The organism is Delftia sp. WSY_22 (assembly GCF_043104185.1).
Classification (GTDB): domain Bacteria; phylum Pseudomonadota; class Gammaproteobacteria; order Burkholderiales; family Burkholderiaceae_C; genus Comamonas; species Comamonas tsuruhatensis.
The window spans coordinates 57,055-167,835 of record NZ_JBICKN010000007.1 but is presented as its reverse complement, the minus strand read 5'-3'; the positions used below and the strand labels follow the sequence as shown (position 1 = coordinate 167,835).

The window sequence follows — 110,781 nt, the reverse complement described above, 5'->3', positions numbered from 1 at the left end:
GCCGCCTGCGGGGCGAAAGCGCCCATTGTGCCGCGAGCCTGTGCCCGGCGCGGCTCAGATGGCGATGGCCGTGGCCTGGTTGAGCACGGCGCGCACCACGCTGTAGACGGTGAGGGCCGAGGTCTTGGGGTTGGCCGCCAGCGGCTTGCCGCGCATGGTCAATTCCATGGATCCGAAGGCGCCGCGCGCGGCCACATGGTGCACGTTCTCGTCCACGCCCGGGTCGGCGTACAGGCGCACCGTGGTGCGGTCCAGGCCCATGCCGGCCAGCGACAGGGTGGCGGCCACGTTGGCGTTCTTGGGGTAGAGCTGGGCGGCCTCGCGCGCGCTGCCTTCGAAGATGCAGAAGGCTTCCTTGAGGCTGGCGAGGTCGCAGCGCTGTTCTGCGGGCGTGCCGGTCCAGGCCATGGGCGGCTTGCGGCCGGTGTAGACCACTTCATCCAGGCCGCCGATGCGCGCAGCGGCCAGCGCATCCACGCCGCCGATGGCACCCGACAGCAATTGCACCTGGGTGCCTCCGGCCTCGGCCGCCGCCTGCACGGCCTCGGCCATGCCCGGGGCGCTGAGTGCGCCGATGGAGGCCACGACGGCAGGAATGCCGCGCCGCAGGGCGGGCAGCACATGCTCCTCGATGGCGGCATGGCCCGCGCACTCCACGATGAGGTCGGGCCGGTCTTCGGCCGCCAGCGAAGGCACGGCACGCGCCTGGGGCGCATGCAGGACCAGGGTGGCGCGCACGGCGTCGGTCACTTCCGGCACAAGCACCCAGCCCACCTGCACGGCGGCATGTCCCTTGAGCAGTTCGAGCACGCTGGCGCCAATCGCACCGCAGCCAATCACAGCAATCTTCATCGTCATATCTTTCTGGGAAGGAATGCGCTGGCGGCCGGTGTGCCCACCATCCGTTCAGCGCAGAAAACCGGGATGCTGGGTGCGCAGGTGGCCGGCCAGCTCATCGGCGGCGGCACGTACCTGCTCCACCCAGTCGGCCATGCGGCCGGGAGCGATTTCGGTGAAGGCCACGGCCATGCCCAGGCCCGCCACGATGCGCCCCTGCGCATCGCGCACGGGCGCGGCGATGCTGGAGACGCCGGGCTCGTAGAAGCCCTCGCCCATGGCGTAGCCGCGTTCATGGTCCTGCTGCAGCAACTGCAGCAACTGTTCCACGCTGCGCGGCGTGCTTTCCGAGAACTGGGGCAGTTCGCTGCCGCCGAACAGGGCGCGCAGCTGGTCCGCGTCCATGTCCTGCAGCAGTGCCCGGCCCAGCACGGTGGCATGGGCCGGCAGCCGCGAGCCCACGCGCACGGCGCCCTGGAAGGCGCCGGCCGGCGCGATGCGCGCCACGTAGACCACGGAGGTGCCGTCCAGCAGCGCCAGGTTGGTGGTGAAGCCCAGCCGGTCGCACAGCGACTGCAGCACGGGCTCGGCCAGCTGGGCCAGCGGCTGGGTGGACAGGTAGTCGTAGCCCAGGCGCAGCACGGCCAGGCCCAGCCGGTATTCGGTGCCCGAGCGTTGCAGATACCCCATGTTCTCCAGCGTCGTCAGCATCCGGAACACCGTGGACCGGGGCAGCGCCAGGGTGCGCGCCAGGTCGGGCGCGCTCCACACGGGCTGCGAAGGCGTGAAGCAGGCCAGCAGGCGCAGGCCGCGCTCCAGCGCGGGGACGGTGTAGCGGTCGTTGTCGGTGGAGAGGGTTTCGGAGGTATCGCTCATCGCAATTCGGGCAGGTAGGCCATCAGGTCAGCAGGGTGGCCAGCCTCTGTGCGACATCCGCAGGTTGTTCGACGACAGAGGCATGGCCGGCTGCCGCAAGCGTAACGTACCGCGCCCCCAGTCTTGCGGCCCAGGCCGCGCAGGCAGCCGGCGGCGTGACGACGTCGTGCTCTCCCACCCAGACCTCGACCGGCATGGCAAGGTGCCCCTCCGCCTGCCCCAGGTCGCTGCCGCACAGCAGCTCCACGGCCTGGGCGTAGCCTGCGGCATGCAGGCGCGCCGTGTTCCAGCGCACCCATTGGCGCACGGGCTCGGGCGCGGCGGGGGAGACCAGGCGCTGGTCGATGGCGGCAGCCAGGCCTTCGATGCCTTTTTCCTGCAGGGCCGCAAGACGGCCCTGGCGTACCTTGGCCTGCTGCTCGCCCATGCCGGGTGCGCCATAGCCGCCAGCGGGGCTGATCAGCACCAGTTGCTGCACGCGCCCGGCACCGGCCTGCACCGCCCAGGGCGTGCCCATGAGCGCACCCAGCGAGTGGCCCACCAGCAGGCAGCGGCGCACGCCCAGCGCCTGCAGCGACTGCTCCAGCACGCGGGCGTAGTCGGCGCCCGTGGGCGCGGCGGGTGCCAGCGGTGTGGAGCGGCCATAGCCGGGCGCGTCCCAGGCCAGCACACGCGTGCGCGGCGCCAGCGCCAGGGCCACGTCCAGCCAGGAGGCGGCGCCCGAGCTGATGCCGTGCAGCATCACCACGGCAAAGTCCGAGGCCGTGTCGCCGGCCTCGCGCCAGGCGACCTGGGCGCCCCCGGGCAGGGCGATGAGATGTTCGGGGAACTGCGCCTGAAGGCGCTGCTCCATGCATGCTGTTACCGAGGGGGTCATTTCAGTTATCCATGGCGATGGCATGGCCCTTCAGCCATGAGACTGGCACGATCCATGCCAGGGACAGCAAGCGAGGGCCTGCGCCGGCTGCACCGCCCCGCCGCGAGGCTGTCGTCCCCCTTTCAAGGGGGAAGGCGCGAAGCGCCTCAGGGGGTGCTCCATTTCTAGCGTTTGATTTTTGCCAGAGGGTGCTCGGGCGGGTATGTGGGCGTGATGGGCTTCTTGGCACCCAGCATCACGCACATCAGCGCGTCTTCGTCGCCGATGTTGATTTCCTCGCGGTACACGCCGGGCGGCACGGAGACCACGTCGCGGTCGGTCAGGATGGTCTCGAAGCGCTGGCCGTCCTTCTCCAGCACGAGCTTGAGCTTGCCGCGGATCAGGAAGAAGACTTCCTCCACATCGGTGTGCAGGTGCGAGGGGCCTTCATTGCCGGCCGGGATGACCATGGTGGAGAAGGTGAAGTGCTCGGCCGGAATGGTGTTGCTGTCCGCAGCCACGCCCGTGCCGCCCGTGCCGATGTAGCGCATCTGGCCACGGCGGTACTTGGGATCGAAGTCGGCCTGGAACTTCAGCGCGTCGAAGTCGTACTTGCGCGTGGAAAACCGCGCCACGCGCGATTCCATCCATTGTTCGAAGCTGGAGCCTTCGGGCTGGTCCCAGGTGCGGGGCGTGTTCTGAGCGGATTCGGACATGTGTTTCTCCATCAACGTCGGTGGATCATGGCGAGGAAGGTGCCATTTGTTTTATCCATGAATCACAGTTCATGGGGTAAAACAATTATAGGAAGATTGATCGCACGCAACAAGGGCCACATGCGCAGCGGCATGTGGCCCCTTTGCTGCCCCGTCTGTTAGGGAACAGCGATGCGGGTGCAACAGCGATGGCCGTGCCTCAGGCAGCCATGCTGCGCCGCCCAGGCCGAAAGCCCGCATGGCTGGCCGGCCAGACCACGGACAGGCAGGCCAGCGCCAACACCCCCAGCGCCCAGGGCAAGGCGCGGGCACCCAGCCAGCCCAGCAGCAGTCCGCCGGCCACGCCGCCGCTCGCCACGGCCAGGTTGAAGACCGTCACCAGCATGGACTGGGCCACGTCGGCGCCCTCGCCTGCCGCGTCGGCCAGCGCGGTCTGCAGCAGCGTGGGCGCGCCGCCAAAGCTCAGGCCCCAGGCCGCAACGCCGATCAGAACGGCCACGGCCGACTGCCCGGCCAGGCCCAGCACCAACGCAGACACGGCGAACAAGGCCAGGCTCAGCACGGTGAGTGCGCGCAGCCAGCGGTCCACCAGCAGGCCCGTGAGCCAGATGCCGGCAATGGCCGCAAGGCCGAACAGCAGCAGCACCCCATCCACCCTTTGCCCCAGACCCGCCGAAGCCAGGAAGGGCGCGATGAAGGTGTAGAGCATGTTGTGGGCCAGCATCCAGCCGAACAGCGCCAGCAGCACGGGGCGCACGCCGGGCATGAGCAGGATGCGCGCCACGGGCAGGCGCTGCTGCGCCGTCTGCCCGGCGTAATCCGGCACACCCAGCCGCACCCAGGCCAGCAGCAGCAGGCATAGCGCCGACAGCGCCCAGAACACGCCGCGCCAGTCGAACAGGCTGCCCAGCCAGGCGCCCAGCGGCACGCCGGCCGCCAGGGCCAATGGCTGGCCCACGCCCGCCACGGCCAGTGCGCGCCCCTGCAGATGCGGCGGCACCATGCGCCGCGCATAGCCGGCCACCAGCCCCCAGATCACGCCCGCAGCCATGCCTGCGGCAAAGCGCGCGGCCAGGGTCAGGCCGTAGTGGCCGGACAGCGCGGTGAGGCTGTTGAACAGCAGCAGCCCGCCCACCGCCGCCATGAACAGTGGCCGGCGCCTGAGGCCGCGCGTGGCGGCCACGACGGGAATGGCGGCCAGTACCGAACCCAGCGCGTACAACGTGACCATCTGGCCGGCCATGGCTTCGGACACAGCCAGTCCCGTGCCGATCTGCGGCAGCAGGCCGGCCGGCAGGGCCTCGGTCATGATGGCCAGAAAGCCTGCCATCGCCAGGGCCAGCAGCCTGCCCAGTGGCAGGCCTGTGTCGAAGGAGGTGTCCATGGGCGAATTCATTGCCTTGTCCTTGCTGCGCATCTCAGGCATGGGAGGCTGGATGGGATGCCAGGTGGGATGCCGCCATGTCCTTGTCGCCATGCCCGGCGGCCAGCGCGCGCTCGAAGCGGCGCAGCCCGGCCTGGGCGCCATCCAGCAGCAGGCCTGCGCCGGCGGCGGCATCGGCCACCAGCTGCGCGTCCTTGACGGCATTGGCCACGGTGAAGCTGGCGTCGTAGCGGCCTGACAGCATGGCAGCGGCCTTGGCCTGGAAGAAGCCGCTGTCCATGGGCCCGCCCGTGACGGCATCGACCACCAGGGACGGTTCTATGTCCAGCCCCTTGGCCAGCGCCAGGCTTTCGGCCAGGCCATGCGTGAGTGCGAAGGCCCAGTGGTTGAGCGCCAGCTTGAGCCGGCTGGCGGCGCCTGCCTGCTGCGCAATCCACAGGCTGCGTTTGCCAATGGCATCGAACACCGGCTGCACCTGGCCGCGCTGCGCCAGCGGGCCTGCGGCCAGGATGACCAGCTGGCCCTGCTCGGCCGGCTGGCGCGTGCCCTGCACGGGGCAGTCGTAGAACACCAGGCCATGCCGATCGGCGAACTGCGCCAGCGGCGCGATGGCGTCCACACCCACCGTGCTCAGTTGCAGCCACAGTGTGCCCGGCTGCAATGCGGGCGCTGCAGCCTGCATGGCCTGCAGCACGGCCGGCCCGTCCTTGAGCACAGTGACGACGATGCGGGCGCCACGCACGGCGTCGGCCGCATCGCCACAGGCCTGAACGCCGTCCGCCGCAAGGGCCTGGGCCTTGGCGACCGTCCGGTTCCAGGCGCGGACGGTGAAGCCCTTGCGTTGCAGGTTGCGCGCGACGGGCGCACCGATCAGGCCCGTGCCGAGCACGGCAATGGTGGTTTGAAGGTTTGAATGCATGGGAACTCCAGGGTGATGAGAGAGTGGAACAGACACGGAAAACTGAAAGCCGGATTACTGGAACGATCATTCCAATTCAAGGAAAATAAAAACCCGCAACGGCACGACATACGCGCGGCGGGTGGCGGGTGGCCGGCTATTGCGCCTGCAGCGCCATGTCGACCACGTCGACCACATCCATCAGGCACTGGCGGCGCTGCGGCGCGCTGCTGCCCTTGCCCAGCACGCGCAGGCCCTGCACGGTGTTCAGGACGAAGCGCGCCAGGGCGCGCGGCTTTTTACTGTCGGTGATATCGCCTTCCTGCTGGCCGCGCAGGATGAGCTTTTCCAGCGCCTTTTGCAGGCGCTGGAAGTTGCCGGCCACCCTCTCGGCCACGGCCTCGTCATGGCCGGCCAGCTCCAGCGCGGCATTGGCGACCAGGCAGCCACGACGCCCGGCATCGCTCAATTCGTCCTGCACGATGCGCAGCAGCAGCTGCCGCACCAGGTCCCGGGCGCGTCCCGGGCCGGACAGCAGTTCCACGTTGGAGGTGGTCACGGCCTCATAGCGGCGCAGCGCATGCTGGAACAGCCCCTGCTTGTTCTCGAAGGTGCCGTACAGGCTGCTGCGCGACAGGCCCGTGCCGTCCACCAGGTCCTGCACCGAGGTGGCCGCGTAGCCGCGCTGCCAGAACACCTGCATGGCGGCGTCTGCGATGTCATCGGGGTCGAAGTCCTTGGTGCGCATGGTGGCTCATTGAATTGGAACGATCATTCCACTAAATGTAGGCGGCCGTTTCACGGCTGTCAAGATTGCGCCAAAGGGCCTTCACTCGCAGGGAATTTCCAGCCCCACCTTCACGCGGTCCAGCGCCACGATGGTCTTGAACCATTTGACGTTGGGGTTCTCGGCGAACAGGCGCCGCGCCAGGGCTTCGTACTCCTGCATGGTGGCCACGGTGAGGACGAGCACGAAGTCCACCTCGCCCGTGACGTAGTAGCACTGCTGGACCTCGGGCACGGCGAAGTGCGACTTCATGGCGTTGAGCGCGTCGATGCTGGTGCGCTCGGTCATGACCTCCACGATGATGGTGATGGGCCGGCCCACGCGCGTGGGGTCCACGGTGGCGGCCTGGCCGGTGATCACGCCTTCGGCCTGCATGCGCTTGAGGCGGCGCTGCACGGCGGCCGTGGACAGGTTGACCTGCTCGGCCAGCAGGCGCAGCGGCACCGTGCTGTCGCGCTGGACGATGGCCAGGATGGCGCGGTCGAAGCCGTCCAGGTCGGCCAGGTGAGCAGGGTGGGCGGTGTGCTTGGTCATGGGAAGCGAGGACTTTTGGAGGGTGAGAAATTTTCTCGCAAACACCCCCAATTCAGAGACCAAAAAACAGGTGCTGCGAAATAGTATTTCGTCGTTTTCCGCATCCAACGCATGCGGACCTGCCTGCCGAGAAAGCCCATCCCATGGCCACCCTGCTCCACCTGTCTCCCGTGTTTCTTGTGATGTCCATGCTCATGGTTTTGCGCCGCCCGCCTGTGCAGGCGGCCATGGCCGGGGCGGCGCTGGTCGCCCTGCTGTGGCTGGTCGATGCCTGGATGGCGAAGGGCATCGCCGCTTCCGGCGCCGCCCTGGCCGCAGCGCGCGACACGGGCGTGCTGTTCCTGAGCACGGCCTTCGTGATCGTGCCGGGCCTGGGTTTCGTGATCCTCATCGAACGCATGGGCGTGAACCAGGCGCTGAGCCAGTGGGTGCGCTCGCTGGGCCTGGGGCCGGCCGATCAGGTGGTGTTCATCGTGCTGGGCCTGGCGCCGCTGCTGGAGGCGATGACGGGTTTTGGCGTGTCGCTGATCGCCACCGTGCCGCTGCTGCTGAGCCTGTTCGAGCGGCGCGCCGCACTGCGCATGGCGCTGGCGGGCATGGCCATCATGCCCTGGGGCACGCTGGGCCTGGCCACGGTGATCGGAGCCTCGCTGGCCCATGTGGATGCGGCCGCGCTGGCCGCTGTGTCCTCGCTGACCAGCGCGCCGGTGTTCCTGGTGCTGGGCGCCCTGTCCCTGCACCTGGCAGGCGAGCGCGGTGCGCGGGCCTGGCTGCTGCTGGGCGGCTTTGGCCTGCTGTTCGTGGTCGTGCTGCATGGCATCAGCCGCTGGCTGGGCCCCGAGGTGGCGGGCGTGGGCGCGGGCTTTGCGGTTGCGCTGGGCATGCTGGTGCGCGCGCTGCTGCTGCGCGGCACGGCCCAGGCGGCACCCGGCTGGCCGCGCCAGGCCTGGCCGTATCTGGCGCTCGCCCTTGCCATCGTGCTGCTCAAGCTGCTGGCCCTGGCCACGCAGTGGGACCAGCGCTGGATCGTGCAGGGCGCCCAGGTGGCCTGGAAGCCGCTGGCCTCGCCGGGCGTGGCGCTGACCCTGGTGCTGGCACTGCTGCTGGCGCGCGGGGCCGGCCGTGGCGTTGCCCTGGCTGGTGCACTGGCCGCCCGCGCCAAGCGCTCGCTGCTGACCATCTTCTTCTTCCTGGCGATGTCCCAGATGATGGTCAAGGCCGGTTTCCTGTCCGGCCTGGTGCAGATGCTGGCCGAGCTGGCGCCTGCGGCCCTGGCGCCCATCGTGGCCGCCTTCGGTGCGCTGGCCGGCTACATGACGGGCTCCAACGTGGGCGGCAACGCGATCTTCATGCCCGCCATCGCCCTGCTGCCCGAGTCCTCCCGCCTGCTGCTGGCCGCCGTGCACAACAGCGCCGCCGGGCATGCGGCCCTGGGCTCGCTGTCCATCGTCATGCTGGTGCTGGGCCTGGCACGGACCAATGCCCAGGAAGAGGGAGAACTCGTGCGCTTCGGCTTTGCGCTGGCCTGCGTCAATGCGGCAGCCGTGGCGCTGGCGGCGCTGGTCCTGGCGGGTCCGGGCGTGTTCTGAAGACGTGTTCCCTCCCAATGAAAAGAGGCGCCGCAGCGCCTCTTTGCAAACACGGCAAGCCGCCTGCGTTACTTGCTGTCGCGCAGCTCCCGGCGCAGGATCTTGCCGACCGGGGTCTTGGGCAGTTCGGTGCGGAACTCGATCACGCGCGGCCGCTTGTAGCCCGTGAGGTTTTCGTGGCAGAAATCGCGCACGGCCTGCTCGGTGAGGCTGTCGTCCCTGCGCACGATGACCAGCTTGACGGCCTCGCCGGTCTTCTCGTCGGGCACGCCGACCACGGCGCATTCGAGCACGCCGGGGCAGTTGGAGACCACGTCCTCCACTTCGTTGGGATAGACGTTGAAGCCGCTGACCAGGACCATGTCCTTCTTGCGGTCCACGATCTTGAAGTAGCCGCGCTCGTCCATGGTGCCGATGTCGCCGGTGCGAAAGTAGCCGTCGGCGGTGAAGACCTTGGCGGTTTCGTCGGGGCGCTGCCAGTAGGCGGCCATGACCTGCGGGCCCTTGATGGCGACCTCGCCGCGCTCGCCGATGGTGGTCACGTCGTTTCCTTCGTCATCGACGAGCTTCATCCAGGTGCTGGGCAGGGGCACGCCGATGGTGCCCGAGAACTCGGTGGAGGTGACGGGGTTGCAGCTGACCGAGGGACTGGTCTCCGACAGGCCGTAGCCCTCGCAGATGGGGCAGCCGGTCTTTTGCAGCCACAGCTGGGCCACGGCGCTTTGCACCGCCATGCCGCCGCCGACCGAGACCTTCAGGTGCGACCAGTCCACGGTGTTGAAGTCCGGGTGGTTGGCCAGGCCGTTGAACAGCGTGCTCACGGCCGGGAAGCTGTGAAAGCGCTGCGTGGACAGTTCCTTGAGCGTGGCCTTGAGGTCGCGCGGATTGGGAATCAGGATGGTTTTGCCGCCCGTGCGCATGGACAGCATCATGTTCACCGTGAAGGCGAAGATGTGGTACAGCGGCAGCGCGCAGATGCTGGTGGGCTGCTCGCCGGCCGGTACCTTGCCCATGGCGGGCTGGTTCCAGGCCTCGGACTGCAGCACGTTGGCGATGATGTTGCTGTGCAGCAGCACCGCGCCCTTGCTCACGCCCGTGGTGCCGCCCGTGTACTGCAGCAGGGCCATGTCGGAGGCCTGCAGCTGCGGCGCCTGGAAGGGCGAGCGCATGCCCTTGGCCAGCGCGTCGTTGAAGCGCACGGCCCCTGGCAGCGAGAACGGCGGCACCAGCTTCTTGACCTTGCGCACCACGTAATTGACGATGGCGCCCTTGAGCATGCCCAGCTGGTCGCCCATGGTGCACAGCACCATGTGCTGCACGGGCGTGGCGGCCTTGCAGGCCTGCAGCGTGTGGGCGAAGTTCTCGATGATGACGATGGCCTTGGCGCCCGAGTCCTTGAGCTGGTGCTCCAGTTCGCGCGCCGTGTACAGCGGGTTGACGTTGACCACCACGAAACCGGCGCGCAGCACGGCGGCCACGGCCACGGGGTACTGGGGCACGTTGGGCATCATCAGCGCCACGCGGTCGCCGCGCGCCAGGCCCAGGCTCTGCAGATAGGCAGCGAAGGCGCGGCTTTGCGCATTGACCTGGGAGTAGGTCAGCTCCTTGCCCATGAAGGAATAGGCCACACGGTCCGCGTAGCGGCTGAAGGCCTCCTCCATCAGGGCCACCAGCGAAGGGTATTGGGAGGGATCGATGTCGGCGGGCACACCTGCCGGATAGGCACCCAGCCATGGGCGGTCACTCATGCTGCTTGTCTCCTGGTTGTCTCGACTAATCGTGCATTCTCATAAAAAGCACGGTCGTTCGATACTGTGATAACCCTAGTACTACCCCTAGGGTCCGCATTGCGTTGCTCCAGGTCAAAGCTCGCCGGGCCGCCCAGGCCCTCCGTCACGACCGCGGTTCAATCCCAGGCCGGAGCCAGCCCGTCTGGGCTGACCTGGCGGTCGCCGCGCTCCAGCGCGGCGATGCGCTGCATGTCTTCGGCGCCCAGCACCAGCTGGCAGCTGTCCAGGTTGGCCTGCAGGTGGGCGCGCCGGGTGGACGAGGGGATGACGGCATAGCCCATGGCCATGGCCCAGGCCAGCACCACCTGGGCGGGCGTGGCGCCGCGGGCGGCGGCGATGTCGGCCAGCACGGGATCGGCCAGCAGCTTGCCGTAGCCCAGCGTCATGTACGAGGTGGTGTGGATACCCTGCTGGCGTGCGAAGTCGGTGACGGCGCGGTTTTGCAGATAGGGGCTGAGCTCGATCTGGTTGGTGGCGATGTTCGCGGCGCCCACGGCGGCGATGGACTGCTGCAGCAGCGCGATGTTGAAGTTGGACACGCCGATGTGGCGCGTCAGCCCCTGCTCCCTGGCGCGCATGAGGGCGCCCAGGCTGTCCTCCAGCGGCACGCTGCGCGAAGGCCAGTGGATCAGCGTCAGCTCCACATGGTCGGTGCGCAGGGCTTCAAGGCTGCGCTCCAGGCTGGGGATCAGCGCGTCGGCGGACAGGTTCTCGGTCCAGATCTTGGTGGTGAGGAACAGCTGATCGCGCGGCACGGCGCTGGCGGCGATGGCGGCCCCCACATCGGCCTCGTTGCCGTAGATCTGGGCGGTGTCGATGGCGCGGTAGCCCACTTCCAGGGCCTGGCCCACGGAGTGGCGCACCACCTCATCCTTGAGGCGGAAGGTGCCCAGGCCGAAGGCGGGCACCACGGAAGCGAGAGAGGCAGTCGATGTCATGCAGGTCTTTCAAAAAGGCAAAAAAGGCGCGGAACAACGCCTCGAAGACTGCAGTCTGGCGCGTTCACGCTTGCAGATAAAGCCTGGTATCGGCAGAAAATATTTGACGCTGCAGCAACAATTGCGCCAAGCTGGCATCCCATGAAAACCACGCTGGACGAGTTGCAGGCCTTTCGCGCCGTGATCGACTGCGGCAGCATCACGGCGGCGGCCGAGCAGTTGGGACAGACCACCTCTGGCATCAGCCGCAGCCTGTCGCGCCTGGAGAAAAAGCTGGCCACCACCTTGGTGCGGCGCACCACGCGCAGCCTGGAGCTGACCGAGGAAGGCGCGCGCTTCCTGGCCCGCACGCGCGAGGTGCTGCAGGCCCTGGACGCGGCCGAGGAGGAACTGGCCGCGCGCCGTGAGGCGCCGGCCGGGCTGCTGCGCGTCAACGCGGCCTCGCCCTTCATGCTGCATGCCATCGTGCCGCTGGTCGGCGAGTTCCGCGCGCTCTATCCGCTGATCACGCTGGAGCTGAACACCGATGACCTGCACATCGACCTGCTGGCCCAGCGCACCGACATCGCCATCCGCATCGGCGAGCTGCGCGACTCCACGCTGCATGCGCGGCTGCTGTGCCACAGCCTGCTGCGCGTGCTGGCCAGCCCCGCCTACCTGCAGGCCCATGGCCCCGTGGCGAGCGTGGCCGCGCTGGCGCGCCACCAGCGCATCGGCAACAGCCAGGTGCCGGGCCTGAACCACTGGCCGCTGCGCACGCCCGAGGGCGGCGACCGCTGGAATTCCGCGCCCCAGCTCACGGCCTCCAGCGGCGAGACCATGCGCCAGCTGGCCCTGGCCGGCCAGGGCGTGGTCTGCCTGGCCGACTTCATGACCGTGCGAGACCGCGCCCAGGGCGAGCTGGTGCAGGTGCTGGCGCGCGAGACCGTGCAGCAGCGCCAGCCCATCCACGCCGTCTACTACCGCAACACGGCGCTGGCCGCGCGCATCACGGCCTTCCTGGACTTTCTCGCGCAGCGCATGGCGCAGTCCTGAGGGCCCTGTGACGACGTCCGCCTGAACGGCTTGATCGGCCCGTTCGGCTTGTGCATGCAGGGCGCATGCATATGCGTTTTGCTTCGTTGCCGCAGGGCTGGCGGTTTTACAGAATCCGGGATTCGCCGCAGCAGGCATGGGCCGGCTGCGGCCGGAGACCGTCTTGCCCCACCTGATCGAAAGCTTTGCCGACATGGCGCCCTTCGTGGCCCTGCGGCGCGACCTGCATGCCCACCCTGAGCTGGGCTTCGAGGAACACCGCACCTCGGCCATCGTGGCCGAACGCCTGGCCGCCTGGGGCGTGGAGGTGCACACCGGCCTGGCCGGCACGGGCGTGGTGGGCGTGGTGCACGGCAGGCATACGTACGCACGCCACGGCACGCGCACCATCGGCCTGCGCGCCGACCTGGATGCGCTGCCGCTGCAGGAAGAAAACCGGTTCGCCCACCGCTCGCAGCACGCAGGCCGCATGCATGCCTGCGGCCATGACGGCCACACCACCATGCTGCTGGCCGCGGCCTGGCATCTGGCACGCACGCGCGACTTCGCGGGCACGGTGCACCTGATCTTTCAGCCCGCCGAAGAGATGGGCAAGGCCGGCGCACGCAGGATGATCGACGAAGGCCTGTTCGAGCGCTTCCCCTGCGATGCGGTCTTCGCACTGCACAACTTCGCGCTGGACCGCGTGGGCAGCTTCGCGCTCAACCCGGGCGCGCTCATGGCCTCCAGCAACACCTTCCGCATCGTGCTGCATGGGCAGGGCACGCATGCCTCGCTGCCGCACACGGGCACCGATCCGGTGGCCGCCACCATTGATCTGGCCCAGCAGCTGCAGACCCTGGTCGCGCGCCATGTGGATTCGCGCGAACGCGCACTGCTGGCGGTCACGCAGATCCAGGGCTCGGACGCGCCCAACGTGATTCCCGACAGCGCCTGGGTGGGCGGCACGGTGCGCACCTTCTCCGTGGCGGCGCTGGACATCCTCGAAGCCGCCCTGCGCCGCCAGGCCGAGCACACGGCCTTGGCCCATGGCTGCAGGGCCGAGATCCATTTCCGGCGCGCCTCGCCGCCCCTGGTCAACCACGCGGCCGAGGCCGCCTTCGCCGCCGCCGTGATGCGCGAGATCGCGGGCGACGACGCCGTGGACACGCAGTTCCCCGGCGTACTGGCCGCCGAGGACTTCGCCCACATGCTGCAGGCGCGGCCCGGCTGCTACGCCTTCATCGGCAACGGCCAGGGCGATCACCGACTGCCCGGCCATGGCGACGGCCCCTGCCTGATCCACAACCGCTCCTACGACTTCAACGACGACATCCTTGCCATCGGCGCCAGCTACTTCGTGCGGCTGGTGGAGCGGTGGCTTGCCGTCACCCAGGAAAATTCCCCATGAAAACCTCTCATCCTTCTCCCGTCACCCGCCGCGTTCTGCTGGCAGCAGCCCTGGCCCTGGGACTGGCACCGGCCGTGCATGCCGAACGCGTGATCCGCATCGTCGTGCCCTTCGGCGCAGGCGCCACGCAGGACACGGTGGCACGCACCTTCAGCAATGAACTGGGCCAGGCCCTGGGCGCCACCGTGGTGGTGGAAAACCGGGCGGGCGCGGGTGGCAGCGTGGGCACGGCCCAGGTGGCCAAGTCCGCGCCGGACGGCAACACCCTGGTGCTGGCTGCGGCCAGCCACAACCTGGCCGGCCATCTGTACGCGAAGCTGCCTTATGACCCGCTCAAGGAATTCGTGGGCGTGTCCTTCCTGGGCCGCACGGGCTATGTGGTGGGCGTGCCGGCCGCCTCGGGCGTGCAGACCCTGGGCGAGCTGCTGCAGCGCGCCAGGACCCAGCCCGGCCAGCTCAACTATGCGTCGGCCGGCAATGGCAGCGCCTCGCACCTGGCCTCGGCCTCGCTGGCCGCACAGGCGGGCATCAAGCTGCAGCACATCCCCATGAAATCCACGGGCGACGCCACCACCGAGCTGCTGGCCGGCCGCGTGCAGCTGGTCACGGGCGCCACCATCGGCATGCTGGCCTTCCAGAAGGATCCGCGCGTGAAGCTGCTGGCCTACTCGGGCCAGCAACGCTCGCGCTCCCTGCCTGACCTGCCCACGGTGGCCGAGTCCGGCGTGCCCGGCTATGCCTTCGACTCCTGGCTGGGCCTGCTGGCACCGGCCGGCACGCCGCCCGCCGAAGTGGAGCGCATCAACGCCGCCGTGCGCAAGGTGCTGGCCGAGCCCGTGGTCCAAGAGCGCCTGGCCCGCGTGGGCGTGGAAGCGGCCACCCTGCCGGCCGCCGAATTCCAGCGCCTGCTCAAGGACGACTGGGAAGCGTCCGGGCGCATCGTCAAGGCGGCCGACGTGCGCATCGAATAGTCACCCAGGCCAATAGTCACCCAGGCCGTCACAGCAGCTTGGTGCCCAGCGGCACCTCGCGGTCGGGCACGCACAGCGCGACCTCGCCGTTCTCGTTGTGGAATCCCGTGACCAGGCATTCCGAGCGCATGGGACCGATCTGCTTGCTGGGAAAGTTCAGCACGGCCACCACCTGGCGGCCTATCAGTTCCTCGGGCCGGTACAGCGCCGTGATCTGGGCGCTGGACTTGCGCAGGCCCAGTTCGGGGCCGAAATCGACCTGCAGCACATAGGCCGGGCGGCGCGCCTCCTTGAACACCTGGGCGTCCACGATGCGGCCCACGCGCAGCTCCACCTTGAGGAAGTCGTCAAAGCCAATGGTCTCGTGCAATGCGGATGAAGTAGTCATGCGGCCATGATGCCGCGCCGCCGGTGCCGGCTTTGTCGAGCAACGCTTGCAGTGCCGGGGCACACTGTCCGCCATGAAAAAGGCCGGCATCGCGTCCGATGCCGGCCTGGTGCGAGGCCCTCGACAGGCCCCGCAGCGGTTCACGCCAGGATTACTTGGCGGCGACCACGCGCACCATTTCCAGGCACTTGTTGGAGTAGCCCCACTCGTTGTCGTACCAGGACACGACCTTCACGAAGGTCTTGTCCAGGGCGATGCCGGCTTCGGCATCGAACACCGAGGTGCAGGACTCGCCGCGGAAGTCCGTGGCCACGACCTTGTCTTCGGTGTAGCCCAGCACGCCCTTGAGCGCGCCTTGCGACTGGGCCTTCATTTCGGCGCAGATCTCTTCGTAGCTGGCTTCGCTGTTCAGCTCCACCGTCAGGTCCACCACCGACACGTCGGAGGTGGGCACGCGGAAGGACATGCCGGTCAGCTTCTTGTTGAGCTCGGGAATCACCACGCCCACGGCCTTGGCTGCGCCCGTGCTGGAGGGAATGATGTTTTCCAGGATGCCGCGGCCGCCGCGCCAGTCCTTGTTGCTGGGGCCGTCCACGGTCTTTTGGGTGGCGGTGGCAGCGTGCACGGTAGTCATCAGGCCGCGCTTGATGCCCCACTTGTCGTTGAGCACCTTGGCCACGGGAGCCAGGCAGTTGGTGGTGCAGGAGGCGTTGGAGATCACGTCCTGGCCAGCATAGGTCTTGCAGTTCACGCCGAAGACGAACATTGGGGTGCTGTCCTTGGAAGGCGCGGACATGATGACCTTCTTGGCGCCGGCAGCCAGGTGCTTGCGTGCGGTCTCGTCGGTCAGGAACAGGCCGGTTGCCTCGATCACGATGTCGGCGCCGACTTCGTTCCACTTCAGGTTGGCGGGGTCGCGCTCCTGCGTCAGGCGGATGGTCTTGCCGTTGACGATCAGGTTGGAGCCCTCCACCGAGACCTCGCCCTTGAAACGGCCGTGCACGCTGTCGTACTTGAGCATGTAGGCCAGGTAGTCGGGCTCGAGCAGGTCGTTGATGCCCACGACTTCGATGTCGCTGAAGTTCTGCACGGCAGCGCGGAACACCATGCGGCCGATGCGGCCGAAGCCGTTGATACCGATCTTGATCGTCATATTTGCCTCTTGGATTGACGGATTGCGAAAAACGGAAAAACTGAAACGGTGAGGGCCAGGCCGGGCCTGGCGGGCGGCAAAAAGGGGCCACAGGCCCCTTCTCGCAGCTTTACTTGCCGGCGCGCTGCAGCGCAGCCTGCACGGTGTCGGCCACGTTCTCGGCCGTGAAGCCGAAGTGCTTGAACAGCACGGGCGCGGGGGCCGATTCGCCGTAGGTGTCGATGCCGACGACGGCGGCGCAGCCGTACTTCCACCAGAAGTCGGTCACGCCCATTTCCACGGCGATGCGCGGCAGGTTGGCCGGCAGCACCTGGCTCTTGTACTTGGCGTCCTGCCTGTCGAAGGTGGTGGTGCTGGGCATGGAGACCACGCGCACGGCGACCTTGCGCTCGGCCAGCAGCTTCTGGGCGGCCAGGGCCAGCTGCACTTCGGAGCCGGTGGCGATGATGACGGCCTGGGCCTTCTTGTTCAGGCCGACGGCCTTGGGCTCGGACAGCACGTAGGCGCCGCAGGCGATGTCGTCCAGCGCGTCTTCGGTCTTGGCTGCGTAGGCCAGGTTCTGGCGCGACAGCAGCAGGGCCGTGGGCTTGTTCTTCTGGCTCAGGGCCACGGTCCAGGCGACGGCGGTTTCCGTGGTGTCGGCAGGGCGCCAGACATCCAGGCCCGGGATCAGGCGCAGAGAGGCGGCGTGCTCGATGGACTGGTGGGTCGGGCCGTCTTCGCCCAGGCCGATGGAGTCGTGCGTGAAGACATGGACCACGCGCTGCTTCATCAGCGCGGCCATGCGGATGGCGTTGCGGCTGTAGTCGCTGAAGGTCAGGAAGGTGCCTGCGTAGGGGATGTAGCCGCCATGCAGGGCGATGCCGTTCATGATGGCGGCCATGCCGAACTCGCGCACACCGTAGTTGATGTGGCGGCCGATCTTGCCGTCTTCGGTCAGGACCACGGCACCCTTGTCGTCCACGCGCAGCGAAGGCGTGCTTTTGGTGTTGGTCAGGTTGGAGCCGGTCAGGTCGGCCGAGCCGCCCAGCAGTTCGGGCAGGGCTGCGGTCAGGCCTTCCAGGGCCAGCTGGCTGGCCTTGCGGCTGGCCACGGTGGCGCCTGCGTCATGCGCGTCGGAGGCGATCTGCGCGGCGATCTCGCCGAAGTTGGCGGGCAGGTCACCGGCCATGCGGCGCTTGAATTCGGCAGCCAGTTCGGGGAAGGCCTTGGCATAGGCGGCGAACTTCTTGTTCCAGGCCGCTTCGGCCTTGGCGCCGGCGGCCTTGGCATCCCAGTCGCCGTAGACGCTGGCGGGGATGTCGAAGGGGCCGTGCTCCCAGCCCAGGGCTGCGCGGGTCAGTGCGATTTCCTCGGCGCCCAGGGGCTCGCCGTGGGCCTTGGCCGTGTCCTGGCGGTTGGGCGAGCCCTTGCCGATGCTGGTCTTGCAGCAGATCAGCGTGGGCTTGTCGCTGCTCTTCTTGGCGGCGGCGATGGCGGCATCGATGGCCTGCACGTTGTGGCCGTCCACGTCGCGCACCACGTTCCAGCCATAGGCTTCGAAGCGGGCGGGCGTGTTGTCGATGAACCAGGGGGCGACCTTGCCGTCGATGGAGATGCCGTTGTCGTCGTACAGCGCCACCAGCTTGCCCAGCTTCCAGGCGCCGGCCAGGGCCGCGGCCTCGTGGCTGATGCCTTCCATCAGGCAGCCGTCACCCAGGAACACGTAGGTGTGGTGGTCGACGATGGCGTGGCCTGCGCGGTTGAACTCGGCGGCCAGCAGCTTTTCGGCCAGCGCGAAGCCCACGGCATTGGTGATGCCCTGGCCCAGCGGGCCGGTGGTGGTTTCCACGCCGGGGGTGATGCCCACTTCGGGGTGGCCGGCCGTCTTGCTGTGCAGCTGGCGGAAGTTCTTGAGCTCGTCGATCGGCAGCGCGTAGCCCGTGAGGTGCAGCAGCGCGTAGATCAGCATGGAGCCGTGGCCGTTGGACAGGATGAAGCGGTCACGGTCAGCCCATTGCGGGTTGACGGGGTTGTGCTTGAGGTGACGGCTCCACAGTGCCACGGCCATGTCGGCCATGCCCATGGGGGCGCCGGGGTGGCCGGAGTTGGCTTGTTGAACGGCATCCATTGCGAGTGCGCGGATCGCATTCGCCATTTGTTGAGTGTTGGCCATCAGGGCGCTCCGTGAAGGAGGGGGTAATCAGAGTAAGCCGGCTATTTTAAAGGACGCGGGTTTTCGGCTCCCGCGCGCGGGGCAATGGCCGCTGGCAATGGTCTACAGTTGCGCTCCATGACCGCCTCGCCCATCCCGCCGTTCCCCGCCGCCAAGGCGCTTTTCCTCACCGAGCAGCCACCGGCCATGCTGCTGGCCGCAGGCCGTGGCGAGCGCATGCGGCCGCTGACCGACACCTGCCCCAAGCCGCTGCTGCAGGTGCAGGGCCGGCCACTGCTGCAGCACCACCTGCAGGCCCTTGCGCAGGCCGGCGTGCGCCGCGCCGTGGTCAACACGGGCTGGCTGGGCGAGCAGATTCCCGCGCGCTTCGGGGCGCGCTTCGCGCCCGACACAGGTGGCGAGCCGCTGCATCTGGCCTATTCCCCCGAGCCCGAGCAGGCGCTGGAGACCGCAGGAGGCATTGCGCGCGCGTTGCCGCTTCTGGACACGGTGTTCTGGCTGGCGGCCGGCGATGTCTACGCGCCCGACTTTGATTTCCCGTTCGAGGCGGCCCGCGAATTTGCCGCCAGCGGACGGCTGGCCCATCTGTGGCTGGTGCCCAACCCCGAGCACCATCGGCGTGGCGACTTCGGCGTGGACGAACTGGGCCTGGCCTGCGACTGGCCCGAGGGCGATGCCCGCCCGCGCCAGACCTACGGCACGATCGCACTGCTGCGCGCCGAGCTGTTTGCCGCGCCCTGGTGCGACATCCCGCCCGGCAACCCCGACGGTTGGCGCGTGCCGCTGGTGGCGCTGCTGCGCCGGGCGATGGCCGCCGGCCAGGTGAGCGCCAGCCTGTATGCCGGGCGCTGGACCGACGTGGGCACGCCCGAGCGGCTGCAGCGGCTCAACACGCCGGCCGCCTGAGACGTCGGACTGACACGCCGGCCTGGCACGTTGGCCTGGGGCGCCCGCTGGTGACTGCGGCGCCCGGGCAGGCGAAGGCGCTCCGTGTTAGCGTCGCCGGTTCGGCGCACCGGCGCGCCAGAAAGCGTTTCGATGAGTGTGATCCAGTATGTGATGTTCCTGGCCCTGGTGGGCCTGGCCACGTTTTGCCAGAACCTGACGGGCTTTGCCTTCGGGCTGATCTTCGTGGGCGTGGCCGGTGCCACGCACCTGATGGGCATTGGCGATGCGGCCAACGTGGCCTGCCTGCTGTCCGTGGTCAACGGCGTGGCCTACCTGCGCGCCCACCGCCAGGTGCCGCAGTGGTCCCTGCTCAAGCCCATGCTGATCAGCAGCGTCATCGGCGTGATCGGCGGCGTGCTGCTGCTGCAGTGGCTCAGCGGCAATGCGCTGAGCGGGCTGCGCATGCTGCTGGGCCTGGCCATCGTGGCCTGCGCGCTGTTGCTGTTGCTGCAAAAGCAGGTCAACGCGCAGGTGTCGGGACCGGTGTCGCTGTGGGTGGCCGGTGTGGCCTCGGGGGTGCTGGGCGGGCTGTTTGCCACGCCGGGCCCGCCCATGGTCTACCACCTGTACCGCCAGCCGCTGGACCGTCTGGTGGTGCGCCAGTGCCTGTTTGCCATGTTCCTCACCTGCGCGCTGCTGCGCCTGATGATGGTGGCCTGGGAGGGCGAGATCACCGCCAGCGTGCTGCTGGCCGCAGCCCTGGCCTTTCCCGTGGTGACGGTGGTGACCTGGCTGCACATGCGCCATCCGCCCGCCCTGCCCAAGCGGCTGGTCGAATGGATGGTCTGCCTGCTGCTGGTGCTGTCGGGCACCAGCCTGCTGGTGTCGGGCTGGAACGCCAGCCACCCCCAGCCCGTGGTGCCCGATGACGAGATGGCCATGGCCGTACCCCAGCGGTCCCAGGCTGCGGCCCCCGCGCCGCGCTGACAACAAAAAAGCCCGCCGGGCGGACCGGCGGGCTTTTTTTGAAGGGGAAGGAACCGTTCAGTTCACGACCTGCTGCAGCGAACCGGCAGCGTACTTGGCGGCCATCTGCTCCAGCGTGTAGCCCTTGATCTTGGCGCCCTGGCCTTCGCAGCCGAACTCGATGTAGCGGGCCTTGCAGATCTGCTTGGCGGCTTCGCGGGCGGGCTTGAGCCATTCGCGGGCGTCGAACTTCTCGGGGTTCTCGGCCAGGAACTTGCGCACGGCGCCGGTCATCGCCAGGCGGATGTCGGTGTCGATGTTGATCTTGCGCACGCCGTGCTTGATGGCTTCCTGGATTTCCTCGACGGGCACGCCGTAGGTTTCCTTCATGGCGCCGCCGTACTGGCGGATGATTTCCAGCAGTTCCTGGGGCACGGAGGAGGAGCCGTGCATGACCAGGTGGGTGTTGGGCAGGCGCGCGTGGATTTCCTTGACGCGCTGGATGGACAGGATGTCGCCCGTGGGCTTGCGCGTGAACTTGTAGGCGCCGTGGCTGGTGCCGATGGCAATGGCCAGCGCGTCCAGCTGCGTGGCCTTGACGAACTGGGCCGCTTCCTCGGGGTCGGTCAGCAGGGCCGAGTGGTCGAGCACGCCTTCGGCACCCACGCCGTCTTCCTCGCCGGCCATGCCGGTTTCCAGCGAGCCCAGGCAGCCGAGTTCACCTTCGACGGTGGCGCCCAGCTTGTGGGCCATTTCCACGACCTTGCGGGTCACGTCCACGTTGTATTCGAAGGAGGAAGGCGTCTTGCCGTCTTCCATCAGCGAGCCGTCCATCATCACCGAGCCGAAGCCCAGGTTCAGCGCGCCCTGGCAGATGGCGGGCGAGGTGCCGTGGTCCTGGTGCATGACCAGGGGGATGTGGGGATACTGCTCGGCGGCGGCCTGGATCAGGTGCTTGATGAAGGGCTCGCCGGCGTACTTGCGGGCGCCTGCGCTGGCCTGCAGGATGACGGGCGCGCCCACTTCGTCGGCGGCCGACATCACGGCTTGCACCTGCTCCAGGTTGTTGACGTTGAAGGCGGGAAGACCGTAGCCGTTTTCGGCAGCGTGGTCCAGCAGTTCGCGCATCGAAACGAGAGGCATGTGTAGGGTCCGTATCAAGTTGTTGAGAGGGGGATGCCCCTGCCGCATGGCGGCCGCCGCTGCGTCATGGGTTCGCTGCGGGGCTGCGGCCGGGGGATCGCGGCAGTAACCGCTTGGTAACTGGCGATTTTAACCAGCTGCCGCCAACCCTGTCCCGGGCATTCCCATGCGGTAGCAGGTCGTGAAGCCTTCGGGCGGCGCGGCCTCGCCAAAGCTTCCCTGGTGGGCGCGCAGCACGCGCGCCACGATCTCGTGGCCCAGGTGCAGGCTGTCCACGGGCGCTGCCGCGCGCTCTGCGCCGTCACGGCGGCCGTCGCTACGGCGGCCGTCATCGCAGACCTGCAGCCAGACCTCGCCATCCGGCCCCTGCCCGGCCTGCACCTCGATCTGCGTGCCGTGCGGTGTGTGCTTGAGGGCGTTTTCCACCAGGTTGCGCAGCGCCAGCTCCAGCAGCACGGCATTGCCCATCACGCCCAGTGCCTCAGGCGCCTGCACGGACAGGCTGCAGCCGCGCTGCCAGGCCGCCTGCGCATGGGCGGCCACCACCTGACGGGCCAGCGCGGCCAGGTCCACGGGCACGGGCGGGTCGGCCAGCATGGCGCGTCCTGCGCGCGCCAGTGCCAGCAGCTGGCTGAGCACATGGCCGGCGTGCAGCGCGTCCTGGCCTATGCGCGCCAGCGCGGCGCGCTGGGCCGGGGCATCCATGGCGCCGGCCGGCGCATCGCCCAGGGCACGCGCCTGCAAGGCGATGGAGGCCAGCGGCGTGCGCAGTTCATGGGCCACTTCGTTGGCCAGGCTGCGCTCTCGCTCCAGCGCCTCCTGCTGGCGGTCCAGCAAGGTGTTGATGGAGTTCACCACGGGCATGAATTCCCGAAGCGCGTGGCGGTGCGAGACGCGCTCGGCCTGGGCCAGGTCCAGGCGCTCGACCTCGCGCGAAAGTTCGTTGAGCGGCCGCATGCCGCGTCGAATGGCCAGCCCCAGCGCCAGCGCGACCACAGGCAAAAGCCACAGGCCCGGCTCGATCATCTGGCCCGCGATGTCGTCGGCCAGTTCGTCGCGCTCCTGCAACTCGATCATCACGCTGACCTTGCGTGCATGGTCGCGGCTCCATTGGGTGAAGCTGCGCCAGGCCCGATGCTCGGGACCCAGGCGCAGGGTGGCAAAGCCCTGCTCGGTGTCGAAGGCGGGCTCGGGCGCATCGCCCGTGCGCGAGATCAGCCGCCCCGCGCCATCCCACAGGGCCACGCTCAGCGACTGCTGGTAGTCGTGGGCCATGAGGCCGGGGGGCTCATGCACGGGCGTGGCTGCTCCCTGGCCTACGGCGCCTGCGACTTCCAGGTTGAGCACCAGCGCAGCGACGCCGGCCAGGTGGCCGTCGGTGAGCTCGTCTGCCTCGTGCACGCCGGTCTGGTAGCCCAGTGCCACGAAGCTGGCCCAGACCACGACCAGCGCGCCCAGCATCCAGGCCATCAGATGCCAGATCAGCGAGGGGCGGCGCTGCTGCGCGGTGCTCATGGGTTCTCCGCAGGAAGAAAGTAGCCCACGCCGCGCATGGTGACGATGCTGGCATTGCCCAGTTTCTTGCGCAGGTGGTGGATATGGACCTCGACGGCATTGCTTTCCACGGCCGTGCCCCAGCTGTAGAGATGTTCCTCGATCTGCTGGCGCGAGAGCACGCGCCCGCGCGCCTGCAGCAGCACCCAGAGCACGGAGAACTCGCGCGGCGACATCTCCACCAGCTTTCCGTCGCGGCGCACGGTGCGCGCGGCCGGATCGACCTCCAGCTCGCCATGGCGGATCACGGGTGCCGCCTGCCCGCCTGCGCGGCGCAGCATGGCGCGCAGCCGCGCCTCCAGCTCGTCGATGTCGAAGGGCTTGACCAGGTAGTCATCGGCACCCAGGTCCAGCCCGGCGATGCGTTCGCGCACCTGGTCGCGCGCGGTGAGGATGAGCACGGGCGTGTTGGGGTCCGGCAGGGCGTGGCTGTCGCTACCCGGACGGCGCGGGCTCCGCAGGCGGCGCAGGATTTCGCTGCCATCGCCATCGGGCAGGCCCAGGTCCAGCAGCACGGCGTCGAAGCGCTCCATCTCCAGCGCATGCCAGGCATCGGCCACGGTGGAGCAGACGTCGACCGCATAGCGGCGCTGTTGCAGATTGGCCTGCAGGCCTGCGGCAATGCCCGCGTTGTCTTCGACGACCAGTATTCGCATGCGCGCATTGTGCAATGGCCGCTGCCGGCTGCGGCGCCAGACGATGGCCGCACGCCGGGGCATGCGTTAAGACGGGTTTAAGCCGCGCTTCTCATGCTGCCGGCCATGCCGACACCCGACCCCCGAGATTTCTCCGCCACCCCCGCGCAGGGCCCCTCCTTCAAAAGCACCCTGCTGTGGACCCTGGCGGCCCTGGCCGTGGTCCTGGCCTGGGATGCCGGCGCCCTGGACCTGGCCATGGCCCGCTGGTTTGGCGACGCCGATGGCTTTGCGCTGCGTTCGGACTGGTTCTTCGTGAACATCGCCCACGAAAGCGCACGCCGCCTGGCCTGGCTGGTGGTGCTGGGCCTGACGCTGTGCGTCTGGCGGCCCATCGGCCCGCTGCGCCTGCTGCCTCACGGGCGGCGCGTGCAGCTGGTGGCGGGCATCTTGCTGTCGCTGGCCCTGATCTCGCTGCTCAAGTACACCAGCGCGACCAGCTGCCCCTGGGACCTGGCCGAGTTCGGCGGCGTGGCGCGCCATGTCTCGCACTGGTCGCTGGGCCTGGCCGACGGCGGGCCGGGCCGCTGCTTTCCCGCAGGCCATGCCTCGGCAGGCTTCGCCTTTCTGGCCGGCTATTTCGCGCTGCGCCGCCATGCACCCCGCGCAGCCTGGATCTGGCTGGCCGTCTCGCTGGCCGCAGGCCTGTCAATGGGCCTGGCCCAGCAGATGCGCGGCGCCCATTTCATGAGCCACACGCTGTGGACCGGCTGGCTGTGCTGGACGGCGGGCTGGCTCTTCGACCTGGCGGTCACGCGCCTGCAGGCCGGACACCAACCGCTGCGACTGCGCCAAGTACGTCAGTGAGAGATCAGTTCACCCTGCAGATCTTCAGCATGTTCGTGCCACCGGGCTGGCCCATGGGCTCGCCGCAGGTGATGGCATAGACATCGCCGCTTTGCACGATGTTGCGCGCGCGCAGATGGCCTTCGGCCTGGTCCAGCGCGGTGTCGCGGTCGGCGCTGGTGTCCATGAGCAGGGGGCGCACGTTGCGGTACATGGCCATCTTGCGCTGCGTGGAGATCTTGGGCGTGAGCGCGTAGATGGGGATGTGGATGCGGTGGCGGCTCATCCACAGCGCGGTGGAGCCGCTGTCCGTCATGGCGACGATGGCCTTGGCGCCCAGGTGGTGGGCCGTGAACAGCGCGCCGATGGCGATCGACTGGTCGATGCGCGAGAACTGGCGGCCGGTGAACTCGGCATCGCTGTCCGGGTCTTCGGCCGCTTCCGCGGCGGCGCAGATCTTGGCCATTTCCTGCACGGTCTCCAGCGGGTACCTGCCGGCGGCGGTCTCGGCGCTGAGCATGACGGCGTCCGTGCCGTCCAGCACGGCGTTGGCCACGTCGCTGACCTCGGCGCGCGTGGGCACGGGGTTGGTGATCATGCTCTCCATCATCTGCGTGGCGGTGATCACGAACTTGTCCATGTCGCGCGCCATGCGGATCATCTTTTTTTGCAGCGCGGGCACGGCCGCGTTGCCCACTTCCACGGCCAGGTCGCCGCGCGCCACCATGATGCCGTCGGAGACATGCAGGATCTCTTCCAGGCGCGGAATGGCCTCGGCGCGCTCGATCTTGGCGATCAGGCCGGGCTTGTGGCCGTACTGGGCCGCAGCCACGTTGCACAGCTGGCGCGCCATCTCCATGTCGGTGGCGTTCTTGGGAAAGCTCACGGCCACGTAGTCGGCCTGGAAGCTCATGGCGGTCTTGATGTCCTCCATGTCCTTGGCCGTCAGCGCCGGGGCCGTCAGGCCGCCGCCCTGCTTGTTGATGCCCTTGTTGTTGGACAGTTCGCCGCCGAGCTTGACGGTGGTGTGCACCTCGTCGCCGCGCACATGGTCCACGGTGAGCACGATCAGGCCGTCGTTGAGCAGCAGCACGTCGCCGGGCTTCACGTCGCGCGGCAGTTCCTTGTAGTCCAGGCCCACGCCGTTGATGTCGCCGGGCTCGGTGCGCGATGCGTCGAGCACGAAGCGCGCGCCGGGCTCCAGCATGACCTTGCCTTCGGCGAACTTGCCGACGCGGATCTTGGGGCCCTGCAGGTCGGCCATGATGGCCACCTCGCGGCCTGCGCGCTGGGCCGCCTCGCGCACCATGGTGGCGCGGTCGATGTGGTCCTGCGCCTTGCCGTGGCTGAAATTCAGGCGCACCACGTTGACGCCTTCGCGCACCATCTGTTCCAGCAGTTGCGGGTCGCTGGAAGCGGGGCCCAGGGTGGCGACGATCTTGGTGGCACGGCTCACTTGCATGGAATGTCTCTCGCTCAGGGTTTGTAATCGGGTTTCAATTCTCACACGAATGCGGTTACATGAAGGCAACATTCCGGCATGCGGTACGGGCCTGAAGACCCCGCGTCCTGAGCCTGCGCAAGGGGGCGGCCGGATGCCGTTGCCATCGCCGAACACTGCGGTGCACTGCCTTTGCCGCTATTGCTTTTGATGCTGCACGGCAGCATTCCCGGCAAAGGCGCTGTGCCATGCCGGCCTCCTGTGAAAGCAGTTTTGCCCGCCGCGTTCGCAATGCCTGCTGCACCGCACCGCAGGACACCACAGAATCAGACTGGTCCACATTGACGCGGCCCGCCCCTGCTTCCTAGCATCGCCTTCATATTCCTGTGGTCCACCCGGCCCGCAGGCCGCAGCCAGAACATACGGTTCCCCTTGGTTTCGCATGCTCAGCCAGTCCATCCACAGCTTTGCCATGCCACCAGGAAATCCACCATGCTTGACCGCAGACGCTTTGTTCTGACCACCCTGGCCTCCCCGGCGCTGACCGCCTGCGGCGCGGGTGGCGATGTTGCCGCCAACCGCTATGTCCAGACTCCCCTGCTCGCCAGCCATGCGCGCTACGGCGCGCGCTTCACGCAGCCCGGCTTCGTCAACGGCTGGGGCATCGCCATCCGCCCGGCCGGCGCGGGAGGCCATTTCTGGATTGGCGGCGGGGGCACGTCCTGGCAGTTCATCGGTGACGTGGCTCGCTCGGCCGATCACGGGATGCGCGCCCTGCACCAGGACGGCCTGCGCGAAGTGGCCGTTCCGCGCTCGGATGCCCTGACCGGCGATGACAGTGCCGGCAAAGTCACCGGCGTGGTCTACAACGGTGCGCCCCTGGACTCGCAGCTGCTGCGGGTCCGGCAGCAGCCTGCCGCCGGACGACTGCTCGAGGGCTCGGCCCGCTTCGTCTTCGTGACCGACAGCGGCAGCGTCAGCGCCTGGACGGAGCGCGATGCGCAGACGGGCGCCATCGTCCGGGTGGACGGCCCTGCGGTGGAAATGTTCAATGGTGCCGACCAGGGCATGGCTTTCTTCGGGGCCGCCATCCACACGGGCCGATGGGACCGCGTGTGGATGGCCGACTTCGGCGCCCGGCCCCAGATCCGCACGCTGGACGCGCAGTGGCAACTGGTGCCCACCCAGGGCTTCGCCAACCCGTTCGCATCAGGCGCGGCAGGCGAGGCCCGGCCCGGTGATCCGGTGCCCTTCAACATCCAGGTCGTCAACGACGGCCGCCGCGACCGCGTGTTCGTGCTCTATGCGATCACCCAGCCCGACCCGGACGATCCCCTGGCGTTCCATGCCGGCGAGGAGGATGCGCTGGACGCAGCCGCAGAAGCGGCCAGCGGCAACCGGCCTGCGCGCGGCAGGCTGGCCGAGTTCGACCTCGACGGCCGCCTGCTGCGCATGTATGAGGACGATGGACGCCTGAATGCGCCCTGGGGCGTGGCCATCGCTCCTGACGGCTTCGGCGCACTGGCGGGGCACCTGCTGGTCGGCAACTTCGGGGGAGCAGGCCGCATCTGTGCCTTCGACCTGTCCACGGGCCGCTATGTGGACGATCTGCGCGACGCGCAGGACCGCCCCGTGGCCATCCCCGGCCTGTGGGCCCTGCAGTTCGGCAACGGCGTGGCCCTGGGCGACAGCGACGCGCTCTACTTCGCCGCCGGCCCCGAGGACGAAACCGAGGGCCTGTTCGGCTCGCTGAGGCTTCTGTGACGCTTCATCCTGGCGGTGTCAGTGCGCAGACGCCAGGCCTCACACCAGCCCGTGCGAGAGCAGGTAGGTGATGGCATGGGCCACCATGGCCGCCTCCAGGCCATAGCGCCAGAACAGGAAGCCGCCCACGGCGCCGTGGACGACCTCGAACAGCAGCAACTGCAGCACCAGCGCGTCCGACAGGCCGCCCCATGTGCTCCAGGCCAGGGCCAGCTGCAGCATGCCCCACAGCAGGGCCGACAGCATGACGGACCACCAGCCCAGCGTCCATCCCGGGCGGCGGTCTGTGCGCCCGCTCAGCCGCCACAGCAGCCACATCACCAGCGTCATGCCGCCCAGCCGCATCACCAGCTCGGCCGTGATGCCCGCGTACAGCATCTTGGCGCCCAGCGGCATGGCGTAGACGGGGTCGATCAGGGTCAGGTCGTCGGGCCAGGCCAGGGCCAGGGTCACCAGCCAGGCCGCGCCCACCACGCCCCCGGCCAGCCCCGGCAGCGTGAGGTAGCGCACGGCGCGCTGGGGCGAACGCCCGGCCACCCAGGTGGTCAGCAGCGGTGCGGACAGGCCCAGCCGCGGCCCCAGCCACACGCCCACGCCCACGGGCAGGGCCAGCAGCGCGGCCATCACGCCGATGCCGGTGAGCGGCGTGACCAGCGGCTCCACGGGCAGGCCCAGCATGCGCATCCAGTCGGGCAGCACGAACCAGGCCATGGCCGCCACGCCGGGCAGCCCCAGCAGCCAGAGCACCGTGAAGATGCGCCAGCTCAGCCGGGGCAGTGCGGGTGCGGCATAGGCCGATGGGGCGGGCATGAGAGTGGACACGGGGCCGGTGGTGGGCAGGCTGGCGTTGTCAGTCACGCATCAAGGCTTCTATCTCGTCGGGCTCCACGGGCACGCCGCGCGTGATCAGCTCGCAGCCGGTCTCGGTGACGATGGCATCGTCCTCGATGCGGATGCCGATGTTGTGGAACTGCTCGGGCACGCCGGCCGCAGGGCGCACGTAGATGCCCGGCTCGATGGTGGTGCACATTCCCGGACGCAGGATGCGGCTGGGGCGGTTGGTGATGGTCTCGCCCGACAGCGGGTCCTTGCGCTCGTGCGACTGGCCCAGCTCCGAAGGCTCCACATAGCTGCCGCAGTCATGCACGTCCATGCCCAGCCAGTGGCCGGTGCGGTGCATGTAGAACTGGAAGAAGGCGCGCTGCTCGATCACGTCCTGGGCATTGCCATAGACCTTTTTGTCCAGCAGGCCCAGATCCAGCATGCCCTGCGCCAGCACGGCCACGGTGGCGTCGTGCGGATCGTTGAAGCGCGCGCCGGCCCGCGTGGCCGCCACGGCAGCCTTCTGGCTTTCCAGCACCAGCTCGTAGAGCGCGCGCTGCGGGCCGGTGAAGCGGCCATCGGCGGGGAAGGTGCGCGTGATGTCGCTGGCGTAGCCGTCGAGCTCGCAGCCGGCGTCGATCAGCACCAGTTCGCCCGCGCGCACGGGGGCCTTGTCGGCCTGGTAGTGCAGCACGCAGGCATTGGCGCCGGCGGCCACGATGGAGCCGTAGGCCACGTACTGCGAGCCCTGCTGGCGGAATTCATGCAGCAGCTCGGCATCCAGGTGGTATTCACGCACTTCCTGGCCTGCGCGCAGCATGCGCGCCGAGCGCTGCATGGCGCGGATATGGGCCTGGGCGCTGATGGCGGCGGCGCGGCGCATGATGTCCTGCTCGTGGGCGTCCTTGACCAGGCGCATCTCGTCCAGCAGCGTGCACAGGTCGCCCTGCTCGGACGGGCACAGCGCGCCAAAGCGCACCCGTGCGCGCACCTGGCCCAGCCAGCCTTCCACGCGCACGGCCAGCCCTTCATGCGTGGCGAACGGATACCAGAGGCGGCCCCGGTTCTCCAGCAGGCGGGGCAGGCGCGTATCGATCTCGGCGCTGGAGAACGCCTGGCTCACGCCCAGCGTGGCCACGGCAGCCTCGGGGCCCAGGCGGATGCCGTCCCAGATTTCGCGCTCCAGGTCCTTGGGCTGGCAAAACAGCACGCTGGTGCCATCGGCGGCCAGTACCAGGCAGGCATTGGGCTCGGCAAAGCCGGTCAGGTAATAGAAATAGCTGTCGTGGCGGTACAGATAGCCGGTGTCCCGGTTGCGCTGGCGCTCGGGAGCGGTGGGAATGATGGCGATGCCGCCGGCGCCCAACTGGGCGGCCAAGCGTGCGCGGCGTTGGGCATAAACAGATGTCATGCAGCTATCGTACTGCCGTCCGGGGTTCTCCACAGTCCCGGGAGGGGGGCAGCCGGCCGGCGTCAGGTGGACTTCAGCGCAGACACCGTCACTGCCCCAGGGCGCGCCGATTCCAGGGCGCCTTCATCAGCAGGCGCGCCAGTCCGCAAAAGCCGGTGGCACCCGCCACGATCAGACCGCAGCCCACGAAGGCCGAGAGCAGGTGCCACCACGGTGAAACCGTGGCACCGAGCACGGCGCCCAGCAGTGCCAGCCCGCCCGCACCCAGTTGCACCTGGCGCTGCAGCTCCAGCGGCTGGCGGCTGTCGTGCAGCACGGGCAGGCCTTCGGCCTTCCAGGCGTCCAGGCCTCCGTCGAGCACATGGCCGGCACAGCCGGGCGGCAAGGCAGCCGCCAGGGCCTGGGCGTTGAGCCGCGTGCGGTTGCCGGAGCGGCAGTGAAAGACCACGGCGGCCGGCGCATCGCCCCAGGCCTGGGCACCCAGGCGCTCCATGGGCATGCTGCGGGCGCCTGCCATGCGTTCGCGCGCATGTTCGTCGGGCGCGCGGATGTCGATGAGCCAGGCGCCTTGCGCCTGCAACTGGCGGGCGGCCTGGGCCGAGATGAGGGGAAGGGACATGGGACGACTCCTGGGGTGGGTGTTTTCAGGGACAGAAGATGCTCTTGAGTGCCGCCACCAGCTTTTGCGCATCGGGATCGGCGATGCGGTAGTACAGGGTCTGCGACTCGCGGCGGTAGGCGACCAGGCCCTCCTCGCGCATGCGCGCCAGATGCTGGGACAGGGCCGACTGGCTCAGCGGGATGCGCTCCAGCAGCCCGCCCACCGACAGCTCGCCATGCTCGATCAGCAGGCACAGCACCAGCAGGCGCCTCTCGTTGCCCACGGCGCGCAGCAGGGTGGCGGCGCGCGCCGCACCCTGCTGCAGGAAAGCCTGTTCGGAGGAGAGGATGGGTTGGTTCATGATTAAGAAAAATCTAATTTAGCAAATTCTAATATACTTGCCGGCAGGCTGCACTGAAGCCATCGACAAAGGAGTGCTTTCATGACCTCGCCGCTGCGCATCGCGCCATTCTTCGACGAAGCCACCCATACCGTGACCTACCTGGTCTGGGATGCGAACACGGGCGAGGCCGCCGCCATCGACCCCGTGCTCGACTACGACCATGCCAGCGGCCAGGCCCACACCGGCTCGGCCGATGCCGTGCTGGCCGGCGCGCAGGCCCAGGGCCTGCGCCTGCGCTGGATCCTGGAAACCCATGCGCATGCCGACCACCTCAGCGCGGCCCCGTACCTGCGCGAGCGCACGGGCGCCCCGATCGCCGTGGGCGAGCACATCCGCGAGGTGCAGCGCATCTTCCGCCCCGTCTTCAACCTGCCCGCGCCCGCCGGGGAGCCGCCTTTCGACCGACTGCTGGCAGACGGCGACAGCCTGCCCTTGGGCGGGCTGCGCATCGAGGTGCTGCACACGCCCGGCCATACGCCCGCCTGCGTGTCCTACCGCATCGAGGATGCGGTCTTCGTGGGCGATACGCTGTTCATGCCCGACTACGGCACGGCGCGCGCCGACTTTCCGGGCGGCGATGCGCGCACGCTGTTCCGCTCCATCCAGCGCCTGCTGGCCCTGCCGCCCGCAACACGCCTGTTCATGTGCCATGACTACAAGGCGCCGGGCCGCGACCGCCACGCCTGGGAAACCACCGTGGCCGACCAACGTGCCGGCAACGTGCATGTGCACGCGGGCGTGGACGAGGCCAGCTTCGTGGCCATGCGCAACCGGCGCGACGCCACGCTGTCGGCGCCAGCCCTGCTGCTGCCCGCCATCCAGGTCAACATGCACGCAGGCCATTGGCCCGAGGCCGAGGCCAACGGCGTGCACTACCTCAAAATTCCGCTGCGCATGAAGCATCGGCCCCAGGCAGCGGACGCGAAGCAGGCGTAGAGTCGTCCATTGGCTCCCCCACCCCTCTTGCGACACCCCCAGGACAAAGGACCTTCCATGATCCACAGCGCCCATGCCACCAGCACGGACACCCCCTATCGCGTCACGCTCGCAGACCCCCAAGGACACCGCTGGCACGTGGACGAGCCCGCGGACAAGGGCGGCGGCGACACGGCGCCCAACCCCCTGCAGCTGCTGCTGTCGGCCCTGGGCGCCTGCACCACGGTCACGCTGCAGATGTATGCGGCGCGCAAGCAGTGGAAGCTGGAGCAGGTGGATGTGCAATTGCGCCTGAACCCCGAAGGCACGCCGGCCAGCGGCAACCTGATCGAACGCCAGATCACCCTGCAAGGCGACCTGGACGACGAACAGCGCCAGCGCCTGCTGCAGGTGGCCGAGGCCTGCCCCGTGCACAAGCTGCTGGCCGGCGAAGTGCACATCCAGACCGCGCTGCAGCTGCCCGCCTGAGCGAAGGACTGGCCACCATGCAAAAGGCCCTGCGGCAGGTATGCCGCAGGGCCTTCGGAGTGGACGGGGACATGGCCGGCGTCAGGCTTCGCTGACCTCGATCTCCCCCGTATCGACATAGAGTTCGAACTCCCGCTTGGCCAGCGACACGGTGATCGGCTGATCCTCCTGGGTCCAGGACAGCACATAGCTTCCGATGGCCGTGGCCACCTGCACACGGGTGCCACGCGGAATGTCTTCCAGTTGGCCATCGCCTACCCGGTGCTGCACATTGCCGGTGACCGTGGCTTCAAATTTCTCGGGGAATCGCTGGACTTCCACGGCGCTCTGGACCGCCTCTTCAGCGGCTTCGGCGTGCGTCTGTACGGATGTATTCATGGCGTTTTCTCCTGTAAGAGTGAGGCCGGCGCCCGCCAAAAGGACGGGCGCCGGGCCGTTCCTCGAATGTAAACAATGTTCCTGAGAATGCGCTGTCAGCGAACAGGCCCAATATCTGCGATCCTGGTTTGCCTGCTGCGCCGAGCTGCACGACACTGGTGGCCTCCCCCACGAACCAGGCCGATCCGCCCATGTCCGACACGTCCCCACCCAACTCCCAGCCCCAGCACCTTCCCACCCGCACCGCCGACGTGGGCGGCATTCCCATCCAGCGCGCCATTCCGCAGCGCGCCCTGCGCAAGGTCGGTGCCTGGTGCTTTCTCGACCACGCCGGCCCCGCCGATCCCGCGCCGCCCGGCATGCAGGTCGGCCCGCATCCCCATATCGGCCTGCAGACCTTCACCTGGATGATCCGCGGCGAAGTGCTGCACCGCGACAGCCTGGGCAACACCCAGATCATCCGGCCCGGACAGGTCAATCTGATGACGGCAGGCCACGGCATCGCCCATTCCGAGGAAAGCCAGACGCCCTCGCACATCCACGCCGCCCAGCTGTGGATTGCGCTGCCCGAATCGCACCGCAACGGTCCGCCCCGCTTCCAGCACTACCCCGAGCTGCCCAGGACCACGGTGGGGGACTTCACGGCCACGGTGCTGGCCGGCGAGGCGCTGGGCCTGACGTCGCCCGCCGAGGTGCACACGCCCCTGATGAGCGTGGACCTGCATGCGGACAGCGCACGCAGCGCCAATGCCGTCGCCACGTTGCCGCTGCGCGCCGATTTCGAGCATGCCGTGCTCAGCCTGGAAGGCGACGTGCGCGTGAACGGCCAGCCGCTGCCGGTGGAGGAATTGCTCTACCTGCCCCTGGGCACGCCCTCGGTCGCCATCGAAGCGGCGCCCGGCAGCCGCCTGCTGGTCATTGGCGGCGAGCCCATGGATGAAGCCATCTTGCTGTGGTGGAACTTCGTGGCGCGCACGGGAGAGGAAATCGCCGAGGCCCGCGCGCAGTGGGAGGCCGAGACCCGGCAGCCCGCCACTGCGGCGCGCCGCTTCGGACCGCCGCTGGCTTCGCCCCTGGCGCCGCTGCATGCGCCTTCGCTGGACGGCGTGGTGCTGCGCGCCTCGCGCTGAAACGCGCCGTACCGCAGTCTTCGCGGCGATGGCCGCCCCAGCAAAAAGGCGCCCCGAAAGGGGCGCCTTGCCGTTGATGTTGCGGGAGTTTCGAGGGTCAGGCCGGGCTGGCCGCATCCACCTCGGTGCCATCTTCCACGCCGCGCACGCTCTCGCGGCCATGCTTGTCCTTGAGCTTGCCCAGATCGGTTTCCACCGCCCGCTTCAGCTTATCGATGGCGGCATTGAAGGCGTCCTTGACCTTCTCGGCCTCGGCGTTCACGGCGATCGGCGGGCGTCCATTGGCCCGGGTCTCCAGAACGCAGCGCTTGCCGGGAGCCCCCGAGGTCTTGAGCGCATCGACACCCGTGAGGAACACCTCCACGCGCACCACATAGTCCTTCAATCTCGCCAGCTTGGCGTTGATTTCTTCCTGCGCCCATTGCGCCAAGGACTCGCCACCCTGGATCGAATCGTCGGCATGAACCTGAACTTGCATGCATATCCTCCTAGTCGCCAAAAGCCGCACCACCGGCGCGGCGGGGTTGTCGGGGCCATTGATGAACTGGCGAAACCATCGTAACGCCATGCGGGCTGCCTGCACAGCAAGTCGCACCCTGCGTCGTCAGGTTTTTCGCACTGCAGCATCCGCAGTCCCCACCCTGCCTACAGGCTACACCCAGAGGGGCGACGCCGGGTTCAGCGCGCTGAAGAAGCTTGAGATGCCTCAAGACAACTCTTGCATTCACCTACACCTATTTGCGGTGATGGCCCTGCGCCGGTCGCGGGCGTTCAACCCCTTCCTACAGGGCGCAGGCACGATTGGGCTTACAACGTGACCATCAGGACTTTCCCCTTGCCCACCACCCCATGAGCCCACTTGCCTCACGCCGCCTAAAGATAGGCCTTTCGGCCTGTTTCTCCCATGCGGACCCGCAGCGTCCGCTTTTCACGGGCAAGACGCTGCAGTACGTGGAGCAATCGATAGCGCACTGGATCATGTCGGCCGGCGCCATGGTGGTGATGGTGCCCTGCCCCACAGGCGAGACCGCACGCGGCGACGTGACGCTGGAGCACTATGCCGAGTGGCTGGATGGGGTGGTCATGCATGGCGGCGCCGACGTCTGGCCCGGCAGCTATGGCGAGGAACCCATGCGCCCCGAATGGCTGGGCGACCGCGTGCGCGACCTCTACGACCTGGCCGTGGTCGAGGCGTTTTCCCAGGCCGGCAAGCCCATCTTCGGCGTCTGCCGCGGTCTGCAGCTGATCAACGTGGCCTTCGGCGGAACGCTCTACCAGGACATCGAGACCCAGGTGCCCGGCTCGCAGCTGCACCGCAATCCCACGGAGTACGACCGCCACTACCACGACATCGCCATCGTGCCCGGCAGCCGGCTGGAGGCGCTGTATCCCACGCTGGACCGCGCACGCGTCAACAGCATCCACCACCAGGGCATCAAGGACGTGGCGCCCGAGTTCGATGTGGAGGCCTGGAGCCTGCCCGACCGCATCCCCGAGGCCATCTTCCGCAAGCCCGGCACGCTCAAGAGCTACATCGCGGCCACGCAGTGGCACCCCGAATTCCAGTTCCGCAACCCGGACACCAGCACGCTGGATGACAGCGTGCTGCTGCGCGACTTCCTGGCCGCCTGCTCACGCGCCCGCGTGAGCCCGGCCGTGAGCCACAGCCCCTTCCAGATCCGCAACCGCGCCGCGCGCCTGCTGCGCCGCGCCTTGCTTCGCAGGCATTGACGGCCCGGCGCCGCCAAGCGCCTGCGCCACCACCTGCTGCAACTGCCCGCGCAGCCACGCATGGGCGGGATCGGCCTGGTGGCGCGCGTGCCAGATCATGAACATGGGCAGCGGCGGGCAGTCCACGGGCACCGCAACGCTGGCCAGCGATGACAGGGCCGTGCGGCCCAGCAGCGATGGCGCCGTCGCCAGCAGCGGCGTGCCGCGCACAAAGGCGGCCAGCGCCGCAAAGCCCGGCACGCGCACGGCAAAGCGGCGCTCCAGCCCGCGCGCCTGCAGTTGCAGGTCCAGGTCCAGCGCCTGGCGGTCGGCATAGGCCACGGTGGCGTGGTCGGCCTGCAGATAGTCGGCCAGGCTGGCCGGCGGCTGTCGCACGGCGCTGTCATAGAAGACGGCGTACTCATCGCTGAACAGGCGCTTTTGCACGATGTCCGTGGCATCGGGCGGGCGCGGGCTGATGGCCAGCAGGCAGGCGTCCGAGCGCAGCAGTCCGGCATCGGGCGCGCCGCTGTCGATCACGCGCAGCACCGTCCGGGGCGCGGCTGAGCGCAGGCGCCGGGCCAGTGCGGGCAGCAGCAGCTCGCGCTGCAGGTCGTTGGCGGCAATGGTGATCTCGGCACGCCAGTGCGCGGGGTCAAAGCTGGCCCCCCGGCCGAACTGCTGCATCTGCCGCAGCAGCTCGCGCGCCGGGTCCTGCAGCGCCAGTGCATGGGCCGTGGGCGCAATGCCCCGCCCCTGCCGCACGAACAATCGGTCGCCCGTGATGGCGCGCAGCTTGTCCAGCAGATGGCTGACGGCCGATTGCGTCACGCCCAGGCGCTGCGCCGCCGCCGTGACGCTGCCGGTCTCCAGCACGGCCAGCAGCAGTTGCAGCAGCCTGCCATCGAGCTGCGATCCATCGATTTGTCTCATGCATTCCATGATTGGCCGCCGCTTTATCTTTGGCAACGCGGACCGGACACTGCCGCTGATCCAACGCAAATACCGGAGACAAAACATGGCCGATCAGCCGCAGATTCCCGGCACCACCCTGTTCGACGGCAGGCAGGCCCGCAAGGGCTATGCGCTCAACAGCATGTGCTTTTCCTTCAACGAGCTGGCCAACCGCCAGGCCTTCCTGGCCGACGAAGAGGCCTATATGCGCAGCTACGGGCTGAACCAGGAGCAGGCCGAGGCCGTGCGCGCGCGCAACGTGCTGCAGATGATCGCGGCCGGTGGCAACGCTTACTACCTGGCCAAGCTGGCCGGCATCTTCCACCTGGACATGCAGGACATAGGCGCCCAGCAGACCGGCATGACCAAGGCCGAATTCCAGGCCCTGCTGCGCTCGCACGCCTGAGCCCCGCCACAGACCATACGCAAGACACAGTACAGGAGACACCCACTATGGCACATCTCATCGGCGGCCTCGGCACCTCGCACATTCCCGCCATCGGCAACGCCATCCACAAGGGCCTGCAGAACGAGCCGTACTGGAAGCCCTTCTTCGACGGCTTTCCGCCCATCCGCGAATGGCTGGCCGCCCAGCGCCCCGACGTGGTGGTGGTGTTCTACAACGACCACGGCCTGAACTTCTTCCTCGACAAGATGCCCACCTTCGCCGTGGGCGCGGCCGAGCGCTACTGCAACGCCGACGAAGGCTGGGGCATTCCCACGCTGGCACCGCTGCGCGGCCACGCGGAGCTGTCATGGCACCTGATCGAGTCCCTGGTGGGCGAGGACTTCGATGTGGTCAGCTGCCAGGAGATGCTGGTGGACCATGCCTGCACGCTGCCGCTCAAGCTGTTCTGGCCCGAGGGCGACTGCCCGGTGGCCGTCGTGCCGGTGTGCATCAATACCGTGCAGTTCCCGCTGCCCTCGGCGCGCCGCTGCTATGCGCTGGGCCAGGCCGTGGGCCGGGCGATTGCGCGCTGGAACAACGACCAGCGCGTGGCCGTCATTGCCTCAGGGGGCCTGTCGCACCAGCTCGATGGCGAGCGCGCGGGCTTCATCAACAAGGCCTTCGACCTGCAGTTCCTTGAAAGCATGGCCACCAATCCCGAATGGGCCACGCAGTTCAGCGTGCATGAACTCGTGGAAAAGACCGGCACCCAGGGCGTGGAACTGCTGATGTGGCTGGCCATGCGCGGCGCCCTGTCCGCGGCTGCGCCCGGCGTGCGCCGCGTGCACGGCAACTACCACATACCGATCTCCAACACCGCCACGGCGCTGCTGGCGCTGGAGGCGGTCTAGTCGCAAAGCACAAAGGCCGCCGGGCATGCCAGGCGGCCTTTGTGCTCTGCGTAGCCGTGCGGACCGGGTGTACCCGGCCCTGCCTCTCAATGGTGGTGGCCGTGGCCGCCGTGCACGTGGCGATGCTCGATTTCCTCGGGCTTGGCCGCGCGCACTTCGGTGACCTTGCAGGCAAAGTGCAGCGCCATGCCGGCCAGCGGGTGGTTGCCGTCCAGCAGCACCACGGGGCCCTTGATCTTGACCACGTGGTAGATCTGGGGCTGGCCCTGGTCATCCGTGCCGCGCAGCTGGCCGCCCACCTTCACGCCGGGCGGGAACTCGCCCTTGGGGATGGTGCGGGTCAGGCTCTCGTCGCGCGCGCCGAAGGCGTCTTCCACGGCCAGGTCCACGGTCAGCGTGTCGCCCACGGTCTTGCCGTCCAGGGCGGCTTCCACCTTGGCGAAGATGTTGTCGTAGCCGCCATGCAGATAGGCCACATCGCCCTTGTCGAGCAGCTTGCCCAGCTTGTCGGTGATCTTGTAGTTGATGGTGACGGCGGTGTCTTTGGTGATGTTCATGGCAAAGGCCTTGGAAAACCGCAGCGCAAAAGGCGCGCCGCGCAAAGCCGCCATTGTCGGCGACCTGGGGCATTCCAGCGTCGGGACCGGGGGTTCACCGGCTGCCCAGCCTCAGCCCAGGCACTCGCGCGCGCATTCGAGCAGGCTGCGCGCCCAGCGCGCGCGGGCCGAGGTGTTCAGCCACAGCAGGCCGACCTTGCGCGCATCGGCAGGACGGGGGCCCTCGCCGCCGGCCTGATCGGGCAGCGCCAGCACGCGCACGTCGCGGCCCTGGGAGAGCACGGGGCCGATGTCGGGCACCAGGCCCACGCCCAGCCCCTGGTCCACCATCATGGCCACCGCCAGCACCGAGTTCAGCTCCATGCGCTCCAGCGGCGCAATGCCCTGGGAGCGCAGATAGCGGTCGGCCAGCCGGCCACCGGCCAGGGAGCGGTCGTAGCGCACCAGGGGCCGGGTGCGCAGCAGGGCCAGCGGGTCCTGCTGCGCGTCGCGAGCGCGGCACAGCACGACCAATGGCTCCTGGCGCAGCTCGGCCCAGCACACGGTCTTGGGCAGGTCGAACGAGGGTTGCAGGCAGATCAGCACGTCCAGCTCGGACTGGACCAGGGCCGTGTACAGCTCGGGCGTAAGGCCGGCACGCACGCTGATGCGCACCTCGGCGTGGCGCGCCACGAAGGCCCGCATCACGGCGGGCACAAAGCCGTGCAGCGCCGTGTTCACGGTGCCCAGCCGCAGCTCGCCGCCGTCCGCGTCGGAGGCCACCCACTCGCGCAGGCCCTCGAAGTCCTGCAGCAGCTGGCGGCCGCGCTCGAACAGCCGCTCGCCCGCCTCGGTGGCGCGCACGCTGCGGCCATGGCGCACCAGCAGCGGCGCACCCAGCTCGCCCTCCAGCACGCGCATTTGCTGGGCAATGGCCGAGGGGCTCAGGTCCAGCTGGCGAGCAGCTTCGGACATGGAGCCGGTGTCCACCACTCTCAAGAAATTGTGTATGTATCTCACGTCCATTTCACACATTTTCTTGAATCACAACGCAGATGCAACTGCTGTTTTCCCAGGCTGCGCTGCACCACACTGCGTGACAACGACTATTTCAGGAGACAGACGCATGGATTCCCGGCCCACCGCTCAAACCGCTCAAGCCTCTCAGACCTCTTTGCCGCGCCGGATGTGGCTGTCCACCGCCGCCGCCGCGCTGGCCGCCTATGCGCTGCCGGCCTGGGCCCAAAAGCGCGGCAGCCGCCTGGTGGTGCCGTTTGCGCCGGGCGGCGGCAACGATGTGTTCGCGCGGCAGATGGCGCATGGCCTCAACGAGTCCTTCGGCTACGGGATGATCGTGGAGAACAAGGCCGGCGCGGGCGGCAACCTGGGCACGGAAGCCGTGGTGCGTGCAGCCGGCGACGGCGGCACCTGGCTGCTGGGCCATACGGGCACGGTGTCCATCAATCCCTCGCTGTACCCGGGCCTCAAGTTCAATGCGGCCACCGATCTGCAGCCGGTGGCCATGTTCGCATCGTCGGCCCTGCTGCTGGTGGTGCCGGCTTCCTCGCCCGTGCGCAGCGTGGCCGACCTGGCCGAGCAGATGCGCAAGCGCAGCGGCGAGATGAACTACGCCTCCAGCGGCTCGGGCACGGGCGGCCACCTGACGGGCGAGATGTTCGCCCATGCGCTGGGCGCCAAGGCCATCCATGTGCCGTACAAGGGCACGGCCCCATCGCTGACCGACCTGGTGGGCGGCAATGTGGACTTCAGCTTTGGCGTGATTCCCGCGGCCATGGCCCTGGTGAAGGCCGGCAAGCTGCGCGCCCTGGCCGTGACCGGCGCCAAACGCCAGCCCCAGCTGCCCGACGTGCCCACGGTGGCCGAGTCCGGCGTGCGTGCGCTGGCCGACTTCGAGAGCTCGCTGACCTACGGCATCCTCGCGCCCAAGGGCACGCCCGCCGAGACGGTGCGCGCGCTGGGGCGCGACGTCCTCAAGGTGGCGTCTTCCGAATCCTTCCAGTCGCGCCTGGGCATCGAGGGCGCCGTGCCGCTGCTGGGCGATGGCGCGCAGTACGCGGCCCGCATCCAGGTGGAGAGCGCCAAGTGGGCCGCCGTGATCAAGGCCTCGGGCGCCACGGCCTGAGACCGGCAAGGACAGCATGTCATTGGTGAAGGACTATCTGGGCCCGGCCGACAGCGGCCACTGGTTTGCAGACGCGCGCTGGCTGGACGCGCTGCTGCGCTTCGAGAGCGCGCTGGCCCAGGCCCAGGCCGACTGCGGCCTGGTGCCGCGCCCGGCCGCCGAGGCCATAGCGCGCGCCTGCGCGCAGGCGCCGCTCACGTGCGGAGGCGTGGTGAAGCAGGCACGCGCCAGCGGCGCGCTGGGCCTGGCCGTGGTGCGGCCGCTGCAGCAGTGGCTGCAGGGCCACGCCCCCGAAGGCTTGCCCTGGCTGCACTGGGGCGCGACCACGCAGGACGCCGTGGACACGGCGCAGGCCCTGCTCACACAGCAGGCCCTGCAGGCGCTGCTGGCCGAGCTGGACGCGCTGCAGTCCGCACTGCAGGCCCTGGCCCGCACGCACGCGGCCACGCCCATGCTGGCGCGCAGCCTGCTGCAGCCCGCGCAGATCACCAGCTTCGGATTCAAGTGCGCGCAGTCGGCTGCCGCCGTGGGCCGCAGCATCGAACAGTTTGAAAGGCTTGCCACCGCTGCGCTGTGCGTGCAATTGGGCGGCGCCGTGGGCAATGGCGCGGTGCTGGGAAGCCACCGTGCCGAGGTGGAGCAGGCACTGGCCCGGCGCCTGGGCCTGTCGGCCTGCGGCCGCAGCTGGCATACGCAGCGTGACGACTGGATGCGCCTGGCCATGGAAGCGGCTGTGTGCGGCGGCAGCCTGGCCAAGCTGGCCCGGGACTGGTCGCTGATGGCGCAGTACGAGGTGGGCGAGATCGCCGAGGCGCCGCGCGGCAGCACCTCCAGCGCCATGCCGCACAAGCGCAATCCCGTGCACCTGATGCAGGCGGTGGCACAGGCCCAGGCCATCCCCCAACTCGCGGCCCTGCTGCTGGGCTGCATGGCCCAGGCCCATGAACGCGCGCTGGGCGAGTGGCAGGCCGAGGTCGCGCACTGGCCCGACCTGTGGCGCCATGTGCATGGCGCCGCCGCCGCATTGCGCCAGGCCGCGCAGTCGCTGCAGGTGCTTCCGCAGCGCATGCTGGGCCATGTGCGGGGCCTGCACGGACTGGTGTTTTCAGAGGCCTGCGTGCACGCCATGGCGCACTGGACAGGCAAGCCCGAGGCCCTGGCCGCCGTGGAGCTGCTGGCCCCGCAGGCGCTGGAGCAGGGACGCGAGCTGCGCCTGCTGCTGGCCGAATGGGCCGCGCCCCGGCTGGACGCAGCAGCCCTGCAAGCGCTGCAAGATGCGCTGGCCCGGGCCTGCGACCCGGCACGCGCCGTGCAGGCATCGCATGATGCGTGCCTGGCGCTGCTGGCAGCGCCGCAGACCCACGCCAACGCCCATGCCCATGCTTGACACAGGAACCCCCGCCATGACCGAACCTTCCGCCGACGCCCTGCAGCGCGGCCTTGCCAACCGCCGCCGCGTGCTGGGCGATGAATGGGTGGACCAATCCGTGGCGCGCGCCAACGAACTGAATGTGGAGTTCCAGCGCATGATCACGGCCTATGCCTGGGACGGCATCTGGAGCCGCCCCGGCCTGGAGCGCCGCACGCGCCGCATCATGGTGCTGGCCATCACGGCCTCCATGGGCCGCTGGGAAGAGTTCGAGCTGCACATCCGCACCGGCCTGCTGGCCGACCCGGCCGATGCCGAGGCCGCGCCGCTGGATCTGGACACCATCCGCGAAGTGCTGCTGCAGACCGCCGTCTATGCCGGCGTGCCCGCAGGCAACACCGGCATGGCCATCACGCTGAAGATCCTCAAGGAGCTGGGGCGCACGCCCGCGCCGGCCAGCTTTCATCCACCCGCAGACACGGCCTGACGCGGCCTGACGCAGCCTGACCGGACTCAGGCGGCCGGCGGCTGCTCCTCGGCCGCAGCGCCCGGGTAGCGCGCAAAGCGCCGGTTCTCTGCGCCATGCACCGGGTCCTGCTCGGCCCAGGGCCACCCGCCGAACTGGGTACGCCGGTAGTCCTGCATGGCCTGCATGATTTCCTGCTGCGTGTTCATCACGAAGGGGCCGTACTGCGCCACGCTCTCGCCAATGGGGCGGCCCTGCAGCACCAGACATTCCACGGCGTCGGCGCCGCTGTTGTGCAGCTCCCAGTCCTGCGTGGCATCCACATGCAGGGCCGCATGCTGTGCCAGCGCCGTGGGCCCGACCTGCAGTGCCTGGCCTGCAAAGAAATACAGCATGCGCTGCGTGTCCGCACCGGCCGCGCGCGGCAGCGTCCAGCGCGCGCCGGGCTCCAGGCGCAGCGTCCAGATGGCCACGTCGCCCTCGGGTTGCGAGGCCCAGGATTCGGGCGGCGGCGGCAGGGCGGCCGCCGTGCCGGGCAGGCTGCCTGCCACCACGGTGACCACGGTCCTTCGGCCTGCGGCATCCGCATGCTCCAGGCGGGGGATGCGTTCGTTCCAGAACATGGTGAAGTGCGGCTCCACCATCTTGGAGCGCGCAGGCAGGTTCAGCCAGATCTGGAACAGTTCCAGCGGATTGGGCACGTCGCTGTTGAGCAGCGGGAACATCTCCGAATGCTGGATTCCCTTGCCGGCCGTGAGCCACTGCACGTCGCCGCCGCCAAAGCGCGCGGCCGCGCCCAGCGAATCGGAATGGTCGATCAGGCCCTTGCGCACCAGGGTCACGGTCTCGAAGCCACGGTGCGGATGGCCGGGAAAGCCCGGCACGCCATCGCCGTGGTACATGGAAAAGCCGTCCTTGCGGCTGAAGTCGCTGCCCATCTGGCGGCCTTCCAGGTCCACGGCCTGCACGCCCAGGCGGCCATCGCTGGGCGGATAGGCATCGTCATGGTGGGCACAGAACAGGAAGGGGTCCATGGTGGGCCACAGCGGGCCCAGCGGCTGGCTCTGGAGGACGGGGGTGGTGGCTGCGGTCATCGTGGCTCCTGTGAGGCTGCGCCCGCAAGAAAAAAGGGGGCGCTGCATTCTCGGACAGATGCGGCCCCCGCGCCGGTTTTGAAAGCCACCATGGCTGGGACAGTGCGGCCCAGGAATGCAACGCCCGCCGGGTCAGTTGCGCGGCGGCGTCACCAGGCCCTTTTGCACGGCCGGGCGCGCCACGAAGGCGGCCAGCACGCGCTGCAGCTCGGGAAAGCGCTCCCAGCCCAGCAGTTCGGCCGCGTTGTAGCCCTGCTCCACCACCATGTTGCGCACCCAGGGCCACAGGGCGATGTCGGCAATGGTGAACTGCTCGCCCATCACCCAGGCGCGGCCTGCGAGGCGGCGCTCCAGCACACCCAGCAGGCGCACGGACTCGTTCACGTAGCGGTCGCGCGGGCGCTTGTCCTCGAAGTCCTTGCCCGCGAATTTGTGGAAGAACCCCAGCTGGCCGAACATGGGGCCGACGCCACCCATCTGGAACATCAGCCACTGCAGCGTTTCATAGCGCGCGGCCGGGTCGGCGGGCAGCAGCGGGCTGCCGGACTTCTCGGCCAGGTAGACCAGGATGGCGCCCGACTCGAACAGCGCCAGCGGCTTTCCGCCCGGACCCTGCGGGTCCAGGATGGCCGGGATCTTGTTGTTGGGAAAGGTGTCCACGAACTCGGGCGAGAGCTGGTCATTGCTCTCGAAGCCCACGCGGTGCGCCTCATACGGCAGGCCCATCTCCTCCAGAGCGATCGACACCTTGACGCCGTTGGGCGTGGGCAGGGAATACAGCTGGATGCGGTCCGGCTGCATGGCCGGCCACTTGCGCGTGACGGAAAAGGCGGAAAGCGGATTCTGTGGAGTCATGGGGCACCTTGAAGGCTGGACGGGTTCGCCAAGAAATCGATGGCCGCTGCATCGTAGCGTTCGGCGCCCAGCCATGCTTGGCACGCCAAATAATGGCGGCCCGACCCTGCCGCCGGGTCATGACAACCCACGCAGATTGCATGGCCAGTCTCCGCGCTCGCCGCCATGCACCGGCTACCGAGGCGCTCGGATGGAGGCGCACGGCTGAACCGAGCACCGCCCGCACGGCGCAGCTCTCAGCGCGGCGCGACGGGCTTCTGGACCAGGGCCACGCTCAGGCCGTCCGGCGTCACCGTGATGGCGCCGGGCTCCATGTTCAGAGAGTCCATCAGGGCCAGGTCCTTGTCCTGCAGCTGGTAGAGCACGAGCTGGCCCAGCGCCTGCTCGGCCAGGGCGCTGGCGTAGGTGGTGATCATGTCGCTCATGGCGGGGGCCAGGTCGTTGATGACCAGGCTGTTGACCTTGATCTGGTGGGCGCGCAGCGTGCGGTCCGTGGGCTCGTAGCGCAGCGCGAAGTCCAGGTTCAGATGGCCGCCATAGGCTTGCTTGAGCACGGGTCCCGACAGATCGGCCTGCAACACCGCATTGAGCGCGTTGCGCTCGGGCAGCAATCCCAGCACCGGCGAATGCAGCTTGAGCTGCAGCATGCCGGCCACGGGGAATTGCCGTGGAAAGCGCTGGGCCACCACCTCCTGCAGCCTTTGCCGCGAAATCGAGACATTTCCAGGCCCGGACTTTCCCGAACATCCGGTCGCAGCCAAGCTGCAGCCCGCGGCCAGGACCATCAACAAAAAGCGGCGATTCATCACGACAGCACAAGCCCCAGAAAGCCCGACACGAAACCCTGAAGCGCCATGCATGCCATACGCATGGCGCTATGTTTTTTGAGATCGGCATTGTCCCGCCAGGGGCTATTCCCTGTCCCTGCAGTGGGTGTTGCCCGGCACCTGCGCGAAGGCGCTTCACAGCGAGCGCCCATCAGACATAGGCAGTACCGCCACCCGTACGGAAACATCACCCAATCCTTCTGGCCGGCCCTCCCGCCCGCCCAGCTTTGCCGCGGCCTTGGGCACGGCCCTCCACCGGCGCATGAATCTATTCATATATTCATTCATTGATTTGCATAAATCATTGATTTTTAATAAATTACCCCTTATTTTTATTCATTCATCAATTGATTCCCATGGCCTTGGAAGACCTCTCCACCCAGGTACTGGCGGCACTGCGCCGCCAGGGCGGTGCGCTGGCGGCGCGCGAGCTGCAGCAGATGCTGGGCGTGAGCCAGCCCACCGTGTCGCGCGCGCTGGCGCCGCTGATCCGGTCGGGCCAGGTGCGCAAGGTGGGTGCGGCGCGCACGCAGCGCTATGTGCTGCCGCGCCAGGTGGTGGGCGTGGGCGCCGAGGTGGCCATCATGCGCGTGGATACCGAAGGCCACGCATCGCCCTTCGGCCGCATGATCGCGCTGCACGGCGGCGGCTTCTGGGTGGACGAGGCCGATGGCCTCAGCGAGCAGCACGACGGCCTGCCCTGGTTCCTGGACGACATGCGGCCCCAGGGCTTCATCGGCCGCACCTTTGCGCACAGCCATCCCGAACTGCAGTTGGGCGGCGACCCGCGCCAATGGGGCGAGGACGACGTGCTGCGCGCCCTGGCCCGATTCGGCGAGGACCTGCCGGGCAACCTCATCGTGGGCGAAGCCGCGTTCGAGCGCTTCCACACCCTGCCCGCCCGCGCGCTGCGCGCCGAGTCGCCGGCCGAGTATCCGCGCCTGGCCATGCAGGCCATGCAGGGCACGCATCCGGGCTCGTCGGCGGGCGGCGAGCAGCCCAAGTTCTGCTGCACCACGGCCGGGCGCAGCGTCATCGTCAAGTTCTCCCCGGCAGGCGACGCGCCGGCCGAGCAGCGCATACGCGACCTGCTGGTCTGCGAGCATCTGGCGCTGCAGACCCTGGCCGAAGACGGCCTGCCCGCCGCGCGCACGCGGCTGTTCATTGATGGCGGCCGGGCCTTTCTCGAATCGGAGCGCTTCGATCGCAGCCAGCCCGAGCCGGGCTGCGCACCGCCGCCGGACCGCAACCCCGGACGCATAGGCATGGTCTCCCTGCAGGTGCTCAATGCCCAGTACGTGGGCGAGGTGGACAACTGGGCCGCCACGGCCAGCCGCCTGGCGGCGCGTGGCCTCATCACCGAGACCGATGCGCGCAGCCTGCGCCTGCTCGAGGCCTACGGCCAGCTCATCGCCAACACCGACCGGCACTACGGCAACATCTCCTTCGTGCTGCCGCAGCCGCAGGGCGACTGGGCGCTGTCGCCCACCTACGACATGCTGCCCATGCTCTACATGCCCATCAATGGCGAGATCGTGGAGCGCGACTTCAGCGCCCAGCCCCCGCGCCCCACGGCCGCCACGCTGGCCGAATGGCCGCGCGCCCAGGCACTGGCGCGGCGCTTCTGGCGGGCCGTGGCGCAGGATGCGCGCATCTCCGGGGAATTCCGCAGTATTGCCGAAAGCAATCTTGATGCCCTTGCCGCTTGATTTTCAAGCACCTCCAATGGAATCAATGACGCCACCTGTTGATAACCAATAGAAATTCTCTTGAAAAATCTGTGCATATTGGTTTGAAAAACCTCTGCACAAACTGTTATCCATCTGCGGAGAACCGGCCATCCACAGCCTCGGCCCGCCACCGCCTGCACAATCGAAGCTTTCCTCATCCGACCAGACACGGGCCCCCGATGACCAGCATTGCACCCTCCTCCGCCGCAGACCCCCGCATTGCCGACGTGCTCGGCTACTGGCTGGGCTCCACCCGCCCCGACAATGCAAGCGCCCTGGCCTGCAAGAACCTGTGGTTCATCAAGTCCGATGCCACCGACAACCAGATCCGCGAGCGCTTCGGTGCCCTGGTCGAAGACGCGCTGGCCGGCCGACTCGACGCCTGGGCCGGCACGGCGCTGGGCAGGCTGGCGCTGATCGTGCTGCTGGACCAGTTCACGCGCAACCTGTTCCGGGGCACGGCGCGCAGCTTTGCGGGCGACCCGCAGGCGCTGCAGCTGGCGCTGGACGGCATCGCCCAGGGCCATGACCGGCATGCCGACCTGCCCGCCGTGGCCCGCATCTTCTGCTACCTGCCGCTGGAGCATGCCGAGGACCTGGCCCTGCAGAACCGCAGCGTGGCCGCCTTCCAGGCCCTGGCCGACCAGGCCGGTGACGCTGTCGGCGAGGGCGTGCGCGAGTTCCTGGCCGGCACGCTGGACTACGCCCACAGGCACCGCGACGTCATCGTGCGCTACGGCCGCTTTCCGCACCGCAATGCCATCCTGGGCCGCACCAGCACGCCCGAGGAACTGCAGTACCTGTCCCAGCCCGGCGCAGGGTTCTGAGAGCGCAGCGGATCTCCTTCACCCACAAAAAAAGGGAACGTGCCAACGTTCCCTTTTTTGCTTTCGGCGCGCTGCCGGCATTCAGGCCGGCTGCGCCTGCGGCTGGCGCTCGCCGCCCTTGCGCTCGCCATCGCGCATGCGCAGCGCCCAGCGCTCGATGGTGTAGAAGGACAGCGCCGACAGCACCACCGAGATCGCCAGGCCCAGCACCACGACCACGGGCCACGAGAAGTCGGCGCGCAGATAGCGCACCACCGGGTAGTGCCAGAGATAGACGCCATAGGACAGGCGTCCCAGCTTCACCAGCATGGGCGACGACAGCATGTCGTAGACCAGGCCCGAGCCCTGGCTCACCGCCACCAGCAGCACAACGGCCGCGCACTCCACCACGGTGATGCCCCAGACCATGGCGTCCTGGTTGTCCCATTGCAGCGCCATCAACAGCGGCACGGCCAGCGGCACCCACATGGCGTGGTGCATGCGCGCCTTCAGCGCAGCGATGAAGTCCGGGCGCTCGATCATCAGCGCCGCCAGCAGCGCACCGGCGAACAGGCCCGAGGCGCGGGTGTCGAAGCGGAAGAAGATCTCATAGAAGTGCTGACCCTGGTCCACCCAATACACGCGCCACAGCCAGCTCAGCGCCCACAGCAGGGCAATCGGGCGCCACAGGCGGCCCGGCTTGGAAAAGCGCAGCAGCAGCACCAGCAGCGGCGGCCAGATCAGGTAGAAGTGCTCCTCCACCGACAGCGACCACATGTGCAGCAGCGTGTCCGGGCTGTCGAAGAAGGCGATGCCGTAGTCGGCCAGATAGAGGATGGAGACCAGCGCATCGGAGTAGATGTCGTTCAGGTCCGGCCACAGCATGGGCGCGAAGATGCAGTACGCGGCCAGAAACAGGGCCAGCGCCGGCATCAGGCGGAAGAAGCGGCGGCGGTAAAAGCGCCAGAAGCCGATGCGGCCCTCGGAATCGTTTTCCATCAGCAGCAGCGAAGTGATCAGATAGCCGCTGAGCACGAAAAACAGGTCGACCCCGAAGAACGCGCCATCAAACAGAGGCGCATGGGAGTGCGACAAGATCACCAACAGGATCGCCACGCCCCGCAGCCCGTCAAGGGCGGGGTTGTAGCGCAGTTTGAAATCCTTGACCACCAAAACCGGACACCTTTCCAACGCCGGAGCAATGGGCCCCGAGCCATGAACAAACCCCAAGAAAATGGAGCACGCGGCCATGGCGCAGCCGGCCCCGAAGGGTGCAACGCATGGTCCAGCGCGATAAGAGAGACGGCACGTCCCAAGGTTCCCGGCGGATGCGGTGAACAGCAATCCGCGTGCCGCGGTGCGGCGCGCCCTGAGGATGCGGGCCACCTCGACGGGCAGCCCTGCGTGCACGAACAAGCCCCGCTTGAGCGGGGCCAGGCCGATGAATTTCAGCGAAATCCAATTCTAGCCATCACCGCCCGGGGACGAGGTTCGATGGACATTCAGCCCGGGATCCGATGCCCCCGCCCTGCAGTCCACCCGCCTTTCTTCGCACGCCGCGAGTATGGGAGGCGCCCTGCAGCCAGAACGTAACAGGAGGTTTGTGCTGGCGCCGCTGCACCCTGGCCCATTCCACCCCGTGAAGCCACCGGCGCACACCGGGCCGGTGCGATGGATGTGCCGTCAACAATTTGGAACAAAACGACGCCAATCCCAATGAACACAAGCGTTTACCGCTATCGTTTTTTTTCTTCAGGCGTACAGCGGGATGAGACGGCGTCCTGCAGACCCCGGTGCGCGGCACTGTCTGCCTGCACCGGCTGCTGGTTCTTGGCGCGCAGATAGTGCTCGGTGAACAGCGCCAGGTAGCTCTCCAGCGCGCGGCCCGCGCGCCGGTCGCCCGCATCGCCCGTCAGCTCCAGGCACAGGGCGGCCACCTCGCTGGTGCAGAAGTGGTCTTCGCGCTGGGAGCGGCGCAGGCGGTACTGCGAGACCTGATCCGGGTGCAGGCTCAGCACCGGAAAGCGGTCCAGGTAAGGGCTCTTGCGGAACATCTTGCGCGCCTCGGGCCAGGTCGCATCCAGCAGGATGAACAGCGGGCGCCGCTCCTGGCCCGGCACGACCGCGGCCTGGGGCACCGGCAGCGTGTGCACCACGCGCTGCGGCGGCTGTACGAACTCACCGGGAAACACCACATAGGGCTGCCACTGCGGATCGGCAAGCAGCGCCAGCAGGCCCGCATCGGCCTCGGTGCGCGCCCAGCCGAAGGCGTGCGTCTGCTCCACCACATCGGCGATCAGCCAGCCCGTGTTGCTGGGCTTGAGCGGCTCGGCATCGTGCATCAGCAGGCAAAAACCCGCCCGCGTCGGCAGCATGGGACGCAGCGCGCAGATGCAGTGCGAAGGCCGTAGCCGGCAACCCTCGCAGCGCTCGCCGCGCGGCCCGCCGCGCGACAGGAACGGCCGCGTGCTGCGCGCCAGCCGCTGCGTGCGCAGGCGCGACACCGCATGCGGCGCCACGCCCGAATCCACGCCACGCAAATAGGACAGGGGCACCGGAGACGCCGGAGCCTGGTCAGGCAGCTCCATGCTCATCCCACGCTTTCCAGCTCGAACAGCGGCAGCTCGGCGCGGCGGCTCAGCCACACGCCGCCGCCCAGTTCCTTGAAATGCTCGGCCAGCCCGCGCCGGTACAGATCGGCCCGGTGGCGGAACAGGCGCGGATCGGTCAGATCCTCATCGATCACGCCGCGTTCGTAATCCTCGCGCGCCACTGCCTCCACATACAGACCGCCTCGGCTCAACCGCCCCAGATTGGCCAGCGCGCGCTTGAGATCCGGCGGGCTCAGATAAGGCAGCACGCCCTGGCAGATCACCAGATCGAAGGGCTCTGCAGGATCATGCGCCGCATAGTCCACCACCGAGCCGCGCTCCCAGCCGAAGCGCCCGCACAGGTACTCGCTGAACTCCACGCCGTGGTAGCTGGCACCGGGGAAGTGGCGCTGCACCGCCTCGCGCCACAGACCGATGCCGCAGCCCACATCCAGCACGCGGCGCACCGGCACCCGCACATAGTTCAGATAGGAACACACGAAAGCGCCCAGCCGGTTCACATGCTCGGTGTCGACCACGCTGGTCTTCTTGTCGAAGTAGTAGCGCTGGTAGTACGCCTCGTCGAACCACTGGTCACTTGCTGATTGCACGCATTCTCCTTGGGGGGTGAGCGCCCGGTGGGCGCGTTCGGGCGGAAGTATGGCGCAGAGGGCAGTGGGTATGGGAACGCGTGTTTTTTGCCCCTGCCGGGTGATGCTTTTTTCCGAGGCCGGGCCTGTCCGGTTGTCGACCAATTTCTTGATCGCCCGCATAAGCCAAGACAGTTGCTACTCCGCAAGACAGACTGATTTGCATATCAGATCACAACAACAGCCGCCCAAACATCTAAAAAACTGCGAGATATGACAAAAAAATCAGGATTGCATAATTTTACAAATTCAATCCAACCACTCAATACCCATCATGGCTAACATATCAACGGCAATTACGATATCCAGCAAAATACCAAATTAACACCCATGGGCCATCGGCAGGCCTACATCATTGGTACTAAAATGCTAATAATTGATAGAAATGGAATAGCAATCCACTCCCTTATAAAGCGAGCCATCGCACCCACCATTGAACGTGGTGAAATGAAGGAAATTCATGGCATCATTGTTCATCAAACTGGAGGATCGACAGCACAGTCTTCAATTGATAATTACAAAAACCCATCAGCAAATGGAGCACATTTCCTGATAGAGAAAGATAGAACAATATATCAAACCGCTTCCCTTTACAAACAAACATGGCACATTGGCAAAATAAAAGCGCGTTGTTTATTGGAAAAGCGATGCACGCCAGTTGAATTAAAATCGTTACAACGCTTCAATCCAACCCAAGAGAACAAGCGCGAGATGCTGAAAAAGGTTCCAGCACGATTTCCGGCCAACCAAGACAGCATTGGCATTGAATTGGTAGGTGAAGCACTTCCTCGTGGCGGGAACATACCAGACGAAAAGAAAACTTATCAGGCCGTTACAAGCGAGCAGAACAATGCACTACAGTGGCTTATCGCGGAATTAACGCTGACACTAAGAATATCTATGAGCGAAGTTTTCAGGCACCCAGAAGTCTCTAGAAAAAATCCTACGGAAGCGATTTCAGCAAAATGGTGAGATCACTATTAACCTTACCCCTGCTAGTTGTTATGGCTAGCACCGCCTCCGCCGCCAATCAATGCACAAAAGGCTCAGAGTTCGAGCCGCCACTGTGCCCACTGATACTTCCCAAGATCAGCCAGATCACCATCCAGGAAAACGCGGCCAAATCGCCCGTCGAAAAAGACCCAGCGGTGAGTTGCGCCAACTTTGTCCTGACCATCTCCCAGGTGCGCCGTTATTTTCAACAGGCAAAAACCACCAACGAAAACGACGCACACTACACGCTAGACTGGTCGCCCTGCTATGCAAGCGGCGAAATCGCATTCAGCGATGGCAGCCGTGGAAGTTGGAGCATCAACCAGTTCCGGGGCGGTGCGCTGTTCCTGGAGGGCAGGGACAAGACGGTATTGCACTGCCCAAAATGCAAGTTCAAGCCATTTCAATGGTGATTGTTCTGGCGCGGCACCACGTTGGCCAATCGCAATAAAAACAGCCGAGTGCAGCTATGGCACATCGGCTATTTGCATTTTGGCGTTTCGACGTCAGGGCTCCAGCCCCGAAAAAACACCGTCCGGCACGGTCAGAAACTTAGGCCTTCGGCGGCCGATGCAACAGGCACAGCTTGTTGCCATCCAGATCCCGCACATAGGCCAGGTACAGCCGGCCACCGGGCGAAGCCTCGCGCCAGCCGGGCGGATCCTCGCAGGTCACGCCCCCGGCTGCCACGGCGGCGGCATGGGCCGCGTCGGCCTGCTCGGGCGACTGCGTCGCAAAGCCGATGGTCGCGCCATTGCCGTGGCAGGCGGCCTCGCCGTTGATCGGTGTGGAAATGGCAAACGTGCCGCCCGCGCTGCGGTAGAAATAGCGGTTCTTGTTGGCCATGCCCGGCGCAATGCCGAGCGCGCCCAGGAATGCGTCGTAGAACTGCTTGGATTTTTCGAGGTCGTTGACCCCGACCATGACGTGGCTGAACATGCCTGTGTCTCCTTGGTTGATGCGAACCGGGATGTTAGCTGCGGCAAGCCGTCCTGCTGTCACCCATGCGCGCCAGCGACCATACTGTCGCCCCCGCCAGAGCCGGCGGACATTGGACCGATACCGCGATACCGAAACCATGCGCCTTCTTCACACTTCCGACTGGCATCTGGGCCAGCACTTCATGGGCAAGAGCCGCCAGGCAGAGCACGCTGCGCTCATCGACTGGCTGCTGGAGCAGGTCGATGCCCAGGCGGTGGATGCCGTGCTCATCGCGGGCGATATCTTCGACACCGGCGCGCCGCCCAGCTATGCGCGCGAGCTGTACAGCCAGCTCGTGGTGCGCCTGCACGCGGCGGGCGTGGCCCTGCTGCTGCTGGGCGGCAACCATGACTCCGTGGCCACGCTGGCGGAGAACCGCGAGCTGCTGGCCTGCCTGGACACCACCGTGGTTGCCGCCGTGGGCGAGACGGCCAGCCACGTGGTGGAGTTGCCGCTGCGGCGCCGGCCGGGCCAGCCTGCCATGCCTGGCTGCATCGTCTGCGCCCTGCCCTTCATGCGCCCGCGCGACGTGATGCTGAGCCAGGCGGGCCAAAGCGCCGAGCAAAAACAGCAGGCGCTGCAGGCCGCCATCGAGGCCTGCTACCGCAACGTGCACGACGCCGCCATTGCTCGCCGTGATGCGCTGGCCGCCACACGCGGCGAGCGCCTGCCCATCGTCGCCACGGGCCACCTCACCACCGTGGGCGCCAGCAGCAGCGAGTCCGTGCGCGAAATCTATGTGGGCTCGCTGGACGCCTTCCCCACCTCGGCCTTTCCGCCCGCCGACTACGTGGCCCTGGGCCACATCCACCAGCCGCAGAAAGTGGGCGGCCTGGAGCACATCCGCTACAGCGGCTCGCCCATTGCGCTGAGCTTTGACGAGGCCCGCCAGTCCAAGCAGATGCTGCTGGTGGACCTGGGCCCCGAAGGGCTGCAGGCCGTCACGCCGCTGCCCGTTCCCTGCTTTCAGCCCATGGCCTCGGTGGCAGGCAGCCTGACCGCCTTGCCGGATCTGATGCGCGCCACCGCCCAGGCCGGCAGCCCTGCACGGCCCGTGTGGTTGGAGGTGGTGGTGGAGCAGGACGACTACCTGCTCCAGCTCACCGACCGCGTGCAGGCCTTGGCCGACGAGCTGCCCGTGGAACTGCTGCGCGTGCGGCGCCAGCGCGGCCGGGCGGTGGCCGGCATGGCCGCCGCCGCTGGCGAGTCGCTGCACGAGATCAGCCCCGCCGACGTCTTCGAGCGCCGCCTGGCGCTGGAAACACTGGAGCCTGGCCTGGCCCAGGCCCTCACCCGGCGCTACCAGGAGGTGGTGGCCGGGCTTGATGCGCCCCACCCAGGCGCCGGCGAACACGGCGAGGAGGCCCGCGCATGAAGATCCTTACGCTGCGGCTCAAGAACCTCAACTCGCTCAAGGGCGAATGGCGCATCGACTTCACGCAGGCACCGTTCGCGGGCAACGGCCTGTTCGCCATCACCGGGGCCACGGGCGCGGGCAAGTCCACCCTGCTCGATGCCATCTGCCTGGCGCTGTACCACGAGACACCGCGCCTGAAGACCATCTCGGCATCCGCCAACGACCTCATGACGCGCCACACGGCCGACTGTCTGGCCGAGGTCGAATTCGAGGTCAAGGGACAGGTCTACCGCGCCTTCTGGAGCCAGCGCCGCGCACGCGACAGGGTGGATGGCGCGCTGCAGGCGCCCAAGGTGGAACTGGCCCGGGGCGACGGCAGCATCCTCAGCAGCCAGACGCGCGACAAGCTCGAGCAGACCGCCGCCATCACCGGGCTGGACTTTCAGCGTTTCACCAAATCCATGCTGCTGGCCCAGGGCGGCTTTGCGGCCTTTCTCGAAGCCAATGCCAACGACCGCGCAGCCCTGCTCGAGGAGCTGACCGGCACGGAAATCTACGGCCTGATCTCGCAGAAAGTCTTCGAACGCGCCCGCGACGCCCGCCAGCGCCTGGACCAGCTCAAGGCCCAGGCCGATGGCGTGGAGCTGCTGACACCCGAAGCGCGCGATGCCCTGCAGGCCCAGGCCGACAGCTTGGTGACGGAGCAGGCCACGCTGCAGGCCGACTACCTGCGCACCCAGGCCCAGCACCAATGGCATCAGCAACTGGCCCAGGCCACCCAGACACTGCAGGCTGCCCGCACCGGCTGCGCAGACGCCGCACAGGCACTGGAGCAGGCCGCGCCAGAACTGGAAAGCCTGGCCCATGACGATCCCGCGCAGGCGCTGCAGCCGCTGCACCAGGCCTGGCAGCGCAGCACTGCCGCCTGCGATGACAGCCGCCAGCAACTGCAGCACCTGCGCGAGCACGAACAGCAGACCCAGGCCCGCCTGCTGCTGCAGCACCGCCATGCCCAGGCCCTGTCCGCCCGCCTGGCCCAGGCTGCGCAAGACACCCTGGCCCGCCAGCAGGCCGAGCACCAAACGCTGGAACAGTTCTGCACCCACCATGCAGCCCATGCCCTGCTGGGCGAGCGCCTGGGCAGCTGGCGCCAGCAGTTCAAACTGCGCGCCAGCCAGCAACAGCAGGCGGCCCACCAGCAGCAGGCCCTGCGCAAGCTGGATGCCGAACAGGCCCGCATGGCGCAAAGCGTCGAAGCCGGCGCGGCCCAGGTCCAAGCCGCCACCGATGCCCAGGCCCGCGCCAGCGCCGCACTCCAGCACGCGCAGGACGAACAGGCGCAGCGCCTTCAAGGCAGCGGCGGCATGGCCGAGCTGCGCGCGCGCGAGCAGGCAGAGCAGGACCGCCTGCACCTGTGGCGCCAGGCAGAAACCCAGGCCGCGCAGCGCCGCGAACTTGCGCGCCAGCAAGCTGCGCTGGAGCAGGAATTGCGCGATGGAGAGGCACAGGCGCGGGCGCAGGACACATCGCTGCAAGCCCTGCGGCAGCAGTACAAGAGCGTCAAGGAACAGGTCGCGGACAAGCAGACCCTGCTCCTGCAGGAGCAGCGCATCCAAAGCCTGTCCGAGCACCGCCACGCCCTGCAGCCCGGCCAGCCCTGCCCGCTGTGCGGCGCGCAAGAGCACCCGGCCGTGGCCGCCTACGAAGCGCTGGACGCCTCGGCCACCGAAGCCGCGCTGCGCCGCAAGCAGGAGGAACTCGACGCCCTGCAAACCCAGGGCGAAACCGCCCGCGCCAAGCTGGCCGCCACCACGGCCGCGCAGGCGGCGCGCCAGCGCCAGGCCGACGAACTGGAACAGGACATCGCACGCTGGCACGACACATGGAACGACACATGGCAGGGCCTCATGCAACCCCTGCAACTCGCGCCAGACAGTTGGCAACAGGCCGACACCCTCGCCGCATCGGCCCAGGCCTGCGCCCGGCAGCTGGACACGCTCAAGCGCGCCGTGCAGGCCGCCGAGCAAGGCGAGCAGGCCGTGCAACAGGCCAAGGACGCCGCCCAGCACAGTCGCCAGACACTGCAGACCGCGCAAGGCCAGCTTGCGCTGCAGCAGCAGGCCCTGGCCGACCACAGCGCACGCCGCGAAGAACTGCAGCAATCCATCGCCGGCCTGCAGGCCGAAGCCCAGGCGCTGAACGCGCAGTTGCAGGCTTCACTCGGCGAGGCCTGCCACACCCTGCCCGACGACGCCCAGCCCTGGCTTGAAGCGCGCGAAGCCGAATGGCAGCACTGGCAGCAGGCCCGGCACGACCTGCAGCAACTGGCCCAATCGATGGCCTTGCAGCGCAAGGAATGCGAGGCGGCCGAGGCCGATGCGCAGCGCTGGAAAAAGCAGTCGGAAACACAGTGGGAGGCACAGTGCGAGGTGCAGAGAACGGCGCAGCACCATCCCGTCGATACGGCTGTGGCAGAGCCGCCTTCCCTGCCCTTGCCGCCCCTGGAACAGCTGCCGCAGGCCCTGGCCGAATGCGCCAGCGACATCGCCGCTCTCACGCGGCAGCAGGATGCCCTGCAAGGCCAGCAGCAACAGGCCCAGGCCACGCTGGCCCGCCAGCGCGAGGAAGCGGCCCAGGCCGAATCCGCATGGCAGGCCGCCCTGAGCGCCAGTCCCTTTGCTGACGAGCCCGCCTACCTGCAGGCCCTGCTGCCCGCACCCGAACGCCAGCGCATGGTCGCGCTGCGCCAGCAACTGCAGGCGGCACAACAGCGCGCGGCCACCCTGCTGGAAGCCGCGCAGCGCGAGCACGCGCAACTGCAGGCCCAGGCCCTGACCGACCTGACACCCGAAGCCATCCAGGCGCTGCTGCAAACACTGCAGGAGCGCCATACGGCACTCAGCGAACAACTGGGCGGCGTCCGCACCCAGCTGGCCGACGACCAGCGCCGCCGCCAGGGCCAGCAGGCCCTGTTCGAGCGCATTGCGGCCCAGGCCAGCGACAGCGAGCTGTGGCAGCACCTGGACGGCCTCATCGGCTCGGCCAAGGGGGACAAATACCGGCGCTTTGCCCAAGGCCTCACGCTGGACCACCTGCTGCACCTGGCCAACCTCCACCTGTCGCGCCTGCACGGCCGCTACCTGCTGCGCCGCAAGCCCGAGGGCGAGCTGGAACTGGACATCGTCGACAGCTGGCAGGGCGACACCCCGCGCGACACGCGCACGCTATCGGGCGGCGAGGCCTTCCTCGTCAGCCTGGCCCTGGCCCTGGCGCTGTCCGACCTGGTCAGCCACAAGACCTCCATCGACTCCCTGTTCCTCGACGAAGGCTTCGGCACGCTCGATGCCGACACGCTGGAGATCGCACTCACCGCGCTGGACCGGCTCAACGACAGCGGCAAGATGATCGGCATCATCAGCCACGTGGAGGCGCTCAAGGAACGCATCGCCGTGCAGGTGCGGGTGGAGAAAGGCGGTGGCGTGGGGCATTCGAGGCTGGTGGTTTCTTCGTGATCCGAAGGGTTTCAAAATCTCTTAGGCTGTTGTTTTTAAAAGAATTTCGGTATAAAAGAGAAATTCTCAAAAAAATACCGAAATGCAAGACCTCCAGCCATCAGCGGCCCGCCAGTACATAGACGCCGTATCCACCTTCGAAGCCCTGGAAGAAGCCCGGGATGAAGGGGCTCAAGTACGCGGTGGCATGTATTGGCATGCGGGTCCGGCGTCGTCTCCTCAATCCAGCTACCTGATCCGCACCACGCCTGCGGGCGCCGAAACCAGCCTCGGTCTTCGCACGCCGGAAACCGAAGCCATCTATGAACGCTTCATGCAGCGCAAACAGGAAAGCGCCGAGCGTTTGGCCGGGCTCAAGGCCGCATTGGCCCAGCACCAGCGACTGAATCGTGCGCTGCGCGTAGGCAGGGTGGACCCGCTGGTGGTGGAGCTGCTCAACCGTCTGTCGATCACCGGGCTGAGTCCGCACTTTCGCGTGGTAGGAACGCATGCGCTTTACGCGTACGAGGCAGCAGCCGGCTTGCGGCTACAGGCAGATGCCCTGGCCACGCGCGACATGGACCTGTTGTGGGATACCCGCAAGCGGCTGCAATTTGCCACGCAACTCGCCCGCGTAGACAGCTCCATGCTCGGCGTACTGAAGAAGGTGGACAGCACGTTCCGCCTGCGCAAAAGCCAGCTCTACACGGCCGTCAACAAAGACGGTTTTGAAGTGGACATCATCCGTCGCGAACGTGTGGCAGACGATCCCCACCCCATCAAACTCAGCGACGCCGAGGAAGACTTCTGGGTGGCCCAGGCCAGGCGTGCCAACGTGCTGCTGGATGCGCCACCGTTTTCAGCCGTCATCGTCGCCAGCAATGGAGCCATGGCGCGCATGCATACCGTCCACCCGGCAACCTTCGTCGCGTTCAAGCGATGGATGGCCGGCCTGCGCGAGCGAGAGGCCATCAAGCGCAGGCGGGATGTACTGCAAGCGGACGTGGTGCAAGCGCTGGTGGACGGGTACTTGCCTCTATGAGTGCTTTCGGATACGTCTGAGACCTGTGCAATTTGTGAGCAGGCAGGCCTGGGTTCAACGCACATATGGGAAGTCATTGCGTGCCACTGCTTTGCTCTGCTCTGCAGCTCAATACAGAACTGTCACCAAACTGCCTCCCAACGCCTGCACCATCCTGCGGGCACGGCCTGCGTGGCCGCCGTTCACTCCTTTTCAAGGACCGTTCCATGCAAGTGCGCTTTCCCAATCCCTTCGGCCTGGCCCTGCCCGACGCCCAGGCGGTGCGCGAATACCAGGCCGCGCAAGGCTTCTCCGACGCCTACGCGCAGTTCCTGATCACGCAGAACGGCCTGGACTTCGACCGGCTCGAAGCGGCGCCCGACCGCGAGGACTACCTGCAGGCCGACGACGAGACCGGCGACAACCACGCCTGGCTGCGCACCCTGCACCACTTCCGCGCAGGCTCGGAGCACTGCGACGTGGAGGACCACCAGCGCGAGAACCTGTTTGCCGCGCACTTCATGGTCATTGGCCATGACCCCGGCGGCAACCCCTTCGTGGAAGTGCTGCACGGCGCCTTCAAGGGCCGCATCGGCAGCCTGGACCATGAGCTGTTTGCGGGCTGCGAGGACCTGGAGCAGTTCCTCGAAGAAATGGAACTGAGCGGCTTTGCCGGAGCCAGCGTGGACGAGCAGACCGACATGCTTTGCGACGAAGACCAGGGCCTGATCTGGTTCCATGCCAGCAGCATGGACAGCTTCGTGCAGCAATGCGTGTTCTGCGACGAGGACGGCTCGGGCTTCGTGGTGGACGAGCCGGGGTTGGAAGAGGATTGAGCCACGGGGCGGGCCTTGCCCGCAGCCTGGCAGACAGCCAGAAGGCGTTGAAGCAGGCCGAGGCACAAACGGCCAGCGCGCTGGAGCAGTGCGATATGGATATCAGCGGAACTTCACCGGCTGCACGCCCCGGTGCTTGGGCCTGACCACCACGGTGCCCGCAATCTTGTCGTGCCAGCCTTGCTTGCGCGGGTCAAAGGCCACCCAGATCAGCCCCAGGCACAGCGGAATGATGGACACGAAATAGGCCAGGTAGCGAATGACGGCCTGCCGTGTGCTCATGTCCGCGCCGGTCTGCGCGTCCACGATCCTGGCGGAGATGATCATCTTGCCCGGCGTCGCCTGTTTCTTGATCCAGAAGATGACGACGGCAATGGCAGGCAGCACCCAGGAGATGACGAAATCGGCCGGGCCGTGCAGCAGTTTTTCGGATTCCAGGTATTCCCAGCCATAGATGGAGATCAGGGCCGGCAGCATGAGCACGAGCAGGATCACGGTGTCGATCAGCGCGGCGCCGGTACGGGCCCAGAAGCCCACGTATTCGAGATCGTCATCCTGCATGGTGCGCCCTGGTTGGCATATGAGGCTGCCAGTGTGCCACCTCGGTGCCCGCCAGAAATGCCGCGCAAGGCCAGAGCCTGCGCGGCGGGTTGCGGCGGCCTATCGGTCGAATACCGCCTGCAGGTCCTTCTGCCCCGTCACGCCGGACTGCAGCGCCAGCATCAGCAGGATCCGCGCCTTGGGCGCGCGCAGATCGTCGGCCATGACGGCGCCGGCCTCGAACGAGGTCTTGCCGCCGCCCTCGAAGCCGTAGCTGGGCATGACGCGGCCGTTGTGCACGCGCGTGCTGACGACCACGGGCACGTTCTTGCCGATGGCGTACTTGGCGGCATCGAGCATGGCGACGTTCATGTTGCCCATGCCCAGGGCGTCGATGACGATGCCCTTGACGCCACGGTCCACCGCCTGGCGCACGGCCTGGCCGTTGGCGCCGCCGTACATGGGGAAGATTTCCACCTCGGGCATGGTCTGCGCCTGGATGGGCAGGTGCTGGCGGCGCGCGGGGGCGGAGGCGAAGCTGACGCGGTCCGGGTAGACCTCGCCCAGGAAGCCGAATTCACCCGAGCGGAAGGTCTCCACGTTGGCCGTGTGTGTCTTGGTAACGTAGCGCGCGGCGTTGATCTGGTTGTTCATGGCCAGCATGGCGCCCTTGTCGCGCGCCTTGGGGTCCACGGCGATGCGCACGGCGTTGAGCAGGTTGCGCGGGCCGTCGAAGTCGGACACCGAGGCATTGCGCTGCGCGCCGATGAGCACGACGGGCTTGGACGACTGCACGGTCAGGTCCAGCCAGAAGGCGGTTTCCTCCAGCGTGTCCGTGCCGTGCGAGACGATGGCGCCGGCCACCTCAGGGCGGGCCAGCGCGGCCTGTACGGCTTGGGAAAGCTGCACCCAGCGGCCCGGGTCCATGTAGTCGGAGGGCACGTTGGACAGGTTGTTGACCTGGATTCGCGCGTACTTGCCCACGTCGGGCACGGTGGCCAGCAGGTCGTCGCCCGAGATCGCGGGCACGGGCGCGTTCTTGACCGGGTCGATCTTCATGGCAATGGTGCCGCCCGTGGCGATGAACTGGACCACGGGCTTGTCCTGGGCGGCGGCGCTGGTAGCAATCATGGGCAGGGTGCAGGCAGTGAGCAGGGCGAGGGCGGTGCGGCGGAAGGCTTTCACGGGTGTTGTCTCCTTGTTGTGATGTCAAGGAGCATGCTAACCATGGCGTGCGGCCAGCCCGCGCTGCCGGCCCTGCGTGAAACCCTGATGGACAGGCGCGGTCAGCGCGCATCAGCGCATCAAAGCGCCAGCGCGGCCTCGATGTCCGTGGACAGCTTGGCCGGCGCATCCTGCGGCGCATAGCGGCGGATGACCTGGCCGTCGCGGCCAACGAGGAATTTGGTGAAGTTCCACTTGATGGCCTTGGTGCCCAGCACGCCCGGCGCCTCGGCCGTGAGCCAGCGGTACAGCGGGTGGGCGTTGGCGCCGTTGACGTCGATCTTGCCCATGAGCGGGAAGCGCACGCCAAAGTTCAGGTCGCAGAAACTGGCGATTTCCGATTCGCTGCCCTTTTCCTGGGAACCGAACTGGTTGCACGGAAAGCCCAGCACCACCAGGCCGCGCTCGCCGTACTGCTCATGCAGCGCCTGCAGTCCCGCGTACTGCGGCGTGAAGCCGCAGGCGCTGGCGGTGTTGACGATGAGCAGCACCTTGCCACGGTAGTCCGACAGGGGAACGGCCTGGCCCGTGATGGAGGTGGCCTCGAAGTCGTAGGCCGAGCGGGGCGCGGCGGCGGTGTCATTCATGCGGTGCTCCTGAAGTGGAGCATCCATGGTAGCGCCGGGACACCCGGGGGCGCGCTGGCCGGGCATGGGGATGCGGACTTGTCTCACAGACAGCAGGCGGCCAAAAACTTACCTTGGAAGGCAACAGGCGGGCACAGCGGCCCGCCTGGTCCCGTTTCGCTGGCAGGTGTTTACAAGCCGCATAGGCGCATGCCTGCCGTAGTTTCCGTCCCACGATGAAGAGACCACCTGTATGAACGCCAACAGCACCCCCACGAAGCAAGCCAAATCCAACCCCGGCAACGGCCACCTGGCGCTGGACCCCAAGGCCCTGGAGGCTGCCAAGCGCAGCCTGGACGATGGCGCCGTGACCCCGCATTTCGGGCCCTGGCGCGAGGACATCATCAAGCTGCTCAATGACTCGCTGGCCACCGAGCTGGTGTGCGTGATGCGCTACAAGCGCCATCACTTCACCGCCGTGGGCCTGGCCTCGCCGGCCATCGCCGACGAGTTCCTGGTCCATGCCAACGAGGAAATGGCCCACGCCGACAAGCTGGCCCAGCGCATCGTGCAGCTGGGCGGCGAGCCCGACTTCAACCCCCAGACGCTGACCCAGCGCAGCCATGCCGACTACAACGGCGAGACGGACCTGAAGGCCATGATCCGCACCAACCTGATCGCCGAGCGCGTGGCCATCGAGGCCTACAGCCAGATGATCGACCTGATCGGCGACAAGGACCCCACCACGCGCCGGCTGATCGAATCCATCCTGGAGCAGGAGCAGGAGCATGCGGACGAGCTGTCCGACTGGCTGGAGAAATAAGCACTTCCCGCCAGTACACGCCAGCCCGACAATACCGGGGCTTGGCCCATAGGCAAGGCACCCCGCGCGAGCGGGGTGCCGCTTTTTTGGGCATTCTCTAGCCTTCGCGGATGGTCCCGCCCTATCGGCCCTGATGTCCTGTCATCAGGGCCGTCTTGCAATATGCGCTTTTCTTTCAATGACTTGAAGCTGCCCGACGCTGTACTCGCAGCCTGGCAAAGGCTGCTGGCCAGCCGCATCGGCCAGCGCGTGGCGGCCCTGCCCTGGTGGCACCGCTGGCCCACCCGGCGCGAATGGCTGCTGTTCGCCGCTGCGCTGCCGCTGCTGTTCGCGCTGTATGTGCTGGCCCTGATCCCGTTCACGCCCGGCATCCGCGACATACGCAAGGCCAAGCTGGAGCAGCCAGCCCAGATCATGAGCGCGGATGGCAAGCAGCTCGCGCAGTTCAAGCGCAGCAACCGGCAGTGGGTGAAGCTCGACGAGATGTCGCCCTCGGTGATCAAGGCGCTGATTGCCACCGAGGACCACCGCTTCTACGAACACCACGGCATGGACTGGCGCCGCACGCTGGGCTCGGTGGTGCACACGCTGCGCGGCGATCCGCAGGGCGGCTCCACCCTCACCCAGCAGCTCGCACGCAACCTGTACCCGACCGAAATCGGCCGCGCGCCCACGCTCAACCGCAAGCTCAAGGAGGCGATCACGGCCTTCAAGATCGAGGCGCTCTACACCAAGGACGAGATCCTCGAGACCTATCTGAACACCGTGCCCTTCCTCTACAACGCCTTCGGCATAGAGATGGCGGCGCGCACCTATTTCGACAAGCCGGCCGCGCGGCTGACGGTGCTGGAAAGCGCCACGCTGGTGGGCATGCTCAAGGGCACGAGCTACTACAACCCCGTGCTCAACCCCGACCGCGCGCTGTACCGCCGCAACACGGTGCTGTCGCAAATGGTCAAGCGCGGCGTGCTGCAGGAGGCCGAGTTTGCCCAGCTCAAGAAGCGTCCCATGCGCATCAACTTCGAGCGCCAGGAAGAGCCCCTGGGCATGGCGCCGCACTTCGCGCAGCATCTGCGCAAGTGGCTGATCGACTGGGCCGACCGCAACGACTACAACATCTACACCGACGGCCTGGTGGTGCACACCACCATCGACTCGCGCATGCAGAACTGGGCCAACCAGGCCGTGGCGCGCCAGACGCGCACGCTGCAGGGCGTGGCCAATGGCGCCTGGAGCCAGCGCGACGGCTGGAACGCCTCCAACCCGCTGGTACAGCAACTCGTGCGAGAGACCCCCGCCTGGCGTGCCGCGCGCAAACGCGCGGACAGCCAAGGCAAGGACAAGGCAACGGACAAGGACAGCGAGGAAGACACCCTCAAGGCCCTGCTGGCCGACAAGGCCTTCATGAAGCAGCTGCGCGAGGACAAGACCCGCGTGCAGGCAGGCTTCGTGGCGCTGAACCCGGCCACCTCCGAAGTGCTGGCATGGGTAGGCAGCCGCGACTTCACGCAGGACGCCTACGACCACGTGCAGCAGGCACGGCGCCAGCCCGGCTCCACCTTCAAGCCCTTTGTCTATGGCGCCGCGCTGCAGCAGGGCGCCACCCCCGACGACAAGCGCGTGGACAGCCCCGTGGAAATCCAGCTGGCCGGCGGCGAAGTCTGGCGCCCCACCGACGCCACGCCCCCCACGGGCCGCGAGATGACGCTGCGCGACGCCCTGGCCTACTCCAAGAACACCATCACCGCCGAAGTCATGCAGTCCGTGGGCCCCGCCCGCGTGGCACGCCTGGCGCGCGCCCTGGGCGTGCGCCAGAGCCCGCTGGACGAAGTGCCCGCCCTGGCCCTGGGCAGCAGCCCGGTGTCACTGCTGGAGATGGTCAACGCCTATGCCAGCCTGGCCCACGGTGGCCGCTGGCTGCCGCCCATGATGGTCACGCGCATCGAGGACGCCGACGGCAAGGTCATCGCCGAATTCAGCCCGCCCAAGCCCGAGCGCGCGCTGGACGAAGACCACGCCTACGCCCTGGTGGACATGCTGCGCGCCGTGGTGGACAAAGGCACGGCCGTGGCCGTGCGCCAGCGCTACGGCATCCACGCCGACGTGGCCGGCAAGACCGGCACCACCCAGGGCAATGCCGATGGCTGGTTCATCCTCATGCACCCGGAAATCGTCACCGGCGCCTGGGCCGGCTTCAACGACGCGCGCATCACCCTGCGCAGCGACCGCTGGGGCCAGGGCTCGCGCAGCGCCCTGCCCATGGTGGGAGACTTCATGTCCCGCGCCCTGCGCAGCCCCGTCATCGACGCCAAGGCCCGCTTCGAGCCACCCGAACAAAGCCACTGGTGGTCCGACATGGTCGGCCGCCTGCGCGAACGCATGCAGGGCTGGTGGCCCGACCAGCAGCCGCCCGCACAGCCCGGCCAACCCGCCACCCCGGAGCCGGCGCCGACCCCTGAACCCGCACCCGAGCCCACGGAGCCACCCGGCCCGGGCCTGTCGCCCGGCGAGGAAATCATAGAAAGCACCCCCGCCCTGCCCGCCCCCAACATCCCCCTCACCCAGGGCACGCTGGGCCCCACAGACCAGCGCGCAGTGCAGGAAGCCACCCCCGCCACGCCCGCCCTGCCCGGCGGCGAAGACGCCCCCGCAGGCACCGGCGTGGTGATCACGCCGATCCAGCCCTGACCCGGCTGGCTGTTGGCTGTTGGCTGTCGCCAGCCTCCCCCTTCTGCCCACGCCTGCGTTGGGCGGGATGCGGGGCGGCAAGCCTGCCGAAGGACAGGCTTGCTTCGTTGTCTAGCTCGCCGTGATGTTTGAGTGAAGCGCGCAGCGCGCAACGAGTTTCACGGCGCACCCCGCATCCCGCACAACGCAGGTCGCCCGCAGCGAAGCGAAGGGTCGTGGGCAGTGGGGCGCGCTTCTTTGCCTACTTTCTTATCGCGCGATAAGAAAGTAGGTCGGCCGCCGGGCCGAAACCCGGCCTCGAAAAACAACCACCCGGCAGGGACAAATCCAGCGAAAGAACCAAAGCACAAAGAGTCACCGCGAAGTCCGCGTATGACTCACATTGGCATCCACAGTCCCAAACACCGTCACCCCACTGGCACTGGACGCCTGGCTCCCCGCAACATCCCCAGGCACCCCACCCGCACAGCCAGCCAGCCCCACACTCAGGGCCACCAGCACCATCGCGGCCAGCTCACGCATGCCGTATTTCATCGCAATCTCCTTGAACTCCGGCGCAACCGACCGGCACAGCCCATGTTAGCCGCGCCACCCTGCCGCCCCGTGAGCGAAGGTAATCACCCTTCGAGGTAAAGCGCAGCCAGCCGCTCGCGTGCCGCACTGTCGATGCCCAGCGCATCCCGCAGATACCCTTCCATCCCCCCGAAGTCGGCCCGCACCATGTCGGTGGCGGCCGCAAGGTAGGAGGCCTGCACGCGCCACAGCACATCCATCACTTCGGCCGGCATGGGGGCGAAGGTGGTGGCGGGCCGCTGGTAGAGCTGGTTGGTCAGCAGGTAGTCCTGCATCACGGTGTCCTCGTCCACGCCCAGCGCGGTGAGCAGCAAGGCGGCAGCCCAGCCCGTGCGGTCCTTGCCGGCCGTGCAGTGGAAGACCAGCGGATCCTGGCTTTCCAGCAACAGCTGGAACAACTGTGCAAAGCGCGGTGCGTAGGCGTGCACGAAGCTGCGGTAGGTGTCCTGCATCAGCTCCTCGGCATGGGCGGCCGTGAGGTCGTTGCCTGCGGCAATCAGGGCACTGGCGCGCTGCACCACGGTGGGCTCGACGATGAGCGCATGGCGGGCAATGCCCGGCCATTCGTAGGCCAGGTGGGCGCTTTCCATCTTGCCCCGGAAGTCCGCGCTGCGCGCGAGCTTCAGGCCCTGCAGCACGTCCAGGTCCGCTGCGCTGAGGCCGGCCAGGTGGTCGGCACGGAACAGCGTGCGCCAGCGCACGCGCCGGCCATCCAGGCCCGCGTAGCCACCGAGGTCTCGGAAGTTGGAGGCGCCGTCCAGGCGGATGGAGCGCGAGGGCGCCGGGGAGGAAGCAGCGGCGGCAGCCGCTGCCGGGGTGAGCATTTCGGTATCCATGCCCGCTAGATTAGCCCAAGCATGTGTTGCCCCCATGTCAGGCCGGCGACCCGCTGGTGTAGAGCTCAAACACTGCCCTCAAAACTGGCGCGCCCCAAAGCCAGGGACACCGAGGAAAGGCCTAAGCCGGCCGCGCCGCCCCGCACCGAGGGTGTCGTCCCCCTCCCTCGCGGAGCGAGTAGAGAGGGGGAAGGCGCGTAAGCGCCTCAGGGGGTGAGATGTTTCCCCACGATGCCGGCCAGCTCGAACATGTTCACGCTGTCCTTGCCGAAGACGGGCCGCAGCTTGTCATCGGCGCGGATGACGCGCTTGTCCTTGGGGTCCTGCAGGTTCTGGGCCTTGACGTATTCCCACAGCTTCTTGACCACCTCGGTACGCGCCACCGTGCCTTCGCCGATGACGGCGGCCAGGGCCGCGCTGGGCTGCAGCGTGCCGGCAGCCGGCTTGCGCGCAGTCTTGGTGGCCGTCTTTGCCGTGGTCTTGGCCGCGGCCTTCTTGGCAGGTGCCTTCTTGGCCGGCGCGCTCTTGGCGGCCGCCGTCTTGCGCGGCGGGTATTTGCTGTCGCGCTGCTCGAACTCGAAGTTCACCTTGCCGGCCGCGCCATCCCAGACCAGGAAGGCCTTGAAGCTGCGCCGCGTGCGGTTGGAAACGAACTTGTCCAGCAGGTCGGTCTTGCCGGTCTGCATCAGCTTTTGCATCTGCTCGCGCTCTATGGGCTGCTGCAGGATGATCTGCCCGCTCTTGAAGTCGCAGCTGGGCGTGGCCTGGGCCAGCGTGGGCACGGCCTTGGCGCAGACGTAGTTGCTGCCGTGCTCGAAGACGGGCGCGCCGCACTTGGGGCAGGGGCCCAGCGATTGCTGGCTGGCGAAGTCCACCAGCTCGCCCGTGTCTTCGGAAGCGGCGTCGTCGCCAAAGTCGAACTCAAGCTTGTAGTTGCCGCCTTCCTCGTCGCGCACGATGGTGACTTCGGCCACGAAGGGCCAGCCTGCCTTGGAGCGAAAGCCGTCCAGCGGGCCCAGGCGGCGGTCGCGCAGCAGTTGCTCGGCCTCGGCCGTCTCGAAGGTGCGGCCTGCAGGCGACTTGGTGAACGAGAAGCCGCAGCCCGCGCCCTGGCCGTCGCTGCCCGTGCAGCCGTAGCGGCGGTAGTTCTCCTTGACCACGCCGCCGCAGTTGGGGCAAGGCGTGGACAGGGTGGCGTAGTCGCCGGGCACGGTGTCTCGGTCGTATTCCTTGGCCTTCTTGACCAGCTTTTCCGTCATGGACTGGATCTGCTGCATGAAGGCATCGCGCGAGAGCTGGCCCTTTTCCATCTGGGCCAGCTTGTATTCCCATTCACCGGTGAGGTCGGCGCGCGAGAGCTCTTCCACGCCCAGGCCGCGCAGCAGCGTCATGAGCTGGAAGGCCTTGGCCGTGGGAATCAGCTCGCGGCCTTCGCGCAGCATGTACTTTTCGGTCAGCAGGCCTTCGATGATGGCCGCGCGCGTGGCAGGCGTGCCCAGGCCCTTTTCCTGCATGGCCTCGCGCAGCTCGTCGTCCTCCACCTGCTTGCCCGCGCTTTCCATGGCGCCCAGCAGCGTGGCTTCGGAGTAGCGCGCGGGCGGCTTGGTCTTGAGGCCCTTGGGATCGACCTGGCCGGCGCGCGGCTGCTCGCCGGGCTGCACCGCGACCAGGGGCTGGCCCTTGTCGCCGTCCTTGCCGCCTTCGACCTCGTTGGCGGCCTCCTTGCCGTAGATGGCCAGCCAACCGGGCTTGACCAGGATCTTGCCTTCGGTCTTGAAGCTGTGCTGCTCGACCTTGCTGATGCGCGTGGTCACCTGGTGCTCGGCACTCGGGAAGAACACGGCCATGAAGCGGCGCACGACGAGGTCATAGAGCTTTTGCTCGGCCTCGGACAGGCCGCTGGGCGCCTGCGTGGTCGGGATGATGGCGAAGTGGTCCGAGACCTTGCTGTTGTCGAAGATGCGCTTGGTCGGGCGCACATAGTTCTCGTCCAGCGCCTGCTGGGCAAAGGGCGCCAGGTGGCGCATGCCGCTGCCGGCCAGCATGGCGAAGGTCTGGTGCGCCACGGGCACGTAGTCCTCGGGCAGGGCGCGCGAGTCGGTACGCGGGTAGGTCAGGGCCTTGTGGCGCTCGTACAGGCTTTGCGCCAGCGCCAGCGTGGTCTTGGCCGAGAAGCCGAACTTGCCGTTGGCCTCGCGCTGCAGGCTGGTCAGGTCGAACAGCAGCGGGCTGGCCTGGGACGTGGGCTTGGACTCCTCGGTGACCTGGGCCGGCTTGCCGCGCACGGCGTCGGCGATGGCCTGGGCGTCGCGCTGGTTCCAGATGCGGTCGGCGCGGGCTTCCGCATCCTCGCTCTTCTTCCATTGGGGATCGAACCACTTGCCCAGGTACTGGCCGGCCTGCGCGTCGAAGGCGGCATGCACTTCCCAGTAGTCGCGGCTGACGAACTTGCGGATCTTTTCCTCGCGCTCCACCACCAGGGACAGCGTGGGCGTCTGCACGCGGCCCACGGTGGTCAGGAAGAAGCCGCCGTCGCGCGAATTGAAGGCCGTCATGGCGCGCGTGCCGTTGATGCCCACCAGCCAGTCGGCCTCGGAGCGGCTGCGCGCCGCGCTGGCAAGGCCCTGCATCTGGCTGTCGCTGCGCAGGTTCTGGAAGCCGTCGCGGATGGCCTGCGGCGTCATGGACTGCAGCCACAGGCGCTTGACCGGCTTGCCCAGGCCCTTGCCGTCCGGCTTGGCGCCTGCGGCGTACTGCTCGATCAGGCGGAAGATCAGCTCACCCTCGCGGCCCGCGTCGCAGGCGTTGATGAGTTCGGTGACGTCCTTGCGCTTGGCCAGCTTGACCACGGCATTGAGCCGGCTCTTGGTCTTGTCCACGGGCTTGAGGTCGAAATACGGCGGAATCACCGGCAGGTTGGCAAAACTCCATTTGCCGCGCTTGACGTCGAATTCCTCGGGCGCCTGGATTTCCACCAGGTGGCCCACGGCGCTGGTCACGACGTAGTGTTCGCTCTCGAAGTATTCATCGTGCTTGTCGAATTTGCCCGCCACCGGAGTCAACGCGCGGACGATGTCCTGCGCGACCGAAGGCTTCTCAGCAATCACCAGGGTCTTTGTCATTGTGTGTACTCGTCATTCCCCGCAGGAGCTGCATGTCGCATGCCTGCGCTTCTACAATCCATGGCTCACGCGTGTACGTACGTGTACGCGCACGCGCATGTGTGCCTATTCAAGTTATCAGAGAAAACATGCCCCGCACAGCTTTGGCCCCTTCCGGCGGCCGCCGTATCCAGACCCGCCGCTCGGGTGTCCATGGCAAGGGCGTCTTCGCCGTGCAGGATCTTGCCGAAGGCGAGGTCCTTGTCGAGTACGTAGGGGAAATCGTCAGCTGGCAGGAAGCCCAGGACAGGCACCCGCACGACCCCAGCCAGCCCAACCATACCTTCTACTTCCACATCGACGAAGACCGCGTGATCGATGCCAACTACGGCGGCAATTCCTCGCGCTGGATCAACCACAGCTGCGCGCCCAACTGCTACACCGACGAGCGCGATGGCCGCATCTTCATCGTCGCACTGCGCAACATCGCCGCCGGCGAGGAGCTGAGCTACGACTACGGCCTGATCATCGACGAACCCTACACCAGGAAGCTGAAGGCCGAGTATCCCTGCTGGTGCGGTGCGGCCACCTGCCGCGGCACGCTGCTGGCGCCCAAGCGCGGCTGGCGCCCGCCCATGCCCGGCGATGCGTTGCCGGCCGGCGCAAAGCCGAAATCGGAAAAGTCTGAAAAGGCAAAGCGGCCCCAAAAACAGCAGGCCCAAGCGCCAAAGCCTTTGGGCAAACCCACCCAAGAGCCGAAGAAAAAATCCGGCACATCCTCGACAAAGGCGGGCGCATGATGGCTTCGTCCCCCATCCACTGGCCTGCGGAGTCGCTGTGGCAGGCCATCGAGCCGCAACTGCCTGGCTTTTCCGTGGAGATCGTGCCCAGCATCGGCTCGACCAATACCGAGCTGATGGCACGCGCCCGCGATGGCCGCAACGAACCCGTGCTGCTGGTGACCGAAGTGCAGACCGCCGGCCGGGGCCGGCTGGGCCGCCAGTGGACCAGCGGCGTGGGCGATTCGCTGACCTTCTCGCTGGGCATGCCGCTGGCGCCTGCCGACTGGTCCGGCCTGTCGCTGGCCGTGGGCCTGAGCGTGGCGCAAAGCCTGCAGCCGCAATTGCCCGCCCCGGGCTCGCAGCGCCCGCGCATCGGCCTCAAATGGCCCAACGACCTGTGGATCGACGGCGACCGCAAGCTCGGCGGCATCCTGATCGAGACCGCCAGCTTTGTAGGCAGCGCCGCACATGAGCCCGGCACGCCGCGCTACGTGGTCGTGGGCATCGGCCTGAATGTGCGCCCCCGCCCCGGCGACGGCATGCGCACGCCGCCGGCCAGCCTGCTGGAACTGGACGAGCGCCTGGACGCGCCCACCGCCCTGGCCTGCGTGCTGCCGGGACTGGTGTCCAACATCCAGGCCTTTGCCGCCCAGGGCTTTGCGCCGCTGGTGGACCGCTTTGCCCAGCGCGACCTGCTGCGCGGGCGCGCCGTCAATCTCAGCGACGGCGAAAGCGGCATGGCCGAAGGCGTGGGCCGCGATGGCGCGCTGCTGGTGCGCACGGCGCGCGGCCTGCAGGCCATCACCAGCTCGGAAATCAGCGTGCGGCCGGCTGCTGTAGGCTAGAGCGATTGATGCACTAGGCCCGCCGAGAAACGACATGCTGCGAATTGCCTTTCTGCTGCTGGTGCTGGCCAATGCCGGCTATTACCTCTGGAGCCACGGCCAGCTCCAGGCCCTGGGCCTGGCCCCCCCGTCCACGACCGAGCCCGAGCGCCTGGCCCAGCAGGTGCGCCCCGAGGCGCTGAGCCTGCTGAGCGTGGACAACGCATCCACCACGCCCTCACCGGCCGCCGCCCCGTCCACGCCAGCGCCGGCCTCCACCCCGGCAGGCGGCGAGGAGCCCGCCCCTGCACCCAGGCCCGCCCAGGCTGCAGGCCAGCCCACCAGCTGCCTGGTGGCCACGGGCATCGAAGACCGCCATGCCGAGGCGCTGCGCCGCGGCCTCATCGCCCAGGTCGCCAGCGACCAATGGGACCTGAGCAGCACGCACCAGCCGGGCCGCTGGATGGTTTACATGGGCAAGTTCCCCGACGCCGAATTCCTGGAACGCAAGCGCGCCGAACTGCGCGCCCGCAAGATCGATTTCGACCGTGCGGGCGGCGCGCTGGAGCCGGGCCTGTCGCTGGGCCGCTTTTCCACCGAGGAAGCGGCCACGCGCGAGCTGACCAACTTCGCGCGCCAGGGCGTGCGCACGGCCCGCGTGGTGCAGGAGCGCCCCGACATCACGCTCTACACCCTGCGCCTGCCCCAGGCCACGGCCGCACTGCGCAGCCAGGTCGAGGCTATGGGCGGCAAGGCCTTCGAGGGCAAGCCGTTCAAACCCTGCTGAACCCGTTGGGCACGCCATGCGAAAAGGCCCGCGATCACAGGATCGCGGGCCTTTTTCATTTCAGCCGCCGCGGGTCAGAGCGCGCGCGGGTCGGTAGCCATGAGCTGCTCGACCAAGACCTTCAGATCGGTGGTCAGGCGCAGGTAGCCGGCCTGGTCCAGTTCCAGGGTCTGCTCGTTCATGTAGAGCTTGCGGTTGATCTCGATCTGGATGCTGTGGCGGTGCTCGGCAGGCTTGCCGTAGCGGCGCACCAGCTCCACGCCCTTGTAGGGATGGTTGTAGTCCACGCTGTAGCCGCGCTCGCGCAGGAAGGCGCAGATGCGCTCGGACAGCGCGGGGCTGGCCGTGCTGCCGTCGCGGTCGCCGATGACGAAGTCGGCATGCACCAGGCCCGGGTGCAGCGTGGCATGGCTGGCGGCGACGGAAGGCATGGAATGGCAGTTGATGTGGATGCTGTAGCCATGGCGTGCATGGGCGGCGTCAATGGCGCGCTCCACGGCGGCGTGGTAGGGCTTCCAGCAGCGCTCGATGCGCTGCAGCAGCTCGGAGGCCGGCAACTGGCGGTCGTAGATGGGCACGCCCTCGTCGGTGAACTTCCAGATCAGGCCCTTGCCCAGGCGGACCTTCTGCAGCACGACCTGGTCGGTGGTGACGGGCAGCGGCCAGTCGCCTTCGATCATGGTGGTGTCGATCTCGGTGGTGTCGCGGTTGGCATCCAGGTAGATGCGCGGGAAATGCGCCTCCACCCAGCCCACGCCCATGCCTGGCGCAAAGGCATAGATCTTCTCCACATGCGTGTCCTCGGCCTGGCGCAGCGTGGCCAGCGGCAGGCAGGAGCCGAAGTCCTGCGGGTAGACCGTGCCGCTGTGCGGCGAGTCAAGCACCACGGCGCTGGTGCCGGCCACGCTGGTCACCATGGGCTGCGCGGCATCGGCCGCGCCGGAGCCTGCCGCGCCGGGCAGGGATTGCAGGAAGTTCTGACTGATCAGTCGCAGGACGGGATGCATGAGGAAGTGGTCTATCTCGGTTACGCATTGCACCGCTACGCTGCGGCCAGCCCGCCATGAAACTGGCGCGTCCCAGGCCAGGGACGCCGAGCAAGGGCCGCCCCGCAGCGAGGGCGTCGTCCCCCTCCCGCGAAGCGAGAGAGGGGGAAGGCGCGAGGCGCCTCAGGGGGAGCCTTTAATCCAGCTGGATCTGGGCCGTGGCGGCAATCTTCTTCATCTTGGCCACTTCGCTGGCGATCTGCTTGGTGAAAGCATCGCTGCTGGTGCCGGAGATGTACAGGCCCTGGGCAGCCATGCGCTTTTGCACGGCCGGGTCCTTGAGCGCGGCCGCGATGGCCTTTTGCACGCGGGCGATCTGCTCGGGCGGCGTGCTCTTGGGGGCCACGAGGCCGAACCAGGAAGGATCGTTCAGGTCGGCGTGGCCGGCTTCGGCATAGGTCTGCACATCGGGCAGCACGTCCAGGCGCTCATGCCAGGACACGGCCAGGGCCTTGACCTTGCCGCCCTTGATGTGGGGCAGCGAGGACGCGACCTGGTCGAAATACACGGGCACCTGGCCGCCGAGCACGTCGTTGATGGCCGGGCCTGCACCACGGTAGGGAATGTGCTGCATCTCGGTGCCCGTGCTCTTCATGAACTGGGCGCCCCACATGTGGCCGATGGTGCCGTTGCCGGGCGTGGCGAAGCTGACCTTGCCGGGGTTGGCCTTCAGGTACTTCACGAACTCGGCAAAGTTGTTGGCAGGCACCAGCTTGGGGTTGATCACGATCACGCCGGGCGCCTTGACGATCTCGGTCACGCCGACAAAGTCGTTGATGGCGTCATAGGGCAGCTTCTTGAACACGGCGGGGTTCACGCCATGGGTGGACAGCGTGGCAATGCCGAAGGTCACGCCGTCGGTGGCACGTGCCACTTCGGCCATGCCGATGGAGCCGCCGGCGCCGGCCTTGTTCTCGATCACCACCGCCTGGCCGCCCAGCAACTTGGGCAGCACGTCCTGCATGTTGCGCGGGACCATGTCGGTGGAGCCACCAGCAGGGAACGGAACGACGATGCGCAGGGGACGGGTGGTTTCCTGGGCGAAGGACATTCCAGGAACGACAGAAGAAGCGGCGATGGAAGCAAGGAAATGGCGTCGTTGCATAGGATCTTTCTTACAAACAAGGTCAGATTAAAAGAAATCTGCTCACAAAAAAAGCAAATACTGTGCCTGTTAATATTCCGAACAGGAATAGTTTCATCATATCCCTGTCATGAGTTTGCGCCGCCTCAACCCGCCCATACATCTGCTGCGCGCCTTCTCCACCGTGGTGCGCTTCGGAGGTGTCTCGCGCGCGGCCGAAGCCTTGCACTTGACGCAAAGCGCAGTCAGCAAGCAGATCCAGGAGCTGGAGAAGTGGGTGGGCGTGCCGCTGTTCGAACGCGAGCGCAAGCGCTTGAGCCTGACGCCTGCGGGCGAACGCTACGAGCGCGCCGTGCGCGCCCTGCTGGGCCAGCTGGAGGCGGCCACCCTCGAACTCATCACCAGCGATGACAGCCGAGGCGCGCTGCACCTGTCATCGCTGCCGACTTTCGCGGCCAAGTGGCTGATCCCCAGGCTGCCCCAGTTTCAGCAGCGCTATCCACAGATCACGCTGCACTTTGTACCCTACGTACACAGCTACCAATTTGACAGTCCGGGTCTGGACTGCGCGATTTTGTTCGGGGACGGGCATTGGAGCGGCGCGCACGCCCACTATCTGGTGGGCCGCCAGGTGGCGCTGATCGCACCGCCACATGGCACGGGCCCCGAGGCGCGCATCACCACGCCCCAGGACGTGGCGCGCTGCACGCGGCTGCGCCACGTGACCATTGCCGACGCCTGGGCACGCTGGAGCGAGGCCCACGGCATCCACGGCATCAGCCCGCTGGCGGGCCCGCAGTTCGACCAGTTCCAGACCATCATCCGCGCCGTGATGGCGGGCATGGGCATCGCACTGGTGCCACGCTGCCTGGTGCTTGACGAGCTTGCCGCCGGCCTGGTGAACGAGCCCCTGCCCCAGCACGGCTACCAGAGCGCCCTGGGCTACTGGCTGTGCTATCCGGCCGACCGTGCCAACCATGGCACGCTGGGCATCTTCCGCAACTGGTTGGTGGACCATGCGGCGCAGACACCGGGACGGGTGGCGATGGCCCCTGTAGCCCCCGATGCCCCTGCGGCAGCCGGTCAGGCGCCACCTATGCCGCAGGCTTAGGCGGCGGCGGCGAGCGCAGTGCCGTGAAGCGCACGCTGAAGCGTGCGCCCGGTGGCTGCTGGCCCGGATGCGCATCCTCCAGCACCACCTGCCCGCCATGCTGGCGCGCAATCTCCAGCACGATGGGCAGGCCCAGGCCCGAGCCATCGGCCTCCGAGCCCAGCACGCGGTAGAACGGCTGGAACACCAGCTCGCGCTCGGCCTCGGGCACGCCCGGCCCCGAATCCTCCACCTGCAGCAGCAGGACCTGACCAAAAGGATCGGCCAGCACACGCACGGTGACCATGCCCGGCCGGCTGCTGGTGGAAGGCGTGTAGTTGATGGCGTTGTCCACGAGGTTGCGTACCAGCTCGGTCAGCAGCGTGGCATTGCCCTGCAGCCAGACGCCGGCGGCCGAGGACTCGGCGCCGTCATAGCCCAGGTCCACATGCTTGTCCATGGCGCGCGGCAGGCAGTCGCGCACCACGTCGGTGACGATGCGCACCAGGTTGCACGGCTGCATGGCCAGGCCCCGCCCCAGGCCCGCGCTCTCGGCACGCGCCAGCGCCAGCAACTGGTTGACGGTGTGCGTGGCACGGATGCTGGAGCGCGCGATCTGGGCCAGGGACTGCCGCAGCTCGCCCGTACTCACGCCCTCGCGCTGGGCCAGTTCGGCCTGCATGCGCAGCCCGGCCAGCGGCGTCTTGAGCTGGTGGGCCGCGTCGGCCAGGAAGCGCTTTTGCGTGGCCAGCGAGTCGCCCAGGCGGCCCAGCAGGTCATTGACCGAATCCACCAGCGGCACGACTTCCAGCGGCACGTCCTTGTGGTTGATGGGCGAAAGGTCCTCGGGCCGGCGCGCGCGGATGCGCTCCTCCAGCCGGTGCAGCGGCTTGATGCCGCGCGCCAGCGCCAGCCACACCAGCAGCGCGGCCAGCGGCAGGATGACGAACTGCGGCAGCATCACGCCCTTGATGATTTCCGTGGCCAGCACGCTGCGCTTTTCGCGCGTCTCGGCCACCTGGACCAGGGCCTGCGGTTCGCCCGGCAGGGGCATGCGCACCCAGACATGGGCCACGCGCAGATCGATGCCGCGAAATTCCGCATCGCGCAGCTGCACGGTGCCGCCGGACGGCAAGCCTGGAGGCGCCGCGCCAGTCAGAGCCTCGTCGGGCTCGGGCGGCGGCGGCAGGTCGCGCTCGCCGGCCAGGTATTCGCCCTTCACGCCCAGCACCTGGAAATACACGGTGTCCGATTCGTCGGCACGCAGGATCTCGCTGGCCGACTGCGGCAGGTTGAACAGCACCTTGCCGTGCTGCACCATCACCAGTTGGGCCAGCGCCTGGGCGTTGTATTCCAGCGCGCGGTCGAAGGGTTTGTTGGCCAGGCCCTGGGCCACCAGCCAGGTCAGCGCCAGGCTCACGGGCCACAGCAGCAGCAGCGGCGTGAGCATCCAGTCAAGGATCTCGCCGAACAGGGAGCGCTGTTCACGCTGGAAGATTTTCATCGGCGGGCAGCCCCTTACGGCGGGTTCACGGCCCCGCGGCAACCACCACTATGCGCAGGCAAGCCAACCCGGGCCTGACAGCCACGGCAGCGGCCTCAGGACGCGATCTTCTCAAGGCAGTAGCCCAGGCCGCGCACGGTGGCGATGCGGATGGGGCCGCGCTCTATCTTCTTGCGCAGCCGGTGGATGTAGACCTCGATGGCGTTGTTGCTGACTTCGTCGCCCCACTCGCACAGGCGCTCGACCAACTGGTCCTTGCTGACCAGCCGGCCGGCCCGCTGCAGCAGCACTTCCAGCAGGCCCAGCTCGCGCGCCGACAGCTCGACCATCTTGCCGTCGATGGTGGCCACGCGGCCGGCCTGGTCGTAGACCAGCGGGCCGTGCTTGATGGTGCTGCTGGCGCCGCCCATACCGCGCCGCGTGAGGGCGCGCACGCGCGCCTCCAGCTCGGACAGCGCAAACGGCTTGGCCATGTAGTCGTCGGCACCATAGTCCAGCCCCTGCACGCGCTCTTCCACGCTGTCGGCCGCCGTGAGGATGAGCACCGGCAGCGCATCGCCGCGGCCGCGCAGCTTCTTGAGCACTTCGAGCCCGTGCATCTTGGGCAGGCCCAGGTCCAGGATGAGCAGGTCGAATTCGCTGCTGGTCATCAGCGCGGTGTCGGCCTCGCTGCCATTGGCCACATGGCTGACCACGGCGCCCGAGCCGCGCAGGCTGCGCAGCAGGCCATCGGCCAGGACCTGGTCGTCTTCGGCAATCAGAATGCGCATGGGGGATGTCTCCTGTAATGCAGGCGCGCTCTGGGAGTTGGAAATGCGCGCCTTTAGTTCCCAGGATTCTAGGATGCGCCCCGCAGTGCGGGCAGGGACTTTACCCGAGTGAGCCGCCGCCCGCGTAGGCCTCCAGCCCCAGCGCCACCACGGTGGCGATGTCGTCGCCGACTTCCTCGCGGAATTCGGCCTCGGCCTGGGAGACGGCGTCATGGAAAGCCTGCAGCCAGGCCAGGCCCGCTGGCGTGAAGCGGATGCGGCGCGCGCGCGCATCGCGCTCGTCGCTCTCGCGCGTGACCAGGCCCCAGGCCTCGCACTGGGCCACCAGGTCGCCCATGGACTGCTTGGTCATGCCTGCGCGCTCTGCCAGGTCCGTCAGCCGGTCGCCAGCCAGCGACAGATGCCGCGTGATGTGGATATGGGCCGCCCCCACCTTGTCGCGCGCAGCGAGGTTGGACAGTGCCAGCGGCACCTCCACATCGCGCGCCATGAGCTGCAGCACACGCGCGTCGAACCGCCGCATGGCATGGCCGAGCAGGCGGCCCAGGTGGGTCTGGCGCCAGGCGTCGGCGGGCGGCGTGACGGGGGAAAGCTCACTCATGGATGCATTGTGGAGGCAAATCCAACAAGTCAGGAAAACTGACTAAAAACACCAACAAATCAAGACAGCAAGCCCATAAACTACTGTTCAAGCATCCAGCCTGAATGCAAATACAGAGCTGAATCCATACCCAACCCAGGAGTCCGCATGAACACCGCCGTCACCACCGCCAACAGTGAAAAAGCCAAGGCCCTGCAGGCCGCACTCGCCCAGATCGAAAAGCAGTTCGGCAAGGGCACGATCATGCGCCTGGGTGAAGGCGAAGCCATCCAGGACATCCAGGTCGTCTCCACCGGCTCGCTGGGCCTGGACATCGCCCTGGGTGTGGGCGGCCTGCCCCGTGGCCGCGTGATCGAGATCTACGGCCCTGAATCCTCGGGCAAGACCACGCTGACGCTGCAGGTCATCGCCGAAATGCAAAAGCAGGGCGGCACCTGCGCCTTCATCGACGCAGAACACGCGCTGGACACCAGCTATGCCCAGAAGCTGGGCGTGAACCTCAACGAAGTGCTGATCAGCCAGCCCGACACCGGCGAGCAGGCCCTGGAAATCGTGGACAGCCTGGTGCGCTCGGGCGCCGTGGACATGATCGTCGTGGACTCGGTGGCCGCACTGACACCGCGCGCCGAAATCGAAGGCGAGATGGGCGACCAGCTGCCCGGCCTGCAGGCCCGCCTGATGAGCCAGGCGCTGCGCAAGCTGACCTCCACCATCAAGAAGACCAATTGCATGGTCATCTTCATCAACCAGATCCGCATGAAGATCGGCGTGATGTTCGGCAGCCCCGAAACCACCACGGGCGGCAATGCGCTGAAGTTCTACGCCTCGGTCCGCCTGGACATCCGCCGCACCGGCACCATCAAGAAGGGCGACGAAGCCATCGGCAACGAAACCAAGGTCAAGGTCGTCAAGAACAAGGTCTCGCCCCCGTTCAAGACCGCCGAGTTCGACATCCTCTTCGGCGAAGGCATCTCGCGCGAAGGTGAAATCCTGGACATGGGCGTCAACGCCAAGATCCTCGACAAGTCGGGGGCCTGGTACGCCTACAACGGCGAAAAGATCGGCCAGGGTCGCGACAACGCCCGCGAATTCCTGCGCGAGAACAGCGGCCTGGCCGTGGAGATCGAGAACAAGGTGCGCGACAGCCTGGGCATTGCCCTGCTGCCCACGGCCGGCGGCGATGCCCCCGAAGCCAAGGCTGCCAAGGCGGGCAAGGCCAAGGCCGACAAGGACGGCGTGATCGAAGCCTGAGCGCCCAGACCCCTCACAGCAGGCGCCGCAGCGCCTGCGCACACTGTGTTTGCCATCTTGGCGCAGGCTCACGTCTGCGCCTTTTTTATCGCCGGGACGCCCCAAGGCAAAAAAGCGGCCCCCTTGGGGGGCAGCGGACCTTGCGCAGCAAGGGGAGCGTGGGGGCCTTTTTTATTCGGGATGATTCAGGAGACATTGCCGCATGGGATTCGCCAAGCTGTCGCTCAAGGGCCGGGCGCTCAAGCTGCTGGGCCAGCGCGAACATTCACGGCTGGAGCTGGAACGCAAGCTCGCCCCCCATGTGGAGGAAGGCGAGGACCTGGGCGCCATGCTCGACGCGCTGGAGCAGCGCGGCTTCATCAGCGCCGAGCGCGTGGCCGAGTCCGTGCTGCACCGCAAGGCCGCGCGCTTTGGAACATCGCGCGTGGTGCAGGAGCTGCGCAGCAAGGGGCTGGACGATGGCCTGGTGCGCGCCGCCGCAGAACAGTTGCGCGCCACCGAACTGCAGCGCGCCCATGCCGTATGGCGCCAGCGCTTCGGCACACCGCCGGCCACCCCGCAGGAACGCCTCAAGCAGATGCGCTTTCTGGCCGCGCGCGGCTTTGGCGGAGAAATAGCGAGCAAGGTGCTGCGCGGGCGCAGCGAAGACTGGGATGACGGAGCTGCAGGCGAAGGCAACTAATCCACGCGCCGGGTTGCGCCCCAGCACACCAGCGACCCCACGGTCACCAGCGCCACGCCCTGCCAGAAGCCCCAGCCCGGCTGCACCTGCAGCCAGGCACTGGCCAGCAAGGCAGAGAACACGGGCGTGAAGTACGAGGCCGCCGCCATCACGGCCAGATGCCCGTGCTGTATGCCGTGCTCCCAGCAGCTGTAGCCCATGGCCGTGAGCCCGCCCACGGCCAGCAGCTGCAGCACCACGGTGCCTGACCAGTGCATGCCGCCTTCGCCACCCAGCCACAACCACTTGATCCACAGCGCCAGCGCAGTCCAGATCAGGAACAACCCCACGGCATTGTGCCCCCCACCCCAGCGCCGAGCAGCCAGCGAATAGCAGGGCCACAGCAGGGCCGCGCCAAAGGCGAGTCCATAGGCCAGCGGATTGGCCAGCATGTGGTCTGCCATGTCATGCATCTGCAGGGACTCGCCGCCCAGCACGCGCGTCAGCCCCCACAGGCACAGCAGCACGCCGGGCCACAGCCACCAGCGCGCATGCTGCTGGCGCAGCAGCACCGCCAAGACGATGGTCAGGCTGGGCCACAGGTAGTTGATCAGCCCCAGCTCCAGTGCCTGAGCGCGGTCCTGCGCCAGACCGATCGCCAGCGACAGACAGATTTCATAGACCGCAAACAGCAGCCCGCAGCCCCAGAAATAGGCCGGGTGCATGGTTCGCCATTGCGAAGGCCTGGGCAGGCCGCGCACGGCGGCCACGCACAGGGCGCTGACCGTATAGAGCATGGCAGCGCCGCCCACGGCGCCCAGCGGCTCGGCCACCGAGCGCATCAGGCCCACGGTGCAGCTCCAGCACACCACGGCCAGCAGGCCGATGGCGGTGGCCCGGCCTGCGGCTGCAGGGGAACTGCTGTGCGCTGAAGACATGGAAAAGGCTGCGCGCGGCAGGTCAGTGCGGCTGCAGCACCTGGCGCAGCGAGCGGTAAAGCGCGTCCGAGCCGTGCGCGCGGTTGTCCGCATCGAAGGAGAACTCGTTGCTGGACTGCGTGCCGGTCGCGTCCTCGGGACGCGCCTCCATGAAGAAGGACAGGAAGCGCGCGCCCTGGCGGCGGTGCATGGTCAGCACTTTCTCCAGCCGCTGCGGCGACAGTGCCACCAGCGGATGGAACTCCGTCACGCCATAGGCGGTGTGGCCATAGCGGCGCAGCATCTGGCCGACCAGCGGCCCATAGGTGTCTTCGCCATACAGGCTGACACCCAGGGACAGCCCCGGCATGCGTTGCAGGCTGCGCTCCACGGCGTAGCGGCTGGCGTCCCAGCTCGGATTCGCATGGGGGTTGAGCTGGTGGGCAAAGCGAGGCACCCGGCCCAGGCAGCCGTGCCCGATGTGCTCGGAAAAGCCCTGGATGTAGTCGGCCACCTGCTGCTCGCGAAAATCGTTCCAGTCCGTCACCAGCGGGTTGTAGAACAGCGCCAGCCGGTCCTGCGGGCTGTCCACCCAGAACTCCACACCATCGGGCAGCTTGCCGAAGTCAGGCAAGGCCTCGGCGGCATGGGGCCTGGGCTCGCCCTGGTGGCGGTCCATCACGGCGATCTGGCGCGTGGCCAGCAGGCCCAGGCTGCGCCCGCCGGCCTGCAGCACCACGTCGATGCGGTGCAGGCCCTCGCCCAGCGCCGGATAGCGGATGTCGGCACGCCAGCCCACATCGGGCGTGAGGAAATCAGGCTTGGCCTGGGCCACATCCTGGCGGTGCATGTGCACGGGGGCGTGCGAGTAGGGGCGCCCGTCCACGAAGACGGCCACGGCCAGTTGCTTTTGCAGCTTCGCGTCGGGCGAGTGGACCCAGCCGGACACCGGGACCGTGCCAGCCGCATAGCTGTCGATGTGCTGGAAGAAGTTCTGCAGCGGCTCGCTGCGGATGTTGCGCGACGGAGGCTCCACCGCATCGAAGCTGGCGAACTCCGACTTCAGATGGGCATTGAGCCGCGCAATGTCGCCATAGCGCTGGCGCAGGAATGCATGGAAGCCCGCCACGGATGCAGGGCTGTAGTCGGTGACCGCATAGCCTTCGGCCGCGAACCCCATGCCGGCCTCGAAACCCGGGAACAGCTGGTGCGTCTCGCCCAGCACGGTGAGCGCACGCAGCGGATGCATGGCGGCATCGCCCGCAGCGCACATGCGCTCGGCCAGGGCATCGACCACCAGCTTGCGCACGCGCGTGATTTCATTGTCCTGCCGCGCAACCGACCACGGGAAGATGCGCGCGCCCAGATAGGTGTCCAGCGGCAGCGGTCCCTTGGGCGTCCAGGCCAGATTGGCGGGATCGGCGGCCAGGCGCTCCTCGGCCTGGGAGTGGACCTCGAAATGCGTGGCGAACAGGTAGAGCACCACGGGCCGCTGCGCCTGCGCCACCGTGCGCACCACGCGGTCCAGCGCCTCGCCCCGGACTTCCCAGGCCCGGCCGTTCCACTGCACATAGCGCAGCAGAGGCACGCTGAGCGTATAGCCCAGCTCCAGCCCCTCGCCCTGCGGCCGGCCCAAGCGCTGCAGCGTGGCTTTCACCATTTCCGCGGCCGAGCCCTGAGGGCCCAGGCAACTGGCAGGCACCTGCTGGAATTCCTTGGGAAAATCCTCGCGCAGCCCGTCCTGCACCAGGCAGGCTTCCATATTGCCCAGCAGCGGACTCAGCAGCAGGCGCGATGAGGAAGGCAATGCCGGCCGCAGCTTCCAGGCGAACACAACGATCAGCAGACACAGCACGGCCAGGGCCAGGACATGGCCCCAGACCGGACCGCGCCGGCCCGGCAAGGACGGGGGCGCGGGGGGCCTCACAGGCCCAGCATGATCTGCAGGTTCTGCACGGCGGCGCCGCTGGCGCCCTTGCCCAGGTTGTCCAGACGGGCGATCAGCACGGCCTGGCGGTACTGCTCATTGGCGAATACACGCAACTCCAGCCTGTTCGTGTCGGTCAGCGTATCGGCAGCCAGCTTCATGTCTTCGGTGGGCGGCAGCACCGACACCCATTGCTCGGGCGTGTTGGTCGCCGCGTAGTGGGCGGCCAGCGCATCGTGCAGATCGGCGGCCTTGGGCGCGCCCGGCAGCAGGTCCAGATGCAGGGGCAGTTGCACCAGCATGCCCTGGCGGAAATTGCCCACGGCAGGAATGAAGACCGGGCGGCGCGTCATGCCCGTGTAGTGCAGGATTTCGGGAATGTGCTTGTGCGACAGGCCCAGCGCATAGGCCTCGTAAGGCGCGGCCGTGCCGGCCTCGTAGGCTTCGATCATGCTGCGGCCGCCGCCCGAGTAGCCGGACACCGAGGGCAGGCTCAGCGCGTAGTCGGCTGGAATGAGGCCTGCCGCCACCAGCGGGTGCAGCAGTGCGATGGCGCCCGTGGCATAGCAGCCGGGGTTGGCCACGCGCGTGGCAGCCTTGACGGCGTCCAGCTGGCCCTTGCGCAGCTCGGGAAAGCCGTAGACCCAGCCCGGCGCCACGCGGTGGGCGGTGGAGGCATCGATGATCTTGATGGCGCGGCCGGTCTCGGCCTCGATGGCGTCGACCATGGCCACGGTTTCGCGCGCAGCGTCGTCATGCAGGCACAGGATGACCAGGTCCACGCCGGCGATCAGCGCACGCTTGGCAGCAGGATCCTTTCGCAGCTCGGGCGCAATGCTGACCAGCTCCACGCCGGACAGATCGACCAGACGCTCACGGATCTGCAGCCCTGTCGTGCCTGCTTCGCCATCGATAAAGACTTTTGCCATCGCTGTATTTCTCCTGCTGCGCGGCCCTCCTGGAGCCGCTGCGGCACCATTGCCGCGTTCCAGCTGCGGATTCTCACCGAAACCGGGTCCCCCTGCGCCCGTTGTCGCAAAACGGTTGGCAGTGGCGATCAAGGGCGTGCTGACATGCGCCTGTTACAAACGGCGGGCAGGGCCGTCTGCAGATCCTCTATAAGACAAAAGAGCTGTGGCGCCTGAAAGAAATGTCGGGAAACCGTCTTTTCCCTGACATATCAATGCATTGCACAGTTCCTGGCATGCTGCTTGGCCCGCAGGAAATTGTGGATTCTGCGCATGGGGGCGTGTCGGATGGCGCAGTGCAGCATGGTACATTCGGCGATTGCCAGGTCACTCCGCCTTGAGGCAGCACCCCAGGGCTACCGGGTCAATCCCCCCCTATTTGTTTGAGAGAGACATCATGAAGATTCATGAATACCAAGGCAAGGACATCTTGCGTCAGTTTGGTGTGCCTGTACCTCGCGGTATCCCTGCGTTCACAGTGCAAGAGGCCGTCGAGGCCGCCCAGAAGCTCGGCGGCCCCGTGTGGGTCGTGAAGGCCCAGATCCACGCTGGTGGTCGCGGCAAGGGCGGCGGCGTGAAGGTTGCCAAGAGCATCGACGACGTCAAGGCACTGGCTGGCCAGATCCTGGGCATGCAGCTGGTCACGCACCAGACCGGCCCCGAAGGCCAGAAGGTCCGCCGCCTGTACATCGAAGACGGCGCCGACATCCAGAAGGAGTACTACCTGTCGTGCGTGACCGACCGCGCCACGCAGAAGGTGGCCTTCATCGCTTCCAGCGAAGGCGGCATGGACATCGAGGAAGTGGCCCACTCCACGCCCGAGAAGATCATCACCATCTTCGTCGATCCCCTGGTCGGTCTGACCCAGGCCCAGGGCGAAGAGCTGGCCAAGGGCATCGGCATGCCTGCCGACTCCACTGCCCAGTTCATCGACATCTGCCAGAAGCTCTACAAGTGCTACATGGACACGGATGCCTCGCTGGTCGAGATCAACCCCCTGAACCGTGACAGCAAGGGCAATGTCATTGCCCTGGACGCCAAGTTCAACTTCGACGCCAACGCCCTGTTCCGCCTGCCCGAAATCGTGGCACTGCGCGACCTGGACGAAGAAGATCCCGCCGAAGTCGAAGCCTCCAAGTTCGATCTGGCCTACATCTCGCTGGACGGCAACATCGGCTGCCTGGTCAACGGTGCCGGCCTGGCCATGGCCACCATGGACACCATCAAGCTGTTCGGCGGCGAGCCGGCCAACTTCCTGGACGTGGGCGGCGGCGCCACCCCCGAGAAGGTCACCGAAGCCTTCAAGATCATGCTGAAGAACCCCAAGGTCGAAGGCATTCTGGTCAACATCTTCGGCGGCATCATGAAGTGCGACACCATCGCCACCGGCGTGATCACTGCCTGCAAGGCCGTGAACCTGCAAGTGCCCCTGGTCGTGCGCATGAAGGGCACGAACGAAGAACTGGGCAAGAAGATGCTGGCCGAGTCCGGCCTGCCCATCATCAGCGCCGACACCATGGCCGAAGCGGCCACGAAGATCGTCGAAGCCGTCAAGTAAGCAGGCCCGGAGAACACACCATGTCTATCTACATCAATAAAGACACCAAGGTCATCACCCAAGGCATCACGGGCAAGACGGGCCAGTTCCACACGGAAAAATGCATCGAGTACGCGAACGGCAAGAACTGCTTCGTGGCCGGTGTGAACCCCAAGAAGGCCGGCGAAAAGATCTTCGACGTGCCAATCTACGCCTCCGTCAAGGAAGCCGCACAAGGCACGGGCGCCACGGTCTCCGTGATCTACGTTCCCCCCGCAGGCGCTGCCGCCGCGATCTGGGAAGCCGTGGAAGCCGACCTGGACCTGGCCATCTGCATCACCGAAGGCATCCCCGTCCGTGACATGCTGGAAGTGCGCAACAAGATGCGCGCCAAGGAAGCTGCAGGCGGCAAGCGCACCCTGCTGCTGGGCCCCAACTGCCCCGGCCTGATCACGCCCGACGAGATCAAGATCGGCATCATGCCCGGCCACATCCACAAGAAGGGCCGCGTCGGCGTGGTCAGCCGCTCCGGCACGCTGACCTACGAAGCCGTGGCTCAGCTGACCGAACTGGGCATTGGCCAGTCGTCGGCCGTGGGCATCGGCGGTGACCCGATCAACGGCCTCAAGCACATCGACGTGATGAAGGCCTTCAACGACGATCCCGACACCGACGCCGTCATCATGATCGGCGAAATCGGCGGTCCCGACGAAGCCGAAGCTGCCCGCTGGTGCAAGGACAACATGAAGAAGCCCATCGTCGGCTTCATCGCTGGTGTCACCGCCCCTCCCGGCAAGCGCATGGGCCACGCCGGCGCGCTGATCTCCGGCGGCGCCGACACGGCCGACGCCAAGCTGGCCATCATGGAAGAGTGCGGTTTCGTCATCACCCGCAATCCCTCCGAAATGGGCCGCCTGCTCAAGGGCCTGATCTAAGCGGCACCGGTTCTGCGTGACATCCAGGGTTCGCTCCAGGAAGAAATTACGCAGAATTACGAATCGGTAAGGCGGCAAGTCCGCCCTACACTGACGACTCCAAAAAAGAAAAAGCGCCAGAGGCTACCGCCCTGGCGCTTTTCAACTCATAACAGCGGAGAAACCATGGAATACCTGCAAAGCGCCGATTTCTGGATCGGCCTGTTGAAGATCGTCTGGATCAACATCATCCTGTCTGGCGACAACGCCGTCGTCATCGCCCTCGCAGCACGCTCGCTGCCTCCCGCACAGCAAAAGAAAGCCGTCATGTTCGGCTCCGGCGCCGCCGTGGTGCTGCGGATCATCCTGACCGTGGTCGCGGCCAAGCTGCTGGAGCTGTCGTTCCTGCAGATCGTGGGCGGCTGCCTGCTGCTGTGGATCGGCCTGCAGCTGCTGACCGGCGAAGAAGATGATGAAGGCGAATCCAAGGGCCATGGCAGCATGATGGTCGCCATCCGCACCATCCTGATCGCCGACTTGGTGATGAGCCTGGACAACGTGATCGCCGTGGCCGCCACTGCGCAGGGCAACATGGTCCTGCTGATCCTGGGCCTGGCCATCAGCATCCCGCTGGTGATCTTCGGCTCCACGCTGATGATCAAGCTCATGGAGCGCTTCCCCGTCATCATCACGCTGGGCGCCGCCCTGATCGGCTGGGTCGGCGGAGAAACCATCGTCAACGACCGCCTGCTGCACGGCTACGCCATCAGCCACCCCTGGCTGCACTATGTGGCGGCCGCAGCTGGCGCCGTGCTGGTCGTGGGCATTGGCAAGTTCCTGCAGGCGCGCTCAGGCGCAAAGCACGCAGCCCAGGCCTGACGCTGCCGCAGGCAGCACCTTCGCCGCATCACGAACGCACTGCCCCGGCAGTGCGTTTTTGCTTTGTGAGGACCCATCTTGATGTGGCGTCAAGCTGACGAGCCGTTGCGCCCGCGCATTCCGGGCACTTGCGCGCACTGTTTTCATTTACGCTGTGCACCGGTCTTCACCATTGCACCTGCACACCAGGGACTGATGGCACCACCGCCGAATCCGTCCTTTGCCACCATGCCCAGCGCCCCCAAAATCCCGGACCAACCCACCCGGCAGCAAGCTCCTGCCCAGTACTGCGCCATGGTTGCACGCACCGATGTGGGCCGGCGCCGTGACAACAACGAGGACGCCGTCACCATCCACCCCAGCGCCCAGCCCTGGCCCATTGCCGTGCTGGCCGATGGCATGGGCGGCTACAACGCCGGCGAAGTCGCCAGCGCCATGGCCATCAGCCTGGTATCCGTGGCGCTGCAAAGCACCACCACCGAGGCGCCCGTGGCCAACACGCCGCAGGCCCGCCAGGAATTGCAGCAGTCACTTGCCAATGCCCTGAACCTGGCCAACGCCGCCATCCTCACTGCCGCCCAGGAAACACCCGGCTGCCGCGGCATGGGCACCACCGTCATCGCAGCCGCTTTGCTGCCCGGCCTGCTGATGCTGGCCCACCTCGGCGACTCGCGGGCCTATGGATGGCGCGATGGCCAACTGCTGCGCCTGACCCGGGACCACACCTGGCTCCAGGAAGAAATCGACGCAGGCCGCATCCAGGACCACGAAGCCCGGCAGTCCGGCCTGGGCCACCTGCTCACCCAGGCCCTGGGCGTGACCCAGGACGTCACACCCGACTTCAATGAATGGCCGCTGCAGCCTGGCGACCGCATCCTGCTGTGCTCCGATGGCCTTACCGACATGCTCGATGACGACGCCATTGCCGCACTGTTCAAGCAGTCCAGCCCGCTGCCCGTGCTGCTGACCTCGCTGCTCACGGCCGCCAATGAAGCAGGCGGAAACGACAACATCAGCGCAGCGCTCATCGAACTCCAGGCCAACCCGCCCTCTGCCGCCTGCGCTGCCATCGATTGAGCCCAGACAGAGCGCAGGGATCGACGGCAGAACCCATCCGATGGACGCGCTTGCGTGCGCAGAAACCCCAGGTTCCAATTGTCAAAAATGATTGCGCACCCAACAATCGGTCAAAGACAAGCCATAGCCTGTATCAAATACGATGACGGACTCCGGCGTGCCCGGGCCGCAGACATAATAGTTGGATAGACCCCAGCTCCGGATCACCCAGTGCAGTGCAAGCCGGGCATAACAAAGGAATTTTGAGCATGCCGACCCTGGTCATCTCCATCGACGGCGCCGTCATCAAGGAAGTGCAGCTGACCAAGGAGCGCACCACGCTGGGACGCCGCCCCTACAACGACATCGTCATCGACAACCTCGCGGTCAGCGGGGAGCATGCCGTGCTCAGCATCGTCGACGGTGCCGTCATCATCGAAGACCTGCGCAGCACCAATGGCACCTATGTCAACGGCCAGCCCATACTGCGCCAGACCTTGAACCACGGCGACCTGCTGGACATCGGCAAGTACAAGATCCGCTTCGTGCAGCAGCAGGTCAGCGCCTCCTCGCGCTCGGCACTGGCGGCCATTGCCGCAGCAGTGGAGGCAACCCGCCCAGCCCCCTTGGCGGAAGACCTGCCATCGCAGTTCAGCACCCAGACGCCCTCAGGCTTCGACCACACACTGCCGCCTTCGATGGCCGGCCTGGCCACACGCCAGGCTGCCATCCTCATGCTCAACGGCAACGCCGCTGGCCGCGAAGTCCCGCTGGTCAAAGTCGTCACCACCCTGGGCAAGCCCGGCGTGGCCGTCGCCTCCATCACCCAGAAGCACCACGGCTTCGTGCTCGCCCAGCTGGAAGGTGACGCCCTCAGCCTCAAGCTCAACGGCCAGGAAATCGGCCGCCGCCCCATGCCACTGCAGCACGGAGACACGGTGGAGCTGGCAGGCACGCAGATGCAGTTCCTGGTGGCGTAAGGAACCAGCTCGACCCCGCCGACAAGCCTCGCGTGACGTCTGTAGCAAGCGCACGATCTCTGACAAAAACGTCACAACAAGTGGATCAATTTGTCAGAGAATGGCGTCCAACCGTGTCAGTTGCAACCAAACCATACATAGACCTGGACCTTGGCCCCCTGGAGCGACTGGCACGGCTCTTGCTCAGTAGAGCATGCAATCAACCCCTATGAGGAGAAGTTCATGAAGCGTTCCATCCAGCAAGGTTTTACCTTGATCGAATTGATGATCGTTGTGGCGATCATCGGCATCTTGGCAGCGGTTGCGCTGCCGGCTTATCAGGATTACACGGCACGTGCCCAAATGTCTGAGGCCATGACTCTGGCCAGCGGCGCCAAGGGTGCTGTGACTGAATCGTATTCCAACAACGGTGCTTGGCCGGCCACCAATGGCGCCGCTGGACTGGCAACCGCAAACACCATTACCGGCAAGTACGTGAACAACGTTTCCGTTGCTGATGGCGTTATTACCGCCCGGATGAAGAGCACTGGCATTACCAAGGATATTCAGGGCAAGACCTTGGTTCTCAGCCCCATTACTCGAGTGGGTTCGATCGAATGGAAGTGCAAGCCCGGTGCTGGTGGCGCTCCTCTCAAGTTTTACCCTGCTTCTTGCCGCGGCTAAGCCTTTGACGACGGTATAGCAGCGCAATCAGCGCATCCGACTGCCCGCTATTGCGGGCAGTTTTTTTTGAGAAGGACAAAGTAGTTTGCTGAGAAGAAATGCATGGTGCCTAGCTTTCTGGCTGTTCATCGGTCTATGCTTGGCAAGCTATCTGCCCGGTCTGAACGGCGGTTTCCTATTCGATGACATGCCGAACCTCTCCGAGTTGGGAGCACGTGGAGGGGTGGAGAATTGGGACAGTTTCAGGGCTTTCGTGTTGCATGGTTCCGCAGGCCCCCTGGGCCGCCCAGTCTCTCTCGCCAGCTTTCTGCTGGACGACAATTTTTGGCCCAGTGCCCCAGCTGCGTTCAAGCGCACCAACTTGCTGTTGCACCTGCTGACGGGCGTGCTTCTGTGCTGGACGACGCTGAACCTGCTGCGGCTGTATGGGGTTCGGGAAGAGCAGGCCCGCTGGGGCGCCGTCCTCAATATGGGCTTCTGGCTGCTACACCCCTACATGGTCTCCACCACGCTGTACGTGGTACAGCGCATGGCGCAATTGGCAACGCTGTTCGCCCTAGCCGGACTGGCGGGCTATCTGCATGGGCGCCTGCTGATGCGGCGCCGGCGTATCGGGGGGTATCTCTGGATGAGCGCTTCCCTGGGCCTGGGCACCTTACTCGCCACCTTGAGCAAGGAGAACGGTATTTTGCTGCCCATGCTGGCCATGCTGGTCGAATGGTGCAGGCCCGTGACCGTTGCTGCTGGACCAACGCAAACTGAGCGCCCCGACTGGCGCTGGCGCCTGATTTTTCTATGGCTGCCCAGCTTGGCCGTTTTCTGGACACTTGGCAAGGAGATCAATTTCTCACCCGATGTGTGGCCGGCCCGCCCTTTCAACCAGGTCGAACGCTTGCTCACCGAACCCCGCATCGTCTGGGAATACCTGCAGCATCTGTTCATCCCGCGCATAGAAGGCCTGGGCCTGTTTCAGGACGGCTATGAAATCTCGACCAGCCTGCTCAGCCCATCAACCACGCTGCCCAGCCTTGTCGGGTTGGCAATACTGCTGCTCGCAGGGCTGCTACTACGTCGACAGCAGCCTTATGTAGCTCTGGCCATACTGTTCTTTTTCGTATCCCATCTCATCGAATCCACGGTCGTGGGCTTGGAGTTGTACTTCGAGCACCGCAACTACGCTGCGGCGCTGTTCCTTTTCCTGCCCATCGTCATGGGACTACTATGGCTGGCGGAAAAGAAAAGCATGTTCATCGCGGCCACCACGCTGTGCGCCATGTTGGCCCTGCTGACCCTGCTGACTTGGCAGCGTGCCACACTATGGTCAAACACAGAGGCCTTGCAGAACTATTGGGCCGTGGCCTCTCCCCTGTCGCCACGGGCTCAGAACCATCTGGCCATGCGGCTGTTCCAGTCCAAGCAGCCCGAGAAAGGCTTTCAACTCCTGGAGCACGCTTCGGAGAGGCTCCCACAGAGCTCGCTGTTGACTATGCAATGGCTGCTTCAGAAGGTGATACGCCAGGAAGCCACCCCCGAGGACTTTGGCAGAGTGAAGAACAAGCTGCCGGCCCAGCGTTTCGACGCCCAGGCTCTACTGGGCATACGCATGATTGTCGACAGCTTGCAGGAAACAGGGACACGCCCGGAGTATCGGCAGCAGACTCTGGAGTTGCTGGATGCGATGCGCACTCTGCCGCGCTATACGGCAGTACCGTTGTTCAACCGCTTGGAACCCTACCTGCGTGGCAGCCTGCAACTGGGAGAGGGAAAATACATTCAAGCGACCGCCAGCTTCAAGCAGGCCATACAGCAATACCAAGACATCGACGCCGCTTTGCCCATGGTGGCCGACATGGGCAACGCCAACCGCCCCTATGAAGCCATGGAGCTGCTGCAAGCAGCGAAGTCCATCTATGACAGGCAACCTGAAAGAACGCTCAAGAGATCAAGGGAAAGCTATGCGCAGGAAATCGAGCGTTTCAACGCTCTTCTGCTCCTAGATATGCAAGCCATGAAGCCAAGCCAAAAATGAAGCTCAGCATCGTATTACCAGCCAAGAACGAAGCCCTCAGCGTCGGAGATACGGTGCGCGGCATCCTGTCCAGACTTGTGCACGCCGAAGTCATTGTCGTGAACGACGGCTCTACCGATCACACGGCACAGGTGGCTGAACAGGCAGGCGCCCGTGTAGTGCACCACCCTTACAGTAAAGGCAACGGAGCGGCCATCAAGACCGGGGCACGTGCAGCCACGGGTGACGTGATTGTCTTCATGGATGCCGATGGCCAGCATGATCCTGCAGATATCCAGCGTCTGCTGCAAAAAGTGGAGGAGGGCCATGACATGGTCGTGGGCGCCAGGCAGAAAGGCTCGCAGGCAAGCCTGGGACGTGGGCTGGCCAACGGCTTATACAACCGGATCGCCAGCTGGATGACCGGCCACAAGGTCGAGGATCTCACGTCAGGCTTCAGGGCCGTACGGGCCGATAAATTTCGGGAGTTCCTGTATTTGCTGCCCAACGGGTTCTCGTATCCGACCACCAGCACCATGGCATTTTTTCGGGCCGGCTATTCAGTCACCTATCTCCCTATAACTGCGGCCAAACGCATCGGGAAAAGCCATATCCGCCTATTGCACGATGGTATGCGATTTCTGCTCATCATCTTCAAGATCGGCACCCTATACTCACCCTTGAAAATATTTCTACCTTTTTCTGTTGCCATGTTCTCCATCGCAACGGTATGGTATCTCTACACCTACCTCCACTCCGGCAGATTCACCAATATGAGCGCATTGCTTTACACAGGCAGTGTTATGATTTTCTTGATGGGCCTAATTTCCGAGCAGATTACTGCATTGATGTATAAGGAATCAGAGCGATAGTATCCTAATATATCCCTGCCGTAAACAAGATCTGATGACGAAGAACTCCATTAATCTAGAGACGGCAATGATGTCAAACGAAAGCGCAGGGGAGGCCTAGTATTGAAAATATCCCAACTCCACCACCATCCGCTTCGTCACGTATATACTTCGTCCACTATACAGTTTGCATCGCAAATACTTCTTCTCTTTATCCTGATAAGAAGTACGAGCCATGCTGAATTTGCGGACTACAATTATGCGGCTTTGATACCTGGAATTGCAGCAGTCATCACCAATGCCGGGTTTGATTCCCTGATGAACAAGGAGCTGGGGCGCACCAAAGGAAATTCCGGATTCTATAATATGGCAGGCAATATAAAGCCTACTCTATATATATTATCAGTAACCCCGGCATGGATCTTCTTTGCAGCAGAAAACCCCTTCTGGCTATTCATCCCCATTGCACTGGCAAATGTTATTATCGAGCATGATGACGTACTCTTCCGCTTTCACTCGAAATATGAGGCATTCCGAACCAGAGCGTTAGCAAGCACTATTTTCATAGTTCCGAAAATATTGCTTGCCCTGACAGCGCATGTCCACTATCTCATACTTTGCATGCTGATAGAGCAGGTCAGCATCATCGGCGTCAATAAGGTGCTAAAAAAAAGAGAAAACCTGTCCATAAATACCAAAGATTGGGGACAAGTCTCCATCAGAGATTTGGTAAAATCGTTTATCGGCGGCGCAAGCATATTCATATTCTTCAGAATAGACCAGTTGATACTCTATCAAATTTCCGACAAGCAGATTTTCGCCTATTACTCTGCGGCCGCTAGAATAAACGATATGCACAACAGCTTCACAAGCATCTTCGCAAGGCATATCATCCCGAAAGTCTACTCCGAGCAACTGAACTATAGATCAGGGCTCATGAAACTATGGTTGGCCAATACCGTGGGCATCGCCATCACGTTATTCGGCTCCATATGTATACTACTTATTGCTGCACCCGACTATCTAAGCACTTTGGCAATACTTGTTCCGCTGCTTCTCAGCAGCTACTTTCTGATATTTGGTCAGATTCGAGGAATTTATTTCGTCAAACGTGGCAGACTGGTTGCTGACACCATCAATGCCTTACTGGGCATCGGAATCATGCTTTGCTTCATTCACCTGACCGATTTCCCCCTCGATTTAAGATTTTCCCTATCGTATTTTATAGCATTCGCAGTCACAGGAATGGCGACAACACTCGCATACAGCACGGGTCGCGAATTTCTCAAAAATATCGGACGCCTCCATCATGGCAGATAAGCTACTACATTCCATGTCTTGCTTCTCAGAGCTGATCAACAAGATACTTGAGCAGTGCATGCCCCGCAATATCGTCGAGGTGGGATCGGAATATGCAGGCTCAACAAAAATACTGGCCGCATATGCTGCAAGCAACAAGGCCACTCTGCATGTCATAGATCCTGCGCCAAAGGCAGACCCCGATCTCATGCTGGAAGGCTTCAAAGGTGCATATCAATTCATCCGTGAAAAAAGCCTGGATGTATTACCCAGACTGAATGCAGATATTTACTTTCTCGACGGAGACCACAACTACTGGACCGTCTTCAATGAACTTAAATCAATTTACAGCATAAACCCGAATGCCTGGGTTGTATTGCATGATGTAGGCTTCCCCTGCGCTCGCAGAGACATGTATTACGATCCATCCAGCATTCCCAAAGAGAGCTTGCATGAATGCAGCCACGATCACGGGGTAAATTTGGAAACGGGATCCGTTCAGTATCGATCTGGATTCTGGGGTGCTGGTCACTACGCCATTGCCCTGTCTTCCGATACACCACGTAATGGAGTCCTGACCGCCATAGAAGACTTCATGCAGAACAGAGGTGAACTGCACTACGAGTCCATACCGTTGATCTTCGGACTTGGAGTGATCACCCCTAAAGCAAATCGAGATTTCATACAAAGAATACTCCGACCTTACCAAAGTGAGCTTTGCCACATCCTGGAGAGGAACCGTCTGGATTTATACAATGAAGTTCTCAAGCTCAACCGTTTCGTTCCACGAACATTTGTGCGAAGGTGGTTGAATCGCATGTTGGATCTGCTTGGCCTATGAGGTCTTTATGCGGCTTGAAAGCTACGATCTTTTCGACACTCTTGTCACCCGCTCCACCAAGACCCCCAGGGGCGTATTTCAACTACTGCAGTTGAGCCAGAGCATCGTCTTCCGCTGGAAGATCCTGAGCATTATTCCCTTTGCTGTTTGGCGTCGCCACGCGGAGCATATGGCCCGCAGGTTGTCATCCCGTGATGATATCTGCATCACTGATATATATCGTGTGCTAGGCTGGATCATCAGGAATCCCTCCGATGCCATGCGCCAGGAAATTACATTGGAAAAGGCTGTTATCCAGCCCATTCCATTGATGATTGCGCAACTCAGACATCAGCAGCAAGAGGGTCACCGATGCTGCATCATCTCGGACATGTATCTGCACAAATCGACCATCAGATCCATTGTTAACAGGCATATCCAGGATATCCCCTTGTATGTATCCTCCATGAATGGCATCACAAAATCCAGTGGAAAGCTCTTTCAACATGTCGCCCGAGACCAAGCTATAGATCTGCGAAGCATGCATCATCAAGGCGACAATCAGGTTGCAGACTATGCTGCCCCACTACGCCTGGGAATGCAGGCGACTCTGACAGAGAAACCAAGGGATGAAGCATCCTGCAGTTCGCTGGATGTTCTTAAGTGCCCTAGCGAAGATCCATTCTTTTCAATTGGATTCAAAATTTCCGGCCCTGCTGCATTTGTAATGGCCAAAGGCCTAGACAGCCATGTTTCAAGACACCCACCAAGCAATATAGTTTTTGCAGCACGTGATATGCACTTGGTTTTCCATGCCTTCAATCGCATATCTCATTTCAAGAGCACCAGTTACCTCCGGATATCCCGCAGCGCGGTTTACCATGCACAGTGGCATGCCAACAAAAATCCCGAGAAATGGTTTGAAGGAGTTTCCAACGGAAAGGAATTTTTCTCCAGATTGGGCATTGAGTGTCCAGCTGAGCTCTCCGACTTGAATCCTTGTGTGCATAGCCAACGCTTTCTTGATGAGCTTGAGCACAGTGGCTTCATGCAGAGGTGCAGCGATGATTATCATATAATCCGCAGCTATCTACTTGAAAACGGATTGCAATCAGGAACTCTTTTTGTTGATCTGGGTTGGCGCGGCTCCATACAAGATGCCATCGCGGATATACTCGGGCAAGAAATCGCACTGACAGGCTGGTACTTTGGAACCATAAAGAACAGTAGCCCAAGCAATAAGACAGGTTTTTATTTCGAGAATTCTCGGCCTCTCAAGCGGTTTCATAAGGTACTGCAGTCCATCTCTTTCTTCGAATTCATCTTTACTGAGAACATTGCCAGTCTTTCCAGGATTGACGGCTCCCAAGGCAAACTCATTCCAGTCTTTACCGAGGATGAATCCCCAGAGCAGATCAGCGTAAGAAACCGCATCGCAGAAGGCGCTCGGGCATATATAGATACCATGGCATCTTTGGACAAAGTAGCAAACTTTCAAACAGACCGCTTGCTCAAGGATCTGGATAAATTATTCGACAAATACCTAATGACCCCCCCCTCCGACTGGGTCAATGCAGTGGAATCCATGACCCATTCAGGGGGTTTTGGAGGATCGGGGAGATGCCCCATGGTAGGCGACGAATCCGGCACTTTTTTGGGATTTCTCAAGTCCACATGGAAAGGCGGATATCTGCAAAAGCACTCCAGATCCGCCTCCACAAGAATCATGAAGACAGCACACAATTATATTTTTTTTGGATTCTATGAATCCCTGAAGTCAGCGTTCCGCCGCCTGAGAAAAAAATTCATGGACATGAAAGCGAAGATGGAATTAATGAAATGAATCAATACATCATCGTTGGAGCCGGATTTGCCGGATGCGTATGCGCACGCGAATTAGCAGAAGCAGGGAAAAATGTCTTGCTTTTGGAAAAACGCCATCACACGGGGGGAAACGCCCACGATGAAGAAGACGATTCAGGAATTCTTGTCCATCGATATGGGCCGCACATCTTTCATACAAATAGCGAGAAGGTTTTCCACTGGCTTTCGCGATTTACACAATGGAGAAACTACGAACACCGTGTCCATGCCGTAGTGGAGGGAAAGAGCTACCCATTTCCCATCAACAGAGTTACCCTCAATCAACTATATGACTTGAACTTAAATGAGGTGGAGGCTCTGGAATTTTTGAATTCTGTGCGCGAGCCAAGAAATCCCATACGCACCAGCGAGGACGTAGTGCTCAACACGGTAGGGAGAGATCTCTATGAAAAGTTTTTTTTGAACTATACCCGTAAACAATGGGGCTTGGATCCATCCCAACTCAAAGCCGGCGTTGCCGCACGCATACCCGTAAGAACCAATGACGACGACCGATATTTTACCGACCGTTTCCAGGCCATGCCTCTGGATGGTTATGCATGCATGTTCAAGAAAATATTGGACCACCCTCTTATTAAATTGAAATTGCACACGGACTTTTTCCAGTTGCGTGCCGAGTATGATTCATCTGGCAACCCGCTTCCTCATGTAATCTACACAGGACCGGTGGATGCCTATTTCGATTATCGTTTTGGCCGACTTCCTTACCGCTCCTTGCGCTTCGAGCATGAGCATCTTCCCGATATTGCGCAGTTTCAACCCGTGGGCACGGTCAACCATCCCAATGAAAATTCATTCACACGGATTACGGAATTCAAGCATCTGACAGGGCAATATCACACAGGAACATCCATAGTACGAGAGTATCCTTCCGCAGAAGGAGATCCCTACTATCCCATTCCAAGCGATGAGAATGAACGCCTGTTTCAGCAGTATCAAGATTTAGTCGACATGGAGGCCAATACCAGCTTCGTGGGCCGCTTGGCGCAATATCGATACTACAACATGGATCAGGTCGTTGCTGCAGCGCTCACCACAGTTCAGGAAATCTTGCGAAGGCATGCGTAATCCTCATACCGCACCATTTCGCGGCATCAAGAGATATCCCATCAATAATCCATTTCGGATGCAATCGTGAAAATTGCTTTTCTCTGCAAAAGAAAGTATATGGGCAAGGATGTCATTCTTGATCGCTATGCCCGTCTCTATGAGATTCCTCATCAACTCGCACGCCTAGGAAACGAGGTCAAAGCATTTTGCTGGGCATACCAACAGCAGGAAGAAGGCCAATGGGAACATGCGATAAGTGGCGAAGGCAGTCTGAATTGGCAATCCCGGTCACTGACACGCTCTTTACTACCAGGACTTTTTACTTACCCTCGTTGGCTTGCAAGCCAGTTAAGAGCCTTTTCCCCTGATGTCGTGATAGGTAGTTCCGACATTCCTCATACCATTCTGGCTCATCAAATGGGCCGTTTTCTGCAGGTACCCTATGCGATTGACCTGTATGACAATTTTGAAGGATTCGGACAGGCACGCATTCCTGGCATGGTGAAAGCCCTGAGGCGTTCCGTGCGCCATGCAGCCTTGGTAACCACCACCAGCGATCCACTGAGGGATCTGGTACGGCAGGGATACCACGCCAAAGGCGAGGTCGTCACCCTACCCAGCAGCGTAGATCACTCCATTTTTTTCCCTCGCGACCGTCGGGCCTGCCGTCAGATGCTAGGCCTGCCTGCAGATGCTCTGCTAGTCGGTACAGCGGGTGGACTTCTGGCTGAAAGGGGTATAGGTGACCTTTATGCCGCTTGGCAAGCCATGCATGTGCACATGCCTCAACTGCATCTGGTGCTCGCGGGTCCAGTCGATACTGCCTTGCCTCCACCGAGCCATCCCCGCGTGCACTATCTGGGCATGCTTGCCCACGACAAAGCCGCCCTGCTTCTTAGCGCCTTGGATGTAGGTGTCATCTATTTGCGCGATACGCCTTTCGGCCGCTATTGCTTTCCCCAAAAATTCTATGAAATGAAGGCTTGCGGCCTGCCCATAGTGGCGACAGCGGTAGGTGTCATGCCGCAATTGCTCCACGAATCGCCTCAAGCTCTCTACCCACCGGGAGACGCGGTAGCCCTGGCACAAGCGCTGACAGCCCAGCTTGTCCAGGGCCAGCAGAGCTCAGGCAACGTACCGGGTTGGGATCAGCTCATCACGCAGATGGCAGAACATCTACATCGAATATCGCGCCCTTGACGAAGGTAGCTTTCTTCAAGATTTCAATGCGGAGGCAAGCTGCGCTCCGAACATGGGCCACGCAAATTGGCGGGCAAAATTGACTGCGCCGGAGTGCCAGGCATCGGGGCCCCGCTCCAGAGCGGCAAGTACTTCGCGGGCCAGTGCGGCATAGTCGTCCGGCGCCACGAGTGCCCCCGACTGACCTTGTGAAACGGCGTCAACCACTCCACCTGTTGCGAACGCGATCGTGGGCACACCATGTGCAGCCGCCTCGATTGCTACCATTCCGAAGCCTTCAGGATCTCCTGGTATGCAACGTACCGGGAAAACGTGCAGGCTTGCACACTCATAGGCGGATGCCAGTTCGGAGGGATTGGTGATCACCCCCAGAAATTTCAGGTGCCTTCCAATCCCTGCCGCATCGGCCACAGCCTGAATGCTGGCCTGAGTCTGATGTGTTGCATACAGCGAACTGGCAGGCGCATCGCCAATGACCAGCAACAATGTGTCAGGGCGCTCCCGCACGATGGCTGGCAACGCTTGTTCAACAAACTCCCGCAGACCTTTACGTGTAGTCAACCTGCCGATGGAAAGCAAAATCCTCGCATCGCCCAGACCATGACGCTGCCGGAAATCACTGAGCACGTGTCCTGGCTGAGGCTCGTGCGGCAGCTGGACCCCGGGATGGACCACGGACACACGCTGTGGATCCACGCCGATAGCCCGTGCCAGATCGGCTGTGGGCCTGCTGTTGACGATCACGTTGTCCATACGGCGGATCACCGGATGCCAGATCGCCTGATAAATGGGGTGCCGAACGGCAGCGTCCAAACCATGCAGGTAGACGCTAGCCAGAGAGCCCACAGCACGTGCGGACAGCCAGGCCGCGGGAGCCGTCAAGCCGCTGCCGGCCAGTATCCTGTCCGGCTTCCAGCTCTTGGCCACGCACAAGGCTTTGGCGGTGGAGCATGCGAGAAATTTCCATAGTGGCTGCAGCGGTACCTCCGTGCACTGCACACCAGGAGGACAGAGCGCGGCAGCTCCCTGCGGTCCAACCACATGCACCTCACCGCGACCGGAAAGCTCTTGTGCCATATGCCAGTTGAGCCGCTCCATACCGCCCACCAGCGGCGGAAGGTTGCGAGTCACGATCAAGAAGCGGGTAGGCCGCGTTGGAGGCGTTAAATCGGGCGATGGGGGCATTGTTCTCATCTTGCAGCAAGCCAAACCATATAGCTATGCGTGTGCATGGGTTCAGGAGGTCGCCTGTACATTTATATTACTTATCTATGAATTTACTGGAGGCCGCAATACCAGTCAATTACGTATCCATGCCATCAACTTCGATTATCTTGATGATTCATTTTCCCCTGGAGCATCAAAACACGGATGTATACGCCTGGAAAGAATACGATAATTCCCATGTATTCAGAAGAAGATCCGGGATTTTCCAATTTATAAATTACCACAAGCGAGGCCGCAGCGGCCTCCAATCCTTCAGTTTCCGAAGAAAATTAAGAGCCAAACTGCATTTCAGTCATGGAGATTCACCATCCTCACGCTACTACCACGGTTTCTCCCCCTCCTTTCATCCGCCCCCTCGTATCCACTATCAGCGATGCATTTACAAGCAGATTTTCATAATCAAACCCGTCATGATCCGTAGCCAGCACCACACAGTCATAAATGGCTACGGACTCTGATGTCAGCTGTATGGATTTCAGATCGAAATAATAATCCCGCTTGCGCGGGAACACCGGAACGTGTGGATCGCTGTATTCAACATGCGCCCCCTTGCCCTGCAATAGATCCATGATCTCCACAGCTGGGGATTCCCGCGTGTCATCAATATTCTTCTTGTAGGCCAGCCCCAGCACCAATATACGGCTCCCCTTGACGGCCTTGCCCCGTTCATTGAGTGCATCGGCGACCTTGCCCACCACCCAGTGCGGCATGTAGTGGTTGATTTCACCGGCCAGTTCAATGAAGCGCGTGTTCACGCCATATTCACGCGCCTTCCATGTCAGGTAGAAGGGGTCGATGGGAATGCAGTGGCCGCCGAGGCCGGGACCGGGTCGATAGGGAACAAAGCCGAAGGGCTTGGTGGCAGCTGCATCAATGACTTCATGGATGTTGATGCCCATCTTGTCCGCCACGATCTTCATCTCGTTGACCAAGCCGATGTTGACGCTGCGATGGATGTTCTCCAGCAGCTTGGTCATTTCAGCCGCCTTGGTGCTGCTGACGGGCACCATGGTCTGGATGGCATGTTGGTACAGCGCCATGCCCAGTTCCAGGCAACTGGGTGTGCACCCTCCGATCACCTTGGGGATGTCCTTGGTGCCGTAATGCGGATTGCCAGGGTCTTCGCGCTCCGGAGAGAACACCAGGGCGCAATTGGCGCCAGGCTCCAGTCCACGGCTGCGAAGGCGCGGTGCCAGCACTTCGTCCGTCGTGCCGGGCCAGGTTGTGCTCTCCAGGCTCAGCAGCTGACCTTCACGCATGTGAGGCAGCGCCGCTTCCACCGTGTCAATGATGAAGCTCAGGTCGGGCTCGCGGTGAACGTTCAGGGGCGTGGGCACGCAGATGATCAGGGCATCGATTGCTTCTGTCCGTGCAAAGTCAGTGGTGGCCTCGAATCCCTGCTCCAGGGCACGTGCGATCTGCTCGGGAGTGATGCGTTCAATGTAGCTGCCGCCTTCGCCAAGGGTAAGGACCTTGGCTTCATCGATGTCAAAGCCCAAAACCTTGATGCCAACCTCGGCGAAGCGCAGGGCAAGAGGCAGACCTACATAGCCCAGTCCATAGACACCTACGCGCACAGAGCCATGGGAGATTTTTTCCTTGAGGCTTCCAAGAGTTGAAGAGAAATTAATGCTCATTGAGTTTGACATGGTGAACTTGGTAAATCAGGGTGGGAATGGCCGGCACCAATGGCTTTATCAGCCAATCAGGAATTACGCCCATGATCCGGGTTCCCAATTTACCAGGCCTCTCTAATTCCAAGGTTTTCCGCAATGCCTGGATGCACATGTTTTCAAATGATAGCCCACAGCCAGAAATTATTCTTTCCAGAGTCTTCATTTCCAAAGGTTCACAGTCATAGAAATCCCCTTTCCCCATCATTCTGAGGTAAGGTGTGCGCCAGCTCCGCGGAAGCCAGCTCAGGAATTTCAACTGATAATGTGGCTCTTTCAGCATCCAGCGATTGGGAACCGCAATATATGCTTTTCCATTCTTGCGCAAGACACGCGCTATTTCCGCAAGATGCTCTTTCTGAAAATTCTCTTCCCCAACATGTTCTATGACATGATTGGAAATGACCAGATCGAAGTTCTCGGGATCGAAAGGCAGCTTGACTCCTTGGACCTGGATATATTCATAACCTTCAAATATTTGCCGATTATCAAAAATATCAACAGCCACCACTTCACACTGCAGAGATGAATGCTTTCCAAAATAATTAGCTATCCATCCCGAACCCGTTCCAATCTCAAGAACTTTCAGAACTCCCTTGTGATCTGAAAGATTGAGCAGAACTTCTATTTTTCGTGCCTTTTTATGTCTTGACAGTATATCCAGGGCCGCATGAGGCTGCCGCGCCAAATCAGTATTCATGAACTCCCCTCCCTTTTCTCATCTGATGATTTATCAGGTCTCGGCAGCCCTGGCTTCGCTATGCGACGAAACTGCCCGATTTCCCGCCATGCTTCTCCAACACCCTCACCCCCTCCATCACCATGGCCTTGTCCACCGCCTTGCACATGTCATAGATCGTGAGCAGGGCAACCTGCACGGCCGTGAGTGCCTCCATCTCGACCCCCGTGGGCCCCACCGTTTCCACGGTGGCCGTGCAGCGGACGGCGGGGGCACCGGGCAGGAACTCGAAATCCACCGCCACCCTGGTCAACGCCAGCGGATGGCACAACGGAATCAGGTCACTGGTCTTCTTCGCTGCCATGATGCCAGCAATGCGTGCAATGCCCAGCACGTCGCCCTTCTTGGCCGTGCCGCTCTGGATGATGGCCAGGGTTTCGGGCTGCATGGTGATGCGGCCTTCGGCGACCGCGATGCGGTGGGTTGCGGGCTTGGCGCCGACATCGACCATGTGGGCCTGGCCCTGGGCATCGAAATGGGTGAGGGAAGACATGGAAACTCCTGAAAATGCACGGGCCGCTCTACGCTAGTCCTGACACGCTGGTCAGTCCTGCCATGAACGTTCGGCGAACCGAGGCATCATAGTGGGGTGTTCCACCGCCCCGTGCCTATGCACGGGCCCGGCCCCTTGGTTCTTACCTGCCCATGCGCCCATCACGCCTGAAGACACGTATCGCCGTCGGCCTGCAGTTGCTGGCGGCCTCTCTCGCCATCGCAACGCATGCACCCGCACAGGCCCAGTTGCGCCTGCCCACGCTGGGCGACGGCGCGGCCACGACGACCAGTGACGAGCGGCGCCTGGGTGACCGCATCATCCGCTCTCTCTACCGCGATCCGGACTACATCGACGATGCGGTACTGCAGGAGTATGTGGAAGGCATCTGGCAGCACCTGGTTGATGCGGCGCGCACGCGTGGCGAGCTGTCGGACGAGTTGGAAGAGCGCTTTGCCTGGGAGATCCTGCTGGGGCGGGACCGCTCGGTCAACGCCTTTGCGCTGCCCGGCGGCTATCTGGGAGTGCACCTGGGACTGATCGGCGTGGTCAGCACGCGCGACGAACTGGCTTCGGTGCTGGCGCATGAATTGAGCCACGTCACCCAGCGCCACATTGCGCGTCTCATTGCCCAGCAGGGCAAGCAGACGCCGCTGATGATCGGCTCGATGATCCTGGGCGCCCTGGCCGCCAGCCGCAGCCCGGATGCCGCCATGGCGATGATGATGGGCGGCCAGGCGCTGGCCGTGCAGAACCAGCTGAACTTCTCTCGCGACATGGAACGCGAGGCCGACCGCATGGGTTATGGCTTGATGGCGCCTGCGGGCTTTGCGCCTCAGGGCTTTGTCACCATGTTCGACAAGCTGCAGCAGGCCAATCGGCTCAATGACAACGGCAGCTGGCCCTATCTGCGCAGCCATCCGCTGACCACGGAGCGCATGGCCGACATGCATTCACGCCTGCCACGCGGCGTTGCGCCCGCGCCCGCCCCTTCCCTGGAACACGTGATGATGGCCGCACGGGCCCGCGTGCTGTCGCGCCCGGGCGTGGACGTGCTGCGCCAGTGGGCCGAGCTGCCGCGCTCCACCAGCTTTGGGAGCCAAACACCGACCCAGCAGGTGGCACAGTTGTATGCCGCCACGCTGAGCGCCGTGCAATTGCGCGATTGGGCCGAGGCGCGGGAAATGTCCGGGCGCCTTCAAGCGGCCACGGCCGCCGATCCCGGCGCCCTGCGGCAGGCCAAGCTGCTGCAGGCCGAACTGGAGCTGACGGCCGGCAAGCCCGGCGCCGCGTTGCAGGCATTGCCACCGCTCTACCTGCCTGCAGCCGCACCTGCCCAGGCCAGTCCCACGGAATCCGTCCCCGCCAAGACAACGGAATCCGTCCCCGCCAAGACAACGGAAAGCGGCCCCAGTCTGGCCACCGTCAATGTGGTCGAAAGCCGTGCGGTGCGCCGGCCCGAGCTGCTGATGCGCACACAGATCCTGCTGCGCGAGCAGGGCGCCGCCAGCATGGCAGGCCCGCTGCAGACCTGGGTGACGGACCACCCGCGCGATGCCAGCGCCTGGCAACTGCTGGCCCAGGTTCAGCGCTCTCAGGGCCAGGAGCTGCGCGCGCTGCGCGCCGAGGCCGAGGCCCAGGTCGCGCACTACGACTATGCGGCCGCGGTGGATCGCTTCAAGGCAGCGCAGGAACTGGCCCGCAAGGGCGGGCCCAAGGTGGATTTCATTGAAGCCTCCATCGTGGACACGCGGCTGCGTGCCGTGGAGGAGCTGCTAAGGGAACAGGCGCGCGAGAAGTGACTCGATGGCCAGGCCCAGCAGCGAGTAGATGAGCGCGCCCAGCATGGCCGCCCAAAAGCCCGCGACATGAAAGCCGCTGAGCAGGCCCGAGGCTGCCCAGAACATCAGTCCGTTGACCACGAAGAGAAACAGCCCGACCGTCACGATGGTCACGGGCAGCGTCAGCACCACGAGGATGGGCCGCAGCACCGCGTTGAGCAGGCCGATGACCAGCGCCGCGATCATGGCCGAGCTGAAGCTGTTGACCTGCACGCCACCATAGAGATAGGCCACGACCAGCAGGGCACCGGCGCTGAGCAGCCATTTGATCAGGATTTTCATGCGGGCAGCATAGCAGCAGCCAGCAGATCCGGGTTGAGGCGGCGCACTGGGAACCGTGGACCGGAGAACTCCATGAAAAACGGCATCCCGTTTTCCGGGATGCCGTCCTGACAGTGATCGCCTGACCAGAGCAGCCAGGCAGATGCAAGCCTTTAGACCATCGCTTCCTCGAACACCAAGCCCATCAGCGCGCCGATGGCCGCCAGCGTTCCCGGAAGATTCCAGCGCCGGCCCAGCGGGGCTGCAGGCGCCACGGCTGGGGCCGTGGCTTCCTGCTTGGGGCGGCGCGCATCGACGATCTGGGCCGCGCCATGCTCCTGCTGGAGCTGGGCCACCAGTTCGGCCAGCGGCCCCTTGGCCAGCACCGGCGTGATTCGGCCTGCACTGTCACCGAACACCGGCAGCAACTGGGCAAACAGCTTGTCGGCCCACTTGCCGCGCCAGCTTTCGCGTGCGCTGTGGCTCACCCATTTGCTGACACGGTGGGTTATGCGCGGTGCGCAGGCCACCAGCAACCAGTGCGAGGACTGGGCCTGCGGCGAGGCGGCCAGGGCCTGGACCAGAGGCAGAGCGTAGGAAGCGTCATCCACGTAGACGATGATGGGGTTCAAAGCAAGTCCTTGTCGAACTGGGTTTGCGGGGTGGGACAGGCGGGCGGTCAAAGCCGCCCTTGCACTGGATTGTCGCGAATCGGCGCGGGAGGCCAGACAGGCCAACCCGGCGCCAACCTCAACTTTTCAGGAAATCAAGCTCCGTGGGCATCCGCCTTGGGAGCAGGACGGCGCGAAGCGATGTACTTGCCCAGTGCCAGCACCAGCAGGGCTCCGAACACGCTGGCACCGTACTTGAGCATGTCGGTCTGGGGCAGCTTGACCATCCAGTCCCACTTCTCCGTATTGGCGAAGACGGGGTCGGTGACCAGCATGCCGCCGGCAATCCAGCCCAGCAGCATGCCGCCGGCCACGATGATGATGGGGAAGCGCTCCATCAGCTTGATCACGAGCTGCGAGCCCCAGACGATGATGGGGATGGAGATCAACAGACCCAGCACGACCAGCAGCAGCTGGTGTTCGCCCGAGCTCTGTGCGGCGCCGGCGATGGCGATCACGTTGTCCACGCTCATCACCAGGTCGGCGACGATGATGGTCTTGATGGCCGCCAGCAGCTTGTCGCTGCCCTGGATGTTGTCATGGCCATCTTCATCAGGCGCAATCAGCTTGATACCGATCCACACCAGCAGCAGTGCGCCGACAAACTTCAGGAAGGGCAGCGCCAGCAGCGTCATCGCGAAGGCGATCAGGATGACGCGCAGGATGATGGCGCCAGCCGTGCCCCAGATGATGCCCTTCTTGCGCTGCGCGGGCGGCAGCTTGCGGCAGGCCAGCGCGATCACGACCGCGTTGTCCCCGCCCAGCAGGATGTCGATGATGATGATTTGGCCCAGGGCCACCCAGAACGGGGCGTGAGTCAGAAAGTCCAAGTCCATAAGGTCCTCGCTGTTGAGTACGGCCGGCGGGAACTCCTCCCTCCTGGAGAAACACCCACCAGCACAGAAAGACCGATGCGACGACACAGCGCCTACCCGGGCAAGGACATGCCTGGCTCAGGGGAGAACACCTTGATCGACCGTCATCAGGTCCATCAAAGGTCTTGCTCGGCTGCGGTATGCACCGCAGCCCGGAAGGCCGGAAGCTTGCGCTTCGTATTGACGACCATTCCGATGCCGGCGCGGTGGCTTTGCAACCACCCCTGCCGGCAGAGAGCTACTCCCCTTCGAACCTGCGGATTGCAACACAAAGCCGCTGCGGCACGCAAGTGAAAAAACCCTTCAATTCCACGGAAAGCACAAGCAACACATCCCGCACTCCTTTTATACATCTGCCCCCAACGCTTCACTATTCATAGCAACCCTGAAGTTGATGGAGTGTTGCAGCAGTGCCCGGCCGAGGACTGGCATGCGCCTTATCATCGCTGTCCCTTCCCCTTGCCCGTCCATGACCGCACTGCACATCACCGATATCGAAGCCGCCATCAACTACTGGCGAGAGCGCCACCCGTCCCCGGACGGCGTGCTGCTGCAGCCCGAAGTACGGGCCCTGGCCGAGGTGTACGCGCTGATGATCTTCTGGCATGAGACCGAAGTGCAGGTTGAGGGCTTTCCCTCGCACGCCATGGCAGCCTGGCTGGCCTGGTACGACACCACCCCCGATACGCCCTGCATCGCCATCTGCTCCACCAGCCAGGGCGACGAGAAATGCAAGGGTTGTGGCCGCAGCTTCGACGAAGTGCAGATGTGGACCGCCATGGAGCCACCACAGAAGCGTGCCGTATGGCGCAGGATCACGACAGAAGGCGACTCCTGGCGCTTTACCCGCTATGCAGAGCGTGCGGCCGAGCGCGCGGACATATCGCGCAAACCCGGCTGATTGCCGTATATCGCACCGAACCAGTGCGATGTTGCAGGCGGCCTAACATCAGTCCCCATGCTGCAGACCGCCGCTTCCAGCCACCGCCGCCCCCGCCCCTGCATGCGCCTCACGGCAAGTGATGCGGGGAGCGCGCGCGTGCCGGCCGGCAAGGCCTGGCCTGCCACGGCCGCTCGCCTGCGCGAGCGCGATGCAGCGCGGCTGAACATCGGCCCCAGACAGGCCGCACGGTCTTGATGCGCTGCCCTGCGCGGAACCGGGCAGCGTCGCTTCACTGAATCCGCTCTTCTTGCGCCGCCTTCACCTTGAAACTGAAGGCGGTTGGGTTTTCACGCGTCTGCCGGGCCACAAGGCCTGCCGACAAAGCGAGCTTTGCCGTGACCTGTCTAGCCTTTGCCCCAGCCGGGCCCTCGTTTTCCTCCCTCTGGCGCCATCTGCGTGATGCCGTGGCGCATCGCGCCTCGGCCCGCTTGCGGCCGCACCACGTCACCGAACTGCGCATCGACGTGATGCAGCCGCTGGTGGAGGGCGAGCTCGAAGCCATTCATGAGCGCCTGTACCAGCCCGGCAACAAGCTGCACGGCCTGGAGCGACGTCCGCTTCACGATCCGCAGTTCCAGCTGCACTGGCGGGAGGCCGACGGCGAATGGTTTGCCTACGTGGAGGATATGGAGCGGCGCTGCCTGGCCGGCTACACGGTGTTCAATCGCCTGGTCGAAGTGGACAAGCGCACCGACCGCCGCGTGCGCTCGCCCCATTCGCGCTTTGCGCCGGACTACCAGCGGCGCGGCATCGCCAGCGCCGTCTACCGCAGCGTGCTCGATACGGGCACCTGCCTCGTCAGCGGCGCACGCCAGTCGCCGGGTGCCCACGGCCTGTGGAACCATCTGGCGCGCAGCTATGACGGCCGCTATGTGGGCATCACGGAGAGCAAGTCGCTGATCCATCTGGGCTGCAATGTGCCCGACGATGTCATGGACCGGCTGTCCACTCGCCGCATGCTGCTGGGCGCGGGCTGGACGGTGGAGTCCTTCGCCCAGGCCGTCCGGATGCAGTTGCCTGACTGAGACAGTGGCTTGCTTGGGCCAGTGCCCGGCTACTTCCAGCGCAGCGGCTCGATGAAGACCGTGCCTAGATTGCTGCTGAGCGTCAATGCGCCTTCCTGGATGGTGGCCTGCAGTTGCATGCTGCGCTCGGCCAGCTCCGCCAGCGACTGGGAGGTTTCGGAGGGAATCCGCCAGACCTGCAGCTTGTTCAGTCGTGCCAGCTTGCCTTCCAGGCCTTTCCACCAGACTTCCGCCGCATGGTGGAAGGCGTAGAGCACTACGGCATCGGACTTGTTGCATGCCTTGGCGATGGGCTTTTCCTCGGGCTGGCCGACCTCGATCCACAGGCGCTTGGCTCCCGTGAAGTCGGTCAGCGAGACATCGGGGTCCTCGGGATCGGACAGGCCCGCGCCAAAGGCCAGCGTGCCGTCGCCGTTGCACATGTCGCTGAGCTGGTGGGCATTGAGGGCCAGGGCCACAAGGCGCACCATCATGCGCTCGTCCGTTTCGCTGGGATGGCGAGCCAGGGTCAGCGCATGGTCGGCGTAGTAGCCGTGGTCAATGTCGGCGATGGACAGGTTCGCCTTGAAGATGGTGGATTTGAGGGCCATGAGAAAACCAGGGACAGCGCATGGCCATCAGGAGGACAGATGCGCAGGAATATCGAGGGAGGATGAGACAGCCGGCTTGCGTGGCTTGAAGACCAGCGCCTTCTTTTCAACAAGGTGCCAGGACAGCATCGCCAATAGGCCAGCCCCCACAAGACTGCAGGCCAGCGCCGCTCCAAAACCGATCCGGCCTGAAAAGTACCAGACCACTGTCTGTTGAACGGGAAAGGCGTAAATGTACAGGCCGTAAGACAAATCACCAAAGCGACCAGCTTGTCGCAGCAGGGGTGTGCTGGCGGAGCCCAGTATCACCGCGAGCACGGCCATTGCCAGCAAAGGCGCTTGCAGCACCAGGATCAGAGGTCCTTTGGCATGCAGCAGCACGCAGCCGGCCAGCAATAAGGCAAGGGCCAGCATCCGCCGGGAGATCCAGAGATGGCGCCAGCACGCCAGCGTGGCGCCAAGCGAGAACACCATCGCATACTGCAGCGCGAACGACCATTCAGGAATGGGCTCGCCAGGCTCGATGCTGTAACGCCGCCACAGCGCCACCATCAATGCCACAAAGACCAAGGGTGCGGTATAGCGCCAACGCAGCAAGCCCAGAGCGCCCGCCACAGCCAGCATCACATAGCAGCCGACCTCCAGTGGAATGGTCCACAGCGGCCCGTTGACTGCGGCGCGGATCACATTCATCTCGAATACGCCAGGCAGCTCATATCGAATCTGCAGCCAGAGATTGCTGAAATATCCCCAGGTCAGCGGCTGCTCCAGATACACCCTCAAGGGGATCGAACTCACCAGCGGCCCCAGCACCAGGGCACACAGGGCCACAGCCACGGTCAGACCCGGCCATATACGCAGCACCCTGCGAGTAGCGAATCGACCCAGATGGGGATCTGCCAGCCAGGATAGCGTCACCAGATAGCCGCTGATGGCAAAAAAGATGACGACGCCCACGGCCCCAGGCTCGTCGTAAAGCAGCTTTGGGATCGGTAACCCAAGGACCGCGAACTGGTGGCTCCAGATGACCAGCAAGGCTGCCAGCAGCCTGAATGCGTCGAAATTATTGGAGCGCAGGGCAGTCCCAGCCCCTAGGGCCACTTGCACCAACTCAGACGCGGCGCGCCAGCTCGGCCGCCTTGCCCACATAGGAGGCAGGCGTCATGGCCAGCAGGCGGTCCTTGTCGGCCTGGGGGATTTCCAGGCCGTTGATCAGGCGGTGCAGGTCTTCGGCCTGCACGGTCTTGCCGCGCGTGACTTCCTTGAGCTTTTCGTAGGCGCCCTGCACGCCGTAGCGGCGCATCACGGTCTGGATGGGCTCGGCCAGGACTTCCCAGGCGTTGTCCA

107 protein-coding genes (1 of these 107 only partly in view) are annotated in these 110,781 nt (G+C 65.4%); 51 read left to right on the top strand and 56 right to left on the bottom strand.

The annotated features are described in order from the left end of the window. Nucleotides 1-54: 54 nt before the first annotated feature. The 8 genes from ACF8NF_RS05815 to ACF8NF_RS05780 all read right to left on the bottom strand — a co-directional run bounded on the left by ACF8NF_RS05815 (nt 55) and on the right by ACF8NF_RS05780 (nt 6,888). The gene (locus tag ACF8NF_RS05815; protein WP_392450246.1) at nt 55-852 is read right to left on the bottom strand and encodes an aspartate dehydrogenase; all 798 of its coding nucleotides are present in this window, start codon (nt 850-852) and stop codon (nt 55-57) included. A 54-nt stretch (nt 853-906) separates the two neighbouring features. Further along, the gene (locus ACF8NF_RS05810) at nt 907-1,713 is read right to left on the bottom strand and encodes an IclR family transcriptional regulator (protein WP_047217879.1); all 807 of its coding nucleotides are present in this window, start codon (nt 1,711-1,713) and stop codon (nt 907-909) included. Between the two features lie 22 nt (nt 1,714-1,735). Then, on the bottom strand, nt 1,736-2,566 hold the full coding sequence (locus tag ACF8NF_RS05805; protein WP_392450244.1) for an alpha/beta fold hydrolase: 831 nt from the start codon (nt 2,564-2,566) through the stop codon (nt 1,736-1,738). A 188-nt stretch (nt 2,567-2,754) separates the two neighbouring features. Further along, a complete protein-coding gene (locus ACF8NF_RS05800; protein ID WP_016449821.1) occupies nt 2,755-3,285 on the bottom strand; it encodes a cupin domain-containing protein in 531 nt (176 codons plus the stop codon). Nucleotides 3,286-3,484: 199 nt separating this feature from the next. Further along, nucleotides 3,485-4,681: an MFS transporter gene (locus ACF8NF_RS05795; RefSeq protein ID WP_034363546.1), complete on the bottom strand. Its 1,197-nt coding sequence runs from the start codon at nt 4,679-4,681 to the stop codon at nt 3,485-3,487. A 22-nt stretch (nt 4,682-4,703) separates the two neighbouring features. Next, nucleotides 4,704-5,588 carry an NAD(P)-binding domain-containing protein gene (locus ACF8NF_RS05790; RefSeq protein WP_017406315.1) on the bottom strand — a complete coding sequence of 295 codons (885 nt, stop codon included), beginning with the start codon at nt 5,586-5,588 and terminating at the stop codon, nt 4,704-4,706. Nucleotides 5,589-5,724: 136 nt separating this feature from the next. After that, complete coding sequence (locus ACF8NF_RS05785; RefSeq protein ID WP_013804518.1) at nt 5,725-6,315, bottom strand: TetR/AcrR family transcriptional regulator; 591 nt, start codon at nt 6,313-6,315, stop codon at nt 5,725-5,727. A gap of 81 nt (nt 6,316-6,396) precedes the next feature. Then, nucleotides 6,397-6,888 carry an Lrp/AsnC family transcriptional regulator gene (locus tag ACF8NF_RS05780; RefSeq protein WP_016449824.1) on the bottom strand — a complete coding sequence of 164 codons (492 nt, stop codon included), beginning with the start codon at nt 6,886-6,888 and terminating at the stop codon, nt 6,397-6,399. Nucleotides 6,889-7,031: 143 nt separating this feature from the next. Here ACF8NF_RS05780 and ACF8NF_RS05775 point away from each other — a divergent pair, with 143 nt between their 5' ends. Then, nucleotides 7,032-8,477, top strand: coding sequence for a transporter (locus ACF8NF_RS05775; RefSeq protein ID WP_392450242.1), 1,446 nt, complete (start codon nt 7,032-7,034; stop codon nt 8,475-8,477). A gap of 68 nt (nt 8,478-8,545) precedes the next feature. Here the strand turns inward: ACF8NF_RS05775 and ACF8NF_RS05770 are convergent, their stop codons facing one another. Beyond that, entirely contained in the window at nt 8,546-10,225 is a 1,680-nt protein-coding gene (locus ACF8NF_RS05770) for a long-chain-fatty-acid--CoA ligase (RefSeq protein ID WP_392450241.1), read from the bottom strand. A gap of 158 nt (nt 10,226-10,383) precedes the next feature. After that, nucleotides 10,384-11,205 (bottom strand): 2,5-didehydrogluconate reductase DkgB, encoded by an 822-nt coding sequence (dkgB, locus tag ACF8NF_RS05765; RefSeq protein ID WP_392450240.1) that lies wholly within the window; start codon nt 11,203-11,205, stop codon nt 10,384-10,386. Between dkgB and ACF8NF_RS05760 the strand changes: the two genes are divergently transcribed. The 4 genes from ACF8NF_RS05760 (at nt 11,204) to ACF8NF_RS05745 (ending at nt 14,601) form a co-directional block, all read left to right on the top strand. Continuing rightward, nucleotides 11,204-11,350, top strand: coding sequence for a hypothetical protein (locus ACF8NF_RS05760; RefSeq protein WP_156136162.1), 147 nt, complete (start codon nt 11,204-11,206; stop codon nt 11,348-11,350). The two genes, dkgB and ACF8NF_RS05760, sit on opposite strands and share 2 nt — an antisense overlap. Then, nucleotides 11,347-12,240 carry a LysR substrate-binding domain-containing protein gene (locus ACF8NF_RS05755; RefSeq protein ID WP_392450239.1) on the top strand — a complete coding sequence of 298 codons (894 nt, stop codon included), beginning with the start codon at nt 11,347-11,349 and terminating at the stop codon, nt 12,238-12,240. The genes ACF8NF_RS05760 and ACF8NF_RS05755 overlap by 4 nt, the downstream gene beginning before the upstream one ends. A 136-nt stretch (nt 12,241-12,376) precedes the next feature. Continuing rightward, complete coding sequence (locus ACF8NF_RS05750) at nt 12,377-13,630, top strand: M20 aminoacylase family protein (RefSeq protein WP_082138059.1); 1,254 nt, start codon at nt 12,377-12,379, stop codon at nt 13,628-13,630. Further along, entirely contained in the window at nt 13,627-14,601 is a 975-nt protein-coding gene (locus ACF8NF_RS05745) for a tripartite tricarboxylate transporter substrate-binding protein (protein WP_392450238.1), read from the top strand. Before ACF8NF_RS05750 ends, ACF8NF_RS05745 begins: the two co-directional genes overlap by 4 nt. A gap of 28 nt (nt 14,602-14,629) precedes the next feature. Here the strand turns inward: ACF8NF_RS05745 and ACF8NF_RS05740 are convergent, their stop codons facing one another. The 3 genes from ACF8NF_RS05740 to tkt form a co-directional block, all read right to left on the bottom strand. Next, nucleotides 14,630-14,989 (bottom strand): tRNA-binding protein, encoded by a 360-nt coding sequence (locus ACF8NF_RS05740; RefSeq protein WP_026062619.1) that lies wholly within the window; start codon nt 14,987-14,989, stop codon nt 14,630-14,632. 151 nt (nt 14,990-15,140) lie between these two features. Then, nucleotides 15,141-16,142, bottom strand: a complete 1,002-nt coding sequence (gene gap / locus ACF8NF_RS05735) for a type I glyceraldehyde-3-phosphate dehydrogenase (protein ID WP_012202871.1) — start codon at nt 16,140-16,142, stop codon at nt 15,141-15,143. Nucleotides 16,143-16,251: 109 nt separating this feature from the next. Continuing rightward, on the bottom strand, nt 16,252-18,297 hold the full coding sequence (gene tkt, locus ACF8NF_RS05730; protein ID WP_209799293.1) for a transketolase: 2,046 nt from the start codon (nt 18,295-18,297) through the stop codon (nt 16,252-16,254). Between the two features lie 117 nt (nt 18,298-18,414). Here tkt and ACF8NF_RS05725 point away from each other — a divergent pair, with 117 nt between their 5' ends. Continuing rightward, nucleotides 18,415-19,203, top strand: a complete 789-nt coding sequence (locus ACF8NF_RS05725; RefSeq protein WP_392450236.1) for an NDP-sugar synthase — start codon at nt 18,415-18,417, stop codon at nt 19,201-19,203. A gap of 132 nt (nt 19,204-19,335) precedes the next feature. Next, on the top strand, nt 19,336-20,172 hold the full coding sequence (locus ACF8NF_RS05720; protein WP_016449835.1) for a sulfite exporter TauE/SafE family protein: 837 nt from the start codon (nt 19,336-19,338) through the stop codon (nt 20,170-20,172). Between the two features lie 57 nt (nt 20,173-20,229). On the opposite strand, the gene fba is transcribed toward ACF8NF_RS05720, so the two are convergent. The 3 genes from fba to ACF8NF_RS05705 all read right to left on the bottom strand — a co-directional run bounded on the left by fba (nt 20,230) and on the right by ACF8NF_RS05705 (nt 23,504). Then, nucleotides 20,230-21,294: a class II fructose-bisphosphate aldolase gene (gene fba / locus ACF8NF_RS05715; protein ID WP_013804528.1), complete on the bottom strand. Its 1,065-nt coding sequence runs from the start codon at nt 21,292-21,294 to the stop codon at nt 20,230-20,232. Between the two features lie 129 nt (nt 21,295-21,423). Then, nucleotides 21,424-22,809, bottom strand: coding sequence for a two-component sensor histidine kinase (locus ACF8NF_RS05710; protein WP_016449836.1), 1,386 nt, complete (start codon nt 22,807-22,809; stop codon nt 21,424-21,426). Further along, the gene (locus ACF8NF_RS05705; protein ID WP_034363543.1) at nt 22,806-23,504 is read right to left on the bottom strand and encodes a response regulator transcription factor; all 699 of its coding nucleotides are present in this window, start codon (nt 23,502-23,504) and stop codon (nt 22,806-22,808) included. Before ACF8NF_RS05705 ends, ACF8NF_RS05710 begins: the two co-directional genes overlap by 4 nt. A gap of 93 nt (nt 23,505-23,597) precedes the next feature. Here ACF8NF_RS05705 and ACF8NF_RS05700 point away from each other — a divergent pair, with 93 nt between their 5' ends. Beyond that, entirely contained in the window at nt 23,598-24,350 is a 753-nt protein-coding gene (locus ACF8NF_RS05700; protein ID WP_392450235.1) for a phosphatase PAP2 family protein, read from the top strand. A 4-nt stretch (nt 24,351-24,354) separates the two neighbouring features. Here ACF8NF_RS05700 and pyk read toward each other — a convergent pair whose 3' ends face one another. Then, nucleotides 24,355-25,791, bottom strand: a complete 1,437-nt coding sequence (gene pyk / locus ACF8NF_RS05695; protein WP_016449840.1) for a pyruvate kinase — start codon at nt 25,789-25,791, stop codon at nt 24,355-24,357. Nucleotides 25,792-26,262: 471 nt separating this feature from the next. On the opposite strand from pyk, the gene ACF8NF_RS05690 reads away from it, so the two are divergent. Beyond that, nucleotides 26,263-27,534, top strand: coding sequence for a TIGR03118 family protein (locus ACF8NF_RS05690; RefSeq protein ID WP_392450234.1), 1,272 nt, complete (start codon nt 26,263-26,265; stop codon nt 27,532-27,534). 39 nt (nt 27,535-27,573) lie between these two features. Here the strand turns inward: ACF8NF_RS05690 and ACF8NF_RS05685 are convergent, their stop codons facing one another. The 4 genes from ACF8NF_RS05685 to ACF8NF_RS05670 form a co-directional block, all read right to left on the bottom strand. Further along, nucleotides 27,574-28,392 (bottom strand): hypothetical protein, encoded by an 819-nt coding sequence (locus tag ACF8NF_RS05685; protein WP_016449842.1) that lies wholly within the window; start codon nt 28,390-28,392, stop codon nt 27,574-27,576. Next, on the bottom strand, nt 28,385-29,767 hold the full coding sequence (locus ACF8NF_RS05680; RefSeq protein WP_016452064.1) for an aminopeptidase P N-terminal domain-containing protein: 1,383 nt from the start codon (nt 29,765-29,767) through the stop codon (nt 28,385-28,387). Before ACF8NF_RS05680 ends, ACF8NF_RS05685 begins: the two co-directional genes overlap by 8 nt. An 88-nt stretch (nt 29,768-29,855) precedes the next feature. Continuing rightward, nucleotides 29,856-30,386 (bottom strand): rhodanese family protein, encoded by a 531-nt coding sequence (locus tag ACF8NF_RS05675; protein WP_046238295.1) that lies wholly within the window; start codon nt 30,384-30,386, stop codon nt 29,856-29,858. 25 nt (nt 30,387-30,411) lie between these two features. Continuing rightward, nucleotides 30,412-30,729 carry a helix-turn-helix transcriptional regulator gene (locus tag ACF8NF_RS05670; protein ID WP_074920866.1) on the bottom strand — a complete coding sequence of 106 codons (318 nt, stop codon included), beginning with the start codon at nt 30,727-30,729 and terminating at the stop codon, nt 30,412-30,414. Between the two features lie 81 nt (nt 30,730-30,810). Between ACF8NF_RS05670 and ACF8NF_RS05665 the strand changes: the two genes are divergently transcribed. Both ACF8NF_RS05665 and ACF8NF_RS05660 read left to right on the top strand, forming a co-directional pair. Further along, complete coding sequence (locus tag ACF8NF_RS05665) at nt 30,811-31,707, top strand: MBL fold metallo-hydrolase (RefSeq protein ID WP_016452067.1); 897 nt, start codon at nt 30,811-30,813, stop codon at nt 31,705-31,707. A gap of 57 nt (nt 31,708-31,764) precedes the next feature. Continuing rightward, nucleotides 31,765-32,175 (top strand): OsmC family protein, encoded by a 411-nt coding sequence (locus ACF8NF_RS05660; RefSeq protein WP_016449847.1) that lies wholly within the window; start codon nt 31,765-31,767, stop codon nt 32,173-32,175. 81 nt (nt 32,176-32,256) lie between these two features. Here the strand turns inward: ACF8NF_RS05660 and ACF8NF_RS05655 are convergent, their stop codons facing one another. Continuing rightward, nucleotides 32,257-32,553: a hypothetical protein gene (locus tag ACF8NF_RS05655; protein ID WP_016449848.1), complete on the bottom strand. Its 297-nt coding sequence runs from the start codon at nt 32,551-32,553 to the stop codon at nt 32,257-32,259. 191 nt (nt 32,554-32,744) lie between these two features. On the opposite strand from ACF8NF_RS05655, the gene ACF8NF_RS05650 reads away from it, so the two are divergent. Beyond that, nucleotides 32,745-33,683: a pirin family protein gene (locus ACF8NF_RS05650; RefSeq protein WP_016452068.1), complete on the top strand. Its 939-nt coding sequence runs from the start codon at nt 32,745-32,747 to the stop codon at nt 33,681-33,683. 97 nt (nt 33,684-33,780) lie between these two features. On the opposite strand, the gene ACF8NF_RS05645 is transcribed toward ACF8NF_RS05650, so the two are convergent. Further along, a complete protein-coding gene (locus tag ACF8NF_RS05645) occupies nt 33,781-34,161 on the bottom strand; it encodes an HPF/RaiA family ribosome-associated protein (protein ID WP_016449850.1) in 381 nt (126 codons plus the stop codon). Between the two features lie 371 nt (nt 34,162-34,532). Between ACF8NF_RS05645 and ACF8NF_RS05640 the strand changes: the two genes are divergently transcribed. Then, entirely contained in the window at nt 34,533-35,414 is an 882-nt protein-coding gene (locus ACF8NF_RS05640; RefSeq protein WP_012202849.1) for a gamma-glutamyl-gamma-aminobutyrate hydrolase family protein, read from the top strand. On the opposite strand, the gene ACF8NF_RS05635 is transcribed toward ACF8NF_RS05640, so the two are convergent. Then, nucleotides 35,316-36,335 carry a LysR family transcriptional regulator gene (locus tag ACF8NF_RS05635; protein WP_392450233.1) on the bottom strand — a complete coding sequence of 340 codons (1,020 nt, stop codon included), beginning with the start codon at nt 36,333-36,335 and terminating at the stop codon, nt 35,316-35,318. The genes ACF8NF_RS05640 and ACF8NF_RS05635 overlap by 99 nt on opposite strands. Before the next feature lie 76 nt (nt 36,336-36,411). Between ACF8NF_RS05635 and ACF8NF_RS05630 the strand changes: the two genes are divergently transcribed. Together ACF8NF_RS05630 and ACF8NF_RS05625 are read left to right on the top strand one after the other, a co-directional pair. Further along, a complete protein-coding gene (locus tag ACF8NF_RS05630; RefSeq protein ID WP_016449852.1) occupies nt 36,412-36,753 on the top strand; it encodes a protocatechuate 4,5-dioxygenase subunit alpha in 342 nt (113 codons plus the stop codon). Between the two features lie 47 nt (nt 36,754-36,800). Then, on the top strand, nt 36,801-37,646 hold the full coding sequence (locus tag ACF8NF_RS05625; RefSeq protein ID WP_392450231.1) for a class III extradiol dioxygenase family protein: 846 nt from the start codon (nt 36,801-36,803) through the stop codon (nt 37,644-37,646). Between the two features lie 86 nt (nt 37,647-37,732). On the opposite strand, the gene ACF8NF_RS05620 is transcribed toward ACF8NF_RS05625, so the two are convergent. Beyond that, nucleotides 37,733-38,203: a peptidylprolyl isomerase gene (locus ACF8NF_RS05620; RefSeq protein ID WP_026062580.1), complete on the bottom strand. Its 471-nt coding sequence runs from the start codon at nt 38,201-38,203 to the stop codon at nt 37,733-37,735. A 111-nt stretch (nt 38,204-38,314) separates the two neighbouring features. Continuing rightward, nucleotides 38,315-39,208: a LysR family transcriptional regulator gene (locus ACF8NF_RS05615; protein ID WP_212645185.1), complete on the bottom strand. Its 894-nt coding sequence runs from the start codon at nt 39,206-39,208 to the stop codon at nt 38,315-38,317. 100 nt (nt 39,209-39,308) lie between these two features. On the opposite strand from ACF8NF_RS05615, the gene ACF8NF_RS05610 reads away from it, so the two are divergent. Genes ACF8NF_RS05610 through ACF8NF_RS05600 form a run of 3 tightly spaced genes read left to right on the top strand, consistent with a single transcriptional unit; the run spans nt 39,309 to nt 42,181 of the window. Beyond that, nucleotides 39,309-40,325 carry a Bug family tripartite tricarboxylate transporter substrate binding protein gene (locus ACF8NF_RS05610; protein ID WP_392450229.1) on the top strand — a complete coding sequence of 339 codons (1,017 nt, stop codon included), beginning with the start codon at nt 39,309-39,311 and terminating at the stop codon, nt 40,323-40,325. A gap of 16 nt (nt 40,326-40,341) precedes the next feature. Further along, on the top strand, nt 40,342-41,712 hold the full coding sequence (locus ACF8NF_RS05605) for a lyase family protein (protein ID WP_392450228.1): 1,371 nt from the start codon (nt 40,342-40,344) through the stop codon (nt 41,710-41,712). A gap of 16 nt (nt 41,713-41,728) precedes the next feature. Then, nucleotides 41,729-42,181 carry a carboxymuconolactone decarboxylase family protein gene (locus ACF8NF_RS05600; RefSeq protein WP_013804545.1) on the top strand — a complete coding sequence of 151 codons (453 nt, stop codon included), beginning with the start codon at nt 41,729-41,731 and terminating at the stop codon, nt 42,179-42,181. A gap of 26 nt (nt 42,182-42,207) precedes the next feature. Here ACF8NF_RS05600 and ACF8NF_RS05595 read toward each other — a convergent pair whose 3' ends face one another. From ACF8NF_RS05595 to ACF8NF_RS05585, 3 genes are all read right to left on the bottom strand, one after another. Beyond that, nucleotides 42,208-43,254 carry a pirin family protein gene (locus ACF8NF_RS05595; protein WP_392450227.1) on the bottom strand — a complete coding sequence of 349 codons (1,047 nt, stop codon included), beginning with the start codon at nt 43,252-43,254 and terminating at the stop codon, nt 42,208-42,210. 132 nt (nt 43,255-43,386) lie between these two features. Continuing rightward, nucleotides 43,387-44,109: a glutathione S-transferase C-terminal domain-containing protein gene (locus tag ACF8NF_RS05590; RefSeq protein ID WP_016449860.1), complete on the bottom strand. Its 723-nt coding sequence runs from the start codon at nt 44,107-44,109 to the stop codon at nt 43,387-43,389. Nucleotides 44,110-44,345: 236 nt separating this feature from the next. Continuing rightward, the gene (locus ACF8NF_RS05585; RefSeq protein WP_223275342.1) at nt 44,346-44,795 is read right to left on the bottom strand and encodes a DUF1439 domain-containing protein; all 450 of its coding nucleotides are present in this window, start codon (nt 44,793-44,795) and stop codon (nt 44,346-44,348) included. A 497-nt stretch (nt 44,796-45,292) separates the two neighbouring features. Here ACF8NF_RS05585 and yjjJ point away from each other — a divergent pair, with 497 nt between their 5' ends. Both yjjJ and ACF8NF_RS05575 read left to right on the top strand, forming a co-directional pair. Beyond that, the gene (gene yjjJ / locus ACF8NF_RS05580) at nt 45,293-46,645 is read left to right on the top strand and encodes a type II toxin-antitoxin system HipA family toxin YjjJ (RefSeq protein ID WP_392414581.1); all 1,353 of its coding nucleotides are present in this window, start codon (nt 45,293-45,295) and stop codon (nt 46,643-46,645) included. Between the two features lie 200 nt (nt 46,646-46,845). Continuing rightward, complete coding sequence (locus ACF8NF_RS05575; RefSeq protein WP_392450226.1) at nt 46,846-47,493, top strand: DUF924 family protein; 648 nt, start codon at nt 46,846-46,848, stop codon at nt 47,491-47,493. A gap of 81 nt (nt 47,494-47,574) precedes the next feature. Here the strand turns inward: ACF8NF_RS05575 and ACF8NF_RS05570 are convergent, their stop codons facing one another. The 3 genes from ACF8NF_RS05570 to ACF8NF_RS05560 all read right to left on the bottom strand — a co-directional run bounded on the left by ACF8NF_RS05570 (nt 47,575) and on the right by ACF8NF_RS05560 (nt 50,674). After that, nucleotides 47,575-48,723, bottom strand: a complete 1,149-nt coding sequence (locus ACF8NF_RS05570; RefSeq protein WP_016449864.1) for an acyltransferase — start codon at nt 48,721-48,723, stop codon at nt 47,575-47,577. Nucleotides 48,724-49,208: 485 nt separating this feature from the next. After that, nucleotides 49,209-50,066 (bottom strand): tRNA-uridine aminocarboxypropyltransferase, encoded by an 858-nt coding sequence (locus tag ACF8NF_RS05565; protein ID WP_133074003.1) that lies wholly within the window; start codon nt 50,064-50,066, stop codon nt 49,209-49,211. Beyond that, entirely contained in the window at nt 50,063-50,674 is a 612-nt protein-coding gene (locus ACF8NF_RS05560) for a class I SAM-dependent methyltransferase (protein WP_016449866.1), read from the bottom strand. Before ACF8NF_RS05560 ends, ACF8NF_RS05565 begins: the two co-directional genes overlap by 4 nt. 369 nt (nt 50,675-51,043) lie before the next feature. Between ACF8NF_RS05560 and ACF8NF_RS05555 the strand changes: the two genes are divergently transcribed. Next, entirely contained in the window at nt 51,044-51,685 is a 642-nt protein-coding gene (locus ACF8NF_RS05555) for a peptidoglycan recognition family protein (RefSeq protein ID WP_082254180.1), read from the top strand. 32 nt (nt 51,686-51,717) lie between these two features. Beyond that, a complete protein-coding gene (locus ACF8NF_RS05550) occupies nt 51,718-52,119 on the top strand; it encodes a hypothetical protein (protein ID WP_016449868.1) in 402 nt (133 codons plus the stop codon). 139 nt (nt 52,120-52,258) lie between these two features. On the opposite strand, the gene ACF8NF_RS05545 is transcribed toward ACF8NF_RS05550, so the two are convergent. Then, nucleotides 52,259-52,645, bottom strand: coding sequence for a VOC family protein (locus tag ACF8NF_RS05545; RefSeq protein WP_012202828.1), 387 nt, complete (start codon nt 52,643-52,645; stop codon nt 52,259-52,261). Nucleotides 52,646-52,784: 139 nt separating this feature from the next. On the opposite strand from ACF8NF_RS05545, the gene sbcD reads away from it, so the two are divergent. The 4 genes from sbcD (at nt 52,785) to ACF8NF_RS05525 (ending at nt 59,392) form a co-directional block, all read left to right on the top strand. Continuing rightward, nucleotides 52,785-54,062, top strand: a complete 1,278-nt coding sequence (gene sbcD, locus ACF8NF_RS05540) for an exonuclease subunit SbcD (RefSeq protein WP_392450224.1) — start codon at nt 52,785-52,787, stop codon at nt 54,060-54,062. After that, complete coding sequence (locus tag ACF8NF_RS05535) at nt 54,059-57,556, top strand: AAA family ATPase (RefSeq protein WP_392450223.1); 3,498 nt, start codon at nt 54,059-54,061, stop codon at nt 57,554-57,556. Before sbcD ends, ACF8NF_RS05535 begins: the two co-directional genes overlap by 4 nt. An 82-nt stretch (nt 57,557-57,638) precedes the next feature. After that, nucleotides 57,639-58,577 carry a GSU2403 family nucleotidyltransferase fold protein gene (locus ACF8NF_RS05530; RefSeq protein ID WP_026062422.1) on the top strand — a complete coding sequence of 313 codons (939 nt, stop codon included), beginning with the start codon at nt 57,639-57,641 and terminating at the stop codon, nt 58,575-58,577. 206 nt (nt 58,578-58,783) lie between these two features. Further along, the gene (locus ACF8NF_RS05525; protein ID WP_392450221.1) at nt 58,784-59,392 is read left to right on the top strand and encodes a hypothetical protein; all 609 of its coding nucleotides are present in this window, start codon (nt 58,784-58,786) and stop codon (nt 59,390-59,392) included. Nucleotides 59,393-59,494: 102 nt separating this feature from the next. Here the strand turns inward: ACF8NF_RS05525 and ACF8NF_RS05520 are convergent, their stop codons facing one another. The 3 genes from ACF8NF_RS05520 to ACF8NF_RS05510 all read right to left on the bottom strand — a co-directional run bounded on the left by ACF8NF_RS05520 (nt 59,495) and on the right by ACF8NF_RS05510 (nt 61,743). Then, nucleotides 59,495-59,953, bottom strand: a complete 459-nt coding sequence (locus tag ACF8NF_RS05520; RefSeq protein ID WP_392450219.1) for an RDD family protein — start codon at nt 59,951-59,953, stop codon at nt 59,495-59,497. A gap of 99 nt (nt 59,954-60,052) precedes the next feature. Further along, nucleotides 60,053-61,117, bottom strand: a complete 1,065-nt coding sequence (locus tag ACF8NF_RS05515; RefSeq protein ID WP_392450217.1) for an asparaginase — start codon at nt 61,115-61,117, stop codon at nt 60,053-60,055. A 119-nt stretch (nt 61,118-61,236) separates the two neighbouring features. Then, entirely contained in the window at nt 61,237-61,743 is a 507-nt protein-coding gene (locus ACF8NF_RS05510) for a glutathione peroxidase (RefSeq protein ID WP_013804566.1), read from the bottom strand. Nucleotides 61,744-61,975: 232 nt separating this feature from the next. On the opposite strand from ACF8NF_RS05510, the gene ACF8NF_RS05505 reads away from it, so the two are divergent. Together ACF8NF_RS05505 and ACF8NF_RS05500 are read left to right on the top strand one after the other, a co-directional pair. After that, nucleotides 61,976-62,545 carry a bacterioferritin gene (locus ACF8NF_RS05505; protein WP_017405563.1) on the top strand — a complete coding sequence of 190 codons (570 nt, stop codon included), beginning with the start codon at nt 61,976-61,978 and terminating at the stop codon, nt 62,543-62,545. A 162-nt stretch (nt 62,546-62,707) separates the two neighbouring features. Continuing rightward, a complete protein-coding gene (locus ACF8NF_RS05500) occupies nt 62,708-65,233 on the top strand; it encodes a penicillin-binding protein 1A (protein WP_392450215.1) in 2,526 nt (841 codons plus the stop codon). A 617-nt stretch (nt 65,234-65,850) separates the two neighbouring features. On the opposite strand, the gene ACF8NF_RS05495 is transcribed toward ACF8NF_RS05500, so the two are convergent. After that, nucleotides 65,851-66,630 carry a tyrosine-protein phosphatase gene (locus ACF8NF_RS05495; RefSeq protein WP_016454230.1) on the bottom strand — a complete coding sequence of 260 codons (780 nt, stop codon included), beginning with the start codon at nt 66,628-66,630 and terminating at the stop codon, nt 65,851-65,853. A 218-nt stretch (nt 66,631-66,848) separates the two neighbouring features. Continuing rightward, nucleotides 66,849-69,764 (bottom strand): DNA topoisomerase III, encoded by a 2,916-nt coding sequence (locus ACF8NF_RS05490; RefSeq protein WP_392450214.1) that lies wholly within the window; start codon nt 69,762-69,764, stop codon nt 66,849-66,851. A 128-nt stretch (nt 69,765-69,892) separates the two neighbouring features. On the opposite strand from ACF8NF_RS05490, the gene ACF8NF_RS05485 reads away from it, so the two are divergent. The 3 genes from ACF8NF_RS05485 to ACF8NF_RS05475 are packed head-to-tail and all read left to right on the top strand — an operon-like array spanning nt 69,893 to nt 72,136. Next, the gene (locus ACF8NF_RS05485) at nt 69,893-70,543 is read left to right on the top strand and encodes an SET domain-containing protein (protein ID WP_016449408.1); all 651 of its coding nucleotides are present in this window, start codon (nt 69,893-69,895) and stop codon (nt 70,541-70,543) included. Beyond that, a complete protein-coding gene (locus ACF8NF_RS05480; RefSeq protein WP_392450213.1) occupies nt 70,540-71,370 on the top strand; it encodes a biotin--[acetyl-CoA-carboxylase] ligase in 831 nt (276 codons plus the stop codon). Before ACF8NF_RS05485 ends, ACF8NF_RS05480 begins: the two co-directional genes overlap by 4 nt. Nucleotides 71,371-71,404: 34 nt before the next feature. Continuing rightward, the gene (locus ACF8NF_RS05475) at nt 71,405-72,136 is read left to right on the top strand and encodes a hypothetical protein (protein ID WP_017407049.1); all 732 of its coding nucleotides are present in this window, start codon (nt 71,405-71,407) and stop codon (nt 72,134-72,136) included. Nucleotides 72,137-72,210: 74 nt separating this feature from the next. Here the strand turns inward: ACF8NF_RS05475 and ACF8NF_RS05470 are convergent, their stop codons facing one another. Together ACF8NF_RS05470 and ACF8NF_RS05465 are read right to left on the bottom strand one after the other, a co-directional pair. Beyond that, the gene (locus ACF8NF_RS05470) at nt 72,211-73,143 is read right to left on the bottom strand and encodes an N-formylglutamate amidohydrolase (RefSeq protein ID WP_047218928.1); all 933 of its coding nucleotides are present in this window, start codon (nt 73,141-73,143) and stop codon (nt 72,211-72,213) included. Between the two features lie 175 nt (nt 73,144-73,318). Next, the gene (locus ACF8NF_RS05465; RefSeq protein ID WP_026062916.1) at nt 73,319-74,287 is read right to left on the bottom strand and encodes a tripartite tricarboxylate transporter substrate binding protein; all 969 of its coding nucleotides are present in this window, start codon (nt 74,285-74,287) and stop codon (nt 73,319-73,321) included. Nucleotides 74,288-74,396: 109 nt separating this feature from the next. Between ACF8NF_RS05465 and ACF8NF_RS05460 the strand changes: the two genes are divergently transcribed. Then, nucleotides 74,397-75,377: a LysR substrate-binding domain-containing protein gene (locus ACF8NF_RS05460; protein WP_016454232.1), complete on the top strand. Its 981-nt coding sequence runs from the start codon at nt 74,397-74,399 to the stop codon at nt 75,375-75,377. Here the strand turns inward: ACF8NF_RS05460 and ACF8NF_RS05455 are convergent. The 3 genes from ACF8NF_RS05455 to ACF8NF_RS05445 all read right to left on the bottom strand — a co-directional run bounded on the left by ACF8NF_RS05455 (nt 75,361) and on the right by ACF8NF_RS05445 (nt 78,231). After that, complete coding sequence (locus ACF8NF_RS05455; RefSeq protein ID WP_016449402.1) at nt 75,361-76,860, bottom strand: sensor histidine kinase; 1,500 nt, start codon at nt 76,858-76,860, stop codon at nt 75,361-75,363. The two genes, ACF8NF_RS05460 and ACF8NF_RS05455, sit on opposite strands and share 17 nt — an antisense overlap. 95 nt (nt 76,861-76,955) lie before the next feature. Further along, nucleotides 76,956-77,630, bottom strand: coding sequence for a response regulator transcription factor (locus ACF8NF_RS05450; protein ID WP_012202808.1), 675 nt, complete (start codon nt 77,628-77,630; stop codon nt 76,956-76,958). A gap of 100 nt (nt 77,631-77,730) precedes the next feature. Continuing rightward, nucleotides 77,731-78,231, bottom strand: a complete 501-nt coding sequence (locus tag ACF8NF_RS05445; protein ID WP_016449401.1) for a MarR family winged helix-turn-helix transcriptional regulator — start codon at nt 78,229-78,231, stop codon at nt 77,731-77,733. A gap of 147 nt (nt 78,232-78,378) precedes the next feature. Between ACF8NF_RS05445 and recA the strand changes: the two genes are divergently transcribed. Both recA and recX read left to right on the top strand, forming a co-directional pair. Then, the gene (recA, locus tag ACF8NF_RS05440; protein ID WP_016454235.1) at nt 78,379-79,482 is read left to right on the top strand and encodes a recombinase RecA; all 1,104 of its coding nucleotides are present in this window, start codon (nt 78,379-78,381) and stop codon (nt 79,480-79,482) included. Between the two features lie 202 nt (nt 79,483-79,684). Next, complete coding sequence (gene recX, locus ACF8NF_RS05435) at nt 79,685-80,164, top strand: recombination regulator RecX (protein WP_151019363.1); 480 nt, start codon at nt 79,685-79,687, stop codon at nt 80,162-80,164. Here recX and yddG read toward each other — a convergent pair. The 3 genes from yddG to argC are packed head-to-tail and all read right to left on the bottom strand — an operon-like array spanning nt 80,161 to nt 83,916. Beyond that, nucleotides 80,161-81,081, bottom strand: a complete 921-nt coding sequence (gene yddG / locus ACF8NF_RS05430) for an aromatic amino acid DMT transporter YddG (protein WP_016449398.1) — start codon at nt 81,079-81,081, stop codon at nt 80,161-80,163. The two genes, recX and yddG, sit on opposite strands and share 4 nt — an antisense overlap. 22 nt (nt 81,082-81,103) lie before the next feature. After that, complete coding sequence (locus tag ACF8NF_RS05425) at nt 81,104-82,987, bottom strand: hypothetical protein (protein WP_016449397.1); 1,884 nt, start codon at nt 82,985-82,987, stop codon at nt 81,104-81,106. Then, nucleotides 82,984-83,916: an N-acetyl-gamma-glutamyl-phosphate reductase gene (argC, locus tag ACF8NF_RS05420; RefSeq protein ID WP_061288739.1), complete on the bottom strand. Its 933-nt coding sequence runs from the start codon at nt 83,914-83,916 to the stop codon at nt 82,984-82,986. Before argC ends, ACF8NF_RS05425 begins: the two co-directional genes overlap by 4 nt. A gap of 436 nt (nt 83,917-84,352) precedes the next feature. Between argC and sucC the strand changes: the two genes are divergently transcribed. From sucC to ACF8NF_RS05355, 13 genes are all read left to right on the top strand, one after another. Next, complete coding sequence (gene sucC, locus ACF8NF_RS05415; protein WP_016449395.1) at nt 84,353-85,513, top strand: ADP-forming succinate--CoA ligase subunit beta; 1,161 nt, start codon at nt 84,353-84,355, stop codon at nt 85,511-85,513. Nucleotides 85,514-85,533: 20 nt separating this feature from the next. Next, entirely contained in the window at nt 85,534-86,427 is an 894-nt protein-coding gene (sucD, locus tag ACF8NF_RS05410) for a succinate--CoA ligase subunit alpha (protein WP_016449394.1), read from the top strand. 165 nt (nt 86,428-86,592) lie between these two features. Then, complete coding sequence (locus tag ACF8NF_RS05405) at nt 86,593-87,285, top strand: TerC family protein (protein WP_016449393.1); 693 nt, start codon at nt 86,593-86,595, stop codon at nt 87,283-87,285. Between the two features lie 294 nt (nt 87,286-87,579). Further along, on the top strand, nt 87,580-88,362 hold the full coding sequence (locus tag ACF8NF_RS05400; protein ID WP_047474588.1) for a PP2C family serine/threonine-protein phosphatase: 783 nt from the start codon (nt 87,580-87,582) through the stop codon (nt 88,360-88,362). Nucleotides 88,363-88,610: 248 nt separating this feature from the next. After that, nucleotides 88,611-89,321: an FHA domain-containing protein gene (locus ACF8NF_RS05395; RefSeq protein ID WP_392450210.1), complete on the top strand. Its 711-nt coding sequence runs from the start codon at nt 88,611-88,613 to the stop codon at nt 89,319-89,321. A gap of 222 nt (nt 89,322-89,543) precedes the next feature. Continuing rightward, nucleotides 89,544-89,984 carry a pilin gene (locus ACF8NF_RS05390; RefSeq protein ID WP_212645199.1) on the top strand — a complete coding sequence of 147 codons (441 nt, stop codon included), beginning with the start codon at nt 89,544-89,546 and terminating at the stop codon, nt 89,982-89,984. A gap of 139 nt (nt 89,985-90,123) precedes the next feature. Then, nucleotides 90,124-92,013, top strand: a complete 1,890-nt coding sequence (locus tag ACF8NF_RS05385) for a hypothetical protein (RefSeq protein ID WP_392450208.1) — start codon at nt 90,124-90,126, stop codon at nt 92,011-92,013. Next, nucleotides 92,010-92,864, top strand: a complete 855-nt coding sequence (locus ACF8NF_RS05380; RefSeq protein WP_252652418.1) for a glycosyltransferase family 2 protein — start codon at nt 92,010-92,012, stop codon at nt 92,862-92,864. Before ACF8NF_RS05385 ends, ACF8NF_RS05380 begins: the two co-directional genes overlap by 4 nt. 102 nt (nt 92,865-92,966) lie before the next feature. Next, nucleotides 92,967-94,163, top strand: coding sequence for a hypothetical protein (locus ACF8NF_RS05375; RefSeq protein WP_392450207.1), 1,197 nt, complete (start codon nt 92,967-92,969; stop codon nt 94,161-94,163). 58 nt (nt 94,164-94,221) lie between these two features. Then, nucleotides 94,222-94,983 (top strand): class I SAM-dependent methyltransferase, encoded by a 762-nt coding sequence (locus ACF8NF_RS05370; protein ID WP_252652416.1) that lies wholly within the window; start codon nt 94,222-94,224, stop codon nt 94,981-94,983. Beyond that, entirely contained in the window at nt 94,973-96,805 is a 1,833-nt protein-coding gene (locus ACF8NF_RS05365) for a hypothetical protein (RefSeq protein ID WP_392450206.1), read from the top strand. The genes ACF8NF_RS05370 and ACF8NF_RS05365 overlap by 11 nt, the downstream gene beginning before the upstream one ends. Next, the gene (glf, locus tag ACF8NF_RS05360; protein WP_252652414.1) at nt 96,802-97,914 is read left to right on the top strand and encodes a UDP-galactopyranose mutase; all 1,113 of its coding nucleotides are present in this window, start codon (nt 96,802-96,804) and stop codon (nt 97,912-97,914) included. Before ACF8NF_RS05365 ends, glf begins: the two co-directional genes overlap by 4 nt. A 66-nt stretch (nt 97,915-97,980) precedes the next feature. After that, nucleotides 97,981-99,096, top strand: coding sequence for a glycosyltransferase (locus ACF8NF_RS05355; RefSeq protein WP_252652413.1), 1,116 nt, complete (start codon nt 97,981-97,983; stop codon nt 99,094-99,096). 15 nt (nt 99,097-99,111) lie between these two features. Here the strand turns inward: ACF8NF_RS05355 and ACF8NF_RS05350 are convergent, their stop codons facing one another. From ACF8NF_RS05350 to moaC, 4 genes are all read right to left on the bottom strand, one after another. After that, complete coding sequence (locus tag ACF8NF_RS05350) at nt 99,112-100,227, bottom strand: glycosyltransferase family 4 protein (protein WP_252652426.1); 1,116 nt, start codon at nt 100,225-100,227, stop codon at nt 99,112-99,114. A 407-nt stretch (nt 100,228-100,634) separates the two neighbouring features. Next, a complete protein-coding gene (locus tag ACF8NF_RS05345) occupies nt 100,635-101,960 on the bottom strand; it encodes a nucleotide sugar dehydrogenase (protein ID WP_252652412.1) in 1,326 nt (441 codons plus the stop codon). Beyond that, nucleotides 101,950-102,696: a methyltransferase domain-containing protein gene (locus ACF8NF_RS05340; RefSeq protein ID WP_392450204.1), complete on the bottom strand. Its 747-nt coding sequence runs from the start codon at nt 102,694-102,696 to the stop codon at nt 101,950-101,952. Before ACF8NF_RS05340 ends, ACF8NF_RS05345 begins: the two co-directional genes overlap by 11 nt. A 58-nt stretch (nt 102,697-102,754) precedes the next feature. After that, nucleotides 102,755-103,228: a cyclic pyranopterin monophosphate synthase MoaC gene (gene moaC, locus ACF8NF_RS05335; RefSeq protein WP_074920903.1), complete on the bottom strand. Its 474-nt coding sequence runs from the start codon at nt 103,226-103,228 to the stop codon at nt 102,755-102,757. Nucleotides 103,229-103,380: 152 nt separating this feature from the next. Between moaC and ACF8NF_RS05330 the strand changes: the two genes are divergently transcribed. Beyond that, nucleotides 103,381-105,030, top strand: a complete 1,650-nt coding sequence (locus ACF8NF_RS05330) for a M48 family metalloprotease (protein ID WP_392450202.1) — start codon at nt 103,381-103,383, stop codon at nt 105,028-105,030. Here the strand turns inward: ACF8NF_RS05330 and ACF8NF_RS05325 are convergent. From ACF8NF_RS05325 to ACF8NF_RS05315, 3 genes are all read right to left on the bottom strand, one after another. Then, nucleotides 105,004-105,351 (bottom strand): phage holin family protein, encoded by a 348-nt coding sequence (locus ACF8NF_RS05325; protein ID WP_012202791.1) that lies wholly within the window; start codon nt 105,349-105,351, stop codon nt 105,004-105,006. The genes ACF8NF_RS05330 and ACF8NF_RS05325 overlap by 27 nt on opposite strands. A 152-nt stretch (nt 105,352-105,503) precedes the next feature. Continuing rightward, nucleotides 105,504-105,962, bottom strand: a complete 459-nt coding sequence (locus tag ACF8NF_RS05320; protein ID WP_016449386.1) for a hypothetical protein — start codon at nt 105,960-105,962, stop codon at nt 105,504-105,506. 134 nt (nt 105,963-106,096) lie between these two features. Beyond that, nucleotides 106,097-106,837, bottom strand: a complete 741-nt coding sequence (locus tag ACF8NF_RS05315; RefSeq protein WP_016449385.1) for a TerC family protein — start codon at nt 106,835-106,837, stop codon at nt 106,097-106,099. Between the two features lie 508 nt (nt 106,838-107,345). Between ACF8NF_RS05315 and ACF8NF_RS05310 the strand changes: the two genes are divergently transcribed. From ACF8NF_RS05310 to ACF8NF_RS05300, 3 genes are all read left to right on the top strand, one after another. After that, nucleotides 107,346-107,777, top strand: coding sequence for a DUF3717 domain-containing protein (locus ACF8NF_RS05310; protein ID WP_017404072.1), 432 nt, complete (start codon nt 107,346-107,348; stop codon nt 107,775-107,777). A 57-nt stretch (nt 107,778-107,834) separates the two neighbouring features. Continuing rightward, complete coding sequence (locus ACF8NF_RS05305; RefSeq protein WP_047328055.1) at nt 107,835-108,014, top strand: hypothetical protein; 180 nt, start codon at nt 107,835-107,837, stop codon at nt 108,012-108,014. Nucleotides 108,015-108,154: 140 nt separating this feature from the next. Beyond that, nucleotides 108,155-108,844 carry a hypothetical protein gene (locus ACF8NF_RS05300; RefSeq protein ID WP_047328054.1) on the top strand — a complete coding sequence of 230 codons (690 nt, stop codon included), beginning with the start codon at nt 108,155-108,157 and terminating at the stop codon, nt 108,842-108,844. A 29-nt stretch (nt 108,845-108,873) separates the two neighbouring features. Here the strand turns inward: ACF8NF_RS05300 and ACF8NF_RS05295 are convergent, their stop codons facing one another. The 3 genes in view from ACF8NF_RS05295 to purB are tightly spaced (at most 27 nt apart) and all read right to left on the bottom strand, a layout consistent with a single transcriptional unit that may run on beyond the window. Next, on the bottom strand, nt 108,874-109,434 hold the full coding sequence (locus ACF8NF_RS05295) for a YaeQ family protein (protein WP_017404069.1): 561 nt from the start codon (nt 109,432-109,434) through the stop codon (nt 108,874-108,876). Nucleotides 109,435-109,461: 27 nt separating this feature from the next. Then, the gene (locus tag ACF8NF_RS05290) at nt 109,462-110,583 is read right to left on the bottom strand and encodes an acyltransferase family protein (RefSeq protein ID WP_392450201.1); all 1,122 of its coding nucleotides are present in this window, start codon (nt 110,581-110,583) and stop codon (nt 109,462-109,464) included. Beyond that, nucleotides 110,546-110,781: the 3' end of an adenylosuccinate lyase gene (gene purB, locus ACF8NF_RS05285; protein WP_017404067.1), read on the bottom strand. 1,144 nt of this gene lie beyond the right edge of the window; 236 of the gene's 1,380 nt are visible here — the last part of the coding sequence; its start codon lies off the right edge, out of view; it ends in the stop codon at nt 110,546-110,548. Before purB ends, ACF8NF_RS05290 begins: the two co-directional genes overlap by 38 nt.

Bases quoted from the DNA above. Each gene is read 5' to 3' on its own strand.
- ACF8NF_RS05620 (WP_026062580.1), bottom strand. From the start codon at position 38,203: ATGAACATCACCAAAGACACCGCCGTCACCATCAACTACAAGATCACC.
- ACF8NF_RS05505 (WP_017405563.1), top strand. From the start codon at position 61,976: ATGAACGCCAACAGCACCCCCACGAAGCAAGCCAAATCCAACCCCGGC.
- ACF8NF_RS05610 (WP_392450229.1), top strand. From the start codon at position 39,309: ATGGATTCCCGGCCCACCGCTCAAACCGCTCAAGCCTCTCAGACCTCT.
- ACF8NF_RS05795 (WP_034363546.1), bottom strand. From the start codon at position 4,681: ATGAATTCGCCCATGGACACCTCCTTCGACACAGGCCTGCCACTGGGC.
- ACF8NF_RS05295 (WP_017404069.1), bottom strand. From the start codon at position 109,434: ATGGCCCTCAAATCCACCATCTTCAAGGCGAACCTGTCCATCGCCGAC.
- ACF8NF_RS05680 (WP_016452064.1), bottom strand. From the start codon at position 29,767: ATGACATCTGTTTATGCCCAACGCCGCGCACGCTTGGCCGCCCAGTTG.
- tkt (WP_209799293.1), bottom strand. From the start codon at position 18,297: ATGGCCAACACTCAACAAATGGCGAATGCGATCCGCGCACTCGCAATG.
- yjjJ (WP_392414581.1), top strand. From the start codon at position 45,293: ATGGCCTTGGAAGACCTCTCCACCCAGGTACTGGCGGCACTGCGCCGC.
- ACF8NF_RS05450 (WP_012202808.1), bottom strand. From the start codon at position 77,630: ATGCGCATTCTGATTGCCGAAGACGACCAGGTCCTGGCCGATGGCCTG.
- ACF8NF_RS05545 (WP_012202828.1), bottom strand. From the start codon at position 52,645: ATGTTCAGCCACGTCATGGTCGGGGTCAACGACCTCGAAAAATCCAAG.
- sbcD (WP_392450224.1), top strand. From the start codon at position 52,785: ATGCGCCTTCTTCACACTTCCGACTGGCATCTGGGCCAGCACTTCATG.
- ACF8NF_RS05650 (WP_016452068.1), top strand. From the start codon at position 32,745: ATGTCCGACACGTCCCCACCCAACTCCCAGCCCCAGCACCTTCCCACC.
- ACF8NF_RS05645 (WP_016449850.1), bottom strand. From the start codon at position 34,161: ATGCAAGTTCAGGTTCATGCCGACGATTCGATCCAGGGTGGCGAGTCC.
- ACF8NF_RS05665 (WP_016452067.1), top strand. From the start codon at position 30,811: ATGACCTCGCCGCTGCGCATCGCGCCATTCTTCGACGAAGCCACCCAT.
- ACF8NF_RS05390 (WP_212645199.1), top strand. From the start codon at position 89,544: ATGAAGCGTTCCATCCAGCAAGGTTTTACCTTGATCGAATTGATGATC.
- ACF8NF_RS05670 (WP_074920866.1), bottom strand. From the start codon at position 30,729: ATGAACCAACCCATCCTCTCCTCCGAACAGGCTTTCCTGCAGCAGGGT.
- ACF8NF_RS05290 (WP_392450201.1), bottom strand. From the start codon at position 110,583: ATGTGGGCAAGGCGGCCGAGCTGGCGCGCCGCGTCTGAGTTGGTGCAA.
- ACF8NF_RS05655 (WP_016449848.1), bottom strand. From the start codon at position 32,553: ATGAATACATCCGTACAGACGCACGCCGAAGCCGCTGAAGAGGCGGTC.
- ACF8NF_RS05570 (WP_016449864.1), bottom strand. From the start codon at position 48,723: ATGGCCGCGTGCTCCATTTTCTTGGGGTTTGTTCATGGCTCGGGGCCC.
- ACF8NF_RS05815 (WP_392450246.1), bottom strand. From the start codon at position 852: ATGAAGATTGCTGTGATTGGCTGCGGTGCGATTGGCGCCAGCGTGCTC.
- ACF8NF_RS05745 (WP_392450238.1), top strand. From the start codon at position 13,627: ATGAAAACCTCTCATCCTTCTCCCGTCACCCGCCGCGTTCTGCTGGCA.
- ACF8NF_RS05305 (WP_047328055.1), top strand. From the start codon at position 107,835: ATGCTGCAGACCGCCGCTTCCAGCCACCGCCGCCCCCGCCCCTGCATG.
- ACF8NF_RS05720 (WP_016449835.1), top strand. From the start codon at position 19,336: ATGAGTGTGATCCAGTATGTGATGTTCCTGGCCCTGGTGGGCCTGGCC.
- yddG (WP_016449398.1), bottom strand. From the start codon at position 81,081: ATGTCTTCAGCGCACAGCAGTTCCCCTGCAGCCGCAGGCCGGGCCACC.
- ACF8NF_RS05325 (WP_012202791.1), bottom strand. From the start codon at position 105,351: ATGAAAATCCTGATCAAATGGCTGCTCAGCGCCGGTGCCCTGCTGGTC.
- argC (WP_061288739.1), bottom strand. From the start codon at position 83,916: ATGGCAAAAGTCTTTATCGATGGCGAAGCAGGCACGACAGGGCTGCAG.
- ACF8NF_RS05500 (WP_392450215.1), top strand. From the start codon at position 62,708: ATGCGCTTTTCTTTCAATGACTTGAAGCTGCCCGACGCTGTACTCGCA.
- recX (WP_151019363.1), top strand. From the start codon at position 79,685: ATGGGATTCGCCAAGCTGTCGCTCAAGGGCCGGGCGCTCAAGCTGCTG.
- ACF8NF_RS05405 (WP_016449393.1), top strand. From the start codon at position 86,593: ATGGAATACCTGCAAAGCGCCGATTTCTGGATCGGCCTGTTGAAGATC.
- ACF8NF_RS05790 (WP_017406315.1), bottom strand. From the start codon at position 5,588: ATGCATTCAAACCTTCAAACCACCATTGCCGTGCTCGGCACGGGCCTG.
- ACF8NF_RS05750 (WP_082138059.1), top strand. From the start codon at position 12,377: ATGGGCCGGCTGCGGCCGGAGACCGTCTTGCCCCACCTGATCGAAAGC.
- ACF8NF_RS05485 (WP_016449408.1), top strand. From the start codon at position 69,893: ATGCCCCGCACAGCTTTGGCCCCTTCCGGCGGCCGCCGTATCCAGACC.
- ACF8NF_RS05565 (WP_133074003.1), bottom strand. From the start codon at position 50,066: ATGAGCATGGAGCTGCCTGACCAGGCTCCGGCGTCTCCGGTGCCCCTG.
- ACF8NF_RS05525 (WP_392450221.1), top strand. From the start codon at position 58,784: ATGCAAGTGCGCTTTCCCAATCCCTTCGGCCTGGCCCTGCCCGACGCC.
- ACF8NF_RS05480 (WP_392450213.1), top strand. From the start codon at position 70,540: ATGATGGCTTCGTCCCCCATCCACTGGCCTGCGGAGTCGCTGTGGCAG.
- ACF8NF_RS05455 (WP_016449402.1), bottom strand. From the start codon at position 76,860: ATGAAAATCTTCCAGCGTGAACAGCGCTCCCTGTTCGGCGAGATCCTT.
- ACF8NF_RS05675 (WP_046238295.1), bottom strand. From the start codon at position 30,386: ATGTCCCTTCCCCTCATCTCGGCCCAGGCCGCCCGCCAGTTGCAGGCG.
- ACF8NF_RS05370 (WP_252652416.1), top strand. From the start codon at position 94,222: ATGCCCCGCAATATCGTCGAGGTGGGATCGGAATATGCAGGCTCAACA.
- ACF8NF_RS05700 (WP_392450235.1), top strand. From the start codon at position 23,598: ATGCTGCCGGCCATGCCGACACCCGACCCCCGAGATTTCTCCGCCACC.
- sucD (WP_016449394.1), top strand. From the start codon at position 85,534: ATGTCTATCTACATCAATAAAGACACCAAGGTCATCACCCAAGGCATC.
- ACF8NF_RS05740 (WP_026062619.1), bottom strand. From the start codon at position 14,989: ATGACTACTTCATCCGCATTGCACGAGACCATTGGCTTTGACGACTTC.
- ACF8NF_RS05330 (WP_392450202.1), top strand. From the start codon at position 103,381: ATGCGCCCATCACGCCTGAAGACACGTATCGCCGTCGGCCTGCAGTTG.
- pyk (WP_016449840.1), bottom strand. From the start codon at position 25,791: ATGCAAGTGAGCCGTGCCACCAAGATCGTCGCCACCCTGGGCCCCGCT.
- ACF8NF_RS05400 (WP_047474588.1), top strand. From the start codon at position 87,580: ATGGTTGCACGCACCGATGTGGGCCGGCGCCGTGACAACAACGAGGAC.
- recA (WP_016454235.1), top strand. From the start codon at position 78,379: ATGAACACCGCCGTCACCACCGCCAACAGTGAAAAAGCCAAGGCCCTG.
- ACF8NF_RS05760 (WP_156136162.1), top strand. From the start codon at position 11,204: ATGCAGGTCTTTCAAAAAGGCAAAAAAGGCGCGGAACAACGCCTCGAA.
- ACF8NF_RS05535 (WP_392450223.1), top strand. From the start codon at position 54,059: ATGAAGATCCTTACGCTGCGGCTCAAGAACCTCAACTCGCTCAAGGGC.
- ACF8NF_RS05495 (WP_016454230.1), bottom strand. From the start codon at position 66,630: ATGCTCACCCCGGCAGCGGCTGCCGCCGCTGCTTCCTCCCCGGCGCCC.
- ACF8NF_RS05600 (WP_013804545.1), top strand. From the start codon at position 41,729: ATGACCGAACCTTCCGCCGACGCCCTGCAGCGCGGCCTTGCCAACCGC.
- glf (WP_252652414.1), top strand. From the start codon at position 96,802: ATGAATCAATACATCATCGTTGGAGCCGGATTTGCCGGATGCGTATGC.
- ACF8NF_RS05590 (WP_016449860.1), bottom strand. From the start codon at position 44,109: ATGACTCCACAGAATCCGCTTTCCGCCTTTTCCGTCACGCGCAAGTGG.
- ACF8NF_RS05605 (WP_392450228.1), top strand. From the start codon at position 40,342: ATGTCATTGGTGAAGGACTATCTGGGCCCGGCCGACAGCGGCCACTGG.
- ACF8NF_RS05805 (WP_392450244.1), bottom strand. From the start codon at position 2,566: ATGGAGCAGCGCCTTCAGGCGCAGTTCCCCGAACATCTCATCGCCCTG.
- ACF8NF_RS05380 (WP_252652418.1), top strand. From the start codon at position 92,010: ATGAAGCTCAGCATCGTATTACCAGCCAAGAACGAAGCCCTCAGCGTC.
- ACF8NF_RS05780 (WP_016449824.1), bottom strand. From the start codon at position 6,888: ATGACCAAGCACACCGCCCACCCTGCTCACCTGGCCGACCTGGACGGC.
- ACF8NF_RS05445 (WP_016449401.1), bottom strand. From the start codon at position 78,231: ATGAGTGAGCTTTCCCCCGTCACGCCGCCCGCCGACGCCTGGCGCCAG.
- ACF8NF_RS05640 (WP_012202849.1), top strand. From the start codon at position 34,533: ATGAGCCCACTTGCCTCACGCCGCCTAAAGATAGGCCTTTCGGCCTGT.
- fba (WP_013804528.1), bottom strand. From the start codon at position 21,294: ATGCCTCTCGTTTCGATGCGCGAACTGCTGGACCACGCTGCCGAAAAC.
- ACF8NF_RS05460 (WP_016454232.1), top strand. From the start codon at position 74,397: ATGAGTTTGCGCCGCCTCAACCCGCCCATACATCTGCTGCGCGCCTTC.
- ACF8NF_RS05510 (WP_013804566.1), bottom strand. From the start codon at position 61,743: ATGAATGACACCGCCGCCGCGCCCCGCTCGGCCTACGACTTCGAGGCC.
- ACF8NF_RS05725 (WP_392450236.1), top strand. From the start codon at position 18,415: ATGACCGCCTCGCCCATCCCGCCGTTCCCCGCCGCCAAGGCGCTTTTC.
- ACF8NF_RS05810 (WP_047217879.1), bottom strand. From the start codon at position 1,713: ATGAGCGATACCTCCGAAACCCTCTCCACCGACAACGACCGCTACACC.
- ACF8NF_RS05520 (WP_392450219.1), bottom strand. From the start codon at position 59,953: ATGCAGGATGACGATCTCGAATACGTGGGCTTCTGGGCCCGTACCGGC.
- ACF8NF_RS05710 (WP_016449836.1), bottom strand. From the start codon at position 22,809: ATGAGCACCGCGCAGCAGCGCCGCCCCTCGCTGATCTGGCATCTGATG.
- ACF8NF_RS05775 (WP_392450242.1), top strand. From the start codon at position 7,032: ATGGCCACCCTGCTCCACCTGTCTCCCGTGTTTCTTGTGATGTCCATG.
- ACF8NF_RS05625 (WP_392450231.1), top strand. From the start codon at position 36,801: ATGGCACATCTCATCGGCGGCCTCGGCACCTCGCACATTCCCGCCATC.
- ACF8NF_RS05785 (WP_013804518.1), bottom strand. From the start codon at position 6,315: ATGCGCACCAAGGACTTCGACCCCGATGACATCGCAGACGCCGCCATG.
- ACF8NF_RS05340 (WP_392450204.1), bottom strand. From the start codon at position 102,696: ATGAATACTGATTTGGCGCGGCAGCCTCATGCGGCCCTGGATATACTG.
- ACF8NF_RS05315 (WP_016449385.1), bottom strand. From the start codon at position 106,837: ATGGACTTGGACTTTCTGACTCACGCCCCGTTCTGGGTGGCCCTGGGC.
- ACF8NF_RS05490 (WP_392450214.1), bottom strand. From the start codon at position 69,764: ATGACAAAGACCCTGGTGATTGCTGAGAAGCCTTCGGTCGCGCAGGAC.
- ACF8NF_RS05470 (WP_047218928.1), bottom strand. From the start codon at position 73,143: ATGCATCCCGTCCTGCGACTGATCAGTCAGAACTTCCTGCAATCCCTG.
- ACF8NF_RS05800 (WP_016449821.1), bottom strand. From the start codon at position 3,285: ATGTCCGAATCCGCTCAGAACACGCCCCGCACCTGGGACCAGCCCGAA.
- ACF8NF_RS05770 (WP_392450241.1), bottom strand. From the start codon at position 10,225: ATGAGTGACCGCCCATGGCTGGGTGCCTATCCGGCAGGTGTGCCCGCC.
- ACF8NF_RS05310 (WP_017404072.1), top strand. From the start codon at position 107,346: ATGACCGCACTGCACATCACCGATATCGAAGCCGCCATCAACTACTGG.
- moaC (WP_074920903.1), bottom strand. From the start codon at position 103,228: ATGTCTTCCCTCACCCATTTCGATGCCCAGGGCCAGGCCCACATGGTC.
- dkgB (WP_392450240.1), bottom strand. From the start codon at position 11,205: ATGACATCGACTGCCTCTCTCGCTTCCGTGGTGCCCGCCTTCGGCCTG.
- ACF8NF_RS05345 (WP_252652412.1), bottom strand. From the start codon at position 101,960: ATGAGCATTAATTTCTCTTCAACTCTTGGAAGCCTCAAGGAAAAAATC.
- ACF8NF_RS05575 (WP_392450226.1), top strand. From the start codon at position 46,846: ATGACCAGCATTGCACCCTCCTCCGCCGCAGACCCCCGCATTGCCGAC.
- ACF8NF_RS05635 (WP_392450233.1), bottom strand. From the start codon at position 36,335: ATGGAATGCATGAGACAAATCGATGGATCGCAGCTCGATGGCAGGCTG.
- ACF8NF_RS05550 (WP_016449868.1), top strand. From the start codon at position 51,718: ATGGCTAGCACCGCCTCCGCCGCCAATCAATGCACAAAAGGCTCAGAG.
- ACF8NF_RS05755 (WP_392450239.1), top strand. From the start codon at position 11,347: ATGAAAACCACGCTGGACGAGTTGCAGGCCTTTCGCGCCGTGATCGAC.
- ACF8NF_RS05530 (WP_026062422.1), top strand. From the start codon at position 57,639: ATGCAAGACCTCCAGCCATCAGCGGCCCGCCAGTACATAGACGCCGTA.
- ACF8NF_RS05555 (WP_082254180.1), top strand. From the start codon at position 51,044: ATGGGCCATCGGCAGGCCTACATCATTGGTACTAAAATGCTAATAATT.
- sucC (WP_016449395.1), top strand. From the start codon at position 84,353: ATGAAGATTCATGAATACCAAGGCAAGGACATCTTGCGTCAGTTTGGT.
- ACF8NF_RS05395 (WP_392450210.1), top strand. From the start codon at position 88,611: ATGCCGACCCTGGTCATCTCCATCGACGGCGCCGTCATCAAGGAAGTG.
- ACF8NF_RS05475 (WP_017407049.1), top strand. From the start codon at position 71,405: ATGCTGCGAATTGCCTTTCTGCTGCTGGTGCTGGCCAATGCCGGCTAT.
- ACF8NF_RS05595 (WP_392450227.1), bottom strand. From the start codon at position 43,254: ATGACCGCAGCCACCACCCCCGTCCTCCAGAGCCAGCCGCTGGGCCCG.
- ACF8NF_RS05630 (WP_016449852.1), top strand. From the start codon at position 36,412: ATGGCCGATCAGCCGCAGATTCCCGGCACCACCCTGTTCGACGGCAGG.
- gap (WP_012202871.1), bottom strand. From the start codon at position 16,142: ATGACGATCAAGATCGGTATCAACGGCTTCGGCCGCATCGGCCGCATG.
- ACF8NF_RS05465 (WP_026062916.1), bottom strand. From the start codon at position 74,287: ATGCAACGACGCCATTTCCTTGCTTCCATCGCCGCTTCTTCTGTCGTT.
- ACF8NF_RS05615 (WP_212645185.1), bottom strand. From the start codon at position 39,208: ATGGACGTGAGATACATACACAATTTCTTGAGAGTGGTGGACACCGGC.
- ACF8NF_RS05690 (WP_392450234.1), top strand. From the start codon at position 26,263: ATGCTTGACCGCAGACGCTTTGTTCTGACCACCCTGGCCTCCCCGGCG.
- ACF8NF_RS05705 (WP_034363543.1), bottom strand. From the start codon at position 23,504: ATGCGAATACTGGTCGTCGAAGACAACGCGGGCATTGCCGCAGGCCTG.
- ACF8NF_RS05660 (WP_016449847.1), top strand. From the start codon at position 31,765: ATGATCCACAGCGCCCATGCCACCAGCACGGACACCCCCTATCGCGTC.